This is a genomic window from Bacillus smithii (assembly GCF_001050115.1).
Classification (GTDB): domain Bacteria; phylum Bacillota; class Bacilli; order Bacillales; family DSM-4216; genus Bacillus_O; species Bacillus_O smithii.
The window spans coordinates 268187-383529 of sequence record NZ_CP012024.1 but is presented as its reverse complement, the minus strand read 5'-3'; the positions used below and the strand labels follow the sequence as shown (position 1 = coordinate 383529).

At 40.0% G+C, this 115343-nt stretch carries 94 protein-coding genes, 10 tRNA genes, 3 rRNA genes and 7 pseudogenes (1 of these 114 cut by a window edge); 37 read left to right on the top strand and 77 right to left on the bottom strand.

The features are described 5' to 3' along the window. Positions 1 to 137 precede the first annotated feature (137 nt). Complete coding sequence (locus BSM4216_RS01865) at positions 138 to 1505, bottom strand: ISLre2 family transposase (RefSeq protein ID WP_003355652.1); 1368 nt, start codon at positions 1503 to 1505, stop codon at positions 138 to 140. A gap of 698 nt (positions 1506 to 2203) precedes the next feature. Here BSM4216_RS01865 and BSM4216_RS17305 point away from each other — a divergent pair. From BSM4216_RS17305 to tnpC, 4 genes and pseudogenes are all read left to right on the top strand, one after another. Continuing rightward, a pseudogene (locus BSM4216_RS17305) lies at positions 2204 to 2278 on the top strand (hypothetical protein); the annotation flags it as partial. Between the two features lie 18 nt (positions 2279 to 2296). Next, positions 2297 to 2419 (top strand): hypothetical protein, encoded by a 123-nt coding sequence (locus tag BSM4216_RS17195; protein ID WP_255288022.1) that lies wholly within the window; start codon positions 2297 to 2299, stop codon positions 2417 to 2419. Further along, the gene (gene tnpB / locus BSM4216_RS01855; protein WP_048622526.1) at positions 2413 to 2769 is read left to right on the top strand and encodes an IS66 family insertion sequence element accessory protein TnpB; all 357 of its coding nucleotides are present in this window, start codon (positions 2413 to 2415) and stop codon (positions 2767 to 2769) included. Before BSM4216_RS17195 ends, tnpB begins: the two co-directional genes overlap by 7 nt. Before the next feature lie 64 nt (positions 2770 to 2833). Continuing rightward, positions 2834 to 4411: an IS66 family transposase gene (gene tnpC / locus BSM4216_RS01850; RefSeq protein ID WP_048622525.1), complete on the top strand. Its 1578-nt coding sequence runs from the start codon at positions 2834 to 2836 to the stop codon at positions 4409 to 4411. 252 nt (positions 4412 to 4663) lie between these two features. On the opposite strand, the gene araA is transcribed toward tnpC, so the two are convergent. Continuing rightward, the gene (gene araA / locus BSM4216_RS01845) at positions 4664 to 6088 is read right to left on the bottom strand and encodes an L-arabinose isomerase (RefSeq protein WP_048622524.1); all 1425 of its coding nucleotides are present in this window, start codon (positions 6086 to 6088) and stop codon (positions 4664 to 4666) included. A 26-nt stretch (positions 6089 to 6114) separates the two neighbouring features. Then, positions 6115 to 6813: an L-ribulose-5-phosphate 4-epimerase gene (locus BSM4216_RS01840; protein ID WP_048622523.1), complete on the bottom strand. Its 699-nt coding sequence runs from the start codon at positions 6811 to 6813 to the stop codon at positions 6115 to 6117. A gap of 549 nt (positions 6814 to 7362) precedes the next feature. Here BSM4216_RS01840 and BSM4216_RS01835 point away from each other — a divergent pair. The 5 genes and pseudogenes from BSM4216_RS01835 to BSM4216_RS16615 all read left to right on the top strand — a co-directional run bounded on the left by BSM4216_RS01835 (position 7363) and on the right by BSM4216_RS16615 (position 13617). Then, a complete protein-coding gene (locus tag BSM4216_RS01835; RefSeq protein WP_048622522.1) occupies positions 7363 to 8751 on the top strand; it encodes a sugar porter family MFS transporter in 1389 nt (462 codons plus the stop codon). A 30-nt stretch (positions 8752 to 8781) separates the two neighbouring features. After that, on the top strand, positions 8782 to 10380 hold the full coding sequence (locus BSM4216_RS01830) for a xylulokinase (protein ID WP_048622521.1): 1599 nt from the start codon (positions 8782 to 8784) through the stop codon (positions 10378 to 10380). A 236-nt stretch (positions 10381 to 10616) separates the two neighbouring features. Further along, entirely contained in the window at positions 10617 to 11696 is a 1080-nt protein-coding gene (locus BSM4216_RS01825) for a GntR family transcriptional regulator (protein WP_048622520.1), read from the top strand. A 134-nt stretch (positions 11697 to 11830) separates the two neighbouring features. Then, positions 11831 to 13020: pseudogene (locus BSM4216_RS01820) on the top strand (ISL3 family transposase). A gap of 435 nt (positions 13021 to 13455) precedes the next feature. Next, on the top strand, positions 13456 to 13617 hold the full coding sequence (locus tag BSM4216_RS16615; protein ID WP_155814572.1) for a hypothetical protein: 162 nt from the start codon (positions 13456 to 13458) through the stop codon (positions 13615 to 13617). 172 nt (positions 13618 to 13789) lie between these two features. Here the strand turns inward: BSM4216_RS16615 and BSM4216_RS01815 are convergent, their stop codons facing one another. Beyond that, positions 13790 to 14545 (bottom strand): sulfite exporter TauE/SafE family protein, encoded by a 756-nt coding sequence (locus BSM4216_RS01815; RefSeq protein WP_004439552.1) that lies wholly within the window; start codon positions 14543 to 14545, stop codon positions 13790 to 13792. A 285-nt stretch (positions 14546 to 14830) separates the two neighbouring features. On the opposite strand from BSM4216_RS01815, the gene BSM4216_RS01810 reads away from it, so the two are divergent. Next, entirely contained in the window at positions 14831 to 16126 is a 1296-nt protein-coding gene (locus BSM4216_RS01810) for a D-alanyl-D-alanine carboxypeptidase family protein (protein WP_156179195.1), read from the top strand. 833 nt (positions 16127 to 16959) lie between these two features. On the opposite strand, the gene BSM4216_RS01805 is transcribed toward BSM4216_RS01810, so the two are convergent. From BSM4216_RS01805 to BSM4216_RS01790, 4 genes are all read right to left on the bottom strand, one after another. Then, positions 16960 to 17047 (bottom strand) — tRNA-Ser (locus BSM4216_RS01805). Between the two features lie 225 nt (positions 17048 to 17272). Then, the gene (locus tag BSM4216_RS01800) at positions 17273 to 18946 is read right to left on the bottom strand and encodes a glycerol-3-phosphate dehydrogenase/oxidase (protein ID WP_048622518.1); all 1674 of its coding nucleotides are present in this window, start codon (positions 18944 to 18946) and stop codon (positions 17273 to 17275) included. A gap of 143 nt (positions 18947 to 19089) precedes the next feature. Next, a complete protein-coding gene (gene glpK / locus BSM4216_RS01795) occupies positions 19090 to 20583 on the bottom strand; it encodes a glycerol kinase GlpK (RefSeq protein WP_048622517.1) in 1494 nt (497 codons plus the stop codon). After that, positions 20583 to 21413 carry an MIP/aquaporin family protein gene (locus BSM4216_RS01790; RefSeq protein ID WP_048622516.1) on the bottom strand — a complete coding sequence of 277 codons (831 nt, stop codon included), beginning with the start codon at positions 21411 to 21413 and terminating at the stop codon, positions 20583 to 20585. The genes glpK and BSM4216_RS01790 overlap by 1 nt, the downstream gene beginning before the upstream one ends. A gap of 1266 nt (positions 21414 to 22679) precedes the next feature. Here BSM4216_RS01790 and adhP point away from each other — a divergent pair. Then, complete coding sequence (gene adhP, locus BSM4216_RS01785) at positions 22680 to 23696, top strand: alcohol dehydrogenase AdhP (RefSeq protein ID WP_048622515.1); 1017 nt, start codon at positions 22680 to 22682, stop codon at positions 23694 to 23696. Between the two features lie 103 nt (positions 23697 to 23799). On the opposite strand, the gene BSM4216_RS01780 is transcribed toward adhP, so the two are convergent. From BSM4216_RS01780 to BSM4216_RS17300, 8 genes and pseudogenes are all read right to left on the bottom strand, one after another. After that, positions 23800 to 24996 (bottom strand): trans-sulfuration enzyme family protein, encoded by a 1197-nt coding sequence (locus tag BSM4216_RS01780; RefSeq protein ID WP_048622514.1) that lies wholly within the window; start codon positions 24994 to 24996, stop codon positions 23800 to 23802. Positions 24997 to 25897: 901 nt separating this feature from the next. After that, on the bottom strand, positions 25898 to 26452 hold the full coding sequence (locus BSM4216_RS01770; protein ID WP_003353108.1) for a glycerol-3-phosphate responsive antiterminator: 555 nt from the start codon (positions 26450 to 26452) through the stop codon (positions 25898 to 25900). 139 nt (positions 26453 to 26591) lie between these two features. After that, on the bottom strand, positions 26592 to 27311 hold the full coding sequence (locus tag BSM4216_RS01765; protein WP_048622512.1) for an ABC transporter ATP-binding protein: 720 nt from the start codon (positions 27309 to 27311) through the stop codon (positions 26592 to 26594). Next, complete coding sequence (locus BSM4216_RS01760) at positions 27311 to 28123, bottom strand: ABC transporter permease (RefSeq protein ID WP_048622511.1); 813 nt, start codon at positions 28121 to 28123, stop codon at positions 27311 to 27313. Before BSM4216_RS01760 ends, BSM4216_RS01765 begins: the two co-directional genes overlap by 1 nt. Before the next feature lie 160 nt (positions 28124 to 28283). Beyond that, positions 28284 to 28733 carry a nitrous oxide reductase accessory protein NosL gene (locus BSM4216_RS01755; RefSeq protein WP_048622510.1) on the bottom strand — a complete coding sequence of 150 codons (450 nt, stop codon included), beginning with the start codon at positions 28731 to 28733 and terminating at the stop codon, positions 28284 to 28286. 261 nt (positions 28734 to 28994) lie between these two features. Next, positions 28995 to 30110 (bottom strand): IS4 family transposase, encoded by a 1116-nt coding sequence (locus tag BSM4216_RS01750; protein WP_048622499.1) that lies wholly within the window; start codon positions 30108 to 30110, stop codon positions 28995 to 28997. Positions 30111 to 30496: 386 nt separating this feature from the next. Then, positions 30497 to 31045, bottom strand: coding sequence for a hypothetical protein (locus BSM4216_RS01745; protein WP_244878030.1), 549 nt, complete (start codon positions 31043 to 31045; stop codon positions 30497 to 30499). A 1081-nt stretch (positions 31046 to 32126) separates the two neighbouring features. Then, a pseudogene (locus BSM4216_RS17300) lies at positions 32127 to 32554 on the bottom strand (phage terminase large subunit); the annotation flags it as partial. A gap of 63 nt (positions 32555 to 32617) precedes the next feature. Between BSM4216_RS17300 and BSM4216_RS16010 the strand changes: the two are divergent. Further along, positions 32618 to 32845, top strand: a pseudogene (locus BSM4216_RS16010) (tyrosine-type recombinase/integrase); the annotation flags it as partial. A 118-nt stretch (positions 32846 to 32963) separates the two neighbouring features. On the opposite strand, the gene BSM4216_RS01730 reads toward BSM4216_RS16010, so the two are convergent. Next, positions 32964 to 33036: transfer RNA gene (locus BSM4216_RS01730), tRNA-Thr, on the bottom strand. Positions 33037 to 33361: 325 nt separating this feature from the next. On the opposite strand from BSM4216_RS01730, the gene BSM4216_RS01725 reads away from it, so the two are divergent. Beyond that, positions 33362 to 33970, top strand: a complete 609-nt coding sequence (locus BSM4216_RS01725) for a transglutaminase domain-containing protein (RefSeq protein ID WP_048622508.1) — start codon at positions 33362 to 33364, stop codon at positions 33968 to 33970. Positions 33971 to 34091: 121 nt separating this feature from the next. Here the strand turns inward: BSM4216_RS01725 and BSM4216_RS01720 are convergent, their stop codons facing one another. Then, positions 34092 to 35081, bottom strand: coding sequence for an NADPH:quinone oxidoreductase family protein (locus BSM4216_RS01720; RefSeq protein ID WP_048622507.1), 990 nt, complete (start codon positions 35079 to 35081; stop codon positions 34092 to 34094). 402 nt (positions 35082 to 35483) lie between these two features. Here BSM4216_RS01720 and BSM4216_RS01715 point away from each other — a divergent pair, with 402 nt between their 5' ends. Then, positions 35484 to 36386 (top strand): aldo/keto reductase, encoded by a 903-nt coding sequence (locus tag BSM4216_RS01715; RefSeq protein WP_048622506.1) that lies wholly within the window; start codon positions 35484 to 35486, stop codon positions 36384 to 36386. 110 nt (positions 36387 to 36496) lie between these two features. On the opposite strand, the gene BSM4216_RS01710 is transcribed toward BSM4216_RS01715, so the two are convergent. From BSM4216_RS01710 to gnd, 4 genes are all read right to left on the bottom strand, one after another. Next, positions 36497 to 37645: a thiolase family protein gene (locus tag BSM4216_RS01710; RefSeq protein ID WP_048622505.1), complete on the bottom strand. Its 1149-nt coding sequence runs from the start codon at positions 37643 to 37645 to the stop codon at positions 36497 to 36499. Next, positions 37630 to 39096 (bottom strand): AMP-binding protein, encoded by a 1467-nt coding sequence (locus BSM4216_RS01705; RefSeq protein ID WP_169799177.1) that lies wholly within the window; start codon positions 39094 to 39096, stop codon positions 37630 to 37632. Before BSM4216_RS01705 ends, BSM4216_RS01710 begins: the two co-directional genes overlap by 16 nt. A 7-nt stretch (positions 39097 to 39103) precedes the next feature. Next, positions 39104 to 39658, bottom strand: a complete 555-nt coding sequence (locus BSM4216_RS01700; protein ID WP_048622503.1) for a biotin transporter BioY — start codon at positions 39656 to 39658, stop codon at positions 39104 to 39106. A gap of 344 nt (positions 39659 to 40002) precedes the next feature. Beyond that, positions 40003 to 40896, bottom strand: a complete 894-nt coding sequence (gene gnd, locus BSM4216_RS01695; protein ID WP_048622502.1) for a phosphogluconate dehydrogenase (NAD(+)-dependent, decarboxylating) — start codon at positions 40894 to 40896, stop codon at positions 40003 to 40005. Between the two features lie 430 nt (positions 40897 to 41326). Between gnd and BSM4216_RS01690 the strand changes: the two genes are divergently transcribed. Further along, positions 41327 to 42175, top strand: a complete 849-nt coding sequence (locus BSM4216_RS01690) for a MurR/RpiR family transcriptional regulator (protein ID WP_003353155.1) — start codon at positions 41327 to 41329, stop codon at positions 42173 to 42175. Positions 42176 to 42246: 71 nt separating this feature from the next. Here the strand turns inward: BSM4216_RS01690 and BSM4216_RS01685 are convergent, their stop codons facing one another. Further along, entirely contained in the window at positions 42247 to 42903 is a 657-nt protein-coding gene (locus BSM4216_RS01685; protein WP_048622501.1) for a DUF975 family protein, read from the bottom strand. Positions 42904 to 43272: 369 nt separating this feature from the next. On the opposite strand from BSM4216_RS01685, the gene BSM4216_RS01680 reads away from it, so the two are divergent. Further along, on the top strand, positions 43273 to 43809 hold the full coding sequence (locus BSM4216_RS01680) for a YceI family protein (RefSeq protein ID WP_048622500.1): 537 nt from the start codon (positions 43273 to 43275) through the stop codon (positions 43807 to 43809). A gap of 275 nt (positions 43810 to 44084) precedes the next feature. On the opposite strand, the gene BSM4216_RS01675 is transcribed toward BSM4216_RS01680, so the two are convergent. From BSM4216_RS01675 to BSM4216_RS01635, 8 genes are all read right to left on the bottom strand, one after another. Beyond that, positions 44085 to 45200, bottom strand: coding sequence for an IS4 family transposase (locus BSM4216_RS01675; RefSeq protein ID WP_048622499.1), 1116 nt, complete (start codon positions 45198 to 45200; stop codon positions 44085 to 44087). 250 nt (positions 45201 to 45450) lie between these two features. Then, positions 45451 to 46266, bottom strand: coding sequence for a lipid II flippase Amj family protein (locus tag BSM4216_RS01670; protein WP_082142221.1), 816 nt, complete (start codon positions 46264 to 46266; stop codon positions 45451 to 45453). A gap of 948 nt (positions 46267 to 47214) precedes the next feature. Continuing rightward, positions 47215 to 47922, bottom strand: coding sequence for an ABC transporter ATP-binding protein (locus BSM4216_RS01660; protein ID WP_003353163.1), 708 nt, complete (start codon positions 47920 to 47922; stop codon positions 47215 to 47217). Then, positions 47923 to 48702, bottom strand: coding sequence for an ABC transporter ATP-binding protein (locus BSM4216_RS01655; protein ID WP_048622497.1), 780 nt, complete (start codon positions 48700 to 48702; stop codon positions 47923 to 47925). Further along, complete coding sequence (locus BSM4216_RS01650; protein ID WP_048622496.1) at positions 48677 to 49648, bottom strand: branched-chain amino acid ABC transporter permease; 972 nt, start codon at positions 49646 to 49648, stop codon at positions 48677 to 48679. Before BSM4216_RS01650 ends, BSM4216_RS01655 begins: the two co-directional genes overlap by 26 nt. Positions 49649 to 49657: 9 nt before the next feature. Continuing rightward, on the bottom strand, positions 49658 to 50536 hold the full coding sequence (locus BSM4216_RS01645; protein WP_048622495.1) for a branched-chain amino acid ABC transporter permease: 879 nt from the start codon (positions 50534 to 50536) through the stop codon (positions 49658 to 49660). A gap of 80 nt (positions 50537 to 50616) precedes the next feature. After that, complete coding sequence (locus tag BSM4216_RS01640) at positions 50617 to 51792, bottom strand: ABC transporter substrate-binding protein (RefSeq protein ID WP_048622494.1); 1176 nt, start codon at positions 51790 to 51792, stop codon at positions 50617 to 50619. Between the two features lie 882 nt (positions 51793 to 52674). Beyond that, positions 52675 to 53469, bottom strand: a complete 795-nt coding sequence (locus BSM4216_RS01635; protein ID WP_048622493.1) for an HAD family hydrolase — start codon at positions 53467 to 53469, stop codon at positions 52675 to 52677. Positions 53470 to 53944: 475 nt separating this feature from the next. On the opposite strand from BSM4216_RS01635, the gene BSM4216_RS01630 reads away from it, so the two are divergent. Continuing rightward, positions 53945 to 54328, top strand: a complete 384-nt coding sequence (locus BSM4216_RS01630; protein ID WP_048622492.1) for a barstar family protein — start codon at positions 53945 to 53947, stop codon at positions 54326 to 54328. A 100-nt stretch (positions 54329 to 54428) separates the two neighbouring features. On the opposite strand, the gene rrf is transcribed toward BSM4216_RS01630, so the two are convergent. The 16 genes from rrf to glcD form a co-directional block, all read right to left on the bottom strand. Continuing rightward, positions 54429 to 54544, bottom strand: a 5S ribosomal RNA gene (gene rrf, locus BSM4216_RS01625). 76 nt (positions 54545 to 54620) lie between these two features. Continuing rightward, a 23S ribosomal RNA gene (locus BSM4216_RS01620) occupies positions 54621 to 57553 on the bottom strand. Between the two features lie 260 nt (positions 57554 to 57813). Next, positions 57814 to 59368: ribosomal RNA gene (locus tag BSM4216_RS01615) — 16S ribosomal RNA — on the bottom strand. Together the 16S, 23S and 5S rRNA genes with 8 tRNA genes alongside form the textbook arrangement of a ribosomal RNA operon. 293 nt (positions 59369 to 59661) lie before the next feature. Continuing rightward, positions 59662 to 59737 (bottom strand) — tRNA-Asp (locus BSM4216_RS01610). A gap of 91 nt (positions 59738 to 59828) precedes the next feature. After that, positions 59829 to 59905: transfer RNA gene (locus BSM4216_RS01605), tRNA-Arg, on the bottom strand. Positions 59906 to 59981: 76 nt separating this feature from the next. Continuing rightward, positions 59982 to 60053 (bottom strand) — tRNA-Gly (locus BSM4216_RS01600). Between the two features lie 68 nt (positions 60054 to 60121). Beyond that, positions 60122 to 60197: transfer RNA gene (locus BSM4216_RS01595), tRNA-Val, on the bottom strand. An 8-nt stretch (positions 60198 to 60205) separates the two neighbouring features. Then, positions 60206 to 60277: transfer RNA gene (locus BSM4216_RS01590), tRNA-Glu, on the bottom strand. An 11-nt stretch (positions 60278 to 60288) separates the two neighbouring features. Further along, a tRNA-Ser gene (locus BSM4216_RS01585) sits at positions 60289 to 60380 on the bottom strand. 88 nt (positions 60381 to 60468) lie between these two features. Next, positions 60469 to 60542, bottom strand: a tRNA-Ile gene (locus BSM4216_RS01580). A 7-nt stretch (positions 60543 to 60549) separates the two neighbouring features. Beyond that, positions 60550 to 60623: transfer RNA gene (locus BSM4216_RS01575), tRNA-Gly, on the bottom strand. A 380-nt stretch (positions 60624 to 61003) separates the two neighbouring features. After that, a complete protein-coding gene (locus BSM4216_RS01570) occupies positions 61004 to 61798 on the bottom strand; it encodes a DUF817 domain-containing protein (RefSeq protein WP_048622491.1) in 795 nt (264 codons plus the stop codon). A gap of 106 nt (positions 61799 to 61904) precedes the next feature. After that, complete coding sequence (locus tag BSM4216_RS01565; RefSeq protein ID WP_003354823.1) at positions 61905 to 62126, bottom strand: helix-turn-helix domain-containing protein; 222 nt, start codon at positions 62124 to 62126, stop codon at positions 61905 to 61907. A 10-nt stretch (positions 62127 to 62136) separates the two neighbouring features. Continuing rightward, entirely contained in the window at positions 62137 to 62619 is a 483-nt protein-coding gene (locus tag BSM4216_RS01560) for a DUF2975 domain-containing protein (RefSeq protein ID WP_048622490.1), read from the bottom strand. Between the two features lie 686 nt (positions 62620 to 63305). Next, complete coding sequence (locus BSM4216_RS01555) at positions 63306 to 64628, bottom strand: (Fe-S)-binding protein (protein ID WP_003354828.1); 1323 nt, start codon at positions 64626 to 64628, stop codon at positions 63306 to 63308. Further along, positions 64625 to 66037: a glycolate oxidase subunit GlcD gene (gene glcD / locus BSM4216_RS01550; protein WP_003354830.1), complete on the bottom strand. Its 1413-nt coding sequence runs from the start codon at positions 66035 to 66037 to the stop codon at positions 64625 to 64627. Before glcD ends, BSM4216_RS01555 begins: the two co-directional genes overlap by 4 nt. Before the next feature lie 139 nt (positions 66038 to 66176). Here glcD and BSM4216_RS01545 point away from each other — a divergent pair, with 139 nt between their 5' ends. After that, positions 66177 to 67331, top strand: a complete 1155-nt coding sequence (locus tag BSM4216_RS01545) for a CdaR family transcriptional regulator (protein ID WP_048622489.1) — start codon at positions 66177 to 66179, stop codon at positions 67329 to 67331. A gap of 116 nt (positions 67332 to 67447) precedes the next feature. Here BSM4216_RS01545 and BSM4216_RS01540 read toward each other — a convergent pair whose 3' ends face one another. The 3 genes from BSM4216_RS01540 to BSM4216_RS01530 all read right to left on the bottom strand — a co-directional run bounded on the left by BSM4216_RS01540 (position 67448) and on the right by BSM4216_RS01530 (position 69882). Next, positions 67448 to 68020, bottom strand: a complete 573-nt coding sequence (locus BSM4216_RS01540; protein ID WP_048622488.1) for a DJ-1/PfpI family protein — start codon at positions 68018 to 68020, stop codon at positions 67448 to 67450. Between the two features lie 83 nt (positions 68021 to 68103). Then, positions 68104 to 68796, bottom strand: a complete 693-nt coding sequence (locus BSM4216_RS01535; RefSeq protein ID WP_003354848.1) for an iron-sulfur cluster assembly protein — start codon at positions 68794 to 68796, stop codon at positions 68104 to 68106. Between the two features lie 36 nt (positions 68797 to 68832). Beyond that, the gene (locus tag BSM4216_RS01530; protein WP_003354847.1) at positions 68833 to 69882 is read right to left on the bottom strand and encodes an amidohydrolase family protein; all 1050 of its coding nucleotides are present in this window, start codon (positions 69880 to 69882) and stop codon (positions 68833 to 68835) included. Between the two features lie 507 nt (positions 69883 to 70389). Between BSM4216_RS01530 and BSM4216_RS01525 the strand changes: the two genes are divergently transcribed. Next, positions 70390 to 70902 carry a CBO0543 family protein gene (locus BSM4216_RS01525; RefSeq protein WP_048622487.1) on the top strand — a complete coding sequence of 171 codons (513 nt, stop codon included), beginning with the start codon at positions 70390 to 70392 and terminating at the stop codon, positions 70900 to 70902. Positions 70903 to 71230: 328 nt separating this feature from the next. On the opposite strand, the gene BSM4216_RS01520 is transcribed toward BSM4216_RS01525, so the two are convergent. Both BSM4216_RS01520 and BSM4216_RS01515 read right to left on the bottom strand, forming a co-directional pair. Beyond that, positions 71231 to 72592, bottom strand: a complete 1362-nt coding sequence (locus BSM4216_RS01520; RefSeq protein ID WP_048622486.1) for an aspartate kinase — start codon at positions 72590 to 72592, stop codon at positions 71231 to 71233. A gap of 271 nt (positions 72593 to 72863) precedes the next feature. Continuing rightward, positions 72864 to 74021: a cation:proton antiporter gene (locus BSM4216_RS01515; protein ID WP_048622485.1), complete on the bottom strand. Its 1158-nt coding sequence runs from the start codon at positions 74019 to 74021 to the stop codon at positions 72864 to 72866. A gap of 397 nt (positions 74022 to 74418) precedes the next feature. Between BSM4216_RS01515 and BSM4216_RS01510 the strand changes: the two genes are divergently transcribed. Both BSM4216_RS01510 and BSM4216_RS16840 read left to right on the top strand, forming a co-directional pair. Then, the gene (locus tag BSM4216_RS01510) at positions 74419 to 74880 is read left to right on the top strand and encodes a MarR family winged helix-turn-helix transcriptional regulator (RefSeq protein ID WP_003354843.1); all 462 of its coding nucleotides are present in this window, start codon (positions 74419 to 74421) and stop codon (positions 74878 to 74880) included. 87 nt (positions 74881 to 74967) lie between these two features. Further along, positions 74968 to 75129 (top strand): glycine zipper domain-containing protein, encoded by a 162-nt coding sequence (locus BSM4216_RS16840; protein WP_169799170.1) that lies wholly within the window; start codon positions 74968 to 74970, stop codon positions 75127 to 75129. Between the two features lie 102 nt (positions 75130 to 75231). Here the strand turns inward: BSM4216_RS16840 and BSM4216_RS01505 are convergent, their stop codons facing one another. After that, positions 75232 to 76353: an RNA-guided endonuclease TnpB family protein gene (locus BSM4216_RS01505; protein WP_048622484.1), complete on the bottom strand. Its 1122-nt coding sequence runs from the start codon at positions 76351 to 76353 to the stop codon at positions 75232 to 75234. 11 nt (positions 76354 to 76364) lie between these two features. After that, positions 76365 to 76554 (bottom strand): annotated as a pseudogene (gene tnpA / locus BSM4216_RS16610) (IS200/IS605 family transposase); the annotation flags it as partial. On the opposite strand from tnpA, the pseudogene BSM4216_RS16605 reads away from it, so the two are divergent. After that, a pseudogene (locus tag BSM4216_RS16605) lies at positions 76535 to 76764 on the top strand (transposase); the annotation flags it as partial. The pseudogenes tnpA and BSM4216_RS16605 sit on opposite strands and share 20 nt — an antisense overlap. 215 nt (positions 76765 to 76979) lie before the next feature. Here the strand turns inward: BSM4216_RS16605 and BSM4216_RS01500 are convergent. Then, positions 76980 to 78647 carry a S8 family peptidase gene (locus BSM4216_RS01500; protein ID WP_053083207.1) on the bottom strand — a complete coding sequence of 556 codons (1668 nt, stop codon included), beginning with the start codon at positions 78645 to 78647 and terminating at the stop codon, positions 76980 to 76982. Positions 78648 to 79211: 564 nt separating this feature from the next. Between BSM4216_RS01500 and BSM4216_RS01495 the strand changes: the two genes are divergently transcribed. Together BSM4216_RS01495 and BSM4216_RS01490 are read left to right on the top strand one after the other, a co-directional pair. After that, the gene (locus BSM4216_RS01495; RefSeq protein ID WP_048622483.1) at positions 79212 to 80297 is read left to right on the top strand and encodes an S-layer homology domain-containing protein; all 1086 of its coding nucleotides are present in this window, start codon (positions 79212 to 79214) and stop codon (positions 80295 to 80297) included. 851 nt (positions 80298 to 81148) lie between these two features. Beyond that, positions 81149 to 81538, top strand: coding sequence for a VOC family protein (locus BSM4216_RS01490; RefSeq protein WP_048624351.1), 390 nt, complete (start codon positions 81149 to 81151; stop codon positions 81536 to 81538). 73 nt (positions 81539 to 81611) lie between these two features. Here the strand turns inward: BSM4216_RS01490 and BSM4216_RS01485 are convergent, their stop codons facing one another. From BSM4216_RS01485 to BSM4216_RS01465, 5 genes and pseudogenes are all read right to left on the bottom strand, one after another. Next, positions 81612 to 82256, bottom strand: coding sequence for an SDR family oxidoreductase (locus BSM4216_RS01485; RefSeq protein WP_048622482.1), 645 nt, complete (start codon positions 82254 to 82256; stop codon positions 81612 to 81614). A gap of 364 nt (positions 82257 to 82620) precedes the next feature. Further along, positions 82621 to 83075 (bottom strand): annotated as a pseudogene (locus BSM4216_RS01480) (DUF421 domain-containing protein). Between the two features lie 151 nt (positions 83076 to 83226). Beyond that, positions 83227 to 83430 carry a hypothetical protein gene (locus tag BSM4216_RS01475; protein ID WP_048622480.1) on the bottom strand — a complete coding sequence of 68 codons (204 nt, stop codon included), beginning with the start codon at positions 83428 to 83430 and terminating at the stop codon, positions 83227 to 83229. Between the two features lie 6 nt (positions 83431 to 83436). Continuing rightward, positions 83437 to 83889, bottom strand: coding sequence for a MerR family transcriptional regulator (locus BSM4216_RS01470; protein WP_040341231.1), 453 nt, complete (start codon positions 83887 to 83889; stop codon positions 83437 to 83439). A 212-nt stretch (positions 83890 to 84101) separates the two neighbouring features. Then, positions 84102 to 84287: a hypothetical protein gene (locus tag BSM4216_RS01465; RefSeq protein WP_048622479.1), complete on the bottom strand. Its 186-nt coding sequence runs from the start codon at positions 84285 to 84287 to the stop codon at positions 84102 to 84104. 480 nt (positions 84288 to 84767) lie between these two features. On the opposite strand from BSM4216_RS01465, the gene BSM4216_RS16980 reads away from it, so the two are divergent. Together BSM4216_RS16980 and BSM4216_RS16975 are read left to right on the top strand one after the other, a co-directional pair. Further along, a complete protein-coding gene (locus tag BSM4216_RS16980) occupies positions 84768 to 86462 on the top strand; it encodes a M30 family metallopeptidase (RefSeq protein ID WP_053083206.1) in 1695 nt (564 codons plus the stop codon). Between the two features lie 170 nt (positions 86463 to 86632). Further along, positions 86633 to 87607, top strand: a complete 975-nt coding sequence (locus tag BSM4216_RS16975; RefSeq protein ID WP_053083205.1) for an Ig-like domain-containing protein — start codon at positions 86633 to 86635, stop codon at positions 87605 to 87607. Positions 87608 to 87944: 337 nt separating this feature from the next. Here BSM4216_RS16975 and BSM4216_RS01455 read toward each other — a convergent pair whose 3' ends face one another. Beyond that, positions 87945 to 88547 (bottom strand): lysophospholipid acyltransferase family protein, encoded by a 603-nt coding sequence (locus BSM4216_RS01455; protein WP_048622478.1) that lies wholly within the window; start codon positions 88545 to 88547, stop codon positions 87945 to 87947. Between the two features lie 439 nt (positions 88548 to 88986). Here BSM4216_RS01455 and BSM4216_RS01450 point away from each other — a divergent pair, with 439 nt between their 5' ends. Further along, positions 88987 to 89973: a DMT family transporter gene (locus tag BSM4216_RS01450; protein WP_048622477.1), complete on the top strand. Its 987-nt coding sequence runs from the start codon at positions 88987 to 88989 to the stop codon at positions 89971 to 89973. A gap of 69 nt (positions 89974 to 90042) precedes the next feature. Here the strand turns inward: BSM4216_RS01450 and BSM4216_RS01445 are convergent, their stop codons facing one another. From BSM4216_RS01445 to rhaB, 5 genes are all read right to left on the bottom strand, one after another. Continuing rightward, positions 90043 to 91374 (bottom strand): MFS transporter, encoded by a 1332-nt coding sequence (locus BSM4216_RS01445; protein ID WP_003353997.1) that lies wholly within the window; start codon positions 91372 to 91374, stop codon positions 90043 to 90045. A 197-nt stretch (positions 91375 to 91571) separates the two neighbouring features. Further along, entirely contained in the window at positions 91572 to 91886 is a 315-nt protein-coding gene (gene rhaM / locus BSM4216_RS01440) for an L-rhamnose mutarotase (protein WP_048622476.1), read from the bottom strand. Between the two features lie 19 nt (positions 91887 to 91905). Continuing rightward, positions 91906 to 92739 carry a rhamnulose-1-phosphate aldolase gene (gene rhaD, locus BSM4216_RS01435; protein ID WP_003353999.1) on the bottom strand — a complete coding sequence of 278 codons (834 nt, stop codon included), beginning with the start codon at positions 92737 to 92739 and terminating at the stop codon, positions 91906 to 91908. A 4-nt stretch (positions 92740 to 92743) separates the two neighbouring features. Beyond that, positions 92744 to 94027, bottom strand: coding sequence for an L-rhamnose isomerase (rhaA, locus tag BSM4216_RS01430; RefSeq protein ID WP_003354000.1), 1284 nt, complete (start codon positions 94025 to 94027; stop codon positions 92744 to 92746). Beyond that, positions 93996 to 95468: a rhamnulokinase gene (gene rhaB / locus BSM4216_RS01425; RefSeq protein WP_048622475.1), complete on the bottom strand. Its 1473-nt coding sequence runs from the start codon at positions 95466 to 95468 to the stop codon at positions 93996 to 93998. Before rhaB ends, rhaA begins: the two co-directional genes overlap by 32 nt. 365 nt (positions 95469 to 95833) lie before the next feature. On the opposite strand from rhaB, the gene BSM4216_RS01415 reads away from it, so the two are divergent. After that, positions 95834 to 96592, top strand: a complete 759-nt coding sequence (locus BSM4216_RS01415; RefSeq protein WP_003354003.1) for a DeoR/GlpR family DNA-binding transcription regulator — start codon at positions 95834 to 95836, stop codon at positions 96590 to 96592. A gap of 246 nt (positions 96593 to 96838) precedes the next feature. On the opposite strand, the gene BSM4216_RS01410 is transcribed toward BSM4216_RS01415, so the two are convergent. The 7 genes from BSM4216_RS01410 to BSM4216_RS01375 form a co-directional block, all read right to left on the bottom strand. Then, complete coding sequence (locus BSM4216_RS01410) at positions 96839 to 97891, bottom strand: galactitol-1-phosphate 5-dehydrogenase (protein ID WP_048622473.1); 1053 nt, start codon at positions 97889 to 97891, stop codon at positions 96839 to 96841. A gap of 288 nt (positions 97892 to 98179) precedes the next feature. Further along, positions 98180 to 99211 (bottom strand): zinc-binding dehydrogenase, encoded by a 1032-nt coding sequence (locus BSM4216_RS01400; protein WP_048622471.1) that lies wholly within the window; start codon positions 99209 to 99211, stop codon positions 98180 to 98182. Between the two features lie 36 nt (positions 99212 to 99247). Beyond that, positions 99248 to 100510, bottom strand: coding sequence for a PTS galactitol transporter subunit IIC (locus tag BSM4216_RS01395; RefSeq protein ID WP_048622470.1), 1263 nt, complete (start codon positions 100508 to 100510; stop codon positions 99248 to 99250). A 69-nt stretch (positions 100511 to 100579) separates the two neighbouring features. After that, entirely contained in the window at positions 100580 to 100867 is a 288-nt protein-coding gene (locus tag BSM4216_RS01390) for a PTS sugar transporter subunit IIB (RefSeq protein ID WP_003354007.1), read from the bottom strand. Positions 100868 to 100869: 2 nt separating this feature from the next. Then, a complete protein-coding gene (locus BSM4216_RS01385) occupies positions 100870 to 101349 on the bottom strand; it encodes a PTS sugar transporter subunit IIA (RefSeq protein WP_003354008.1) in 480 nt (159 codons plus the stop codon). A gap of 33 nt (positions 101350 to 101382) precedes the next feature. Further along, positions 101383 to 103437 (bottom strand): BglG family transcription antiterminator, encoded by a 2055-nt coding sequence (locus tag BSM4216_RS01380; protein ID WP_048622469.1) that lies wholly within the window; start codon positions 103435 to 103437, stop codon positions 101383 to 101385. A gap of 351 nt (positions 103438 to 103788) precedes the next feature. Next, positions 103789 to 104397, bottom strand: a complete 609-nt coding sequence (locus BSM4216_RS01375) for a TetR/AcrR family transcriptional regulator (RefSeq protein WP_048622468.1) — start codon at positions 104395 to 104397, stop codon at positions 103789 to 103791. A gap of 121 nt (positions 104398 to 104518) precedes the next feature. On the opposite strand from BSM4216_RS01375, the gene BSM4216_RS01370 reads away from it, so the two are divergent. Together BSM4216_RS01370 and BSM4216_RS01365 are read left to right on the top strand one after the other, a co-directional pair. Next, a complete protein-coding gene (locus tag BSM4216_RS01370) occupies positions 104519 to 105088 on the top strand; it encodes a cysteine hydrolase family protein (protein WP_048622467.1) in 570 nt (189 codons plus the stop codon). Between the two features lie 124 nt (positions 105089 to 105212). After that, positions 105213 to 106409: a multidrug efflux MFS transporter gene (locus BSM4216_RS01365; protein WP_048622466.1), complete on the top strand. Its 1197-nt coding sequence runs from the start codon at positions 105213 to 105215 to the stop codon at positions 106407 to 106409. Between the two features lie 237 nt (positions 106410 to 106646). Here BSM4216_RS01365 and BSM4216_RS01360 read toward each other — a convergent pair whose 3' ends face one another. Continuing rightward, a complete protein-coding gene (locus BSM4216_RS01360) occupies positions 106647 to 107012 on the bottom strand; it encodes a nucleotide pyrophosphohydrolase (protein ID WP_218016358.1) in 366 nt (121 codons plus the stop codon). 175 nt (positions 107013 to 107187) lie between these two features. On the opposite strand from BSM4216_RS01360, the gene BSM4216_RS01355 reads away from it, so the two are divergent. Next, positions 107188 to 107514, top strand: coding sequence for a thioredoxin family protein (locus BSM4216_RS01355; RefSeq protein ID WP_048624350.1), 327 nt, complete (start codon positions 107188 to 107190; stop codon positions 107512 to 107514). 477 nt (positions 107515 to 107991) lie between these two features. Here the strand turns inward: BSM4216_RS01355 and BSM4216_RS01345 are convergent, their stop codons facing one another. Both BSM4216_RS01345 and BSM4216_RS01340 read right to left on the bottom strand, forming a co-directional pair. Further along, on the bottom strand, positions 107992 to 108741 hold the full coding sequence (locus tag BSM4216_RS01345; protein WP_048622463.1) for an HIRAN domain-containing protein: 750 nt from the start codon (positions 108739 to 108741) through the stop codon (positions 107992 to 107994). After that, positions 108741 to 109583: a HipA domain-containing protein gene (locus BSM4216_RS01340; protein ID WP_048622462.1), complete on the bottom strand. Its 843-nt coding sequence runs from the start codon at positions 109581 to 109583 to the stop codon at positions 108741 to 108743. The genes BSM4216_RS01345 and BSM4216_RS01340 overlap by 1 nt, the downstream gene beginning before the upstream one ends. A 341-nt stretch (positions 109584 to 109924) precedes the next feature. Between BSM4216_RS01340 and BSM4216_RS01335 the strand changes: the two genes are divergently transcribed. From BSM4216_RS01335 to BSM4216_RS01320, 4 genes are read left to right on the top strand one after another with little or no spacing between them, the layout of a single operon-like run. Continuing rightward, positions 109925 to 110554 (top strand): YhbD family protein, encoded by a 630-nt coding sequence (locus tag BSM4216_RS01335; RefSeq protein ID WP_048622461.1) that lies wholly within the window; start codon positions 109925 to 109927, stop codon positions 110552 to 110554. Positions 110555 to 110557: 3 nt separating this feature from the next. Beyond that, positions 110558 to 111262 carry a polymer-forming cytoskeletal protein gene (locus BSM4216_RS01330; RefSeq protein WP_048622460.1) on the top strand — a complete coding sequence of 235 codons (705 nt, stop codon included), beginning with the start codon at positions 110558 to 110560 and terminating at the stop codon, positions 111260 to 111262. 16 nt (positions 111263 to 111278) lie between these two features. Beyond that, the gene (locus tag BSM4216_RS01325; protein ID WP_048622459.1) at positions 111279 to 112010 is read left to right on the top strand and encodes a polymer-forming cytoskeletal protein; all 732 of its coding nucleotides are present in this window, start codon (positions 111279 to 111281) and stop codon (positions 112008 to 112010) included. A gap of 36 nt (positions 112011 to 112046) precedes the next feature. After that, on the top strand, positions 112047 to 113579 hold the full coding sequence (locus BSM4216_RS01320; RefSeq protein ID WP_048622458.1) for an MDR family MFS transporter: 1533 nt from the start codon (positions 112047 to 112049) through the stop codon (positions 113577 to 113579). Positions 113580 to 113889: 310 nt separating this feature from the next. Here the strand turns inward: BSM4216_RS01320 and BSM4216_RS01315 are convergent, their stop codons facing one another. Next, positions 113890 to 114138, bottom strand: a complete 249-nt coding sequence (locus BSM4216_RS01315) for a hypothetical protein (protein WP_244878027.1) — start codon at positions 114136 to 114138, stop codon at positions 113890 to 113892. Between the two features lie 402 nt (positions 114139 to 114540). On the opposite strand from BSM4216_RS01315, the gene BSM4216_RS01310 reads away from it, so the two are divergent. Further along, complete coding sequence (locus tag BSM4216_RS01310) at positions 114541 to 115227, top strand: response regulator (RefSeq protein WP_048622457.1); 687 nt, start codon at positions 114541 to 114543, stop codon at positions 115225 to 115227. Beyond that, on the top strand, positions 115224 to 115343 hold the start of the coding sequence (locus BSM4216_RS01305) for a sensor histidine kinase (protein WP_048622456.1). 1236 nt of this gene lie beyond the right edge of the window; the window shows 120 of its 1356 coding nt (coding positions 1-120); the start codon lies at positions 115224 to 115226; its stop codon lies beyond the right edge, outside the window. The genes BSM4216_RS01310 and BSM4216_RS01305 overlap by 4 nt, the downstream gene beginning before the upstream one ends.

Genomic DNA, 115343 nt, shown 5'->3' with positions numbered 1-115343 from the left:
AGACTTTGTGGGAATTTTTTTGGTTCGCTGAAAATAGATGTAAGTCATAGGTTAGCGAACCATTTTTTTGAATTTCATCCGTAAGCGCTTTCGGACTCTCATCCCTTGCCATGACAGACGAATATGTATACCTTTTTTTACCATCCCTTGAATTCAGACAGGGCATGATAGATCGGAGTCCCGGACGATTGCTGTAAATATGGCACGTTATTCCGCGTTACCTCTGGAAGAAGACGGCGGATGCGTTGTTTCGCCTTGTTCACGATCGTCTGTTTGGTAGATGCCGTTTCCTCCGCCGGATGCGACGATTCTTCTCCTAAACGATGTCCGAAAAGACGAATCCCATCCATCCGGGCAATCATTGCCTTGAAAAACGCCCTGAGTCCCTTGTCTGTCCAACTGCGGCGGTATTTCACCCGATACGCCAGCTGGCTCATCACGCTTTCAGCCCTCCCCATCGGATACATGCCCGTTGTGTCCACTCCTTGCTCCTTCAGCCATTCCCGGTAATCACGGATGCATCCCGGCATCGATTCGATCCGGTGGATCAAGGCAGCCAGCTGTTGTTCTTTCGCTTCGTCCCCCAGCGTGCCGAGGGCGCTGTTCAGTTCCACAAGCAGCTTCTCTTCATCCTGCTTCGCCAGCTTTTGCCGAATCGCCTGCCACCGTGGATGGCCCGAGAGGCATTGGCGCAACTCACGCGCCACGTGGAATCGATCCAATTGGAAGCAGACCCGTCCTTTGAAATACTCCCGGCACGCGGTAATCCATGGAGCGCCGTCCCCGTTGATGACAAGAAGATCCCGACACGGATCATAGGCATATTCGTTCATCAAAAATTCCTCGAAGCCTTCCCACACCTCCCCCTTGCCTTCATGGACGTAATGGCGCTGATTCACGAATTCGATCCGTGAGCCGTTGCGCTTCCATCCTTCGTGAACGGTCAGGATTTTGTCTTCCTTGGCCCGTTTTCCCTTCCCTTGGAGAGAGACAAACAGTCCATCGGCCTCCACAAACAGCACCCGTCCATATCGCTGGTCAACCGGGCAGTGCAGCGGAACTTCAGCCTCGAGCACCAACTGGCGGATCGTCTCATGGCTCATCACCGGATACCCGACCATCTGGGCAAGCGTATGAGCCGCTTTGCGATAGGAAGAGCACTCCACAGCCAATCCCATCGCCGTTTCTTCTAGACAAGGGCTGATTGACTGCGATCCATCAAACGCTAAAAAGGAATCAAGCAAAAACGTGTAACGGTTTTGTTCTCGGTCTAAATAGTAGTTTCGCTCAAAGGTAACTTCGCCAAACAAGGTTTGAATCGTGGTGCGTCGTTTGTCTTTCAAGTGGTACCGGCGCTTGTCCCGGGTTTCCGCCAATTGTCGGTCGATGTCCTCCAACAGAGCCGTAAACAGCTCGGTGAAGGCGTTTTGCAAGGCTCGAAACAAATCAAGTTCGATCTCTTTCCATGTCAACGAATTTGTGGTAAGATGTTGTTGAATATTCATGGGACTCTCTCCTCCTGTTTGATGGTGTGAACAATGATCATCTTACCAGGGAGAGAGTCCTTTTTTCATGTTTCCTGCTTGGGATCCTACCGCACTTTGCTTGGTGGCCCCGATGAGGGGGATTGCGAACCTACGTTCCCAACCCCCTCATCGGGGAATTCTAAGAATTTCTCCCACAAACATTTTACTCACACATGGTGGATTTGTGGGGGAGATCGGTGTTCATATTACTTATGGGTATCTTTTTACCCAATTTCCCTTTAATTCTCCAAAAATGCTCGCAAATTCTAACTTATTGTATAAAGGACACTTTCTATAAAGTTAATGAACGCACACCTTTTGCAGAAGATAGGAGCGGAAACCTTACGAATGCAGTTTTTCTCGAATTTGATGAAAAAAACTGGTTTCATAGACTTGATGAACATACTTTTCTTTTGATTTGTCGGGAAAAATCGGTTATAGTTAGACCATGAACTCACTTTTTCCTCAAAACACACAAAAAAACGTAAGCGTCAAATAAAACCCACATTCCGATCATAGGTCATCCGTGTGATAATCTTCTTAGAATGATTCGGGAGGTTTTGCCATGACCCTAAAAGAAAAAAGAATAGAATGGAAAGCACGATATGATGCCTGGAAAGAGAGTGGACAGAGTATAGCGGAGTGGTTGCCGGGATCAAGGAATCAAAACTCACCAAATGTACTATTGGGTGAGGCAGTTCTCCCGCGGTGGCAGTTGCACTGAAACGCCTGTCCAGACGCAGTGGCTGGCTGTTCAGGTAGAAGAATCCTTGCCTTCTTCAGGTCAAGGTCCGATCTTTTTACACGTTGATGCGATCTCCGTTGAAGTACGGCCCGGTGCCAATCTGGATCTATTAACCGATGTGATTCGGGTGCTGCAACACCAATGTTGATGAATTCCCCGTTTGAACGTGTCTATCTGGCGCGTGGCAGTACGGATCTTCGCAAATCGATTGACGGACTGGCCGCTATTGTACAGGAATGCTTTGAACTCGATCCCTTCTCTCCGTGCTTATTCGTGTTTTGTAACCGGAAACGGGACAAGTTAAAGATTCTTCAATGGGAACATAACGGCTTCTGGCTTCATTATCGCCGTCTGGAAAAAGGGACGTTCCACTGGCCGTCGGAGAATGATACAGCGCCCATGTCTATCAGTTCACGCCAGCTGCGCTGGCTGCTGGACGGCTTGCCAATCGAACAAAAACAAGCGCATCAGGAAGTGAAGGCACGCATCCTTCTATAAAACAAATAAATAAAAAAAGAATTCGATACTAGGCAAGTTGGATTCTTTTCCGTATACTGGACATATGGAAAAATCAGCGCAGACTTCAAAAGGCACAATTGAATATTACAAAGCGCTCAACGAAAAGCTCCAAATGGAAAAGGAAGAGTTGGAAGCGAAATTAAAATGGTATGAGGAACAATTCCGCCTCAGCCAGCAACGCCGATTCGGAGCTTCCAGCGAGAAGACCCATCCGGACCAGCTCTCCCTTTTCAACGAAGCCGAGTCCACGGCTGATCCAGCTATGGAAGAGCCTACCGTTGAGACGATGACATATAGACGCAAGAAACAACACGGCCAACGCAAACGCATGCTTGAAAACCTGCCTACAGAGACGATCGAATACCGTTTGTCTGATGAGGAACAGGTCTGTTCGTGCTGTGGCGGTGCCATGCATGAAATGAGCACAGAAGTACGCAAGGAATTGAAAGTCATTCCTGCCCAAGTGAAAGTAGTCGAACATGTGCGTCATGTATATAGCTGCCGTCACTGTGAGCGTCATGAACTGAACACACCTATTGTGACAGCGAAGATGCCGGAACCTGTTTTCCCTGGAAGCCTAGCGTCTCCGTCGTCAATGGCTTATACCATGACACAAAAATACATAGAAGGTATGCCCCTGTATCGCCAGGAGAAACAACTGGAACGCTTTGGCGTGTCCATACCTCGGCAAACGCTGGCCAATTGGACAATTTATGGGGCTCAAACTTGGCTTAGTCTCATTTACGATGAGATGCATGAGCACCTCCTACAGAAGGATCGTCTGCATGCGGATGAGACAACCTTGCAGGTCCTGTCTGAACCGGACCGGCCAGCGACATCGACTTCCTACATATGGCTTTATCGTACCGGTCGCGGGGATACACCAATCGTCTTATACGATTACCAGCAAACCCGTGCAGGCAAGCACCCACGCCGTTTTTTGGACGGCTTCCGGGGATATTTGCATGTGGACGGGTATGCGGGTTATAACGTCCTCCCCGATGTGAAATTGGTCGGGTGCTGGGCCCATGCCCGCCGCAAATTCACAGAAGCCCTGCAGGCACTGCCTGAATCGGCGAGCACTTCCACCGTCAAAGCAAAGGAAGGTCTGGCCTATTGCAATAAACTTTTTGAAATTGAGCACAAGCTTAAAGATGCAAGTCCAGAGGAGCGCTATCAAGCACGGCTGGAGCACAGCAAACCCGTGCTTGAGGCTTTTTTGTCATGGCTTAAAGAGCAAATGCCGCGCGTACTGCCAAAAAGCGCACTTGGCAAAGCGATCAAGTATTGTCGTAACCAATGGGAGCGGTTGGAGGCATTTTTAGAGGACGGCCGTTTGGAGATCGATAATAATCGCGGGGAACGGTCAATTAAACCTTTTGTGATCGGTCGCAAAAACTGGCTCTTCAGTAATACATCAAAAGGAGCAAGGTCTAGTGCGATCATCTATAGTGTTGTGGAGACATCCAAGGAAAACGAGTTGGATCCATTCAACTACCTTAGCTATCTGTTTCAAGAGCTTCCCAATATAGATACGACAGATAAAACAAAATTAGCTGAATTCCTGCCATGGTCACCGACGCTTCCGCAGGAATGCCGTGTTCCTAAAAAATCTAAATAAAGCATACATGAAATCCCATCTGAATACAGGTGGGGATTACTTTACGCTTACTAAAAAAGAGCGAATTGAGAAACTCAAAGTTTCCCAGTTCGCTCTTTTGACATATGCATGTTACATTGTTATCACGCCAACTTCTTTCTTCAAATAAGGACAGTTTTTTATCCGTAAAAATAGCAAAAGGGCCAAACCGAAGGTCAAATTCAATTGACATTTCGGACAGCCCAACTTAATTTTAATAATCAATCAATTCTTTTATTTAATATTTACTAACTCAACTCCAACCATGTTAGCAAAATCCTCGATTTGTTCTGGTGTGACTTTAAGAGAGAAAACTGTGTGGTGACCTCCACCATATTCAATCCAGCGACGAACACCTTCATAAAAGCCAACTTTCGGTGTCCAAATTTGACGAGCTACTGGAAGATTTGGCGCTTCTTCAACCGGTGTCTTACCTTCGACTTCATACATGATCATTTTAAATTGATCACCAAAGTCAGATACCGTTACGTTAATGCCTTCACCTTCAGAACCATCAAATACAAGGCGTGCCGGTGCCTCTCGATCACCAATGCCCAAAGGATGAACTTCTACTTTAATCTTTGTGCTGGCTAATGTTGGATCGACTTCAAGCATATGTGCACCTAGAATTTCTTCATTTCCTTTCACTAAGTTGTACGTATAATCTTCCATAAATCCCGTTTTCTCATTATGAGCCATAATTTTTAATAAACGATCAAGAGCTGCTGTTTTCCAATCTCCTTCACCAGCGAAACCATACCCTTCCGCGTTTAATCTTTGTACGGCCATACCTGGTAGCTGTTTCATTCCCCATAAATCTTCAAAGTTCGTAGTAAAGGCTGTATATCCGCCTCTTTCAAGAAATTTCCGTAAAGCAATCTCGATACGGATTTGTTCTTTAACATGTTCTTCAAAATATTTAGGATCATTGTCTCCAATCACAAATTCATATTTTTCTTGGCATTCATCATAAATTTCATTAATCTCTTGTTCTGTCACATCTTTCATTTCAGCTACAAGATCGCCGATACCATAATAATCAACTGTCCACCCAAACTTAATCTGAGCTTCAATTTTATCACCTTCTGTAACGGCTACATTTCTCATGTTATCTCCGAATCTTGCAACTTTAATATTGAAACTCTCATTATACGCTACGGCAACATTCATCCAATCTGCAATTTGTTTTTGTACATTTTTATCTTTCCAATACCCTACGACAACCTTATTTCTTTTGTCTAATCTTGCATTAATATAGCCATATTCACGATCTCCATGGGCACTTTGATGTAGATTCATGTAGTCCATATCAATTGTTTTCCAAGGGATATGGTCAAGAAACTGTGTAGCTAAATGAAGCAATGGTTTTTGCAGTAGTTTTGTACCTCTAATCCAGTTTTTAGCAGGAGAAAAAGTATGCATCCACGTAATGACACCTGCTACATGGTCGTTATAGTTAACATCTTTCATGACTTGAGTAATACTATCAGCTGTTGTTGCAACTGTTTTAAAAACAACTTTATATGGTAGCTTACCACTTTTATTCAATTCATCAATAATCTTAATAGTGTTTTTTTCAACTTCTTCTAATGCCTCGGGTCCATACAAATGTTGACTCCCAACAACAAACCAAAATTCATAATTTCTTGTTTTTAACATACGCAAAACCTCCAATGGAAAATAATCTATTTTGTTTGACCGTAATAGGCGTTTTTCCCATGTTTTCTTAAAAAGTGTTTGTCTAAAAGGTATTGATCCATGTCAATACGGTGTGGATTTAGTTGTATCGTATGATATGTCATCTTTGCGACTTCTTCTAAAACGACTGCATGATGTACGGCATCAAGAGGCGATTTGCCCCATGTAAATGGACCGTGGTCATTAACTAATACTGCTGGAATTTGATCTGGATCTAGACTTCTTTCTGTAAAAGTTTCAACGATGACATCACCGGTTTGTTTTTCATAATCCGTGACAACTTCCTCTTCCTTCATCGCTCTTGTTACTGGAACAGGACCATAAAATGTATCAGCATGTGTTGTACCTGCTGCAGGAATTTCAAGTCCAGCTTGAGCAAACACTACAGCCCAAGGAGAATGTGTATGAACAATCCCGTTAATGTTAGAAAAATGTTTATATAGCACACAATGGGTTGCTGTATCACTTGATGGTTTTAAATCACCTTCTACGACGTTTCCATCTAAATCAACGACGACCATTTTTTCTGGTGACAACTCTTCATACTCGACACCACTTGGCTTAATCACAACTAGGTTTTTTTCACGATCTATCCCGCTTACATTCCCCCAAGTAAAGGTGATCAAATTATATTTAGGTAACAACATGTTTGCTTCATAGACTTCTTTTTTTAACTCTTCTAACATCATGAATCACCCCTTTTGAAATTTTATAATCTACTTGTCTACGTGAATTTAATTTTTCTAGTGTACTAAAGTAATATAAAAAAATTCATCTCCTTTCTATTAGAATGGACTTTAATTCTTGAAACCTAACTCGATGTTGCTTATAACGACAGACAAGTACATTCGTTTTATTCAAAAACTATTTTTAAAACGCTTACAATAAAATCGTATATTAATTATACGTATAAGTCAAGATTTGTAATTTTAATACGTACAAAATTAACAAAAAACAACCAAAAAAGTGAAATTTGTATACAAAAAATAGGCTGAATCACAAAAACCTCTCGACCCCACAAAACAAAAATAACAAAATAAATAAAGGATTATAGGTCCGGTTGAAAAATTTGTACTGATAATATTTTTATTTATTGATTTATACTGATGACTATGCTAGCATATGATTAAGAAATTGAAAGCGCTTTTCTAAAATCTATTGATGTCGACATCATAATCAAACAAACGAAAGTTCAATACACACATGATCAGAAAGACAATTAAGGAGGGATTTTAATGGTAAATGAAAAGAAAATATCTAGTAGATTTATATATTTCTTTGGGGCCTTTGGTGGTATTCTTTTTGGCTATGATATTGGCGTTATGACTGGTGCATTACCATTTCTAAAAGAAGATTGGAATCTTCAAGATGCTAGTACTATCGGTTGGATCACTTCCTCCGTTATGTTTGGTGCCATTTTTGGTGGTGCAATGGCCGGACAACTGTCAGACCGATTAGGTCGGCGGAAGATGATTTTAATTTCAGCTATCATTTTTGTCGTTGGATCTATTTTATCCGGTATTGTACCTTTTAATGGAAGCGTTTCCCTCATCCTAGCTAGAATTTTATTAGGATTTGCTGTTGGTGCAGCCTCTGCACTAGTTCCAGCTTACATGTCAGAAATGGCTCCAGCACATCTGCGTGGACGTTTATCAGGAATTAATCAAACGATGATTGTTTCTGGTATGCTGCTTTCATATGTAGTTGATTTTTTACTAAGTGGTTTACCAACAACATGGGCTTGGCGTTCCATGGTTACGATCGCAGCTCTACCAGCCGTCATTTTATTTATTGGTGTGTTGAAATTACCTGAATCACCTCGTTTCTTAGTGAAAAACAATAAATTAGATGAAGCACGTAAAGTCTTAAGCTATATTCGTCCTAAACATGAAATTGATGCGGAAATGAAACAAATACAAGATACGATAAGAGAAGAACAAAATAAAAAGGCATCATGGGGAACACTACTTAATAGTAAATACCGTTATTTAGTTATTGCAGGTGTTGGTGTAGCCGCTTTCCAACAATTCCAAGGCGCTAACGCCATATTTTATTACATTCCATTAATTGTAGAAACAGCAACAGGAAAAGCAGCAAGTTCAGCTCTTTTATGGCCGATTATTCAAGGGATTATTCTTGTTTTAGGATCATTAGTATTCTTAGTAGTAGCTGATAAATTCAATCGTCGTACTTTATTAACTTTAGGTGGAACGATTATGGGACTTTCCTTTATCTTCCCGGCAATATTAAATGTAATCATTCCAAACGCACATCCCATGATCATCGTCGTATTTTTAAGTATTTATGTCGCATTTTATTCCTTCACATGGGCACCTTTAACATGGGTGATTGTAGGAGAAATATTCCCATTAATGATTCGTGGTCGTGCATCAGGATTAGCTTCATCCCTTAACTGGATCGGCTCTTTCTTAGTTGGGCTCCTTTTCCCAATCATGACTGCTACTATGGCTCAAGAAGCTGTATTTGCCATTTTCGGTGCGATTTGTTTACTTGGAGTGTTATTTGTACGGACATGCGTCCCTGAAACTCGTGGACGTACATTGGAGGAAATCGAAAAAATCGGAGAGATGAAAAACGTAGAAAACCATACACTAAAAATATAAATATAATCGATAAGGTTAGGTGTGTAGAGTATGAATCTAGTAGAAACTTCTAAGGCAATCCAACAGGGAAATATCTTTCTAGGAATCGAATTAGGATCAACACGAATAAAGGCGGTTTTAATCACTGACGACTTTAAAACAATAGCTTCTGGTAGCTATGTTTGGGAGAATAAATTTGAAAACGGAATTTGGACCTATTCACTCGATGAAGTTTGGAAGGGCATACAACATTGTTATACTCAAATTGCCGCCGATGTAAAAGCGAAATTTCACTGTACGATTTCAAAAATTAGTTCGATCGGTGTAAGTGCGATGATGCACGGATATTTAGCTTTTTCAGAGAATGGAAGTTTACTAACGCCTTTCCGAACTTGGCGAAATAATATAACAGAACAAGCTGCAAATAAGTTAACAAAACTTTTTAATTTTAATATTCCTGAACGTTGGAGTATTGCCCACTTGTATCAGGCTATTTTAAATAATGAGCCACATGTAAACGATATCCGTTATATCACTACATTAGCGGGCTATGTTCATTGGAAGTTATCTGGAGAAAAGGTATTAGGAATCGGAGATGCTTCTGGTGTATTTCCAATTGATGAAACTACAGGTGATTATCGAAATGATTTTTTAGAAAAATTTGAAACTCTTGAAAATGTAACCCAATACCAATGGAAAATAAAAGATATTTTACCAAAAGTTTTAAAAGCAGGTGAACATGCAGGTACTTTGACAGAGGATGGAGCTAGATTACTAGATAAAAATGGGCATCTACAAAGTGGTAGTTTAATGGCTCCTCCTGAAGGCGATGCAGGCACTGGTATGGTTTGTACCAATAGCATTCGGGAACGAAAAGGGAATGTTTCGGTCGGTACATCTGCATTTTCAATGATCGTTCTTGATAAACCACTGAATAAAGTTTATCGTGACATCGATATCGTCACAACACCTACGGGGAGTCCGGTCGCAATGGTACACATCAACAATTGCTCATCTGATATTAATGCTTGGGCTCAAATTTTTAAAGAATTTGCTGAACGTATCGGTATTGATTTAAAAGCTGATCGCTTGTTTGAAACATTATTATTCGCTTCTACAAAAGCTGATCCTGATGCAGGAGGACTAGTTAATTATAGCTACTTATCAGGCGAAAATATTACCAAGATGCCTGCTGGTCGTCCACTTTTTGTTAGGGAGCCAAATAGCAGGTTTACATTAGCAAATTTTGTGCTAACCCAGTTATACGCTGCTTTTGCACCACTGAAAATCGGAATGGATATTTTAAAACATGAAGAAAAAATCAATATGGATGTCTTAATCGCACAAGGTGGATTATTTAAAACACCTGTTATCGGTCAACAAGTACTTGCTAATGCATTAAATATACCGATCACCGTCATGAGTACCGCAGGTGAAGGTGGAGCCTGGGGAATGGCTGTATTAGCGGTATATGCGAAATACGCCAAAAAATATCCATGTCTGGAAGACTTTTTGGATACAGAAGTATTCACTAATCTTGAAAGTATCACACTAAGTCCAGAACCTGAAGGTGTTGTTGGATACGAACAGTTTATAGAAAAGTATCAAGATGGTCTACCAATCGAAGAAACCGCTATTAAGTGCCTTTGATAAAAAATAAATCTGTTAAACATAATCATTGTTAAGAATCCGTTGCTGTCACTACACTCTTCTTATAGTGACAGCATTTTTTCCTTCTTCGTACCATTCCAAATAGATGTACTCTCTTATTTTTTTGTTTAATAGATTCCCGTATGATATAATCTATCCGTATAAATAGCACTTTTAATTGATCAAAATACAATACAAATATTTTTGCAAAAATTATAATACAGAAGGAATGAACTATGACAAAAAAATACGAACGAATAACACGCGATATTCGTGAAAAAATCTTATCAGAAGAGTATAAAATAAAAGAAAAATTACCGACAGAATCTGAACTGATGGAGATTTATCAAGTAAGTAGGTTCACCGTTAGACGAGCAATCGACGAACTTGAAAAAGATAATCTTGTTTACCGTATTCAAGGTGGGGGTATATTTGTAAATGACTGGAAAAGGCAACCAAAATCCTCTGACAAAAATAAAACAATTGGTCTAATTACAACTCATATATCTGATTACATTTTTCCTAATATTATCTCAGGTATTGATGAATATATATCAAAAAGTGGTCATTCTATACTTATCGCCAATACGAAAAACAACTCTGAAAAAGAACGGAAAAGCTTAACAAATCTATTATCTAACAACTTATCCGGTTTAATTATTGAGCCCACAAAAAGCGCATTGAACAATACAAACAAAAGTATATATGAGAATATTAAATCAATGGGCATACCCATGTTATTTATTAATGCAGTATACGATGACTTTGATACCCCTTATTTAATCATGGATGATGTCAAAGTTGGTGAGATGGTTACAAACTACTTATTCTCACAGGGGCATGAACATATTGTGGGAATATTTAAGGTCGATGATAAACAAGGTATTCAAAGGATGAATGGATTTATTAAGGCTTATCAAGAACACCCTAGTATTTCAAATATGGGTGATATTTTAATGTATCAAACAGAAGAAAATAAAACCGACCTGTTTAAAAAACTACAAACAATTCTTTCAAGAACGAAGTTAGCGCCAACAGCTATTGTTTGTTATAACGATCAATTAGCAATTCAGCTTATTAACTTTTTAAATGAGATTGGTTTAAAGGTTCCGGATGATATTTCGATTACCGGTGTTGATGATTATGCCTTTTCAAGATTTATCCAACCAAGTTTAACTACCGTTCGTCATCCCCAAGAGCAAATGGGGCTTGACGCCGGTAAAATGATTATTGATATGGTAAATAAGCAGAAGGTCCAATCAAAGATATATGAACCTGAATTCATTATTAGAAACTCCGTTAAGAAAATCAATTAATGTAAAAACCTTGGTTTACTATAACAAAAAAGGATTCATCACCACATTTTGTGATTTAACCCAAAAATAGGGAAAACACTCACGAATTCCTGGCAGTAATGTTAGCGTCACTTAACATAACAGGAGGTTCTAAAGTGTTTTCCGTATCACTAGATTTGCAATTTGAAGTTGTTAAACAAGTGTTTCTTGAAGATTGCAATTTGTTACATGTTGAGAAAATACTACAGAAGAACGCTGTTCTTACTGCGGTTTTTTTTCTAGTCATGTCCATGACTGGCGGACAAGAAAGGTTCGTGACTTGTCCGTATTAGGTAAGCCCCTTTTCTTATTTGTCAGAGTGTATAGATACCGTTGTCACAACTGTAATGAGGTATTTTCACAAACATTTGAATCTATCAGTCCTAATAAGCATCAGACCAATCGGTACAGAGAATATCTGTACGAAATGTGCATTGGCTCTACTATCCAAGAAGTGAGTCGAAAGGAAAAAATACCTTATACAACTGTTGAAAGAATATTTTATTCCGTTGCTAAAGAAAAAGAGAAGGAGCATGTAGAAACTCTTGAAAGTGTTTTAGAAAACAATGAATTAATCCTTAGCCTTGATGAGATCGCTGTCCGAAAGGGTCACCGATATGAAACAGTTCTTATGGATACCCAATCCGGGAGTGTGCTTGGTATGGAACATCAACGGAGTTATCGTTCAACTCAGATCTTACTTGCCAAGAAGATTCTGTCTGATAAATGCGTTCATACCGTTGTTATGGATATGTGGGATCCCTTCCATAAAGCTGTTAAATCTATATTCCCAGAGGCCTGTATCGTCATTGATAAATATCATGTGGTGCAAAAGGTGACACATGCACTTGACCAAGTTAGAAAGAAAACTCCTGGACTAAAAAAGGGACGGTTTAAACTCTTGAAAGGTTCTGAAAAGTTAACGGCTAATGAAAAACAACAATTAGATGAGATGCTCAAAGAGCATTCAGAATTGTCATATGCCTATTTTCTAAAAGAACTCTTTAGAGAAATATACCAAGTGAATGACTATGATACAGCTGATTCACTCTTAGAAGAATGGATTCAACTCGCATGGAGCAGCCCATTTCCTTCATTTCATCAAGTTGCCAAGACGATAGAAAATTGGAAGGCACAAATTTTACAATATTTTCTTACCCCTTTTACGAATGGCCGGATTGAAGGTACAAACCATAAGATTAAGAACATCAAAAGACGTGCTTTTGGCTTCAGAAACCTTGAAAGATTTCGACTACGTGTATTTTTGGAATGTACAGGTAAAACTTATAAAAATCAGGTTGCTTAACCATGCCCTTCATCAGCTTTCCGCATTGTAGTGGCTAGAATGGAAGCCGTCAAGGAAAGCGCTTGACCTCTTCCATTCTACCCACTTAGTGGTCTGCAAGCTGACGAAGGAGCTACTCTAGATTGAGTATCAATCTCGCTAACTTATTACCGGAATTGTGTGAACATCACAGAATATGGTGATGAGACTCATTTTTTATCAACATTATCCTGATTATACTCATTTTAAAAATTATCACACTTTTAAAAACATCCATACTTTTATTCCAACTATATTTATAGTATATTTAATTCGGAACAGTATTTAATAAAATGGCTTGTTTAAAGTTGCCGAAGGAAAATAAGGTCCTGGCTTCCTTCTTTCGGTTTTCAAACCGTTGGATGAAAATTTTTGAAGCACAGCGTTATTTAACGAGAATTCAAAGGAAAAGGGATGATGAATATGGCCAATTCAAAAGCAAAAAAATGGCTCTTATATGGTGCACTGATTGCTCCAATCGTGTATCCAAAGTTGAAAAATTTTTATGACACCAAAAAACTGAGAAGGCAGTTTCAAGAAGCACAATTTTTGCGGAAATTACAAACAAAAGAAAACTAATGAAAAAACGGACAGAACTTCTTTTGAAGGGAGTCCGTTTTTTCATACACTTTTTCTTCATTTTTCCTATAGAAGGGAACAACTAAGGTTATAGGCAGAATTCCGGTTCATCCAATAAAAACGCTCTCCGCTTCATGAACCCTTATAAATCCATTAAAAGCAATCTGTGAAACTATTGTATTAACAACAGCAACGCTGCTACGGCCGGCGTTAAAACCATGGCTACTTTTAAAACACTTTTCGGGGCTAAATTGGTAAATTTAGCTCCTACATAAGCCCCCGTCATGGTACCTACCAATACTTCCAACAGCAATATCCAGTCCAAGTATCCAGCCTGTCTATACCCCGTTCCGCCTCCAATCGCTATCGGCAAAATCACCAGCATAGTAGTCCCGACCGATTGGCGGATCGTCAAACCAAGCATCGTCAAGAGACCCAACTGAATAAATGGAGTGGCTCCGATTCCAAATGTTCCTGATAAAATTCCGGCCACTATTCCAAGTATTATCGCCTTTATCATTGTCAGCGGCTGATTCCACTTCACTTCTTTCGTTTTTGTCTCTTCGGCCTTTTTAGACAGAGATAAACGGACTAACAGTAAAATGGAGGATAAAAACAGCATTCCCGCTGTCAGCCAATGAAGATCACCGGCAGGGATAACAGTCGCAATTTTAGATCCGATGTAAGAACCTATCGCGCCAAAAATTCCGACAACCAGTCCGACACCGACAGCTGTATTGCCTTCTCTAAAATGGCTATAAGCTCCTGATAAACTGGTAAACGCCATTGCCGTAAGCGACGTTCCCAGCGCCGTATGTATTGGGATGTTAAATAGAACAGTCAATATAGCAATAATAAAGCCAGACCCCCCTGCTCCTATAAAACCGAGCAAGAGCCCCATGGCAAACATGGTCAAAACAATCGCCAACTTCTGTTTCCTCCTTCTTTCTCCACATTCCCAAAGATCATGTTTCTTATTATGGTATACTAGTTTCATTTTTTTCACAAACTTCCAAGAGCACTCTTCTCTATAAAATGGATTTTTTCTTTTGGCTGTTTTTCTTCCCGCAAACCTTCTCTTGCTATTCCTAAATAGCGGCGAATCCTTGTGACAATTGGAAAGCAAAGGGAGCAAGGAGAACAAGTACTTCTATTTTTTTATTCGGCTATACAGAAAACGAGATATAATAAGGGGGAAGGAGTGGGAAGTTTTATGATTCGATATGTACATATGTATTTGGTAGCGATCCTTCTTGTCGCCGGGATCAGTATGTCGTTTCCAAGCGGCCGCCATTCGAAAGCAGAAGCAGCCAGTGACATGAGCGTTCATGCCAAAGCGGCGATTTTAGTGGATGCAAAGTCCGGAAAAATTCTTTTTGGCCAAAATATGGATGAATCGCTGTCGGTCGCTAGCATGTCTAAATTGATGACGCAATATCTCATTTTAGAAAAAATCCAAAAAGGCGATCTCAAATGGGATGATGTCTACCATGCGGATGCCACCGACCAAGACTTGTCCACTAGGCCGGGGCTGGGAAATGTTCCTCTGTATCAAGGGCAATCGTACACCGTGCGTGATTTATATAATGCCATGACGCTGGTATCGGCCAACGCCGCCAGCCGTGCTCTTGGTCGAATGGCCGGCAAATCGGACAAGCACTTTGTCCAAATGATGAATAACAAAGCCAAACAGCTTGGCTTGAAACATTCGTCTTTTGTGAATACTTCCGGATTAAACAACCAGGATCTTGCTCCGTACCAAGTGAAAGGAACAGCTTCCGATGGCGAAAATAAGATGTCAGCCCGTGATCTCGCTTTATTGGCATACCATTTCATTCATTCTTTCCCAAATGAAATGGATATCGAAAAAAAAGAACTTGATCAGTTTCCTGTTACAGATTCGTACAGCATCCCTCTTCGCAATAAAAATCAATTGCTGCCAAATGGCAAATATCCTTATAAAGGCGCCATCGGTTTGAAAACGGGCATGAATGACGCAGCAGGCTACGGCATCGTAGCATTAGCTAAAAGAGGGCAACGCGAATTGATTGCCGTCATCATAGACGCCAAAAATAAAAAAGGAAAACGATCTTCAAAAGCCCGTTACATGCAGGCTCAAAAATTGCTGGACTACGGCTTTACCCATTGGGACTATGAAAAAATTTCACCGGAAAAATTCTTACCAACGAACCAGCAAAAGATCCCCGTAGAAAACGGGACGAAAGAAAAAGCAGCCATTACATCTAAAACAACCGTTACTGAATTGGTTCCTAAAAACGGCCATTCGATCAAAGCCAAGCTGACGCTTATGCCTAAATTTTTAACAGATCAAAAGAAACTTAAATCTCCTATTCAAAAAGGGACCGTTATTGGGAAAATTACGTTGCGGGATGGTTCTTACGGATATTTAACGACAAAATTAGAGAAAAAGGCTCAAGTAAAAGCAACGGTAAAAGAAGAAATTCAGAAGGAAAACTGGTTTGCCGCCCTCATGGACGGAATCTTTTAAAGTGATGAATTCCATCGAGTAGGAGGGAGCGATTAACTCCCGTCCTCTCACACCACCGTACGTACGGTTCCGTATACGGCGGTTCAATTAAGATAATTGACGCAAGTCTTTATAACTTCCGTGAATAGCTGTTCTCTTTATGCCAGTGGTCACTCCACCCTCCAAGAGGTCTCCCACGGGATTCACCGCTTCCTCCCTCAAGTGAGGTACTACGTTTTCTGTGTTCATCATGACTCACTGAATACCAAGGGCTATTCTCTCTTAATTGTTCGGTCCTTCTTAGTTGTTCTAGACCAACTAATACTATGACCTCTGCTGACTTCTGACGGTTCAGCTACTTATCACTAAGTAGGTTATGAAGAGTACTTCACATATCCGCCAGACCTCCCCGGGTAAGTACATGCACTTTCACACCATCTATCCGCCTCATTTACTCGATATGACCTTCGACAGAAAGAGCTTTGTTTTGTTATGCAAACTCACTCAATCATACCTAGCCTTATATGAGGTTCGTGTTCCTCGGACCGGTGTTTTGCCTCCAGCTTCCTTCAGATTCCGCGTCACCACGGACACCCTTGCTCTTGGCTAACCTCTACTTCTGTCTTCGGGGTTCGGGACTTACACCCTATAGTTCATGTACATGCCGGGCGCACATAAAGAAGTCCCTCCTTGACAATGCAGGAGGGACTTCTTTATATGATCTAGTATAAATCGGCACCACCGCATAGCAGGTGGTTTATTGTTTCGCACAATATCGCAAGCTCAACTGACTAATGTCATAAAATCAAAAAGGTTCCCGGGATCAACCCGAGAACCTCTTGTCAAATGGGTAACGGAGAAGGTGGGATTTGAACCCACGCGACGGTCACCCGTCCTAACGCATTTCGAGTGCGTCCCCTTCAGCCGCTTGGGTACTTCTCCATATGACCTCTTTCATTAGCGCAAAATATATTATATACGAAACAAAGCTATTTTGTACAGCCCTTCAATAAATGACGAAAAATTCTTATTAATCTGTCGAAAAGGCAAAAACTTGTCATTCCACGCAATTAAGGCAGCCCCGACTTATAAGAAGTTGTGTCGGGGCAGGATGAAGCAAATTTCCATTGCCCTTTCTAATCCAAAGATTTCGATTTCAAAATCGATTTAACTGTGTATGTCCGTTGCATCCACCGGTCTTTCGGCATCGGTGATTTCTTTTTCCAATTCTTCCATATAAGATTCTTTCGTTTCTTCATCCCAATGAAAAATTTCGGCCATCGTCGCTACAATTGGTTCTTTCCATTTTTTTGCCCATTTTATATCAAAGAAAACAGATCCAGTCCTTCGAATAAAAAAGTCGACAGGTTTTACAGCCATTTCATAACGGATGGCATACAGGAGCTGAGCGTATATAGCAGCCGGCAGCAGCTTTTCACCGGATGCTTTTTGATATTCACTGGCTATCTTATATAAAATTTCGACATTGGAACCGTACAGCTGTGCCAGTCTGCGGCCTTCCTCTTCTTTCAAGCCATACTGCGTCGCTTTTTTTGCCATTTGCGCCACGAAAATCGGCCAGTTGTCCGATCCGCCGACATCACCTCCGGAAATCGGCAAATAGCGGGTTTGGCAAGGCTTAAACGTTTTTCCTTCTTCTGACGCTAATTCTTTTGCCACAAGATCTACCACGGTTTCCGCCATTTTGCGGTATCCGGTCAATTTTCCACCGGCGATGGTAATCAGGCCGCTGTCTCCTTCCCATACTTCGTCTTTGCGGGAAATTTCCGAAGGGTCTTTCCCTTCCTCGTATATAAGCGGCCTTACTCCTGCCCAGCTGGATTCAATATCTTTTTCGTTTACTTGGACATCCGGAAACATAAAATGAATAGCGTTCAACAAATATTCCCAGTCTTTTTTAAGCGGTTTAGGATAGCGAGCATCGCCGTCATAAAACGTATCGGTTGTACCAACATACGTTTTCCCTGCTCGTGGAATAGCAAACACCATTCGACCATCAGGGGTGTCGAAGTATACCGCCTGCCTTAGCGGGAATACAGATTGATCGATGACAATATGAACTCCCTTTGTCAAACGCAAATGTTTACCATTCATCGAATGGTCTTTTTTTCGCACTTCATCCACCCACGGCCCGGCGGCATTGACCACTTTTTTGGCACGAATTTCAAAACTTTCTCCTGTAACACAATCTTTTACGCGGGCACCAATCATTTTTTTGCCGCTGTATAAAAACTGTTCCGCTTTGACATAATTCAGCAAGCAAGCGCCGTTCTCCACTGCTTTTTTCGCTACCTCAATGGTGAGCCGGGCGTCGTCCGTGCGATATTCAACATAATATCCACCGCCTTTTAAGCCTTCTTTCTTAATGAGAGGTTCCTTGCGCAAGGTTTCCTCAGCGGAAAGCATCGTCCTTCTTTCCGATTTTTTGACCCCTGCCAAGAAATCATAAACACGCAGCCCAATGCTTGTCGTAAACGCACCGAACGTCCCGCCTTTATGAAAAGGAAGAAGCATCCATTCCGGTGTCGTCACGTGCGGCCCGTTTTCGTAGACGATCGCCCGTTCTTTCCCGACCTCGGCCACCATTTTTACTTCCAATTGTTTTAAATACCGCAAACCGCCGTGCACGAGTTTGGTAGAACGGCTTGACGTTCCTGCTGCGAAATCCTGCATTTCGACCAATGCCGTTTTCATTCCCCTTGCGGCAGCATCCAAAGCAATCCCGCAGCCGGTAATTCCGCCGCCAATCACTAGCAAATCAAATGTATCTGTTTTCATCTTCTCTATCACTTCGTCACGATTTTCTGAGGAAAAAATCATGGACAGCTCCCTCCCCTTACCGAATGTACATAAGCCCATAAAAAAGGAGAGACCAAAAAAACATTACAGCAACCTATAATGCTTCTTGGTCTCTCCTAATCTCTAGACTTATTATTAACTTGTTTTCATTATAGCATACTTTGTTACCATTTAAAAGCCTGTGCCGCTTCAATCGCTTTTTTCCAACCGTTGTACAATGTTTCACGCGTCTCTTGAGCCATTGTCGGCGAGAATTGCCGATCCTGTTTCCATTGAGAAGATATTTCTTGGCGATCTTTCCAAAAGCCAACAGCAAGCCCAGCCAGATAAGCAGCTCCTAAGGCTGTTGTTTCATTAATAATCGGCCGTTCGACAGGTACATTAAGGATATCGCTTTGGAACTGCATCAAAAAGTTATTCATGACTGCTCCCCCGTCGACTCTGAGCGTTTTCAGGAAGATTCCCGAATCTGCTTCCATGGAAGTCAGTACATCTTTTGTTTGGTAAGCCAGCGATTCCAGCGTGGCCCGAATAAAATGCTCTTTGGACGTACCTCGTGTCAACCCGAAGACAGCCCCCCGGACATCGCTGTCCCAATAGGGCGTTCCGAGACCCACAAAAGCCGGTACGACATAAACTCCTTCCGTTGATTCCACACGAGTCGCATAACTTTCGCTTTCCGGAGCACTTTTTAACATTCTCAATCCATCCCGAAGCCATTGAATGGCCGAACCGGCTACAAAAATACTGCCTTCCAGCGCATATTCGACTTTATTGTCGATCCCCCAGGCAATGGTCGTCAACAAACCATGTTTCGATTCTACCGCTTTATCGCCTGTATTCATGAGCATAAAACAGCCGGTTCCATACGTGTTTTTCGCCATCCCTTCTTCAAAGCATGCCTGACCGAACAGCGCTGCCTGCTGGTCCCCGGCAGCCCCGGCAATCGGCACTTCCTCGCCAAAAAAATGATAAGAAACCGTTTTGGCATAAACTTCCGATGACGGTCGGACTTCCGGCAGCATTTCTTTCGGCACGTCCAGAATTTCCAACAGCTCTTCATCCCACTTCAGCTCATGGATGTTGTAAAGCAACGTGCGGGAAGCATTCGAATAGTCCGTCACATGGGCTTTTCCGCCGGATAGTTTCCAAATCAGCCAAGTGTCAATCGTTCCAAACAGCAACTCTCCCTTTTTCGCCCGTTCGCGCGCACCTTCCACATGATCTAATATCCATTTGATTTTTGTTCCGGAAAAATACGGATCAATCAATAATCCCGTTTTTTTATGAAACAGCTCATTATACCCTTTTTCCTTTAATTGTTCGCATATGTCAGCTGTTTGCCTTGACTGCCATACAATAGCATTGTAGATCGGTTTTCCGGTATCCTTCTCCCAAACGACCGTCGTTTCCCGTTGGTTGGTGATCCCAATCCCCGCTACTTGATTTGCCTCAATCCCTGCTTCGGAGAGTACGGCTGCGATGCAAGCAAGAATAGAACCCCATATTTCATTAGGATTATGCTCGACCCAGCCCGGCTGCGGAAACAGTTGATGGAACTCTCTCTGCGCCGTATGGACAATTTTCCCTTCTTTATCGAATAAAATCGCTCTGGAACTAGTCGTTCCTTGATCTAATGCTAAAATGTACTTTTCCATTAGATTCCCTCCCATTTTTCACTTTTTACTTGGATGCGGTGATTTCTTTTTTTCTCTGCTAAAAAAGAACTGAATAATAGAATCACAGATACAGCCAACATTCCCCATAAGGCCCCTGTTGCTTCTCCTAGAAAAACAGCTCGATAGAATAAAGCTCCGACAGAACCTCCTAATATAGGACCGACAATGGGAATCCAGGCATATCCCCAATTAGAAGAGCCTTTTCCTTGGATGGGCAGCAAAAAGTGAGCAAGCCTCGGTCCGAAATCGCGCGCCGGGTTGATCGCGTACCCAGTTGTTCCTCCGAGAGAAACCCCGACGGCTACAACTAAAAGCCCAACACACAACGGATTTAATCCATCAGTAAATTTATTAGCTCCGATTGTCAAAATTCCTAGCATCAATACAAAAGTTCCGATAAATTCACTCAATAAATTAGCAAAAATATTGGGAATCGCCGGCCCCGTTGCAAAAATTCCCAGCTTCGCGGCGGGATCTTCCGTCACCTTCCAGTGCGGCAGAAAATGAAGATACACTATACAGGCTCCAATAAAGGCTCCGATGACTTGAGCCAAAATATAGCCTGGCACCTTGGACCACGGAAAATCTCCATTGAAGGCCAAGGCGATGGTGACCGCCGGATTTAAATGGGCACCGCTGAATTTTCCAACCGCATAAACCCCCATTGTGACACCAAGCCCCCAACCAATAGTAATAACAAGCCAACCCGCATTGTGAGCAAATGTTTTCTTCAAATTCACATTGGCGCATACACCGGCTCCAAATATGATCAGGATGGCCGTACCTACTAGTTCGCCAATATATGACATCCCATCATCCCCTTTACATTTTCATTTTAAAAAAATAAAAACCCACGAAATCACCCATTCATATGAGGATTTTGTGAGTCTCTTCTTCTCCGTCACGATTTATTAACTTAACTCCATCATAACGACGGATGAAAGCGTTGTCAACGGTAATTTGAAATTTTCAATCTACTTTTTATAAAAAATGCGGAATGCCTTTCTTTTCCCGTCTAAGGCGTTCCCGGCATTTTTCAGCCGCCCTATATAAATTGTTTCCATAAATCCACATTGGAAATCGTAATCGCACAAGCCCCAACTGCTAAAGCCTGTTCCGCATCTTCCACGGATTCGATCAGCCTGCAAGCAAATATTGCCTTTTAATTTGTGAAATATTTCACAAGTTTGTCATACATTTTTGCAAAAAACTGATTTATATTAATCGAGTAGGAGGGAGCGATTAACTCCCGTCCTCTCACACCACCGTACGTACGGTTCCGTATACGGCGGTTCAATTAAGATAATTGACGCAAGTCTTTATAACTTCCGTGAATAGCTGTTCTCTTTATGCCAGTGGTCACTCCACCCTCCAAGAGGTCTCCCACGGGATTCACCGCTTCCTCCCTCAAGTGAGGTACTACGTTTTCTGTGTTCATCATGACTCACTGAATACCAAGGGCTATTCTCTCTTAATTGTTCGGTCCTTCTTAGTTGTTCTAGACCAACTAATACTATGACCTCTGCTGACTTCTGACGGTTCAGCTACTTATCACTAAGTAGGTTATGAAGAGTACTTCACATATCCGCCAGACCTCCCCGGGTAAGTACATGCACTTTCACACCATCTATCCGCCTCATTTACTCGATATGACCTTCGACAGAAAGAGCTTTGTTTTGTTATGCAAACTCACTCAATCATACCTAGCCTTATATGAGGTTCGTGTTCCTCGGACCGGTGTTTTGCCTCCAGCTTCCTTCAGATTCCGCGTCACCACGGACACCCTTGCTCTTGGCTAACCTCTACTTCTGTCTTCGGGGTTCGGGACTTACACCCTATAGTTCATGTACATGCCGGGCGCACATAATGTGAAAGCAAGAACCTAACATTCTTGCTTTCATTTACCCTTATATTTGTGAAATATTTCACATTATTTCAAAGTGTAGCCGGCATTATTTGAACTAAAAAAATGGAAACTGCTTAGCACTGCTTTTTAACAAAGGTAGAATTCTACTAATCACGGAAAACTCGAATGCAACGTCCATTTCGAAAGATTTTCTAAAAGGAGTGGGAGTATGAAAGCGGCAGTAGTAAAACAATTTAAGGAAAGGTTAGAAGTGCAAGACGTTCCTAAGCCAAAGCCAGGTTTCAATGAAATATTAGTCCATATCCAAGCATGCGGCGTATGCCATATAGATTTGCACGCCGCTCATGGAGATTGGCCGGTGAAACCAAAGCTGCCTCTCATTCCAGGGCATGAGGGTGTCGGAATAGTAGAAGAAGTAGGAGAAGGTGTTACTCACTTAAAAGTCGGTGACCGAGTGGGTATTCCTTGGCTTTATTCAGCGTGCGGGCATTGTGAATATTGTTTGTCAGGACGCGAAACTCTTTGCTTAAACCAAGAAAATGCAGGGTATTCAGTAGACGGCGGCTATGCAGAATATTGTGTCGCAGCTGCCGATTATGTAGTAAAGATTCCTGACAATTTAGGATTTGTAGAAGCCGCTCCTATATTTTGTGCAGGAGTGACTACCTATAAAGCATTGAAAGTATCCGATGTCAAACCAGGTGAATGGGTAGCCATCTTTGGCATCGGCGGATTAGGTCATCTTGCGGTCCAATATGCTAAAGCTATGGGAATGAATGTAGTGGCCATTGATATGCATGATGAAAAATTAGAACTTGCCTTAAAACTAGGTGCTGATAAAGTGGTCAATGCAGCAAAAGAGGATGCAGCAGCGTGGATCCATAAAGAAATTGGCGGTGTGCATGGTGTTGTTAGTACGGCTGTTGCGAAAAAAGCATTCGATCAAGCTTATCGTTCGATTCGACGCGGAGGCACTTGCGTCATGGTGGGACTGCCACCAGAATCAATAGATGTCCCCATTTTCGATACAGTCTTAAATGGAACCAAAGTTGTCGGTTCTATTGTTGGGACGCGTAAGGATTTGCAAGAAGCTCTGCAATTTGCCGCAGAAGGAAAAGTAAAAACGATCATTGAAACCCGTACGCTAGAGGAAATCAATGATATTTTTGATGACATGTTAAAGGGCAAAATTAATGGACGCATTGTGATTGATATGACAAAATAACACAAAGGAATTTCATATTTTATGAAAGGGAAAGGTCTCCTTAGTTGTCTAAGGGGATCTTTCCTATTCATTCTGCCTCTTTTTGCACCTCGTGAATCGACTTTTATATCGCCTGCAAAGCTTGCAAAATATCCGCTTTCAAGTCATCGATATGCTCAATGCCAACCGAAAAGCGTACGAAATTAGATGGGATCCCGGCAGTCCGCATTTGCTCCTCGTTCATCACGCCTTCCCACATCGCAGCTGTATGTACAACCAGTGAATCGACCCCACCGAGGCTGACTGCGTTAAGCGACAGTTTTAAAGCAGAAACGAAGCGCTGAGTTTCTTCATAACCGCCTTTGACTGCAAAAGCGATCATTCCGCCGAAACCGCGCATCTGGCGTTTCGCCAATTGATGCTGCGGATGGCTGGCAAGACCGGGATAATACACCCGTTCAATCTGCGGCTGCTTCTCCAGAAATTCGGCCAAGGCGAGGGCATTGGCGTTGATGCGTTCAACTCTCATCGGAAGTGTACGCAAACCGCGTAACAGCAGCCATGCGTCCATTGGCGAGAGCACCGAACCGATTGAGATATGCGTGTGCCAAATACGTTCAGCTAATTCTTCGCTTGTGCAAATGACGCCGGCGGTCAAATCATGGTGTCCGCCCAAATATTTTGTTGCGCTGTGGATAACCACGTCGACACCCAGATCATGGGGCCGCTGGTTAATCGGCGATGCAAATGTGTTATCAGCCACGACGATAATGCCCCGTGGACGGGCCAACTCTACTACTGCGGCAATATCGGTTAACACCAACGTCGGATTGGCCGGAGTTTCAATCATAATAAGCTTTGTATTAGGACGAATGGCTTTTTCAAAAGCTGCCACATCAGATTGCTCCACAACCGTCACTTCGACACCAAACCGCGGCAGCATCTCATCCATAATTTTGGCAGTGCTCATATAATGGCGTGTCTGTGCAACCACATGGTCGCCTGCACTGACAAGCGCTAGAAGCGTCGTAGCAATCGCTCCCATCCCAGAACCTGTTACAAGTGCGGTTTCTGTACCTTCGAGCTCAGCTATCACTTTCTTTACACGCTCATGCACTGGATTGCCGTAACGCGTGTAATATTGCGGATGGCGCGGCGTACCCGCCATATCAGCAAATTCGGAGGCATTATCTGCACGAAAAGTAGCAGAGTAATAAATAGCCGGAGCTACCGTCCGATCATTGGTCACCCAGTCGTCAGCATGTACGGCCAAAGTTTCATTTTGAAGTTCCTCGAGATTGTGATCTTTACGTTTATTCATACTCCCCCTCCTCTTTATTTTTCTTAATAACATTCCGAAAATTATCCTTAAATTAAGAATATAATAAATAATATAAAAATTATACTATTAATTACTCAACTTTCAAAGTTCGTGTATTCGCAACGGGTTGGAAATCGGGAATAAAAATGATTTTGTTCCTTGGCAAAGCGAAAGAAATAAAAAAAAGCCCGTTTTTTCGAAAAATGAAGCTCATATTCTTGAATAGAGGCTCATTCATGAAAATAACGGCTCATATTTCTGCACGAATGCTCATAACCTTCCTTTTTTCATGCTTTGGAGCGGAAAACCCTCATCCAAAACAAGAAACAGTTCCTTTTCCGTGATCATTGATCGATCACCAAATCGCTTCAACAGAATTAAGAGAGATGAACCATGAAGAAGCTAGTACGCAATGGAATCAATAGATAACGAGAGGCGATTCTCGATTTAACGTGTCCGTTTCTTGACATAATACCTATACGCTCTTTAAAGCATGGCATGGACAATGAACAGATAAAAACAAAATTCATTAAATGCTTTACTATTTCAATAGAAGAGTAGGAAATGGATTAAAAAGCAGCCTAAAACCTGAATTAAAGAAGGTCCAGACTGCTTTCTTTTTTTCGACCCTTAAATTTTTTAGGATATGCACTTGTTAAGTGCTTAAAAGAACGGACATCATTCAAGGTTGCTTGCTTATACGAAACTTTTTTACGTCATTTTCATAAATTTAATATTGCCTCTAGATAAGGCTAGATTGAGATGTCGGAAATAAATAGGAAAAATAAATCCGATACCGCTAATTGACTTCGTCTTCACCAGGAAACACTAATTCCAAAGGAATTTGTGTATGTCCTCCGGTAAGGCGTTCGGGCAATCCGATCGGCATTTTTCAGCCGCCCTAAATAAATTGTTTCCATAAATCCACATTGGAAGTCGTAATCGCACAAGCCCCTGCTGCTAAAGCCTGTTCCACCTCTTCCGCGGATTCGATCAGCCCACCGGCAAATATTGGCTTTTTTGTTTTTACATGCAGTTCCTTTATAATTTTCGGCACCACACCGGGAAGCACTTCTATGTAATCCGGATTGGTTTTTTCAACTAATTTAACGCTTCTCTCAAGAGCGCTGGAATCGATGATAAAAGCGCGTTGTGTCGCGAAAATCCCTTTTTGCTTTGCTTTCAAAATGACGCTGCCTTTTGTGGAGATGATCCCGTAAGGCTTGGCGTACTGGACGATAAATTCCGTCGCATTTTCATCGCTCGTTAAACCATGTATCAAATCAATATGTAAAAACATCTTTTTGTCGTATCGGCGTGCATACTCATACACGCTTTTTACCATTCCAAGATGAAGGTCAAGAAATACCCCATATTGATACGGCATCTCCAGCATTTTTTCAAAATCCTTCATGGAACGAATCGCCGGTAAAATTTTTTGCCCATGAAATCCCATGCTAAAGCCTCCTACATCCCCTAATTCCAAATTATTCTTTTCTGACTCATTTTAACATCACCATTTAGAATATAGAAGAGCTCAAAATCACAGGAAACGCATTTTTTCATAGATGGAAATTTGTTTTTCAAAAAATTTTTCAGCTAACCGTATTAGGGCCGCCTTTCATTTCACGATACATCGTAAGAAGTTTGAATGTAAATTCTTGAACATTATCATGATGATTTTCCAGTTCTTTTACTACCTTACCGCTTTCAAGAAAGATAATCCGATCTCCTAATTCAGCCGCCACATCCATCATATGCGTAGAAAAAATAATAATCGTTCCTTGTTCTTTCAGCTTTTTCATAATTTGAACAAATTGGTTAATCCAATATGGATCCAAACCGTTTGTTGGTTCATCCAACAAGATCACTTTCGCCTCGGGCAACAGCGCTTGGCCAAATAAAAGGCGTTGCCTCATCCCTTTTGATAATTGATTGACTTTAATATTCTTCTTTTCCAACAGCCCAACAATCGATAACACTTCATCTATTCTGTTTGCTGGAATCTTTCGGAGAGAACCATAAAATGAGAGAAATTCTTTCACTTTCAAGTGGCCTTGTGCAAAAAAATCATCCGGCATATAAGAGATTTGAGACAAATATTCCTTCCGGTTTTTTTCCAAAGATAATTCATTGAATGAAACGGTGCCGCTAGAAGGAATAGAGATTCCAGACAACATATCAATCAGTGTGCTTTTTCCCGCACCGTTGCCGCCACAAAGTACAACGCAATCTCCACTGTCGGCTTCAAAAGACATAGGAGCCAATGCGACATGATGTTTATATTTTTTCGATATGTTTTGGACAATAAACATTATTTTCTTCTCCTCATCGTTAGATTGGTATCAGAAACAACTATACTGATAAACAAAACCACTACAGTGTAATAGAAAAGCACCGCCCATGACAGCCAATGTTCGTAGAAGGACACAAGCGAGTCATATGCTTGGCCGAAAATAGAACCTCCATTTAGCTGAATCACAAAAATGAATCGAATGAGTTCAGCCGGATTCACAAAAAGAAGGCTTTTTAGAACGAGACCAATCATCTGATAAGGGATGTGGTTTAACACACTAATCAAAGCTGTAGGCCACAGCATGATAAGGAAAAACCAGACAAAAACCGAAATTGACAATGCCTGCCATCGCGTTGAAGTAAAAGAGCCTATGACGATCCCCATCAGGAGGAAAAAAAATATAAGACCCACGGCAAAAAAATAGAGCGCAAGCATCCATTTCATGGAAAAGGGTATTCCGCAAATCAATCCAATCATCAAACTTATCCCATAACTTAAGGTAAAAATCAGCAACTGCGAAGTAAATTGGCCCGCCACTTTTCCAATGACATAAGAAATACTGGAAAGCGGATAGGTGGATAATAAGCGAAATTGGCCATTTTCCATTTCGTTTGCGATCGAGAACGACCCGTTAATCAGCATAAACAACGGAATGATATAGAGAAGAAGGTTCATGATCGTTCCGGTTATATTGGTATATCCGCTAAAAGCAGGGGACGTCCCTTGAAGCAAAAATAAAAACCCGAGAATCACCACCCACAAAATCACAAAAGAATAATACGTTCGCTGTCTGAACGATAACATAAGTTCTGAGCGCCAAATGTTCCGCATGATTCTCACTCCCCTCAGGTGAACATAATCTTTCTTCTTACATACAAATAGTGTAAAAGACAACCTTTCGATTGTCTTTTACACTAAAGCCCGTTTTTATTAATGATGAAACCCGTTAAGAAGCCTTTGGCAGGCATGGCCATTTTCGTCATACGTATGATCACATATTGCCTTTCATCTTTTTCATCATATCTTTATTCTTTACCCATTTATGAGAATTCAGGTCATCATAGGATAAGACTGTTCCGTTATGTTTCTTTGCAAAGGATTGGGCATCGTTTTTATTTTTAAAAGCAACGACGTTGTAAGACATAGGAGATTTTAAAGATTTCCCATAAACATAGGTAGCTTTTTCAGCTTCAATCCATTTCTTCGTATTGTAATCGCGAACAAATTTCGCCTGAATCTTTTCATCTTTATTTTCGCTTATCCATTTATACATACAGCCAAGATCATCAAATTTCATCGTCTTATTATTGGCTAGCACAGCCTCTGTTGCATACTGGTTGTCCATAATACCCATATGACAATATTCGCAAGTATCCGTTTTTATCATAGGTAAATAAATTGATACAATAATGAAAAAACAGCAACTACTCCCTGGAAACATAGAGTGTCAGTTAACCTAATATCAAAACACGGAAAAATAGAGAAAGATGTGATCATGATCGCCAAAATAAAAAAGTTATTTGCATATATATTTTTATTGGCTGTAATTATTTCTACATTAGCATTGCATAAATATAGTTAGAATTTTCTGTTAATTATTTTTTGTGAATTTGTGCCAAAAAGACAAAACCTAAAGAAAGGTGGCACTGCCCATTTGGTAAATATATACAGTTAAACCAGAGCGACAACGACAAAAGGGAGATTATGGACTGGCTCGCCCATCAAATTTTCGCAACCAAACATAAGCTGGTTTCCACAGAGCTCTCTTTAACCAACGAGTAATTCGAAGTAGGGATTTCTTACTTTTCATCTCCAATTGAATGAGAACATGTAAGCAATACGTGATCAGGGCTAAGAAAATTTGATTTTGAATAGCTGTTTCACTCATTCCATAAAAGTGCTTAATTTCTACGTGTTGCTTGAGCCATTTGAAAAAGAGTTCAATAGCCCAGCGAGATCGGTAAATATCACTTATCTCTTCTGGTTTTAAATCAAATCGGTTGGTGATGAAACGAAGTAAGTTCCCTTTTGTGTCCATAACTTCTAGTAGACGAAAGACATTTTCAGTACGATTTTGTGTGGTACCAATGTAGACCATTTTATCGGATAGAACGTGACAATCATCAGGAAGTGAAAATGTATAGACTTCACGAATGACTGCGTTTTTCTTCAGTCTTGAAACGAAGAAATAGCCATCATCTGTCATCCGATCAAAACGTTCATAGTCCACATAACCGCGGTCAAACACATACATGGCTTCTTGATCATCCACTAGGACTTCGAGTTGATTTCGGTCATGTTCTTTTGCTGTCGTAATCACTGCTTTTTCAGGATAGACGGTGTCTTTATCCATGAAAACGAGCCGTAAGTGTAGCTTTACACCAGCTTTTGTTTTCCGGAATTTTGCCCATTTATAATGGGTCAAGTTCAACGGGAGTGTACTTGAATCAATGATTTTCAGTGGCATATTCTTTCCGTTTTTATAATGGTACCGTTGAATTTTCCAAACAAGATCCAAGAACAAATTTGCAAGAATTAGTGGGTGGATCTGATTGTTTTTTCGGGATAGCTGAGAGGCACTTATCGATTCAAATCCGAGTGCTTTTTGAAGATCTTCGTCTACAAGTGCATCACTCATTTCCTCTAAGCTCTTAAATTCGAGCAGCTGGGCTACCAATAAAAGTTTAATATAAGCTTCTGTTGTCAGCTTTTTTGTGTAATAGTCCTGTTTCAATTCTTTGACTTGTTCGCTAAGTTTTTGAATATTTATGGGTGAAACCCATTTACCAAATGATAAAATTAGTGTATTCTTGTCCATAATGGTTATCCTTTACGATTGGATTTGGGCAGGAACCACCTGTACTTCCATTGTAAAGGATTTTTTTGTTTCGAAATCAATAAAAAATTGAACATTCTTAGTATTTTGAATCATCAGATTTAATTACTGCAATGCTAGTGTTATTTCTATAATATATAATTTTTCTTTGTTGTATCTTTTAATAGTTTAGTATTACTTTCTATTTCCTTTTGTTTATGCATATTTTGGATATAAAAAATGGAACTACTAAAACTAATAGTAGTATATACTAATATGTACTTTTTTCCTTTAATCAGGATAATCACCTCTTTAATTTTAATGGAAAATCAAATAATATAAAAAATAATGGCTCAAAAATTAACTTGAGCCATCGGGAACCCTGAACCCTATACTAACCATAAAATGATTTCTGCTAAAGATTCAGCAGTTTTGCCAGGTACTCCGGCAGCTTGTAGAGCTTTAACTAAAGCACCTTTTGTAGCGCTGTTTAGTCTTTCTGTTGCATAAGCAATTTGTCTAGCATAGTGATCAACTAATCTTGCTTTTGATGGAGAAAGTGGTTTAATTGCATATTTTAAAGATTTGCCGCCTACTCTACAAATCCAACCAAATGCTTTAATAGCTTTCAAGGAAGCACCAACAACACCAGAAGCATGTACAGCATCTTCTTGATCTTTTCCAATATAGCTTTTAAATTCTTTTGTAGTAGAAGCATATTGTATAAAGTCTCTAGTATCTTCAACACTAGTTGGTTGCCCTTCAGCGTATATGTAGTCTAAAAGTGACTTCGGCGTTGTTGTATTTTGGTTGCTGTTCACAACAGGAGTATTATCATATTCTTCCGCGAATGTCGCTGTTACGGGTGCTAGACCTGTTATTAGAATTGATAAAGAGGTTGTTAAAACAATTCCTTTAAAAAAACGATTACTTTCCATATAATTCCCTTCCTTTCAAAAATATGGTATTATCGCATGTAAAATGTTACCATATAAAAAAGAAAGGAAAAGGAGAATTTTGAAAAAATGACAAAAAATAGCCGGGAACAATATACTGTATCGGATCATGTTTTTGCTATAACTACTGTAACCTTAATGTGCTTAGTAATTATCTCAATACCATTTCTATGTTTCTATTTTGTATTGTATTGTATCTCTTTAACCCCAGATGTAGATATAAATGCATCGGGTACTTTTTCTTCTTTGAAGATTATTTTTAAGTTTTTTGTTACTACAATTGTTATTACAGGTATTGTAGATGTTATTTTTTCTCAGCTAATTAAAACAAAAAGTGGAGTTATTAATACTCTGTCCGAAGTAGCCCTAATGTTTTTAGTTTTTTATTTATTTGTCATGATATATTGTCGTGTAAATGATGATATCATCATAAAACATAATGGTAACTTGTACGTTGCTTTATTCTTACTAGTTTTGTATTTAACGTTGCATTTAATTTACATAGCATCTAAAAAGCTGTATACAATTATGATTAATCGTATACAAAATAAACACAACAATAAAAATGTTTAATTAAAAATTCCTTTAGTCTAAAAGACAAATGTAATAATCGGGACAATATAATACCATTTTTATTATGTATTATAGAGAGGGCACTAACACTCTATTAAAGACAGTGTGTTAGTGCTTAACTGTCTTGCTCGCTTTTTCGCATTAATATTGTCTAATTTACGCTTCTTTCACATATACAACCCATCCGAATTCCTTTTTAATTTTGACTACCATCTGATCGGCATCTTCTTTTTCAGTAGGTTCCAGTCATCAATCGTAAACCATTTTTGTCGACCTCATAAACCGCAATTTTTTCTTTAGCTTTCAACTTTAATGCCGTATTGTGAAGATTAGTTTTATTTTTAAATGTACAAGTCATCAGACGGAATTTACCCAAAACTACACTTGGATTTGTGGTTAATTTACTGTTGCTTAGATTTGTCTTGGCCGGCTTTGTATTGCTTTGTAGTTTCGACAGCAATGTGATTGCTGACGTTTGGTAACCACTCTAAATAGCAATGTCAATCAACAACAGATCATCATCGCTCGGCATTTCATCAATCCAGTAGAAAAGATTCATATTGTAAACCATGTCGCCAAGCACGATGACCTCGCCTTTGTACATCCATCGCCAATAGTCGTAGTCGTTTTCTTTGTACTTCTCAATTTTTCGAATCCATAACATAGCCTTTAGCAATCTTCGCTGATTTAATTTTCATCGGGTCATCCACACAGTAGAAATAAAAAGCTGTGTTTGTTCTTTTGTGTCTAATGATTAGAGGAGATTTACCAAAATAGAATTCATTCTCCAATTTCACATGTAGATAGCCCATTTAATTTGCTCATAAACTGATGTTGAAAGGTATTTTCCAACTTTCCGCAAGACAACCACATTGCCAAATCAGTCAGCAATTTCAAAGAAATGACCGATGATTTCAAAATCCCTCCCCGGCTGGAGAAAAAGAAAAATTAGGCGATTTTTGGGAAGGCGGTGAATATGATTTTGTATTTTCCAAATTAAATGGACAACCTTACACTCCTATGGCTGCTACAAGATGGTGGAAAAGATTTATTAAAAGAACCGGGTTTCGATTTATTCGATTCCATGATTTACGCCACACATCCGCTACTTTATTAATTAATCGTGGTGTACATGCCAAAATAATTAGTAGTCGTTTAGGTCATGCTGATATTAGGACAACAATGCAGAAAAATTTGAAGCCATTTTAAGAGGAAAAAAAGAGTAAAAATATGATTTCGTCACCAATTGGTCACCAACTTTATTTTAGAAAAGAGAAACGCGGTCTCTCAGTTAATGAGAAACCGCGTTATATCAACATTTTTCTTATGCTGGTGACAGGACTCGAACCTGCGACCCCTTCATTACGAGTGAAGTGCACTACCAGCTGTGCTACACCAGCATGATATGGAATTTACCGCTTTTCGCAACGGCCAATATATAATTTACCTCTATTTGCTCCAAAATTCAAGTAGAAATTGCAGATTTCCATGATTTTTTTGTTTTGGCACGCATTCACTGCTGATAGGCTTTATCTCTTTTGTTATCGAAGCGGCGTTTTCTCCCTCTAATCCATGAAAAAGACCTCGTATATCCACCTGCGATTCCCGGACACGAAAAACTCAGCGTGGTGCTAGTTACCCTTCCTAAGTTAATTTCATCATTGTATTTTTAATAGAATATTCTTATAATTATGTAAAATTAAATTTGATAAGGGGGAACTAAAAATGGAGTTAATTCCCGAGTCAGCTAATTTAGTGGACTATCTAGTAGAATTAGATGTTGTCAATTTTTCTCACCCTCTCATTCAGAAAAAAAGGAACGAACTGTTTTATGAAGGGCAGTCAGAAATTGAAAAAACTAAAATAGCATTTGAATTTGTAAGAGATGAGATTTCGCACTCGTGGGATATACAAAGCACAAGAGTTACGTGTAAAGCGTCTGAGGTGCTTAGATATAAAGAAGGAATTTGTTACGCCAAAGCTAATTTATTAGCAGCTTTATTAAGATCGCAACGAATACCAACAGGTTTTTGTTATCAACGGCTTATGATATTTGATACTCCTGACAAGGGTTATTCCCTTCATGCATTGAATGGTGTTTTTCTTCGTTCATTCAATCGGTGGATTCGTCTAGATGCTCGTGGAAACAAACCAGGAGTGCAAGCAGAATTTTCTATCGATCAAGAAATCTTAGCATTTCCAATCCAAGAAAAGTATGACGAAAAAGATTTCCCCATCATCTATACGAAACCTATCCAAAAAACAATTGCCGTTTTAGAAAAACACACCAATGCGTTAAACATGTATCAACATTATTTGCCTGAAAACTTATAAAATCTCCAATGCTTATTCATTCATAAGAAAAAGGCAAGCAAACATATTATGCATGATAATATGTGCCTACCTTTTTTTGAAAGATTTTTAGATTTTAGGTCTTAAAAAATTTTTCCAACGATTATAACTTTACAATCGTTCTTCCGCGCATTTCGCCTCTTAAGATTTTAGCCAATACATCCGGCAATTCATCGAGCGTAACTTCATGGCTGATCGAATCCAGTAGATGATCCGGTTTCCACTCATCAGCCAACTTCTCCCAGAGATGCAATCTAGTCTCCATTGGGCAGAAGACCGAATCAATGCCAAGCAAGTTTACCCCACGCAAAATGAATGGAAATACGGTAGATTGAAAGTTGGTTCCACCCGTCATTCCGCTTAAAGCAACAGAACCTCCGTATCGAATCGACGCTAATATGTACGGCAAATATTGTCCTCCGACCGGATCGACAGCGGCAGCCCACTGTTGCTTCAACAAGGCGCGTTTTTCAGGCATGACAAATTCTTCTGGAGAAACAAAATCGCTTGCACCCAACTGCTTTAAGTAGTCATGCTCCGCTTTTTTGCGAGTACTTGCCGTTACTTCATAACCAAGTCGGCTCAGTATGGAAATGGCATGGCTTCCAACTCCTCCAGTCGCTCCAGCCACCAATACCCGTCCTTGGCTTGGAGAAAGATGATTTTCCTCTAGTCGATGGACGGAAAGAGCAGCCGTAAAACCAGCTGTGCCTATTGCCATCGCTTCCTTCATGGAAAGACCTTTCGGCAACGGAACAACCCAATCAGCGGGAACACGAGCCACTTCGCTGTATCCGCCAAAATGGGCCACACCTAAGTCATAACCCGTAATTAACACTTCGTCTCCTTCTTTGAAACGATCATTTTTGGATTCAATAACTTTCCCCGCCAGATCGATCCCCGGAACCATAGGATATTTTCTAACCACTGTGCTGTTGTTTATCGATGCCAACCCATCCTTATAGTTCACGCTGGAATAATAAACTTTTATCGTAACATCGCCTTCTGGAAGATCCTCTTTTGTCAGCTCTTTTATCTTTAGTGAAAAAGCCTCCTCCTGTTTGTCCGCCACTAAGGCACGAAATTTCTCCATGTCGAATCCCCCTTTATTCTAAATTTCCATATCAGAATATAATTCTCCTTTTGCGTTGCTAATTCCTTCTTTTTCGCGATATTTCATTTCGAAAAAGCAATGCTTTTGACGATGCCGTTCATGATCCATCCCTTCTATGTCCTAAGACAAGAAGATCATCTATTCATTTAAATACACAAATTCACCGCCAATGTTAAACTAACCACTCCATAATGAATGATAAAGCAAAAGAAAATCACGTGGTTTGTCATGATTTCAAAACTTAGCTATAGCTCAATTATGAATTCCCATTAGCAAAAAAGAAGCATAGTTCACGAATGGTTTGGTAATGACAGGAAATGTTGGAAAGGTTAAGATAAATCTGTATTATCGTTTATCTTATTCACAGAAGGAGAATGATGAATGGAAAGAGTAAAATTAGCCAGTGATTTATCATTTTCTCGAATCATCCACGGTTATTGGCGGTTGGCGGATTGGAAAAAATCAAAGGAAGAAACTCTTTCAATTATTGAATATTGTCTTGAATTAGGCATTACGACCTTTGACCACGCTGATATTTACGGTAGCTACACATGTGAAGCGCTATTCGGAGAAGCACTGGCCCTTAAACCAAGTTTGCGAGAAAAGATGGAAATTGTCGCAAAATGCGGCATTGTCCTTCCCTCGCCAAACCGGCCGGAACATTTATCACATCATTATAACACCAGTAAAGAACATATCATTCGTTCCGTCGATCAGTCATTAAAAAACTTTCAAACCGATTATATTGATGTATTGCTGATTCACCGTCCTGATCCGTTTATGGATCCCGAACAAACTGCCGAAGCCTTTGCCGAATTAAAAAAAGCCGGAAAAGTTCGCTATTTTGGAGTATCCAATTTCAAAGACCACCAATTTGAAATGCTTGAGTCTTATTTAGAAGAAAAATTGATTACCAATCAATTAGAGCTTTCCGCTTATCATTTAGAAAATTTTGAGGACGGCACTTTGAATTTTTGCTTAAAAAAACGGATACCACCTATGGCTTGGTCGCCTTTAGGCGGTGGCGCCATTTTCTCGTCCCAAGAAAAAAAGGCAGTGCGAATGAGAAAAACATTAGCGAAAATTGCCCGGGAAATTCAAGCGGAGAGCATAGACGAAGTTTTGTATGCCTGGCTTTTGAACCACCCGGCCAAGATTATGCCAATCGTGGGGTCCGGAAAAAAAGAACGCATCCAAAAAGCGGTCCGATCTTTAGAGCATACATTAACACACGACCAATGGTTCGAAATACTTCACAGCTCCATGGGACATGAGGTGCCTTAATCCCTTTCCGACCATATAACAACTTTCTAAAATCTTAAACCCAGCCTATGTCCGGCAAATCCCCTTTTCCCGCTCACGGATACAATGCGGGAGAAGGGGATGATCAATGGTCATGATCGGAAACGTTGAAACAAAGCCGAAAGCCCAATTCCACCGCCTATCCCTAAAGTGGCAAGGCCCGTTTCTCCAAAATCACGCTTTATTTCATGAAAAAGCCTTGTCACAATAATGGCCCCTGATGCCCCATAAGGATGTCCAATGGCTAAGGCGCCTCCGTGAATATTCACTTTTTCTTCCGGCAACCCCAATTCGCGAATGGAAGCAATCACTTGAGAAGCAAAAGCTTCATTAAATTCAACCAAGTCAATATCCTGTAGGCCGATTCCCGTTCTGTGCAGCAATCTCTTTACCGCTGGAACCGGCCCAATTCCAAGCAGATTCGGATCGACTCCTGCTACGGCGCTGTCGATAAACTCCATCACCGGCTCCAGATTCAGTTCGCGACATTTTTCCAAAGACATCACAAGGACAATGGCCGCTCCGTCATTGATCGGACACGCATTTCCCGCTGTCACCGTCCCATCTTCTTGAAAAACGGGCTTTAGTGCTCTCAATAAAGAAAGAGTAAGTCCGGAACGAGGACATTCATCTTGATTCTTGTTGTTTATCGGGACAATTTCTTCAGCGAATAATTGATTTTCTTGAGCCTTGACAGCTTTTTGATGACTTCGTAGTGCATACTCATCCTGTTCTTCTCGGCTCACATGATACACTCGTGCGACATTTTCCGCCGCGATCCCCATTTCCGGATCCCCGATCCAATCTGGAGAAAATCGTGCGCGTGTATAAATTCGCGGAGCAGCCGCCGAATATAAAGAAGTCGGTTTCTCTATTTTCCACGGCGCCAAACTGGTGCTTTCCACTCCACCTGCTAAATAAATATCCCCTGCACCAGCCTGCACAAAACGGCAAGCCGTAATGATGGCTTCCAACCCCGATCCGCACTGACGATCAATGGTCATTCCTGGTACTTCAACAGGCAAACCCGCCGTTAAAGCGGAAAGCCGCGCGATGTTACCCCCAGGTCCTACCACATTCCCTAAAATCACATCATCTATTTCTGCCGCAGGAACAGGGCATTCCTCCAGCACTGCTTGAATCACTTTCGCTGCCAACACTTCCGGCAGAACATTACGGAAAATTCCGCCAATTTTTCCAACAGCACTTCTTTTTGCTGCCACAATCACTGCTCTTGGCATGACAACACCTTCTCCAGCCACTGTTTTAATGTGAAGCGATCTACTTTTCCGCTTTTGGTCAAAGGCCAATGATCCATTTCAACCCATTGTTTTGGGCATTTGTAAGCAGCGAGATGCTGCCTGCAAAAACGCTTGATTTCTTCTTCCGATTCTTTTTTTCTCCACTGCACACACGCGACGCCTTTTTCGCCCCAATACTCGTCCTTTATTCCAATGACCACCGCTTCTTCTACCGAAGGATGCTTTTTAATGACATGCTCTACTTCCTCTGGGTAAACTTTCAGCCCTCCGCTTTTAAACATATTTTTGCGTCGCCCGACAATATGAAGGCGGCCTTGTGAATCCATTCTTCCCATATCGCCAGCAGTGGCCCCAAAATGGGTTAACACTTTTTTCGTTTCGTTCTCGTCTTTTACATAACCGGAAAATAATAATGGGCTGTCTATGTAGACTTGGCCGATTTCCCCCGGTTCGACATCCCGTCCTGCTTGATCACAAATGCGAATGTGAACACCCGGAAATGGCTTGCTTCCTTTTTCTTTAGCCGGATATTCTTGATAAGCGACAAAGCTTAGCTCCGAAGCTCCATAATATTCAAACAATCTTGCCTGCGGAAAAAGCTGCTTTGCCCGCTCCTTTGAATTTTCCTCCCAATAAGCACCGGAAGCCAAAATCCATTTGACACTTTGATGGATGATGGGTTTCCATCGGTATTGAGCCATTATTTTTTCCAGCATCGTCGGGACAACATGCAGCATATCCACACAGCCTTGCTTCAACAGACGACAGACTTTGTCCACATCAAACGACTCAAGCATATAAAAAGTGCTGCCGCCATGAACGGCATGAACAGCGGCAAACAACGACAAAGAGTGGCATAAAGGCCCCGGAGCCAAAACGCTATGGCCGCTATGAAAACCAAAGGCTGTCTCTCCGGCGGAAAAGCTTTTAAGCCATGAACCATGATTGCGAACATAGCCTTTCGGTTTTCCCGTCGTACCTGAAGTAAATCCCAAATAAAAAAGGTCGTCTTCTGTCGGAGGCTTTGGCAAATTCGAACTGCCGGCAGAATACTGATACAGCTGTTCGACCGGTATTACCAAAGTTTCTTGCCATCCCGGAGAAGAATCATTCTCTGCAATCACTGCATCAGGGCAGGCAATACTCATGGCATGACGCAATTCCACCGTCGTCCATTTTCTATCTAAAGGGACAGCGATCCAACCGAGACGAATAATCGCAAAAAAGGCTTCGAGGAATTCCGGCCTATTTCCTAGCCATAAAGCGACTTTTCGTCTTCTTCCCTCACCTAATATTTGAAGAAGCCTATCGGATATTCCTTTGATGTGATCCCGGAATTCCCTATAAGTAATCTGTGTGTGTTCAAAACAAACAGCCGGTGTATCTGGCTGCGTTTCTGCATAGTGCGATAATGATTCTCCTATATACATGACCGGCTCATCCTTCATCCGCAAACCTTTTGAAGGATAAACGCTTTCTCAATTCAATGGCTACTATGGCCGACACGATCGCTTTCGTCAAATCTCCCGGCAAGTAAATCAGAGCTGCTGTCATCGCCGCCAGCCATGGCGTACCGGTAACAACGGATAAATACGTTACTCCGCATAAGTAAACGAAAATCATCCCACCTAAAATATTAAAAAGAAGCAACTTCCACACATTTAGATTATTTCGATAGCGGTCCGCCAAATAACCGATCAAAAACGCCGCAATCGGATAAGACATAATATATCCTCCGCTCGGGCCAAGGAGTACGGACATACCTCCTCTTCCACCTGATAATACCGGAACGCCCATTGCTACTAACAGATCAAATAATAATAAACTCAAACCTCCCAATCTGGGACCAAGGACCGCCCCAGCCAGCATCACTCCAAATGTTTGAGCTGTGATCGGAACTGGCGAAAACGGACTTGGGATTGGCGGTATCAACCCTAGCGCCGCCACCACAGCTGTAAACATCGCCGCTAGCACCATATCTCTTGTTTTCATCTTCATCCTCCTCATGATGTATGATACTAGCATTATAGTAAACAATACTTTTTATGTAAACTGAAAAATAACAAAGTTTACATAAAACAAAACTTGCTCAGCCTGCTATACTTTGATAAAAGGCTAGCCATCAAAACCCTATGGAACGCTCCCCCGCCCTCTCCACCTCACGCCTTAGTTGCTTTTCTTTATTCCCTTTGTCAATATCGATTGACCCTTCGACTGTTAATCGGTGAAAAAACTAATCATCCATGAAAGAAAGGACCGCTAACTACATCCTTTCTCAACGAATCACTCATGATCCGCGCTTTTAGGTGTAGTTAACGGTCCTGAAAAAGAATAGTTTAAGATCTTTCTACTGCATGCCCGCCAAATTCATTTCGTAAAGCAGCAACTACTTTTCCAGTAAACGTGTCTTCTTCCAAAGACCGGTATCTCATTAATAAGGACAGGGCGATGACCGGTGTGGCCGTTTGTAAATCCAGAGCCGTTTCCACCGTCCATTTTCCTTCACCGGAAGAGTGCATCACGCCTTTGATGCCGTCTAATTTCGCATCTTTCGAGAAGGCGCGTTCGGTTAATTCCATCAGCCAGGAACGAATGACGGACCCATTGTTCCATACTCTCGCGACTTTTTCGTAGTCAAAATCAAAGTCGCTTTTCTCCAACACTTCAAATCCTTCTCCAATGGCGGCCATCATCCCGTATTCAATGCCGTTGTGGACCATTTTCAAGAAGTGGCCGCTACCCGGTTTACCGGCATATAAATAGCCGTTTTCCACAGCGGTATCCCGGAAAATCGGTTCCACGATCTTCCAAGCTTCGGGATCTCCCCCTACCATATAACAAGCCCCATGGCGAGCTCCTTCCATGCCTCCGGAAGTACCGGCATCCATGAAGCGGATGCCCGCTTCTTTGAACTCGTTGTAGCGACGAATCGATTCTTTATAGTGGGAATTCCCCGCTTCGATCACAATATCGTCTTTTTCCAAAAGCGGCTTCAGGTCGCTGAGGACGGAATCCACCACACCATGCGGCACCATGATCCAGACAATTCTTGGCTTTTCCAACGAGTCCACCAGTTCTTGTAAGCTGGAAGTTCCTTGAGCGCCATATTTTTGGATTTCTTCCACCGCCTTGGGATTGACGTCATACGCTACCACTTCGTGGCGATGGTCGATTAAGTTTTGGCCTAAATTCAGCCCCATTTTTCCTAAACCGATTAATCCAATTTTCATATTCATTCTCCTATCTTAATAGAAAAAAATTTTCTTTTTATCCTTATTTTATAATAAAAATTTTTTAATTCAAAGATGGCAATGAAAATATATTTTATTCACAGCTTTTTTCATGTACACTAAAATAAGAAACTTTCGTTCGACAACCCGATAACGTATCCGGGACGAAATAGGATCAAAGAGCAATCGTCAAAAATTTTTCCAACTATATAGGTTATTCACGTAAGGCAGGCAACGGAGCTTATCATCATATGGAGATAAGACCTTCGGGAAGTGCAAAACACAAGAAATCAAAACCGTTTAATGGAAGCGTTCACAAGATTATGGTTAACAAAGCCAAAGAACCTGCAGATTCAGCCGCTGCACTATGATCATCCCTGCTTTGGATTGCTTGTCTGTTTTAAAAACACGAAAAAGGAGAGAGTGACTTATGGCCACCCGATCTTGCTTGCAAACCATTCGATCTGCATATTCCAGCTTTAGTCCTAAGGAACAAACGATTGCCGATTACTTTTTGGAAAAACCGCAAGAAGTTATCCACAGCACCATCAACCAAGTAGCTGACGACCTTCAAGTGGCCGAAGCTACGATTTTCCGTTTTTGCAAACGTATAGGTTTTAAAGGGTTTCAAGCAATGAAAATCGCTTTGGCATCTGAAATTGTGACCCCCATTCAAGATATACATGAAAACATATTAGAAGATGATACAAGCGATCAAGTCGCTGAAAAAGTGTTCCAGTCCAATATCCGAACATTGCAAGATACTCTGAACATTTTAAACCTTCAACACTTTGGGGAAGCGGTTGAGTATCTCCTGCAGGCAAAAAAAATTTCATTTTACGGCACAGGCGGCTCAGCCATCGTGGCTTTGGATGCTCAGCACAAATTTATGAGAACAGGCATCCCTACAGAGGCATTTATGGATGCCCACTTTCAAATCATGTCCGCCTCCTTGCTGTCCAAACAAGATGTCGCGGTCTTTATCTCTCATTCCGGAATGAATAAAGATTTGCTTGAAATTGTGGATGTTGCTAAAAAAACCGGCTGTAAAACCATTGCCATTACCAGTTTTTCGAAATCGCCGCTCACTCAAAAGGCCGATCTATCCTTGCATACCGTTTCACAAGAAACCGAATATCGTTCAGAAGCTCTCGCTTCGCGCATTGCCCAATTGTCCATCATTGACGCCTTATTTGTCAACGTCATGAAGGAGAGAAAAGAAAAAGCCGCAGGCACGCTTCAAAAAATACGGGAAGCAATCGCTGTGAAAAAAGTGTGAACAACGCTTTTTCTTCCTCTTACGAAAAAAACCACCCATTTGTAAATGAGCGGCAGCATGTTATCCTTCGATTATGGTTGGGGAACTTCTTCCCTTTTTTGAGAGATTTCTTCATAAAAACGGGCTAATGAGCTGTAGACGTAAGGAACTAACCAAAGAAACCCGATACCTAAAGTAATCAAACTGAGGATGAACCAGCCAATAAAACTTAATTGCAGCAGAAAGTATCTCCATTTGTATCCGTTCATCATTTTTCTGCTCTCTGTAATGATTTGATTTAATGAATAGTCCGGATGATCTTTCAAAATAAAGTAAGCTTGAGAATAAGCGAAGCTCTTAATAATACCGGGAATGACTAATAATAAAGACCATAAAAACGTGTAAATGGTTATGAGAATGGTCAAGCCGAGCGATTTCCAGTACAACTTGCCGGAGAACAGCTCGAACGTGTTCTTTATTTGAACAGGTTCTTTTCTCACCAATCGTAAAAATACCCAACTGTATCCAACCGTAACCGGTGTTAACAACAATGTGAGGATTTGAGACACAATGGCAGGCCAGTTTTGCTCTTCAGTTGCCCATCGTGTAAAACCGCCGCTTAAAATGACTTCTACTAAATAAGGGACCACTGAATAAACCAAAAAGACGACGATGCTCAAAAGCACTGCAAATCCCCAATGGTTTTTTAGCGCCTGCCGCGCTTCTCTCTTGATGCTCCTTATTTTCATGCTTTTTCATCTCCTCTCCATACAACATATTCAAAAGACATCAAAAATTGTTTAAAAAAAGTTAATCTTAAAAAGTTAATGAATAAGTCTATTTTTTTTGTTTTCCCACTCCTCCTAAAGCCTAATTGCTTTAGAATTTAACTTATCTAAAACGTACTTTCATTCATCCAATGTGTTGATCTTTTTCCTAAACCCTTCTCCCGATACTGTTTCATTCTCCTTTAACATCTATCTTACGAGCGCTTGTATGAAAAAACTGTTTAAATTGACAATTGTTACTATCACTCTTATACTTTAATTATCGCATTATATTATTTATTAACACTAACTTACTTTTAGTAATAATATTGGTGAATTGGAGGAATCAAAATGATCATTTCCAGATGGATCGTGGACCCGGCCCATAGTAACATTGATTTTTCTGTCAGACATATGATGATATCGAGAGTAAGGGGCGCATTTAAAAACTTCAATGCTTCCATTGAAGCGGATCCAACCGATTTAACAACGGCAAAGATTCAAGTAGAAATCGATTTAGCCAGCATTGACACTCGCAACAGTGACCGTGATCAACATTTAAAGTCCGCTGATTTCTTTGACATCGAAAAATACCCAACATTGACATTTCGCACTACAAACATCCACAAAAAAGGCGATGGAGAATATGAAGTAACGGGAGATGTCAATTTTCATGGCGTCACTCGTCCAGAAACATTTACAGTAGTGTTTGAAGGCTTGGCGAAAGATCCTATGAGCGGTAAAGAAAAAGCAGGATTTTCCGCTAATGGCGTGATTAAACGCAGCGACTACAACCTGACTTGGAACGCTCCGCTCGAAACCGGCGGTGTTCTTGTCGGCGATGACGTTAAAGTAGCCATCTACATTGAAGCTGCAAAAGAAGATTAAAAGAAAAGCCCGAATGGGGGCCATACGCCTCCTTCGGGCTTTTACATCATCACGTTAGGTTCTTTTCTACTCCTATCTTAGACCTTTATCAGGCCAATAAATAAGGACATTAAGTTTTTTATCAAGAACCATTAGCATTGCATAAATATAGTTAGAATTTTCTGTTAATTATTTTTTGTGAATTTGTGCCAAAAAGACAAAACCTAAAGAAAGGTGGCACTGCCCATTTGGTAAATATATACAGTTAAACCAGAGCGACAACGACAAAAGGGAGATTATGGACTGGCTCGCCCATCAAATTTTCGCAACCAAACATAAGCTGGTTTCCACAGAGCTCTCTTTAACCAACGAGTAATTCGAAGTAGGGATTTCTTACTTTTCATCTCCAATTGAATGAGAACATGTAAGCAATACGTGATCAGGGCTAAGAAAATTTGATTTTGAATAGCTGTTTCACTCATTCCATAAAAGTGCTTAATTTCTACGTGTTGCTTGAGCCATTTGAAAAAGAGTTCAATAGCCCAGCGAGATCGGTAAATATCACTTATCTCTTCTGGTTTTAAATCAAATCGGTTGGTGATGAAACGAAGTAAGTTCCCTTTTGTGTCCATAACTTCTAGTAGACGAAAGACATTTTCAGTACGATTTTGTGTGGTACCAATGTAGACCATTTTATCGGATAGAACGTGACAATCATCAGGAAGTGAAAATGTATAGACTTCACGAATGACTGCGTTTTTCTTCAGTCTTGAAACGAAGAAATAGCCATCATCTGTCATCCGATCAAAACGTTCATAGTCCACATAACCGCGGTCAAACACATACATGGCTTCTTGATCATCCACTAGGACTTCGAGTTGATTTCGGTCATGTTCTTTTGCTGTCGTAATCACTGCTTTTTCAGGATAGACGGTGTCTTTATCCATGAAAACGAGCCGTAAGTGTAGCTTTACACCAGCTTTTGTTTTCCGGAATTTTGCCCATTTATAATGGGTCAAGTTCAACGGGAGTGTACTTGAATCAATGATTTTCAGTGGCATATTCTTTCCGTTTTTATAATGGTACCGTTGAATTTTCCAAACAAGATCCAAGAACAAATTTGCAAGAATTAGTGGGTGGATCTGATTGTTTTTTCGGGATAGCTGAGAGGCACTTATCGATTCAAATCCGAGTGCTTTTTGAAGATCTTCGTCTACAAGTGCATCACTCATTTCCTCTAAGCTCTTAAATTCGAGCAGCTGGGCTACCAATAAAAGTTTAATATAAGCTTCTGTTGTCAGCTTTTTTGTGTAATAGTCCTGTTTCAATTCTTTGACTTGTTCGCTAAGTTTTTGAATATTTATGGGTGAAACCCATTTACCAAATGATAAAATTAGTGTATTCTTGTCCATAATGGTTATCCTTTACGATTGGATTTGGGCAGGAACCACCTGTACTTCCATTGTAAAGGATTTTTTTGTTTCGAAATCAATAAAAAATTGAACATTCTTAGTATTTTGAATCATCAGATTTAATTACTGCAATGCTAGTGATCAAGAACAAATTTTAAAAAGATAAATAAAAGGACATTACATATTTTATATGGCTAAAATGTAATGGCCTTTTTTAAATGAACGCCCTCTTAGTGGAATAACGTCTTCATTAAATCCACTTGGCAAACCAAGCGACATAGTAGGCAGCGGGAATAAACAAAAATTGAGCCACGATTGTGCCTAAAAATTTTGAACTAACCATTGTCAAAGTGTAACTTTTTAAATAAATATAATCAATTTGATTTTTCATTACTCTATCTGCTAATACAGAAGCTTTTGGATCAATAAACAAAGTTAACAAAATGGTCGCTATTCCATTTATAATCCCAGATGACATTAATGCAGCCTGTGCATAATATTTCGGAACTAACAATGAAGCATATATGGAAGAGAGTACACCAGTTGTAAATATAGCAGAAATAATGATATTTATCACAAAAAGACGTTTAGGTATTGTTTTTAAGGTAATCCCTTTTAGGTAGGTAAATCTCGGCAATCTAAAACATTTCAAAACTTTTTTAAAACCTTCTATATTAAAGAACTTAAAAAATAAAGTGATCATCGAACCTCGTTCATTTGACAATTGAACGATGGCTCTTGAGAAGACGTTGATAAATGTCGGAAAAAGAAAAATTCCCAGTAAAACTCCAATTGAAGTTAATCCCATTAAAATTCTATACTGCTCCTCTATAAAATGTAATCTATTTATATCTGGAGCTTCTGCAATAAGTTTTGCTGTTAAAGGTTGTTGAATGGTTGTAGATAATCTTGAAACGACCACCAATGTACTAAACAAAGATATTGCAGTTGCGATTAACTTTACTCTTGCCCCTGAAATCCTCGTTGAATAGGCCAAAGTCTCAATCATTGTGATAACTAATAAAAATGAAGAGATGATCATTACTTTACTTGTAATTAGTTCCATAAAAATCCCCCTCATAAATAAAATTATTCTAACCGTAAACAATTTTTTTTCATCAACTTACCGACCATATCATTTTGAATTTCTTCATTAGATGAATCGTCTTGTCTGTTTTTTGCTTTAACAAGTTGCAGGGGATTGGCCCTTGCACTCTCATATGGATTCCTCAACCATGGGACAAACTCCATCAAGTCTTCTTAAACGAATCTCCCTGTAATCTGTCTTTTTCTCCCGTAAATACATAAAATATTGCTTTAAAGCATAACGGTGAGTTTTTACTGTATTACTGCGTTTCCCTGTTGTATTTAAATAGTTCAGATACTCCACGAGGAATCAAAGGAAATCCCACTTCACCACTAATACATTATCTCCTGCTGTTATTCTCTAAAAAAGCCTTACTTATTTACAATCGGTCGAAAGACTTCGCTACGCCTCCCGCTGTGAGCTATGCCCTTTCCTAAAAAACTAATTATTTTAAATTTTCATCCAACATCGATATATCTATTATGTATGAAAAAAGAGGATATATGTCCTTAAACTGAACATAATACCCTCTAGTCATCATAGTATATTTAAAATTTCCGAAGTTCTTTTCGTTTTACGTCCCATAAATCCCTCCATAGTCCGTTTTGCACTTCGACTTTTATTTTCGTTTCTTGTAAAAGAATGCTGATAAAAATATAGATATACCAAGAGCAATAAGTCCGCTTGAATCGAGAAAATTTATTAATGTAGACTTTTCTTTCATATCTTTTATGAATAATAAAAGGCCATACGAAGCAAAAAAAATTCCTGATACAATACTTATTTTTCCAATGAGAGACAAATCTTTCATGAAATACAACACTCCACATTCACCATTTTTTCTATAATATTAGCAGAAACCATTGAAATGATTAAAACACTTCCGCCTTGTTCAGACGGAAGTTTTTTAATCAGAACTTTTGTCCATTATTGCCCTCCTAAATAAGCATGTTTGATTTGATCGCTTTCGTTCAGTTCTTCCGGAGTTCCGGACAGGACGACTTTCCCTGTTTCAATCACGTAAGCTCGATCGGCTACTGACAGAGCCATATTGGCATTTTGCTCCACCAGCAAAATGGTTGTACCAGTTTCATTGATTTCCTGAATAATTCGGAAAATGGTTTTCACTAAAAGAGGCGCTAATCCCATGGAAGGTTCATCCAGCAGCAGCAGTTTTGGACGAGCCATCAATGCTCGGCCCATGGCTAGCATTTGCTGCTCTCCGCCCGATAAAGTTCCCGCCTGCTGCTTCCAACGTTCCTGCAGCCGCGGAAACAGCTGAAAAACTTTTTCGTAATCTTTGCGAATCTCATCTTTATCCTTCCTTAAAAAAGCTCCTAATTCCAAATTTTCTTGAACAGACATATTCGCAAAAATTCGACGTCCTTCCGGAACGTGAGAAATCCCCATCTTAACGATTGCTTGAGCCGGTTTTCCCATAATAGATTGATTCTCGTACTCTATTTTTCCTGATTTCGGCTTTAGCAATCCGGAAATCGTTTTTAACAGTGTACTCTTTCCAGCGCCATTCGCTCCTATCAGCGTCACAATTTCGCCTTGATGAATATCCAAAGACACACCCTTTAAAGCATGAATATTTCCATAATAAACATGAATATCTTCTATTTTCAGCATTTATGATACCTCCTCGCCCAGATAGGCTTCAATGACTTTCGGATTGTTTCGAATTTCCTCCGGTGTTCCCTGGGCAATCAGCTGTCCGTGGTCGAGGACGTAAATCCGTTCGCAAACACCCATGACTAAATTCATATCATGTTCAATCAACAAGATCGTCAATTCAAACTGATCGCGGATAAACGCAATCAAATTCATTAAATCATGAGTTTCCTGCGGATTCATTCCGGCTGCCGGCTCATCAAGCAATAAAAGCTTTGGATTCGCTGCGAGAGCTCTCGCAATTTCCAAACGCCGCTGCTGTCCGTATGGCAAGTTTTTTGCCTTTTCGTGTACATAACCTTCCAGTTTGAAAAGCTTTAGAATGTCCAGCGATTTTTCTTCTATTTCCTTTTCATTCTTAAAATGGGAAGGAAGGCGAAAAATGGAGCTGATAATAGAGTTTTTCGCTGAAGAGTGATAAGCCACTTTCACATTGTCAAGAACAGAAAGGTCCTGAAACAATCGAATGTTTTGGAAAGTGCGGCTGATGCCTTTTCGTGTAATTTTAAAAGGCGCCATTCCATTTAACCGTTCACCGTTAAACAAAAGATTTCCTTCCGTCGGTACATATACGCCGGTTAAAAGGTTAAAAAAAGTAGTTTTGCCGGCTCCGTTTGGTCCGATTAGCCCGACAAGCTCCCCTTTATAAATTTCCATATTGGCCTCGGCCACAGCTTTTAAGCCGCCAAATCGAATTCCGACATTCTCCACTTTAAGCAACGGTTTGTTTGTTGTCATGGTTCGTTCCCCCTTCAGCTGCACGTTCCTTGAAAAATGTCGCCAGTTCTTTTGTCCCCATCAGTCCTTGAGGGCGGAACAACATCATGAGAATCAAAACAAGACTATATATCACCATGCGGGTTTCCGGATAATCTTGAAGAAACGTGGAAATAATCGTCAGCAAGATCGCTGAAATAACCGCTCCAGACATGCTCCCTAATCCACCTAATACAACAAAAATCAAGATATCAAAAGACTTTAAAAATCCGAAGTTAGTCGGCTGAATGATGTAAAAATTGTGGGAATATAAACCTCCGGCCACCCCGGCAAAAAACGCCCCTATCACAAATGCCACCACTTTATAAAAAGTAGTATTAATCCCCATCGCATCAGCAGCGATTTCATTTTCACGGACGGAAATACATGCTCGTCCATGTCTGGAATTCGTAAAATTGGCTATCACTACAATAGCAATCAGCGTACAGGCAAATACCCATGGCCACGTGGTAAAATGAGAGACTTGCATCCCGCTTGCTCCCCCGACATAATCAATATTCAATAATGCAATCCGCAATATCTCTCCAAATCCCAGTGTGGCAATGGCCAAATAGTCTCCTTTTAAGCGAAGCGTCGGAATCCCGATGATCAATCCTGCCACAGCTGCTGCCACTCCGCCTATCAAAAGGGCTGCCGAAAAAGGCAATTGAAACTTCATCGTCATAATCGCCGATGCATATGCCCCCACCGCTAAAAATCCGGCATGGCCAATCGAAAATTGTCCTGTAATACCAATAATAAGGTGGAGACTGACCGCCAATATGATATTGATGCCAATTAAAAATAGTGTGTTTAAATAGAAGGAATTAAGAATTTGCCCGTTAATAAGTATTTGAACCACTGCAAATGCCGCGAGCGCCAATATGATGGAAAGCCAAAAGCCTTTTGTATGTCTGATCGTCATCATTTTTTCCTCCTACACTTTTTCTCTTACATTTTTTCCAAACAAGCCGGACGGTCGAAAAATTAACAGCAGAATCAAAACGATAAATGCCGCCCCATCGCGCCATAATGAAAAGCCCATTGCACTGACCAACGATTCAATGACACCGAGAAGCAAACCTCCCACCATTGCTCCCGGAATAATCCCTATACCCCCCAATACGGCTGCGACGAAAGCTTTCAGTCCTGGAATAATCCCCATGAGTGGATCAATTTTGGTATAGTAAATTCCAAAAATAACTCCGGCAGCGCCTGCCAAAGCAGAACCGATGGCAAAGGTGGCCGATATGGTGCGGTCTACGCTGATTCCCATTAATCGTGCAGCTTCCGCATCATAGGAAACGGCCCGCATGGCTTTTCCTACCTTTGTTCGATGTACGATAAACTGAAGAACGATCATTAATACAATGGAGGTGAAAAGGATCAGCAGTGATTGACTATTGATCGTAACCCCGAAAATGTTGATATTTTTTTCAGGAAGAACATTGCTTGGATATGCCTCCGGCTGTGCTCCGCGCAAATAGATCGTGCCGTATTCAATAAACAAAGAAACTCCAATCGCTGTGATCAGCGCGGCAATTCTCGTAGCATTTCTCAATGGCTTATAGGCAATGCGTTCAATGAGTACGCCAAACACTGCGCAAACCGCCATCGCCAACAGCAAAGCCGGGAAAAAACTGAAATGAAACACGGTGACAGAGTAAAATCCGATAAAGGCTCCTACCATAAAAACATCACCATGCGCAAAATTAATCAATTTCACGATTCCATAAACCATGGTATATCCGAGGGCAAGTAAAGCATAGATGCTGCCGAGCGATATTCCGTTTACTAATTGTTGAACGAATTCCATTATGCATGCTCCTCCCATCCTTGTGGCTTAATCCCTTTGAAAATTCAAAATAGGGGGAAAGATTCCCCCTTTCTTCAAGATTATGGATTCACTTTTGTTTTAAATACTTGCTTACCATCCTTATATTCTAAGATAGAGGCGGATTTAATCGGATTATGATCTTTGTCAAAAGTCAAGGTGCCTGACACCAGTTCAAGATTCTTTGTGTCTTCCAGTGCTTTTTTGATTTTCTCCGGATCTGTGCTTCCCGCCCTTTTTATTGCATCTGCCAACAGGTAAGCCGTATCATAGCCAAGCGCATTAAAGGCATCTGGAGAATCTCCATTATATTTTGCTTTAAATTTTTTCACAAATTTCTGAATTTTTTGATCCGGATCTCCGGAAGAATAGTGATTCGTAATATAAGTATTATTCAATGCCTTTGGCCCGGCAATTTTCACCAGTTTCGGTGAATCCCAACCGTCTCCGCCCATAATCGGAACGTTTAAACCAATTTCACGAGCCTGTTTTACAATCAGCCCTACTTCTTCATAGTAGCCCGGCAAGTAAATAAACTGTGGATTTTCGCCTTTGATTCTTGTTAATGTAGCATGAAAATCTGTATCTTTTGCTACATACGCTTCTTTTGAAACGATTTTCCCGCCCGTTTTCTTAAAGGATTTTTCAAAAGCACTTGCCAACCCTTTTGCATAATCACTCGAGCTGTCAATGAGAATCGCCGCTTTTTTCACTTTCAGTTGATCGGCTGCAAAATTCGCTGCGACCGTCCCTTGAAATGGGTCGATAAAACAAGTCCGAAACACATAGTCATTCAGCTTTCCACCCTTTACAGTCACTTCCGGATTCGTGGCTGTCGGCGTAATTAAAGGAATCTTGTTATCTTGCGCCACTTGTACTTGTGCAAGCGTATTGGTACTTGTTGCAGAACCTACAAGGACCGCTACTTTATCTTGGCTCACCAGCTTAATGGCGGTGTTCGTAGCTTCAGCCGCATCAGATTTATTATCCGCTTTGATTAATTCAATTTTCTTCCCATCAATTCCTTTTTTATTAATATCATCTAATGCGAGAGCAAATCCCTCAGCAATGGATTGCCCATACGATGCCACATTCCCCGACAGTTCGAGATCGGCGCCCACCTTGATCGTTTTGCCGTTCGATGCGCTTCCGCCGGTGGTGCTGCTGGCTCCGCACCCTGCCATGAGTACGGTTGAGAATAATAAAGTCAGCGTAATACTAGAAAATTTTTTCTTCATAAAAATTCCCCCATTTTTTTATTTCTTTCCTAACAAATGAATGAACGACGCAGACCTCCTTCTTATACTAATAAAATATTACAATTATTTGATATATATTAATATTCTGAAAATATTGTATATTATTCTTTCCTTTTAGTCCAGTCATTCTTTAATATTTTTATTCTTTTTGTATGAATAAAAATACTCATTTACCTACTCGAAATATATTGATTTCCAAGTGTTCATCTAGTTTTTCTTCTATTATTCGGGAAAATTGTCATCTCTTTTTACCTAGGTCCATCTTAATAAATCATCATGATCACTCGCACAAAAAACTTGCTCGTCATTCTGTACGAATGGTTATTAAAGAGCAATAATTTTCTTAAATATTTATGTCTGTATTTTACTAGTATAGGGTTAGCCTTGCTTATATATAGTAATAGACTATTAAGCAAAAACGTTTGTGAAATGGAAAACGGAAAAATCTAAGAGAAAGTAGTCCTAAAGGGTCATGCAGTAAATAATGAAACTAGGAGGCGTTGATTTATAAGATGTTCACTCAACGCTCGATTTGCACTCTATAAAAGCAATGGCTATTCAGTTCTCATATTTGAGAAAAACCACTGTCATTCTTTTCACACATAAGAACGATTTTGCCGTTTTTCACAAAATAGATCTACTTAATAAAAACCCTCTAAAGCAGATCTCAGTTAGCAACCACCCATAACAGGCAGGTCACTCTTGTTTTTGCGTCTACTGTTAGAGGGAATCTTGTTTTTATGAATAAAATCAGGTCAACATGTTCTGACGGAACAAAACGATGCTATTGTTGCTTTCCGACGAAAAAACATCGATCGATTAAGAATTGCACAAATATCAGCCATAGCAGATATCATGATCTTATCGCGGAAGAAGAACGGTCGTATCCAAAACGTCTTTCAATCGCTCTACACGATAGGTCGGTTTTGCTCCCTCCATTTTTTTGCCGTCTCCGTGATCAATCCAGATCGAATCGATTCCGGCGTTATTGGCCCCTAAAATATCAGTACTCACATTATCCCCCACCATAATGGCTTCTTTTGCTGAAATCTCCATTAAGCGGAGAGCATGTTGAAATAAACGAGGATCCGGTTTGCCAAAACCGAAGTTGCCGGAAATCACAATATGTTCAAAGTATGGAATCAAACGCTCCTCCATCGCCAGCTTTTCCAGCTGCAGGGAAGGCGAGCCGTTCGTCAACAGCAGCAACCGAAAACCTCTTGTTTTTAATTGCTCCAAAACTTCATAAGTATCGTCAAACACAAACGATGTAGAACGTCGAACTTCTTGAAACTTTTTTTTCGCTCCTTCCGCCTCCTCTTCCGGAACACCGGAAAGCTGAAGGCCCTCTTTCCACGCTTTCAATTGATAGTCTGAAATAAGCATTCCCATCTCCCGAAACTTCCAATGGTGGACATCCGTAAATCTCCCCCATAATCCTTCAAATGGGTTGATGCCAATTTTTTGGGTAAACTCGAAGAATGGATAAGTGGAATATAATTTTCTTGCACAATCACGGACATTCGCTTCCAGTTCGGCAGAATCCAATCCATATTTTTCTGCCAGTTCCCCACATGTCACATCAAACGCACGCTGTATGCTCTTACGATCGTTTAATAAAGTATCATCCAAATCAAAAAAAATAGCTTTTTTCATTCTTTCATAGCTCTCCTTGAACTTTTCTTTGTGCCAAAATCAATAAGTTTTTTCCACCATAACTTACCTCTCGCCAATTGAACCGATGAAAACATTGGTCATATATTTCTTTTTTTCGACAAAAACTGCTTTATTTCCTACTATATTTTCTGTTTTTTTAAAATTTATTTTATAAATAAAGACCTCTTGGTACCCGCTGTTTTATAATTAAGTTTGAAAAATGTTGAAGTAAAAAAGAATAGAACATTAAAGGTTTAATGGTCTACAAATCGAAAATATCTTGAAAACTGTATGGATTGATCAGATTCTTCGATGGTATGTTTCTTATCATTCATGGGAATTTGGTCAAATTGTAAAATGAAGAGAGGCGCAAACATGGAGTTATGGAAACAACTTCTTTTAAACGGCTGTGTAAAGCTATTTTGGAAAAACGAAATTCTATATCAGTTTATAGTAGATATCTCTCAAGAAGGATTTGAAATTTACATTTTTGATTGTTCAAAATGGAATTCTCAAAAACTACCATAAAGATTTGGCATCTGTCCTCCACTTTCCAAATGATTATGGTAAAAACTTAAATGCCTTTGACGATTGTTTATCAGATGTGGTTCCGGATGGAATAGGTTTAGGTTTAGTTTTAGTATTCAAAAACTATGATATATTCTCCAAAAGAGATCCAAAAGCGGCTTATGACATTTTGGATATCATTCAAAACAATTCTTGGAGATTTCTACTTGAATACATAAAACTTATTGCTTTCGTGCAATCAAATGATGCCAAAATAGACTTTCCAAATTTGGACGGGATGTCTGCTGAATGGAACAATAAAGAATGGCTGGATCAAAATAGAGGATTATAAGCTTTGTCAATCCATACAGTCTTATTCTGTAAGCTATCAACATAAAAATTTAACAAATGAAAAAGTCCGAGATCTAATTGGATCCCGGACTTTTTCATTCGCCTGGCAGCGTCCTACTCTCGCAAGGGGAATCCCCTCACTACCATCGGCGCTGAAGAGCTTAACTTCCGTGTTCGGGATGGGAACGGGTGTGACCTCTTCGCCATCGCCACCAGACGGTATGTAGTTGTCGGAACGATTGTTCCTTCAAAACTAGATAGAAGAAGCAGTTTCACCGATTTCGCGCTTTCTTTTGGTTAAGTCCTCGATCGATTAGTATCCGTCAGCTCCACGTGTCACCACGCTTCCACCTCGGACCTATCTACCTGATCATCTTTCAGGGATCTTACTTTCCGAAGAAATGGGAAATCTCATCTTGAGGGGGGCTTCATGCTTAGATGCTTTCAGCACTTATCCCTTCCGCACATAGCTACCCAGCGATGCCTCTGGCGAGACAACTGGTACACCAGCGGTGCGTCCATCCCGGTCCTCTCGTACTAAGGACAGCTCCTCTCAAATTTCCTGCGCCCGCGACGGATAGGGACCGAACTGTCTCACGACGTTCTGAACCCAGCTCGCGTACCGCTTTAATGGGCGAACAGCCCAACCCTTGGGACCGACTACAGCCCCAGGATGCGATGAGCCGACATCGAGGTGCCAAACCTCCCCGTCGATGTGGACTCTTGGGGGAGATAAGCCTGTTATCCCCGGGGTAGCTTTTATCCGTTGAGCGATGGCCCTTCCATACGGAACCACCGGATCACTAAGCCCGACTTTCGTCCCTGCTCGACTTGTAGGTCTCGCAGTCAAGCTCCCTTCTGCCTTTGCACTCTGCGAATGATTTCCAACCATTCTGAGGGAACCTTTGGGCGCCTCCGTTACCTTTTAGGAGGCGACCGCCCCAGTCAAACTGCCCACCTGACACTGTCTCCCACCCCGATCAGGGGTGCGGGTTAGAATTTCAGTACAGCCAGGGTAGTATCCCACCGGCGCCTCCACCGAAGCTGGCGCTCCGGTTTCCAAGGCTCCTACCTATCCTGTACAAGCTGTACCAAAATTCAATATCAGGCTGCAGTAAAGCTCCACGGGGTCTTTCCGTCCTGTCGCGGGTAACCTGCATCTTCACAGGTACTATAATTTCACCGAGTCTCTCGTTGAGACAGTGCCCAGATCGTTACGCCTTTCGTGCGGGTCAGAACTTACCTGACAAGGAATTTCGCTACCTTAGGACCGTTATAGTTACGGCCGCCGTTTACTGGGGCTTCGGTTCGCACCTTCAAGCAAAGCTTTAAGCGCTCCCCTTAACCTTCCAGCACCGGGCAGGCGTCAGCCCCTATACTTCGCCTTACGGCTTCGCAGAGACCTGTGTTTTTGCTAAACAGTCGCCTGGGCCTATTCACTGCGGCTTCTCGGGGCTATGCACCCCAAAAAGCACCCCTTCTCCCGAAGTTACGGGGTCATTTTGCCGAGTTCCTTAACGAGAGTTCTCTCGCACACCTTAGGATTCTCTCCTCGCCTACCTGTGTCGGTTTGCGGTACGGGCACCTTTTTCCTCGCTAGAGGCTTTTCTTGGCAGTGTGGAATCAGGAACTTCGGTACTATATTTCCCTCGCCGTCACAGCTTGAGGTTAGTGGCAACGGGATTTGCCTCGCTGCCCCTCTTACTGCTTGGACGCACATCCAGCAGTGCGCTTACCCTATCCTCCTGCGTCCCCCCATCGCTCAAACGGAAAAGAGGTGGTACAGGAATATCAACCTGTTGTCCATCGCCTACGCCTGTCGGCCTCGGCTTAGGTCCCGACTAACCCTGAGAGGACGAGCCTTCCTCAGGAAACCTTAGGCATTCGGTGGAAGGGATTCTCACCCTTCTTTCGCTACTCATACCGGCATTCTCACTTCTAAGCGCTCCACCAGTCCTTCCGGTCTGGCTTCTCTGCCCTTAGAACGCTCTCCTACCGCGGACACCCGAAGGTGTCCACCCGCAGCTTCGGTGATACGTTTAGCCCCGGTACATTTTCGGCGCAGAATCACTCGACCAGTGAGCTATTACGCACTCTTTAAATGGTGGCTGCTTCTAAGCCAACATCCTGGTTGTCTAAGCAATTCCACATCCTTTTCCACTTAACGTATACTTTGGGACCTTAGCTGGCGGTCTGGGCTGTTTCCCTTTTGACCACGGATCTTATCACTCGCAGTCTGACTCCCAAGGATAAGTCGCTGGCATTCGGAGTTTGTCTGAATTCGGTAACCCGATGAGGGCCCCTAGTCCAAACAGTGCTCTACCTCCAAGACTCTTTCCTTGAGGCTAGCCCTAAAGCTATTTCGGAGAGAACCAGCTATCTCCAAGTTCGATTGGAATTTCACCCCTACCCACACCTCATCCCCGCACTTTTCAACGTGCGTGGGTTCGGGCCTCCAGTAAGTGTTACCTCACCTTCACCCTGGACATGGGTAGATCACCTGGTTTCGGGTCTGCGACCCCATACTCATGCGCCCTGTTCAGACTCGCTTTCGCTGCGGCTCCGTCTTTCCGACTTAACCTCGCATGAGATCGCAACTCGCCGGTTCATTCTACAAAAGGCACGCCATCACCCGTAAACGGGCTCTGACTACTTGTAGGCACACGGTTTCAGGTTCTCTTTCACTCCCCTCCCGGGGTGCTTTTCACCTTTCCCTCACGGTACTGGTTCACTATCGGTCACTAGGGAGTATTTAGCCTTGGGAGATGGTCCTCCCAGCTTCCGACGGGATTCCTCGTGTCCCGCCGTACTCAGGATCCACCAGGGAGGGAACGAAGTTTCGACTACAGGGTTGTTACCTTCTCTGACGGGCCTTTCCAGACCTCTTCGTCTACCTCGTTCCTTTGTGACTCCACCATTGGTGTCCTACAACCCCAGAAGGCAAGCCTTCTGGTTTGGGCTGTTCCCGTTTCGCTCGCCGCTACTCAGGGAATCGCTGTTGCTTTCTCTTCCTCCGGGTACTTAGATGTTTCAGTTCCCCGGGTTGCCTTCCTTACCCTATGGATTCAGGCAAGGATGCTGCCCCATTACGGGCAGCGGGTTTCCCCATTCGGAAATCTCCGGATCAACGCTTACGTACAGCTCCCCGGAGCTTTTCGGAGTTAGTCCCGTCCTTCATCGGCTCCTAGTGCCAAGGCATCCACCGTGCGCCCTTTCTAACTTAACCATGTTGGTTTTATCCTAGATGGCGATACTCGGTTTATGCTGCTTCTTTTTTCTATCTAGTTTTCAAGGAACAACTTGGAAGGATGAAATCCTTCAAAACTGAACAAAACGAAAGCGTACAATTGATATCTGTCCAGCTCCGGCTCCTAGGTGCTCGAGGTCACAATCCATCTTGCTGCGGTGGTTTAAATACTACCTCCTCGCAAGCTGTCTTGTGCTTGTCGCACCTGAACAGTCGCCTCTGCTTTTCTTCTTCCTTAGAAAGGAGGTGATCCAGCCGCACCTTCCGATACGGCTACCTTGTTACGACTTCACCCCAATCATCTGCCCCACCTTCGGCGGCTGGCTCCCGTAAGGGTTACCTCACCGACTTCGGGTGTTGCAAACTCTCGTGGTGTGACGGGCGGTGTGTACAAGGCCCGGGAACGTATTCACCGCGGCATGCTGATCCGCGATTACTAGCGATTCCGGCTTCATGCAGGCGAGTTGCAGCCTGCAATCCGAACTGAGAATGGTTTTTTGGGATTAGCTCCACCTCGCGGTTTCGCGACCCTTTGTACCATCCATTGTAGCACGTGTGTAGCCCAGGTCATAAGGGGCATGATGATTTGACGTCATCCCCACCTTCCTCCGGTTTGTCACCGGCAGTCACCTTAGAGTGCCCAACTGAATGCTGGCAACTAAGGTCAAGGGTTGCGCTCGTTGCGGGACTTAACCCAACATCTCACGACACGAGCTGACGACAACCATGCACCACCTGTCACTCCGTCCCCCGAAGGGGAACCCTCTATCTCTAGAGGTAGCGAAGGATGTCAAGACCTGGTAAGGTTCTTCGCGTTGCTTCGAATTAAACCACATGCTCCACCGCTTGTGCGGGCCCCCGTCAATTCCTTTGAGTTTCAGCCTTGCGGCCGTACTCCCCAGGCGGAGTGCTTAATGCGTTAGCTGCAGCACTAAAGGGTGGAAGCCCTCTAACACTTAGCACTCATCGTTTACGGCGTGGACTACCAGGGTATCTAATCCTGTTCGCTCCCCACGCTTTCGCGCCTCAGCGTCAGTTACAGACCAGAGAGCCGCCTTCGCCACTGGTGTTCCTCCACATCTCTACGCATTTCACCGCTACACGTGGAATTCCGCTCTCCTCTTCTGCACTCAAGTCTCCCAGTTTCCAATGACCCTCCACGGTTGAGCCGTGGGCTTTCACATCAGACTTAAGAGACCGCCTGCGCGCGCTTTACGCCCAATAATTCCGGACAACGCTTGCCACCTACGTATTACCGCGGCTGCTGGCACGTAGTTAGCCGTGGCTTTCTGGTCAGGTACCGTCAAGGTACCGCCCTGTTCGAACGGTACTTGTTCTTCCCTGACAACAGAGCTTTACGATCCGAAGACCTTCTTCGCTCACGCGGCGTTGCTCCGTCAGACTTTCGTCCATTGCGGAAGATTCCCTACTGCTGCCTCCCGTAGGAGTCTGGGCCGTGTCTCAGTCCCAGTGTGGCCGATCACCCTCTCAGGTCGGCTACGCATCGTCGCCTTGGTGAGCCGTTACCTCACCAACTAGCTAATGCGCCGCGGGCCCATCTGCAAGCGGCAGCTTGCGCCGCCTTTCAACCTTCCTTCATGCGAAGGAAGATATTATCCGGTATTAGCCCCGGTTTCCCGGAGTTATCCCCGTCTTGCAGGCAGGTTGCCCACGTGTTACTCACCCGTCCGCCGCTAACTTTCAAAAAGCAAGCTTCTTGAAAGTCCGCTCGACTTGCATGTATTAGGCACGCCGCCAGCGTTCGTCCTGAGCCAGGATCAAACTCTCCAAAAAGAAATTTGACTTGGCTTGTTTCTATCGAAACATTGGTTTACGTTTCGTTTTGTTCAGTTTTCAAGGATCCAACTTTTGAATCTATCAAAATCGCATTATCAAAAGCGACGTTTTATATTATATTACCTTCTTGCATTTGTGTCAACAACTTTTTTATTAAAAGTTGTTTTGATCATCTCTTTTAAGTCAGCTATTTATTTATACACCCAACACAAAAGAAATGCAAGGGGAAAATTTTCTCTGAGAAAAAATGCTTTATCGGTTTTTTCCTTTACCGACCTCTTTTGATTTCATGGCGGTCCCGACGGGAATCGAACCCGCGATCTCCTGCGTGACAGGCAGGCGTGATAACCGCTACACTACGGGACCTTGAAAAAAGTTTTTAAAACCAAAAAGACTTAATATTAAATTTCTGCACATAACGGTTATAGAACGAGCTATTAAAACTGAAAATTTTTCATGGCGCGCCCAAGAGGAGTCGAACCCCTAACCTTCTGATCCGTAGTCAGACGCTCTATCCAATTGAGCTATGGGCGCAAGTATATCGAAAAAAGGCTCAAAGTATGATCATGATCAGTTTCAATTTTTCATTCCCTTACTGAAATAAAAAAAGAGCGGAAGACGGGACTCGAACCCGCGACCCCCACCTTGGCAAGGTGGTGTTCTACCACTGAACTACTTCCGCACGACCTTATAAAAGGCATGAAAACCAAATCCTGATGTCCACTACACTTCAAAAAAGTTACATGGTGATGGTGGAGGTTGACGGGATCGAACCGCCGACCCCTTGCTTGTAAGGCAAGTGCTCTCCCAGCTGAGCTAAACCTCCATTGAGGATGACCCGTACGGGATTCGAACCCGTGTTACCGCCGTGAAAGGGCGGTGTCTTAACCACTTGACCAACGGGCCAAAATATTTCATGGCGGAGAGCAAGGGATTCGAACCCTTGAGACGGCGTTGACCGTCTACACGATTTCCAATCGTGCTCCTTCGACCACTCGGACAGCTCTCCCCACTCTTCGCAGACCATTGCTTGTTTATGTCAACTGCCGATTGCGAATCCATTCATTTTACTACGCATCAGTATACAATATGAAGAATGGGCCTAAATGGACTTGAACCATCGACCTCACGCTTATCAGGCGTGCGCTCTAACCAGCTGAGCTATAGGCCCGAACTATTGGAGCGGGTGATGGGAATCGAACCCACGACAACAGCTTGGAAGGCTGTGGTTTTACCACTAAACTACACCCGCTTTATTAAAATGCTTATCAAAAAGACATGAATTATTATAGTATTGTATTTTATTTTTGTAAATAGTTTTTTTGAAATTCTTTTTCCATAGATATGGTGTAAGATTACAATAAAGTTATTTAATTTTATAACCTCAAACACACAAAACCCCATTCTGATTTAGGACGCTAAAGTTTCAAGTGAATATTTTCACAAAAACCCCTAATAAATGCATTCCGGCAGAATGATCAAGCTATTTTTAGAGAAAAAAGTAACAATTCAACGTTGCTTTTTCCAATTTATCTTATTCAGAATTTTGTACGCTAGGAGAACTTCAACCTAAAAAAGTCGAATTCCTTACCATGCTAAGGTTCCGACTTTTTAAAAAAGGGTTCTTAACAGTTATAAAAATTGACTATTACTAGTTTCTCCTAGTTGAATTTTTCCCTTAGCCTGCTTTAACGTCGCTACTATAAGAAAGCTAACAATCACTAATAAGAGCCATGAACTCACCTTTCCTAGATGAACGAGACTCCATGCATCGGTTTGGTTTGGATATTCCCAAGCTCCAAAGAACGTTGCGATATTTTCGGCTATCCATATAAAAAATCCGATAAGCACAAAAGAAAGTGTGAGTGGCATACGGTAACGAGTTCCATCAACCTCGTATGTGACCCATGATTGCCAAAAGACGATAATTACAAGTCCAGATAACCACCAACGAACGTCAATCCAATAATGGTGGGTGAAAAAATTCAAATAAATCGCAGCTGCAAGAGGTACAACTACCAAAAACGGTGGCCACTTAACCAGTTCAACCTTAAGCCTCCTCCACGCCTGGCAAAGATAACTCGCTACACTTGCGTACATAAATCCACTATATAAAGGCACTCCAAAAATTTTGAAATATCCTTCCTCTGGATAAGACCAGGAGCCCATATGTACCTTGAAAATTTCAAGAGCAAGTCCAATAAGGTGGAACAATGTGATAACCTTAAGTTCATCCCGTGTTTCAAGCCCAGAACGCACCATCCACCACTGCATCAGAAGACAGATGATGAGCAGCCAGTCATACCGTGGTAGGAAGGGAAGTGGCATGATTTTTGTAAAAGCCAAAGAGGCAAAAATAACGACAGGAAACAAACATGATAGGGCCTGCTCCCAACCAAAAAGAACGAGTTGTTTTAGTGCTCTCATGATTTGTTCCTCCAAAGGTTTTTTCTGAATATATGCAAGTCCTGCTTAGTATAGTAGCTAGCTCACCGCCGATAACTTTCTTTTCCTTTCAATGTTTCCTACTTTATTAATCTTGGATGTCTTCATCACTTCGGTATTCTAAGATATCTCCAGGCTGACATTCTAAAGCCTTACAAATCGCATCTAAAGTTGATAATCGAATCGCTTTTGCCTTTCCATTTTTCAATATAGAAAGATTAGCCATCGTGATTCCAACCCTCTCCGAAAGTTCTGTGACGCTCATTTTCCTTTTAGCCAGCATCACATCAATATTGATGATAATTGCCATATTATTCACCTCAGATCGTTAAATCATTTTCTGATTTTATATCGATGGCTTCTTGTAAAAGCCTTTGAAGAACAGCAGCAAAGACTGCAATAATCGTTGAAGCAAAAATAATGCCCAATCCGATTAGCATGATACCTGGGGCGTCTTCTAATTTCGCAACGATATAGAAGAAGGGCAAACCCGGCACATACGAGATACTGATTATGACCGCACAGTATTTTATATTCTTTAAAGCCTTTACGGATAATTCCGAGAAAGCTTTTTTCTTGTCAATATAACTTAAAAGTTTAAAAGCCTGATACAGAGCGAAGAAAAATGGTATCGCCGATACATACATAACGATTAAAAAGCCATATAGTACATAAGCGTACTCCGAATTATTTTCTGCTGCTTCTTTAGCTAACATAGGCAACCCAAATATACATAAAGCAAGAACTGGAGTTCCGATAATAAAAACAGCTATTTTTAAAAACAATGTTGATCTTTGTTTCATAAAAAGCACCTCACTTATTTATTTTTGAATAAATTTTAATACGTTATTTATCGTTTCGCAATAAAAATTTATTAAATATTGATAAAAATTTGTTGTTAAACTTGAACAAAAACTTGAAGTCGGGAAAACCTTACCATTGATTCTCATATAATTATAGAAGCATCTCTGATTTCACAGAGATGCTTCTTAAAATTAGAATATCAAACACAAAAAACATCAAAAGAAGTATATTGGGCTTATTGTGCAACATCCCGTTAATTATAAGTATTTTCCTTTAAAATAACTGGTACGCTATTCAACTAAACGACTTTTTTATTTTTTAAATGACATTTTTATAATTTAAACAACTTTTTTATTACTCAACAAATGGTCCTTTTCTTTTTCGAAGCGTTTCAGCCTAAAAAAGATTGTTTTGTCAGGAATCAACAGCAAAGATGGCTAGAAAAATATCTATTTTAAAAATCACCAGCCCTTTTCTCCGTGATTTAGAGTGGGACTGGCATTATTCATGAATCGGCTACTTATTTCATGATCATTGATCATTCAAATTTTAAGAATGGCATGAATGATTTGCAAAGAGGAATTGCTCATACCCAATCCTTTTACGATGAGAGCTTCCGACATCTCCTGATTTTTCTGTGACGGCTCCCGCTTTCTCAGGCATTCCATTTCCGCAGCTTGAAATATTAATATTTTGTCGCCTCTAATAATAAATCCACAATATGAACAGCTTTTACATCCTTTAACTTCTCTCTTTCTATTCCCAGCATCATTTGCATCAAACATCCTGGATTCGCTGTAACGATCGTTGTTGCTTTTGTTTTCTTGATTTTTACCATTTTTTGATCCAAAATTTCCATGGATGTCTTCGGTTCTACGATGTTGTAGATACCGGCAGATCCGCAGCAACTATCTGCGTTTTCCATTTCTTTGAACGTAATTCCTTTAATAGAACGAAGCAATTCTCTGGGAGCCTTGGAAGTTTTCATGACGTTTCTTAAGTGACAAGAATCTTGATAGGTTACTATTTGTTCCGGAAGAGAGAGGCTGTATTTCTTGTGAAAATCCAGTTCATATAAAATTTCCGTAATATCTTTTATCTTAGCCACGAATGCTTTGGCCCGCTCTGACCATTCCGGTTCATCTTTCAACAAATGGTCGTATTCAATCAAGAAAGCTCCGCACCCGCCTGCGTTTGTAATAATGTAATCGACGTCGTGTTTTTCAAATGCCTCAATATTTTGCTTCGCCAGTTCTTTTGCGATTTCTTTCTCTCCGCCATGACCGTGCAGAGCACCACAACATGATTGCGTTTTAGGAATCACAATTTCACATCCGGCTTTTTGCAATAATTGAATCGTAGCATGATTGGTTTCCATAAACATCGTATCCATTAAACATCCAGAAAAAAAAGCTACAGTCGCCTTTTTCGAACCTGCGGGCGCAAAATGTTCATCCCTATCGATCATTTCTTTTTTCTTAGGAATATCCGGCAGAATTTTTTCCATCTCTCTCAGGTTATCAGGAAATAATTTCATAAATCCTATTTTACGCGCCACTTTTTGAAGACCTGATCTTTGGTAATATCCAACCAAGCTAGTGACATTTATTAGATTACTTTTTTTGGGAAATAATTTTTCAAAGACTACTTTACGAACCGTTCGAACGGGTAAAGAATGTTTTTTATTTTGGTTTATGATGTCTCTGGCTTCTTCCAATAAATGGCCGTAATGAACATCTGACGGACAGACCGGCTCACACGCACGGCAGCCTAAACATAAGTTCAATGAGTTCACAAACTCATCATCTGGTTGTATCACTCCGTCATAAACTGCCTTCATTAAAGCGATTCTTCCGCGTGGTGATTGGCTTTCTTTGTAACCAGATACCAAGTATGTCGGACATGAAGGCAAGCAAAAACCGCATCTCATACAGTTTAATAACTCATCTTCATTCATACGTTCCTTGAAGGCTATTTGAATACTTTTCTTTTCGGATTCCGACATCATTTTGATATCACCACCCGTTTTCGTGTATCTTTTGCGAATAGTTTCCCTGGATTCATAATATTATGGGGATCTAATGCTTCTTTGATCGATTTCATCACTTGGATGCCTGATACTCCCAGTTTCCATTCTAAATAAGGCGCTTTCATAGCTCCCACTCCATGTTCCCCCGTAATGGTTCCGCCCAATTCAATCGCTTTTTCAAAGATTTCAGCAAAAGCTTTTTCCACTCTCTCCATCTCTTCTTTATTACGAATATCGGTTGTGCATGTAGGATGAAGATTCCCGTCTCCGGCATGGCCAAATGTACATATATTGACGTTATATTTATGCGCTATGTCATTGATGGCTTTCACCATTTTGGCTATTTCTGATCTGGGAACGGTGGCATCTTCTAAAATAGTTGTCGGCTGCAGTCGAGCTAAAGCTGACAAAGCCGTACGTCTGGCCGCACGCAGCGCCTCCGCTTCTTCTTCAGACTGTGCGATCTGTACAGAGACAGCATTTTCGCTTCTGCATATTTCTTCCATTATCTTCATATCTTTGTTTACATTTTCAGCGGTTCCATCTTGTTCGATTAGCAACACTGCTTGAACATCCGTCGGCAAACCGATTTGTGCATAGTCTTCCACCGCTTGTAATGTAGGTTGATCTAAAAACTCCAAAGTCGCTGGAATAACTTTATTCGCAATAATTTTGGAAACGGAACGAGCTGCAGCCTCTAAATCTTGATATAAAGCAAGCATTGTCTTTTTTGTTTCAGGAAGCGGAATCAGTTTTAACGTCGCCTCTGTAATCACACCCAGTGTGCCTTCTGAACCTACCAATAATCGAGTTAAATCATACCCCGCTACATCTTTTGCTAATTTTCCTCCTGTCCGGATGATATCTCCGTTAGGAAGAACTGCCTCCAATCCCAATACATAATCACGGGTTACTCCATATTTCAGTCCTCTTAATCCCCCGGAGTTTTCGTTTAAATTCCCACCGATCGTCGATATTTTTATAGAACTTGGATCAGGAGGATAAAATAAACCTTTTTGTTCAACCGCATTGATTAAATCAAGTGTTATAACTCCCGGTTGACAAGTCACGGTTAAATTTTCTTCATCGATTTCTAAAATTTTGTTCATATGTTTAAACAGAAGAACAACTCCTCCTTCAACAGGACAAGTGCCGGCACACAAGTTCGTTCCCGATCCTCTCGGAACAATCGGTATTTCCCATTCATTGCACAGTTTTAATATTTCGGATACTTCCTCCGTATTTCTGGGTGAAACCACCGCGTCAGGAATAGATTGAAAATTAGGGGTGGCATCGTATGAATAAACTAACCGCTCTACTTCTGAATCTTCGAAATTTTCCCTTCCTACGATATCCACAAAACGCTTCTTCACATGAGAAGGAATCATATTGAAAACCCTCGCTTTTCTAATTTTCGTTTTATTATAAAGAAAGTTGGGTATTTAATCTATGTATGATCATATGATTAAAATGTGAAATATACCGTTTTTATTGTTTTTTAATCCAAAAGAAGGCGGTCGATGCCCCATGCATTTATCAACCAATTTAGCTTCTAAAATTATTTCAGAAGTTCAGCAAGTAATGAAAGAAGATATTATATTAGTGGATACAAAAGGAATCATCATTTCTTCCACTGAAAAAAGCAGAATTGGCACCTTTCATGAAGGAGCGACCATTGTCATTAAAACAAAAAAAGTACTTTATATTGATCAGGACAAAGCAAAAATTCTAAAAGGAGTAAAAGCAGGCATCAACATGCCCATTATGTTTAATAAGCAAGTAATCGGCGTCATCGGAATAACAGGAGACCCTAAAAAAGTGGAACCGTTTGCGGAATTAATTAGAAGAATGACAGAACTCATTATACAAGAAGCTTATTATACCGAGAGAAACGAATGGGAAATACGCGGTATAGAATCTTATTTGTATGAATGGATCAACTCTACATCGGTTGATAAAGAATTTTTAGAGCGAGGTGTCATGCTGGGAATCCCCGTTTACGACACGCATATTTGCGCCCTCATACAATCCGAAATACAAACACTCGATCACTATGACATTCCCAGAATTCAAAAAGAAATCATGGAATTGTTCTATTCTGTATTCGGGAAAGAAAATCATTTCCTCATTCGCTGGGGGCAAGAACGTTTCTTGCTGTTAAAAAAGATTGGCTCTACTTTTAACAAGAATCATTTCCATAGCCAATTAAAAAACTTTAAAGAAAGATTCGAAAGGAAATATCACCACCATTTAGCAATTGGTGTAGGAAAGACAATGTGCAGACAGATTATCCATAGATCATTTAAAGAGGCAATGAAAGCATTAAAAGTGGCTCAAAAACATCTTGGGATTGTATTTTATGAAGATCTCATATTAGAAATTATCTTAGAAGACATTCCCATCGAAATACAAAAGGATTTTCAAAGAAGAACGATTGACGTTTTGAAAGAAGATCCAATACTCATCGATACTTTGCAGCACTATTTGCATAATAATCAATCGATCAAAAAAACTTCAGAAGAAATGAATATACATATTAATACTCTGCATTATCGTTTAAATAAAATCGAAGAGCTAACCGGAATCAATCCGAAAACCACGGAAGGAATTGTCATATTTTATATATCACTCATGTTATTGAATTCTCATTCCCATCATGAGATGGATAAAAGAAAACTGTAGCCAAACAAAGAATCTCTCTTAATGCATTAAACGATCGATTCTTTGATTGTTTTTACAAATAAAAAGAGAAAAAGGCTGAATCAAACGTTTTTGATTCAGCCCTTTTTAGCTATTCTTTAAACAGAAGCTTCTTTTTTTACATTTAATAATGCAAAGAATTCTTTCATAAATCCCGGCAAATCCGGCCAAGCATGCCCAGACACCAAATTTCCGTCCACGTGAAGCAATTTTTCCACGTAAATAGCTCCTGCCGCTTCCACTTCCGGCCGACAAGCGGAGAATGCCGTCATTTCCCTGCCATTGATATATTCTCTTACAGTCGTTAAAACTTGTTGTCCATGGCAGATGGCTCCAAGCGGTTTATTTTCTTTTAAAAAGTGAGCGACGATTTCTTGAACTTTTTTATTTAGACGTATATATTCAGGCGCGCGTCCTCCGGGAATAATCAGCCCATCAAAGTCAGCAGGATCAATTTCGTCTACGGATGCGTGAGATTCGATTTTATACCCCCACTTTTCTGTAACGGTCTCCATTTCAGGGAGGAAATCATGGACAACCGTTTGAAGCTTTTTCTTCACAGGAGACGCAATCGTGCATTGAATATTTTCTTCGATACAACGATAATACGGATAAAATACTTCTAAAGCTTCCACCGCATCACCCGTTACAATAAGAACTTTTTTACTCATTTTTTCATCACCGTTCCTTCTTTAAAAAATATTTTCGTTTTGGACACACTTCTTAACATCTCTTTTCATTACGTCATGCTCATCTAATCGTTAGAGGGCAAATGGTATCGTGTTTCTAACAAACCTCGACAATAATGGGCATTAAATTCCATGCTCATCCGCGTACGCTTGGCGCCTTGCAAGTAAAACGAAAATTCTTCTTCAGACAGCTGTTTATCTTCCGGAGTTGTGAAGGCCAATGTATTGGAGTGATTCAAGGCCCTTTTTTTCTCCAAATATTTGTCTCTCAGCAGATGACCTTCTTCCGATAAAGGCAATTCATTCAATTGTTGCAGAGACAAACCTATCATCTCTTTCTTTGTCATCCCATTTTTTAAGAGATATTTCATCAGTTTTTCTTGCCTTGCATAGTAAGCTTTTATCTCAAACGTTTTGCGCAATTCGTCAAGGTCTCCATCCGATAAGTCACGAAAGACTTCGTTAAACGACTTGCCTTTCGTTGCTCCGTGATTGATTTCATCGGAAGCACAATGATCCAATAAATGGACTTTCACTGAATGCACCCATTCCAGTTCAGATACATATTTCCGTATATCTTCGGCCATGATATAGGCAAAGTTCGGCGAGCACCAATAAGTCGGTAAACGAAAAACAACTTCCACATGATGGTCTTGAATGGCGATGTGATCAATAAACCCTAGCTCTGTTAAAGGTTGATCCAGTTCAGGATCATAAACTTTTTCAAGCATTCTATATACTTGATCTTCTTTTTCCATAATCTTTGATCCACTTCCTTTGTTCGTGAAGATCCTTTAGAAATTAGCTTTGATTTCATTAAGTTTCGCCTTTCGTTCATTTAATTCGCAATTTTTCAACTTTTCTTTTTGCGCTTCGATATCTATGTTGTATAATCTCGCTACATTCTCACCTAAAATTTTCTTCTTCACATTCAAATCCAACGTCACACCTGTTTCTTCTTGGATATCTTCCGGAAGTTCAAATTCAAGGAACTTTTCGATTATCCACTTTGGCTCCCAAATAGCATAATCGCTTCCAAAAATGATACGGTCTTCATCCAGCCAGTACAACAATTCACTTATGATTTCAGCAAAATAACGAGGACGAGTATGGATTAAAGAAATAGCTACCGCCAATCCTCCGTACACATTTTTTTCCTGTGTCGCAATCCAGCAAAAATCTTCTAATCTCGGCAGTCCTACATGTTCTACGATAAAGTTTAATTCCGGAAAACAGCTTGCTGCATCATCCACATCTGCTACGTCAAATGCATCCCGATTCAAAGGAGTGACCGTGGGTCCTTTATGAATGTGAATATTTTTAATCCCTAATTCTTGGCACTTTTCAAGATATCTTTTGGACCAGTCGTCTGAAAGTTTATATCCCTTTGAATTTCCATACCAATCCGCTGTATACAACTTAATCCCTTGCCAGTTGTACTTTTCTTTCATTTTTTCCAAATTTTCCAATCCTCGTTCGCCATGCCGCGGGTCCATTGTCCCGTTGCAAATAAAACGATTAGGGTACCGTTTGGAAAGGGCGTCATTTGCGTCAAAATCACCAAAACCATTTTTATAAAACTCTTTTAAATAGACAGGTTGAAAAATGGCCATATCTGCATATCCTTTAACCAATACGTCGTTAACCAGCGTTTCCGGATCATACTTCACAAACTTATCCCAGGGCCAATAATATTCTTTAGGGCTCAGATTTTTGTGATAATCATAAAAACAGCTGATAAATTGCTCTCCATGAATATTCAGTTGATTCTCCTTACTGCCATCCCACAAGGCTATATGAGCATCAATAACAAAAATCTCTTCTCCGTTAGCTGTCCGAATCATTTCCATCCCCCCTTAATTTGTTCATTTTCAGTGCCAGATAATGAAAGCGGTAACATTTCGATCCAAGTGATTATTTTTAGAAAATTCTGATTAAATTATACTGAGAGGCTCCATGAATGAAAATATACACTTAAACAAAAAAGAACGGATTCCGTTCTTGATTTTTTGGATGATATAACAAAACCTTAATTTCAACTATTCTCCAAAAAAAAAGAAAGACAGTCCGTTCTGATTCGCGTGTTTTCTCATTTAAATTGATGATTCCACAAAATTCTTGAATGAAATATTTTATTGCAACATTCATTTATTTTCCGTTCTATATCGTATCTTAGGTTATAGAGTGAAAGTCCCTGTTCAACTAGAATAGAAACTTTATTCATTTGGTGAATGAATGGCACCAGAATATCGATCTTTGTTCACTAGAAATATTTATTCTGCTTTCCCATGAATGCTCTATCCATACAAATGGGATAATATATATTACCACTATCAAAAGAGGTTTTCTTTATGTATTTGCTGCTTTTTACCGTAATTTATCTACTTATTGCCATCCCGATGACGGAATGGACAAAATGGAAAAAATATTATACAACGATCCAGTATTATGTGATTTGCGATTTGCTTTATAATTTTCTTTTTTACGACCATACGTTATGGGAATACCGTTCTGTAGAAACAGAATGGTTAAACCACACAATCATTGATCTAATCTTTACATTTTTGATCATACCGGTTGCCATTTATTTTTATTTATCTTTTTTGCCTGAAGGGAAAAAAATGTTTGTGTACATTACGGGATGGGTTATACTGTTTGAAATAATCGAATTCTTTTTCCACCAAAAAGGGCTGTTTTTATATCATAACGGATGGAATGCCATGTGGTCTTTTATTTTCAATATTATCTTATTTACCATGCTTCGCCTTCACCATCGAAGTAATGTCAAAGCTATCATACTAACGGTCCCCGTTATCGCCTTGTTGTTGTGGTTTTTCCACCCGAGCTTTGCGGATCTTAAATAATGAAAAGCGAGTTGAATTGATAGCGATTTCATACAAAACGAAAAAGAAAGATTTTATAATTGCATAAAGGGTTACACGCATTCTGATAAATGATATGACCAAGTGTGCTTTTCGGGGCTTTGATCAGATCTCATGTTCGTTCTCCTACGGAAAAACGAAGCGGCGCTTAAAAATTCCCAAGCAATCTCAAAAGTTGTTTTCCTCAAATGTGCCATCATTGTTTTCCGTCGGAAGAGAGACTCGTCCGCCTCACGGGTTTCAACAACGAGAAGGCGAACGATTGCAGCTTAGAATAGTAAGGGCTTTTCGTTGCTATTGCTCTTATGATTCAAACCGGGACGCTGACAAAAAATTCTTCATATAAAGCTTGGACCGCCCGTCTTTCCACTTCTTCCTTTACAGCAAACATCATACTGACTTCGGAAGATCCCTGGTTCACCATTTCAATATTCACTCCCGCTTTTGCTAACGCGCTCGCGGCTCGGGCCGTTGTTCCAATATTACGGCGCATTCCCTCGCCCACTAACATAATCAAAGCAAGACGATGTTGAATTTTCACTTCGTCAGCATCTAGTTTCTCTTTTATTTGGTGCAATATCGCTTGTTCTAGCTCCTGATTGAGTTGATTTTCCCGTAAAATAACCGTCACATCGTCAATACCGGAAGGAATATGTTCATAGGAAAGGCCGAAATCTTCTAAAATTTGCAGCAGTTTCCGACCGAATCCGATTTCCTTATTCATTAAATATTTTTGAATATAAATACTGCAAAATCCTTCGTCGCTCGCAATGCCCACGACCGGTCCGTTTTTCGTTTCCCGTTCATTGACAATTTTGGTCCCCGGCGCAGAAGGATTGTTCGTATTTTTGATGTTGACCGGTATTCCGGCGCGGAAAGCCGGAATCAAGGCTTCATCATGAAAAACAGAAAATCCGGCGTAGGACAACTCCCTCATTTCCCGATAAGTCAGTTCTTGAATTTCCGTCGGGTGAGAAACAAAATTCGGATTCACGGCATACACAGCATCGACATCCGTAAAATTTTCATAAAGCTCCGCCTTCACCCCATTGGCTAAAATAGAGCCTGTAATATCCGAACCGCCGCGGGAGAATGTCACCACATCCCCGTTTTTACTGAAGCCGAAAAATCCGGGAAAAATAATGATTCCGCTTTGCTCCCGCAACGAATACAATCGCTTGTAGGATTCCGGCAATACCCGTGCATTCCCCGGTTCGTCAGTGACGATTAATCCCGCTTCTTTCGGACTAACATATCTAGCCTCTATTCCTCTCTCTTGAAAATAAGCGGCAATCAGCTTCGCATTATTATCCTCCCCTGCCGCTTTCATATGATCTAAAAAGCGCTCCGGATCCCCTTTGTATCCTCGTAGCCGCTCCTCTAAATCAGCACGGATTTCCTTTACGATATCGTTTGACATCTCCAAATCCATTGCAATGCTTGCGAATCTTTCCACTACCGCTTCCAGCCAATCTGTCGCATCCTCGCCGCGTAATTTCTTGCGGGCGCACGCAATCAGCAAATCGGTTACTTTCGTGTCATCCGCAAACCGTTTTCCCGGTGCTGAAACCACCACAATCTTTCTTTTCGGATCAGAAATGACAATATTCAGTACTTTTTGAATTTGTTTTCCTGATGCAAGCGATGTTCCGCCAAATTTGACCACTTTCATAAAGACAACCCCTGCTCATTTTAGAATTTTCAGTTAAATGATTAATTTCCATTATGGACTCTTTCCATATAGGAATCAAGGATTTTCTATAATATAAAGACAAATGTTTTTTCAGAAAAGACAAATCCTACATACAACTTGACAGGGCGAATGGAAAATTTCGGTTGCTTAATCCATTTTATTTCCCATTCGCCCAATAATCATAGTCTTCTTACAAAAAGAACTGTGACCAAAATCCTAAAAACTTCAACACTCCTGTATTCCATCGATCTCATCCTGTATTTTTTAAAGTCTTTCCTTTCGATCCGACTGTGAAAAACCATTTCATCATCGGCGGCGTTGCAATCGTGGTGATCAGAACCACAACAACCAAAACGGTAAACAACTCCTGACTGACCAATTGATGTTCCAAACCAATATTGGCTAAAATTAAAGCCACTTCTCCGCGAGACACCATGGCGGCGCCAATTCCCAATGAACTACCCCAAGAAAATCCGGCCGCTTTTGCTCCCCATGATGCGCCGATTAATTTGGTGAAAACCGCTAAAATGCTCAAAATGACCAATAGCCAGAAACTTTCACCAATACCATGAAAATAAGCTGCCACTCCGACCAAAGTGAAAAATACAGGAACAAATAAGGAATAGCTAATGGTTTCTGTCTTTTCAAATATTTCATGTTTAAATTCTGTTACACTTATCGCGACTCCGGCCATGTATGCGCCGATAATAGCGGATACTCCCGACAAATCGGCTAAATAAGCATATAGAAAACAAATGATGAGAGCTGCAGAAAGGACAGATTGATCCACCTTTAAGAGCGCCAGTTTTTCTAAAATCCACGGAACAACTTTCCATGCAGCGAATATCGCTCCCGCAAAAAACAATCCCTTTGTTAAAAGCATGGTTCCAAAATGAACTTCTCCTCCTATCATACTCATAAAAAAGGCTAAAGCGATCATCACTAAAATGTCATCGAGCACTGCCGCCCCTAAAATTGCAGTACCTTCGGGTGATTTTAATCGGTCCATTTCTTTTAACGCTTGAACTGAAATGCTGACGCTGGTTGCTGAAAGCAATAATCCCATAAACCATGATTGTTCGGATGAAAAGCCCAATGCTTCTCCGAGAAAATATCCTCCTACAAGCGGAACCAAGATGCCGCCGACAGCCACCAACGTGGAAGATTTTCCGGAGCGCAGAAACTCTTTTAGATCAGTTTCCAACCCGGCTATAAACATGAGCAAAATAACACCGATCTCGCTCATCTCCTTTAAAATGTCCGTATCATGAATCACCCCCAGTACCGAAGGCCCAAGAATGATTCCAACCAACAGTTCACCTAAAACAGATGGCTGATCGAGCCTAACACTTATATTGCCTGCCAATTTGGAAGCTGCCAGAATCAACGCTAATTGCAAAACAAGCATCCCCTTACCACCTTTCCTTCTTTGTTTTCTCAAAAAATAAAAAAAGAGCCTGTAACCAAAGGACACAACGATCCCTTGGTGACAGACTCCTCCTCGTCAAATATTATTCTGTTTTATAATACATTATAACATATTTTCCTTTACTTGAAAGGACTCTCTTTCGATGCAAACGATCAGAAGCAACCATTTTTATCATACATCTCTCATTCAAAAAAGGAAAAACCCAGTGAAAAATGAATTCATATATGTTTTCTAATTCCACAAAAATAGTTCGTTATTATTTACTTTTTTCTCGTAAAATTATGTATAATATTATTAAATACTGTATTTATTTCGTTAAATAATAAATTTTTATTTACTAATAAGTAATATACTATTAAAATCAAGAAAGGGATGCATGGGATTGACTTCGAAAACAGACAAAATCGCGGAGAGCTTCATCCGACTTCTTCCGCTGATTTACAACAAGATGAACAAACCTGTCGCAAATCATAAGGCTGCACCCAAAACGTCTGATTTGACCCATTTGCAATTTCATATACTGGAGGAATTGTTTCATACTAAGGAGGGTATCTCCATGACCCAACTAGCGCAAAACATCAACATTTCAAAGCAGCAGTTGACCCCTCTGATCGCTAAGTTGGCGGAAAACAACTATGTGGAAAAAGCGAAGAACGATCGCGATCGGCGATTTGTCAAACTGATGTTAACCGAAAAAGGAAAAGAAACAGTAAAAAAGCGCTGGGAAGACTTCTATTATCTATTCTGCGAGAAAATAGGTCAACTTGACGAAGAGGATTTGATTGATTTTGACTATGCGATCCATAAAATCATTCGAATCTTAGAAAAGCTCGATTGAATGATCTGAAGTAAAATAAATTGCCATTTTTCATCCCTTCCGTTTAGTGATCGAAATATCCAATTGAAGATAAAAGGAGTATGAATTATGTCTAAGAAAAACGGTGAATGGAATATCCACTTAATATCCTTTGGTGCTATCATTGGCGCAGTCATTGGTGTTGTTCTCGGTCATATTGCCACTGCCATTGCGATTGGAGTGGCAATGGGGGCTGTTTTTCATGTGATCAATAGAAAGAAACAGAAGTGAACTACCCGCCACCTACGCTTCGCTTAGAGTTGGGGGCTTCTAAGGTAATCGCACCTAACGGTACGAAATTTACTTAGCTATCGAGCCTGTTCCATGCTCTATTTATGATGATGTTAATGCCAACAGTCGCAATCCTTCACGCTTGATATTGATAGAAGCATTCCAATCTCTATCTGCTACAAAACCACAATCACAATGGAATATGCGCTCAGAAAGAGATAGAGACTCCTTTACTTGACCGCAACATGAACAAGTTTTGGATGATGGAAACCACTTATCTATTTTGAGAAGCTTTTTCCCCTGCTCCTCTAACTTGTATTGGAGAAATTTCGTGAACATGCCCCATGCATGATCAGCAACGCTTTTGCCGAAATTTAGTGCTTGGGACATTCCCTTCATGTTGAGGTCTTCGATAACCACGCAATCATATAGTTTCGCTAATTTGTACGATTCCTTATGTAGAAAGTCTTTTCGTTGGTTCGCAATTCTTTCATGTAGCTTCGCCACTTTTAGTCGTTGCTTGTGCCAACGATTAGAACCTTTCTTTCTGCGTGATAGAACACGCTGTTCTTTCGCTAATTTTCCCAAGGCTTGGCGATAGAAACGAGGGTAATTGGCTGTCTTACCTTCTTCACTATCGACAAATAAACCGTTCATGGAAAAATCTAAGCCAACAACAGCTTGTACTTCTTTTTGTACAGGTTGATGTTCGTATTCAGTGAGAATAGAAACATAGTATTTTCCTGTTTTTGTTCGAGAAACCGTACAAGACTTGATGATATGATGTGACGGAATTTCTCGATGTTGTTTGATTTTTACAAGTTTCAGTTTCGGTAATTTGATATAACCATCCAAAAGCATAATGTTTCCGTTGACCACGTTGGTTGTGTAGGACTGTCTCGCCTTTCGGCTTTTGAACTTTGGAAATTCAGCACGACCAGAGAAGAAGTTTTGGTATGCCTTCTGCAAATTCAGTTGAGCGTTTGCCAACGCAAGGCTGTCTACTTCTTTGAGCCATGGAAATTCCTTTTTGTACTTTGCAGGAGTCGGGAATTTTTTTTGCTTTTTCAAGGCTTCTTTGTCGTCCTTGAATGGTTCATATGTTTCCATTCGTTCAGCCAACATTTTGTTGTAGACGAAACGAACGCAGCCGAAGGTTTTTGTAAGAAGTTGCTCTTGTTCTTGTGTTGGGTACAGACGAAATTTATATGCTTTGTTTGCCATATCAAATCACCTCACTTCCTCCCTTGATTTTCTATATACTGCTTTATCACTTCAATGGGCGCACCACCTGTTGTAAGTAAGCAAAAGCTTCTTGACCAAAAATACTCTTTCCAAAGTTTTCTTTTCACTTGTGGAAAATGCTTTTTGATAAGTCTTAGAACTTGCACTTTTATAGGCATTGATGAACTTTGATAGTTCACTCGTAAAATATCGCAGACAAGTGATTGATGATACCATATCTGACTATGCAAAAGATATGTTTATTCGACTTGGTGAAAATTACAATATTTCCTTGGTCGAATGGAATCACGATATTGACCATGTGCATATTTGTTCAAAGCACATCCGAATGCCTTCCATTTATATAACACTGATTATATCATAGCACAAAAAAGAGACAGCTTTAGGCTACGCCTAACCGAAATTCATCTCCCACTTTCACTGGTGCCTCCGCACTTTCACGTTTAGAAGTAGGAGACTTCTTTCGGAGGAAAGTTAAAAGACCCTCTCCAAGAGAGAACTTTCTCAATTGAACAGTTAGTTCAAATCAAATAAAGAGAATTTCCAACAAAAAAGAGGCTTGATCTCAAAAGTCATTTTGCTTTTGAGTCAGCCTCGTTTTTCTATTACCGAACCTGCATTGAATTGAGCCGTTTTTGAAGCCTTGTTTTTTCTGACCCCTTTGGAAGTTTGCTAATATAAGATTGCGCTACTGATTTGTAAGATTTTGTCTTATATTTTTGAGTTAAATTCACATATTTTTGAGCTTGCTGCAAGTTGATCAAGTATTGCACTTTATTGATTCTTGTTAGCAAATTGTTTTTTTCCGCGCCTGCCGGCAGGTTGGAGATCGCTTGGAGCGCTTTTTCGACATTGGCATGAGAACGATGGTGTTCGACATACGAAACTAGTTTTTGAGCCTGATCAGACAAGCTTTTTTTAACGGCATCAAGCCTTTTTTGCAGCTGCGTTTTGTCCGCCCCATTGTCCAAGCTGTTGATCGCTTGCTGCGCAGCATCCACATATTTCTTCGTACGGTATTTCTCCGCCGATGCTACTGCTTGCTGAGCGATCTTTAACTTAGCTTGCACGTTTTCACTCGCACTCTTGGAAGATACATTCAACGGGTGATAAAAGACCATTCCGTAGCCGTACCAGTCATCTTTTCCTTTTTTTCCAAGATCCATTGCTTCCTTCTCCGCCTCTGCCCGCAGCTGGCTATTCAATTCATTAGGATGCATTTGTTTTAATAGAGCCAACATGCCGGCCACATGAGGAGCCGCCATCGAGGTGCCGCTTCCGACTGCATACTCTCCATTCAAATAAGTGCTGACGATATTTTCACCCGGTGCAGATACTTCAATTTCCGGACCAGTTGCGGAAAAAACAGAACGATTTTTATTTGAATTTAATGAAGATACCGCCACAACACTGCTGTATTTGGCCGGATATTCCACCGTATCTCCTGTACCGGATGAATTCCCATTATTTCCTCCTGCTGCAACAAGCAAGATGCCGCTTTTATATGCCTTATCGACTAAATCATGAAGGATTTTGGAGTCGGTGCTTGTCCCAAAACTCATGTTAATAATGTCCATCTTATTTGCAATCGCCCAATCCAGAGCTTCTGCAATATCTTGCAAGTTTCCGTTTCCGTTCTTATCCAACGCTTTTACGGCATAAATCTGAGCATCCGGTGCGACACCGGCGATCCCTATGCCATTACGTTTAGCGCCAATGATTCCGGCTACATGAGTACCATGTCCATTATCATCTTTATAGGAAGAGGTGTAATCGACAGTGGACACTCCGCCTGGAATATTCAAATCCGAATGAGAGGCAATCCCCGTATCAATCACGGCGATTTTGACGCCTTTACCGGTCACCCCGTTTTCCCAAGCTTTGGATGCATTAATCGCCTGCATGTCCCAAGTTTTTTCATTGGAAGAAACGGCGCGGCTTGTACTTAACGTTTGAAAACTCGAATCAGCCAATTGAAACGGAACATTCTCTTCCACATAGGCAATATTTGGATTCGACTCTAATTGACGAACGTCTTGTTTGTCCGCCGTAACAGAAACGGCCGGAATGCTTTTAAATTGATGTTCTACATCATGGCTGTTTTCAATAGCGGCCTCTTTTCCTTTCATGTTTTTATAAACGACGACCACTTCTTTTTCACCTTTTTGAGAAGAGGGCTGGTCATTCGCCGAGGCAATCCCCGATTCCACATTCAACCCTAAAGCCAAAGAAACCGACAGCAATAAAGCATAAAATGCCGTTTTTTTCTTCATCTTCCATTCCCCCAGAGGCACACATTTTTATTCTATGTAAAAACAAAATTAGAAAGATATTACAATCTTTTATTTTCATTATATCACCTAACATCTGCTCTACAAAACAGTATAAATGGAAACTTTTGCATCATCGGCGGAGAAAGTGGCTGGCGATTCTCCATGTACAATCTATCTCTATTTATTTCTCGATCGCTTCCTTAAATTTTTCAGGTTACAGTAACATCTCCATAATTGGTGTTATTTTGATCATGATGTTCTCTTCACTACCTCCTCAAAGAGATTTCGGAAAACATTAATCGTTGTCAAAATATAAGTGGAGCAGAATCTCATGTTGAACGTGTTCATACTGCTGTTCAATTTCAAAAAACTATTCATTGGAAATCCAGCATAAATATTACATCTTTTTCGCCAGGAGTAAAATCCTTATAATATGTTAATTTTGACAAAATATCAGGTCTTTGGGCTGATTTAATCTTATTTTTCAAAATTAATAGTGACTATTTAGAGCTTTTTCTCTTAAAATGGAACAACAAGCACTTTTTACAAAAAAAGGGGGATTATATGAAAAAAGTTATTCCTATTCTAGCCTTGCTGTTGGTTCTTCTTGTGCCTTTCAAAATGGTGTCGGCCGCTGAAAAGACATCAGACATGTACTATCCTGAAGATGTGGACGATGATTATTGGGCACATGACGAGATACAGGACTTTTTATCTGCTGATATTATTGATGGAAAGATACAGTATGATGAAGATGGATTCCCTTCCGTCTATGTAAAGCCAAACGAAAATATTACGAGAGCCGAATTTACGAAAATGATTGTCAATGCAATGGGACTGGAGTTAAAAGGAAAAGCCAAGTCTTTTGCTGACGTAAAATCCGGCGCTTGGTATTATCCATATGTTCAAATTGCAAGCAGTAACGGCATTATTAGTGGACGAAACGATGGAACATTCCATCCGGGAGACAAAATTAAACGCAGTGAAATTGCTAAAATGGTGTACAATGCTTTCCAAAACACCATTCAGTTTAACCCCATTCGTAAAACTTTTAGCGATGTGCCAAAATCAAGCTTTGCTTATGAGGCCATTCATAAAAATGCGGCCAACGGAATCATCCAAGGCTATGGAACTACTTTTAAGCCGAATGATTTGGCAACTCGAGCACAAGCCATTGTTATGATTTATCGTGCTTTGCACCAAGAGACAACAGCACTTCCTGACAAACAGCAATTAATTGATTTTGTAAAGCAATTTGAATCAAATGAAAGCCAATATATAAAAGATCAGAATTTTGATGCTTTGACTCAATTGTATAAAGACAATACAATCGGCTATTACCGAGCATCAGGTTTAGAATCAATTGACTTTTATCAATCGTTGAAGAATGAAAATGCTCAAATCACGATTGAACCTATCGGTGATCCTACTTATAACGTAAAAACTTTAAATAATCGTTATGCAACAGTAGAATTAACCAATGCAAAAGTCAAAATCACATTAAAATCTCCAGACTTTAATTTTGATGTAACCGAAGATCTATCTGGTCTATTCTTTTTAAAGCTAGATTCAAAGAGTCAAAAATGGAAAATCTATGATTTCCAAGCATATAACACAGATCCGGACGAGCTTCCGCTTTTCGGACTCTGATATGATTTTTTCTGAAGGCTAAAACCTCCTGTTTTTTATGAACAGGGGGTTTTTAATAATCCTTGTCTACCAACGTTATTCTGTAACTCTGCTTGAGTTACTTCATCTCATCCATTTGGCAGAAGAAATATAAAAAAAGCCAAAAGTTTAAATCAGATAGGAAGTTGCTGTACTGAAACTATCGCTTCTGAATGGCAAAGGAGGATAAAATCGAGTAGGAGGGAGCGATTAACTCCCGTCCTCTCACACCACCGTACGTACGGTTCCGTATACGGCGGTTCAATTAAGATAATTGACGCAAGTCTTTATAACTTCCGTGAATAGCTGTTCTCTTTATGCCAGTGGTCACTCCACCCTCCAAGAGGTCTCCCACGGGATTCACCGCTTCCTCCCTCAAGTGAGGTACTACGTTTTCTGTGTTCATCATGACTCACTGAATACCAAGGGCTATTCTCTCTTAATTGTTCGGTCCTTCTTAGTTGTTCTAGACCAACTAATACTATGACCTCTGCTGACTTCTGACGGTTCAGCTACTTATCACTAAGTAGGTTATGAAGAGTACTTCACATATCCGCCAGACCTCCCCGGGTAAGTACATGCACTTTCACACCATCTATCCGCCTCATTTACTCGATATGACCTTCGACAGAAAGAGCTTTGTTTTGTTATGCAAACTCACTCAATCATACCTAGCCTTATATGAGGTTCGTGTTCCTCGGACCGGTGTTTTGCCTCCAGCTTCCTTCAGATTCCGCGTCACCACGGACACCCTTGCTCTTGGCTAACCTCTACTTCTGTCTTCGGGGTTCGGGACTTACACCCTATAGTTCATGTACATGCCGGGCGCACATATGAAAAGCGTCAATCCTTATATCATTGTGGAAAATTGTCAAGAGGCATTGAATTATTATCAAGAAGCATTGGGCGGAGAAATTAAAAATGTTCAATTAGCAGACGATGTTGAAATGTTTAAAGGGCATGAAGGCAAATGTTTGCATGCCGAGCTGCATCTTGGAAACAGCATCATCCATTTCTCCGATCCTTTCGGTCGTGTGGAAAAAGGGGATAATGTCAAAATCACGATCGAATTTGACAGTGAAGAAGAAATTCGTAAAGTATATCAATCATTGGTTGCCGACGGCCAAGCGATTTTGGAACTGCAAGATACGTTTTGGGGCGCTCTCCATGCCAATGTAATAGACAAGTACGGCATAGGCTGGATTTTGAATTATCAAAAATAATGGCAAAAAAAGAAGCCCTTGATCCGTATCAAAGAAATGCTGAAATACGGATGGAGGGCTTTTTTAAAAAAGACTATAGGTTTTTCAAAGCATCCGCAATCGGAATTTCACCGGAAATAAGATCAAAGGAGCGATAATACGTATTTTCCTCATCCAGAGAGGCTACAATTGTTTTCGCCACATCCTCCCGCGAAATCGTCCCTCTATTTAAATTTTCAGCCGCAAAAATCTTTCCTGTTCCCGGTTCGTTCAACAATCCTCCCGGCCGGATAATGGTATAGGCTAAACTGCTTTGTTCCAGCATAATATCCGCATAGTGTTTAGCCACATAGTACGGCTTGATGGCCTCGTTCCAGTTTTTTCGATTGTGGGCCTGAATGGCGCTCACCATAATAAACCGCTTGATCCACAATTTTTCGGCAGCGTCCATTGTTTTCACAGCTCCATCCAAATCCACCAACAGCGTTTTGTCTGCTCCTGTATGCCCACCGGAGCCGGCAGTAAAGACAATGGCTTCACAGCCTTCCGCCGCTTCAGCAATTTTGTCCACGCTGTCTTCCAAATCGGCAATCGCTGTTTCTACACCCAATTTTTCGAAAGATTGAGCCTGTTCTTCTTTTCTGACCATCGCTCGCACTGTATGTTCATTGCTTTCTTTTAATAACCGAACAACATGCTGCCCAACTTGGCCATTCGCTCCAACAACCAAAACTTTCAAGATTCCCAACTCCTCCCATTCTTATCCTTCTTAAACAAAACCTAATGTTTCATTGCTTTTTATCTCTTCTGGCCCGAGCTATGCAAACGAAACAAACCGATATATTCCATCCACTATCATGGGACATACTCCCCATTTACGTTTCAATTTATTATATCATGCATCGTTTGATCACTTGCAATGTCCATATCAGCTTAAACAAAAATTTTACAATAGGCGCCCTTTGCTGATTTCGAATCATTCTGTACAAAAGTTTAGATCATCGGCAAATGAATCACGCTTCCCACGTTCAACTTTTTATTACTAAAATGAATGGTAAGAAACAGCTTTTTCCCTCCGACGCCTAAATGTCTGAGCCGTTCTTTTATTTCAATGAATCAGGAGTAGACTTTTTCTCCGTAATTTCATCAAAAATATTTATTTGGGAGCTTTCTTTAGATTCTTCATTCTTTATATAGGCTTGCATCAACTTTTTAAACTCCCCCACGGTTAAAGGCTTGGCATCCTCTGTCAACTCATATCCTAATTGTCCGCTTGGTTCAATAGTAGCTGTTTTTATATCAGAAAAATTGGCAATGCCTTGCTGACGAAGACGCAATTCCAACTGATCCACTGTTAATCGAAGTTTACGCAGCGCATCTGTTTGAATTTGTCCATTTTGAATGACGACCATCGCTTTTCCAGATATAAATGTTTCCAATCGATTGTCGTTTCCGGCAACGTCATTTGTGAAATAGTTTTTCTTCCTGCAATCCGAAGGAGCAGTATGCCAGCAAAGATAAGAAATAAAGCTTTTCCAATAGTCCCAAGCAACACCATAACTCCCTTCTCGTCCCATTATTCAATAATATGTGTAGGCTGCGCTTAGAACATGCATGTATGAATACAGATGTTCAAAGTGTTATGTGTGTCTGCTTCCGATATGAACCAAGTTCTTCTTCCATTCCCTTTCTTGAAACCATTTAATTTCTCATCCTAAATAAAAAAGCACAGTTGACTCAGGTTTTCCACTGAATTCAACTATGCTTGAAAAAGATCTTGCATCAACGGTCAGAAATTCTCTACCCTTCGAGACACAAAGGTCAAACGAAATCCAGCGGCGGAAAAACTGCCCCAAACAGCTCGTTATCTCCAACCCAGCATTTGCGGGAATTGCCCCCTTGCCGATGGCCATCTTATCTTATTTCTCCTTTTCCAATCGTTCAATGGCCTTTTCCGCCCTGTTTTTTAAGTCCATTAATTCCGACTCCACTTTTAAAATCTTTTCCTTTTTCTGTTCAATGAGCAATAATTGCGCATCGACTGTATTTAAAAGATCGGTTAAGGCTTGAATTAAATCCTCCGCTTTGTCTTTTTGTTCGCTTGTTCCTTTTACCTGTCTGTATTTTACTCTCTGCTGTTCCAATGTATTGCTTAAAGAAATAAAATGTTGCAGCTCTTGAAGAGTAAATCCCAACACTTCTTTTGCGTTCGTAATTTTCTTTAAAAACTCAACATGCTGTTGTGAATAAAGTCTAATTCCCCCTTTGCTTCTCGGAGGAGAAGGCAGAAGCCCAATTTGTTCATAGTATCGAATCGTTCGTTTCGTTAAACCGCTTTGCTTGGCCACGTCATCTATTTTTAATTCATCCATGTTCCTCACCTAAATCTCCTTCTGACTGCATCTCCTCGATGAAGGGGATGAAATCCGTTCTTCTATTTATTATACATGAAAAACGGGAACCGATATGAGCGCTTTCCCCTGTCCAAAACCAAGTTCACAGAATTGTTCTATCTCTCTTTCATACGGAATGCTCATCTTTTCCAACGAAAAAGACAAAATAAAAAGCCCTTACTTCCAGGGCTTCATTCACTCCATGATGCAATCAACCAAGCAATAATCGAAACAACGGGAATAACAATGAAAGAAATTTTTAATGTCTTTTTTGGCCGCTTTATAAAATTGACAGCATAAATGGGAATGCCCAATGTGACTGTATCCAAAATGGCTAAAACGATGTTTTTTGAAAGAGATCGCTCTGCATCTTTCACTATTTCATCCCCTCTCTTTTATCGTTTCCAAGAATTTTTTCGCGCGGCATCCGGCACGATCCACTGAAACCCGCTCCGCAATAACACAAAAATCCTTTGGGAACTATCACTCTATATCGTGCTCAAATGGTTGAAGCCTTGATCCTTAGGGAAATTCCGACCCTTTGGATTTATATGATGCCTCGTTCATCGCACGCATCGTTGCGAATGTTAAAAATTTATGGATACTTGCCCAATTACTTTTCCCCGTTTTTCGTAGTACAAAAACGAAATCGGAAACAAAAAAATTTCAGACAAAACGATCGATTCATTTTGAGAATTTTTTGAAATGATTTTACATTTATTAGATTAGAAGTATACTATTTGTATGCAAAATACTTATTTTTAGCGCAAAAGAACTATTTTTTTATATTTCAATCTGTTAAAATACGGAAAAATGAATTAACATTTAAAAGATAGCATATCTAGAGAGGAATCGTCTTGCGGTCATTCAAAAAATTTGTCTACTTATTTCTTTCCATCCTACTTGTGTTTTCATTACCAATAGGAGTACATGCAAATGAAAAGGGTATCAATAAGCCTTCAAAAATCTTATATCCAGAAAAAATTTCCAATCAATTTACTAAGCCTTTGAAAGCTAAGCAAGAAACGGATCAAGATTATAGGAATCCTGATGATTACCCATTCGCTTCACCTGGACAACACCTTGGAGTTTTATCGGATAGCTACGGTCAATCTCATTACCTGACTTACAACAACACAGTTGATTATTCGAATTCGGATATGGAAGTCCTACTTGGGTATCAAAGTAATACAACAAATAAAGATGCCTATCTTAATATCGAATTTTATAAGAATGATAATGGTTCCATGTCGTATTTAGGAAGCTCAACTTTTAATGTGAAGTATCTGGTGGGCAGCTTTTCTTTAGAAACCATTATCGGTAAGTCGGTCTATGAAAATGATCCTTATATTTATATGAGAGTAGGAGTTATACCTAGCTTATATGCTTCATACTACTCTGATGTCACTTATTTTAAAGTGAATAATCCATTTTGTAAAGAATCAACGACCCCAGATTCTAATCATTATGTGTTGATTAGCAACGAATCCACTAATGGCGATCAAATCGAAAATTCCGGTTCATTTAAAATCAATAATGATCAATATTCGTTAAACAAAAACATCGCAAAAAGCGCCTATAAAATGGACTATGTGAAACCTTTTGACGCCAAAAAATATAAAAATAACTTCATAAAAAGAGAGGCCAAATCAATCCGCCCATTATATCAAGTAGGAGACAGCAAGAATTTTTGGGTTTCCAATCTTGTAACGAATCAAGATTATCAAATTAAGGCAACTTTGAGTTATAGTGGTTCACACTCAAACGTATGGGTAAATAATAATCAAATTACACAAGAAGAAGCAGAGCAACTCGGAAAAGAATTTGACGATAAAATTCACCCTTTAGATGTAGAAAATTTCGGGAATGAATCAGATGTAGACGGAAACGGAAAAGTGGATATTCTTGTGTATGATATACAAGATGGATTTAATCAAAGCGGAGGATATGTTGCAGGTTATTTTAATCCAGCGGATCTTTATGCTGTTCCTGATTCCAATCAATCTGAAATCTTTTATATCGATACATATCCAACGATGGGGACGAGCTCAAATAAAGATGTCTCTGCTGCTTACTCCACGCTTGTCCACGAATTTCAACATATGATTAATTTCAACGAGAAAGTATTGATTCAAAAAAAAGAGCCTATGGATACATGGATGGACGAAGGGCTTTCCATGGCCGCCGAACAAATTTACGAAAATCAAGCTCTGCAAGATCGAATTGATTACTATAATTATGATACGGATATTACAAATGGACATTCACTCCTATATTGGGATTATGATGGGGATACTTTAGCCAATTACTCTCTATCCTATTTGTTTATGCAATATTTCAAGATTCAATGCGGACAAGGGGATCGAATTTTTAAAGAGCTGATAGATGATCCACACAGCGATTACCAAGCCGTCCAAGATATGATCCAAAAATATATTGATCCAAATCTTACATTTGGAAAATTTATGACAGATTTTAGAGCGGCGCTTCTATTGAAACAAAAATCCGGATTATACGGATTTAAAGGGAATCCGGCTTTCGACTCACTGTAGGAAAAAATCTACAGCGGAAGTTCACTTTATTTGAATGGCGGGGGAGCAGTTGTTAAAAAGTTCGTTCGCCTGAAGACTATAGTATCCCTGCAGATAAAGGATCAGATGTTACTTATACGTTTTTAACAAAAGATCAAGGCACCACTGTACAACAACCTACGAAACCATCCGTGAATAAAGTCGGCGATCATGACACGTCTGTGACCGGAACCGCTGATCCAAATAATAAAATAACAGTAGAGGCAAGCGGTAATGTGATTGGTTCTGACGATGCAAATAAAAATGGCCGTTTTTCCGTCGCCATTCCTGTGCAAAAAGCGGGCACTGAATTACATGTATATGCGGAAGATTCGGTGGGAAACAAAAGTGAAGAAACCATTGTAACGGTGAGTGACAACACCGCGCCGACAAAACCGGCAGTCAACGTAGTAAGCGACCGTGATACAGTTGTCACAGGAACAACCGAAGCAAATGCCAAAGTAACCGTAAAAACAGGCAACACAATACTAGGAATTGGTACAGCAAATCAAAGCGGTCAATTTAAAGTAACGATTACGAAACAAAGAGCAGGCACGACCTTAACTGTATTCGCCGAAGACGCGTCCGGCAATAAAAGTGCTGCCGTTGCAGTGAATGTGCTGGATAAAACCCCGCCGGCAAGCCCAACAGTCAATATTTTTGGCGACAACCAATTAACCATAACCGGAAAAGCTGAACCCGGATCAACCGTCACAATCTATTCCGGCAATACCCTACTAGGAAAAGCCACTGCCAATAGTTTAGGAGCCTTTTCAGTTCTTATTAAATCTAAGCAAAAAGCAGGCACAACTTTAATAGCTTATGCCACGGACAAAGCCGGCAACAAAAGTGCAGGCAAGGCTTTTAAAGTAGCAGACAAAACGGCGCCAAGTATTCCAACGGCTAATAAAGTGACATCTAAGTCAACAGTGATTACAGGAAAAGCTGAACCCGGATCAACCGTTTACGTATACAACGGAAATAAATATATCGGCAAGGCCATTGCTGACTCTAAAGGAAATTACAAAATCAAAATATCCAAACAGAAAAAAGGCACGACTTTAAAAATTTATGCGAAAGATAAGGCCGGAAATCAAAGTGGAGTTCGATATGTGAAAGTACAGTAAGGGATTGATCTTAAAAAGAAATTCCACATGAGACTGTTTCAAAACGACGGAGAAAACCATCCAGCATCACTTGATTTAAGTGGTTCGGGATGGTTTTTTTAGTGTTAGATTTAATTGAGGTGCTCTAATGACGTCTTTTCAAGGATCGGACGCATACAACCATTGGAGCTTAAAAGCGTCCACACATTGTATATTCGCCTTCTATGCTTCATTCTTAGCCCAACAACTTTTTGGACGACACAAAATAGATTTCCTCTCTAATGAATCAACCTATAGTGCTCATTCACACTCATCAATCAATAAAAATACCCATCATTTCAACGATGGGCATCTTCTTTTATTCCTTTTCTAATTCATTTTCCAATTCTTTTATTTTGGTCTCTAATCGTTTTAAGGCATAGTCGATTAATTCATCTCGGTTCATTTCTTGTTTTTCTTTATCAAAGATAAGGGGTTCACCGAATAGAACGTGCGATTTTTCTCCCTTCCATAATCCGCTGAAATTGGTTGGACCTTTATAAGCAGCAGGCAATATAGGGGCATTCGATTTTAATGCGACAGTCACAGCCCCTTTTTTTAAAGGAACATCTTCACTTGTTCGCGTCCCGCTCGGAAATATGCCTACACATTGGTTCTTTTTCAAGATCTGCATAGGAATTTTTAAAGCACTCGGCCCCGGATTTTCCCTATTGACAGGAAATGCGTTAATAGAGCGGAAAAAACGATCTCTCCATTTTCCCTTAAAGAGCTCTTGCTTCGCCATATAATGGACAGGTATCGGATAAAGAGCAAGAGCCAACATAATGACATCGACCCATCCCCTATGAGAACACGTCACCACAAATCTTTCATCGGATGGAATATGCTCTTTCCCCTTCACCTTTAAAAGGCGAAACATTTTCACTAACAACAATAAGATCGTACTGATCAGTCGATACATGAATTTCCTCCAATCTTTCACAACATCATGATATGGAGAGGCAAAGAATAAGAGGCAGAAGATTCTCTTTTCTGCCTTCGCTTCATTTTAACATACTCTTAGGATGAAAAATTCCTAAGTTCTAAAATATTTATAAATTTTCATAAACCTTTTTTGACCTTCATTCCAAGTGTTATAAATACAGAAAAAATGCCAATATATGTTTTTAATGCCAAAACCATAAAAGTGCTCAAAAAACAGAGCATTCTTAAGATATCTTTTAAACAATCGTTTTCATTTTATTCAAAGCGGATATATTGTTCAGTAATTCACATAACTGCTCTTTTTCATTTGTGAAATACTGAACTATAATGATGTTTGTGTCAAAAGGAATGATGAATAGTTGTCTACATTTAATACTCAGATGACTGCACGATTCTAAAAAATCGAGGTAATCAAGATGAAAAAAGGTTTTCTATATATCATTCTATCGGCTGTTCTTTTTAGTACGATGGAGATTGTGATTAAAGTCATGTCTAGTGACTTTAACTTTCATCCTATTCAACTGAATCTTATACGTTTCTTTATTGGAGCGATGATTTTAGCTCCTCTTGCTATTCAACATATGAGAAAAAGTGGGTTTACTTTAAAAAAAGAACATCTATTCTTTTTCATCATCACAGGTTTTTTATGCGTTGTCGTTAGTATGACGTTTTATCAATTAGCGATTGTTTATACAAAGGCATCAACCGTAGCAATACTATTCAGCTGCAATCCACTTTTTGTCGTTCCGCTTGCCCATTTTCTATTAAAAGAGAAACTTACTAAGCGAACCATATGGGCATTAGTCATTAGCTTGATCGGCATTTTAAGCATTGTGAATCCATTCGAAATTTCTAATCCAGCAGGCATTGTTTATGCACTATTATCAGCCGTTTCATTTGCCCTCTACAGCGTTGTAGGCAAAAAAGGAATTCGACAATATAAATGTGACGGCGTTATCTTAACTTGTTTCAGTTTTGTAACAGGCAGTTTAGAGATTCTTGCTCTCATTCTTATTTCAAAAATAAATGCTGTGTCTAATTGGCTTACAAGCATCGGACTGGATGTGTTTGCGAATGTACCCGTCACCCAAGGAATTACATGGAGTACATTGCCTAGCTTAATTTATATTGGTATTTTTGTGACGGGACTTGGATTTGCTTTCTACTTTTTAGCAATGGACGTCACATCCGCTTCTACAGCCTCTACGGTGTTCTTTATCAAACCGGCATTAGCTCCGATCTTAGCCTTCTTTCTCTTGAATGAAGCTATTTCTGCCAATACAGCAGCCGGAATTGTTTTCATTATGATTGGTTCATGTCTGATTTTATTTGCAGACAAAAAACCAGCAAAACTCAGTGTCCATCGCCCAAAAATTCATTCACATATACGTTCCAACGGATGACAAAAAGAGCCCAATTTCTTTATCAAAATTGGGCTCTTTTCTTTCTCAAAATTGGGCTCTTTTTCATTTTTATACTTTGTTATTTACTTTATCCGTTTGGACTCCTACATTTTGTACAACATCATTATTATTCAATCCATAACGTTCTGCTTCAATTTCTTTTAAACTTTTACCTTGAGTGTTTGGAGCAAGAACGATACCAATCACACAATGAATGACTAAGAAGATAATCATCACAATGCCTGCAACTTGAAATCCTAGTTTATCCATTAAGGTCGGTAAAAGGAACGACCAAATCGCAATTCCAAAACGAACTAAGAAATAAATGAAACCTTGAGCACCTGCACGATATTTAGTTGGGAACAATTCACTGGCCCATAACCCGTAAAATGCCTGAGCACCAAACCCTGCTGCACTTCCCCAAAGAATAACAAACGCAAATAACGAGAACCAATTCATACCCGTATAGGTTAAAATTAGCCAAGCAACAATACCCATGACAGCCCCTAAACCAAATAAGAAACGTCGACTGTATTTATCACCTAGTTTCATAAATACGGTATACGTTGTTAGAACCGTCAATCCCCACAAAAAGGCTTGAAGCAAATTCGCTTGTTCTCCTGTAAGTCCTCCGACATTTTGATAAATATACGGCATAAAATACCCCATTGCTCCGGCAGTTAAATTCCAGAATAAATAAATCCCTACTAGTAAATAGAATGCTTCACGATTTACTTTTAGACTAAATAACTCTTTTAAACTACTTCTATATTTTTTCCCTATTATTAACTCTTTTTCCTTCCCTTCTTTCCAAATTGTGGATTCAGACAAACCTTGACGAATGTACCATGTAATAAACGCAATGACTAAGAGATGAAGAAAAATAATACGGCTACCTAATAAACCAAGTGGTGCGAGTAAGACAGCTAACAAGAATGTGATCATTGGACCTGTTGACCAAGCTAATTGAGCAGTTCCTACATGGGCTGCTCTTTGAGAATGTGGAGCTTCTTCGGCAATATACGTCCAAGATGCTGGCACCCCTGCTCCAACAGCAACTCCTGTAATAATGGTACCAATCAAAAGCATTGGAAAATTAACAGAAACAGCAATTAATAAAACACCTAACATATAAAAGAGCAAATCATATGCGTAAATAAATTTGCGGCCATACTTGTCACATAAATAACCACCAAATAGGGCTCCAATAGCGGCACCAAAAGCATTTGCACTTAAAGCGCTTAAAAGCCCCACCGATATGCTGTCTAAATGAAGATATGCTTGCCACATTGTTAAGCTGCTTGCAGCGGCTATAATAGATCCCGCCTCAATATAGTTAGCCATCGCAACGGATATAGTTGCTTGCCATCCCGTAGTCTTTTTTCTCCCAATGTTCCCCATATTTCTCCCTCCCACCTTATTAATTTTATTTTCATAGAAAACTCGCCAATATTGTTACCGCTTACATTTATAGGTATTTCGATATCCCTAAATTAACCGTAATGGGTTACATAAGCTGTTTCAGTTTTTTAAACATCTGACACCACATACATGAATGTGATACACTATTTATTGGTATGCGGTGCCTTACCCCTGTCTTAATCCAAATGGAAAACTTCTTGTAAATCAATGGAAACGGGACTGTTATCTTCGTCAGTTTCCATCAAAGGTTCCATATAAGCCCACCATTTTTTACAAATCTCAGTTTGTGCTATTTTCTCATATAATGCTTCATCTTCTACTTCCAGGTAAGCGAACAGTCTACCTGTTTTGCTATCTAAAAAAATTGAATAGTTCTTAACACCATGAGCCTTTAATTCTTTTTTCATCTCAGGCCAAACTTCAGTATGACGTCGTTTATATTCTTTATATTGATCTTTGTGTACAAACATGATGCTTGCTTTTCTAACCAACTTCGTTCACCTCTTTGATTCAAGATTCCAACTCCAACACACCTGGCCTTGGAACAACTCCGAATGCTTTTGCTAAATCATGTAATTGTTGATCAGTTATTGTTTGTTTAACTCCCCCTTGTGTACAAACAATTGTGTAAACTTGTGCGGCTTTTTCTGCAGTTTCAATTAATCCAAAGGTTTCATCCATGGTTGTACCTGCACCGAAAATACCATGATGCGGCCATAATACAAGACGGACATCTTTCATTTTTTCAGCTGTCGCACGTCCAATCGAATCCGTGCCCGGTACCATCCACGGAATGATTCCAACCCCTTCCGGAAAAACAACTATACATTCTGTACACATTTTCCACAAAGTTTTTGAAAATGCGATCTCATCTAAAGGATGAGTAAATGTCATCCCAATTAAATGCGTTGCATGGCAATGTATAATGACACGATGATTTGGATCGACTTTAAGACGTTGGATATGACCCATGAAGTGCGTAGGTAATTCACTTGTAGGAAAACCATTATCTTCAAGCCCCCATAAAATTTCAATAGTCTTTCCATCTTTTGTTACTCGAATGATTCCTAGATTTGACTCAGGATCATCCATCACATTTTTGAAATATTTTCCTGATCCTGTCACAATAAAATATTTTCCAGCAAGTTCAGAAGCATCAAACTTTATTGGAACCCTTCTAATCACATGATTCAAATTTAAATAGGGGCTGATTTCTTCTTCTTTTAGTAAATAAGTAATATTTCCCCCGTTACGCTCATCCCACCCTAAACGATAAAGATTTGCAGTTGTTTTCATCATTTCTTGTAAAAACTTTGCTGATAAAATATCTAATTGAACCACCATTTTTTCACCTTTTTTCGCTTAAAGATTTATTTCTATTTAACAATACTTCTTGTTCATAATTTCGTACTTCATTGAGCCATTCTTCGCGAATAGGCACTCCTTGAGATGCACAATAGTAATCCCAAACTGCACCAAACGGATATGTTTTAAACTCTTCTCGGAGAGCAAGACGCGCTGTAAAATCCCCTTTTAGTTCAAGCTCTTTCAATTGTTCAATAGGTTCTAAATAGGCTTTGAGGATTGCTTTAATCATATTACGCATTCCAATAACCCAAGCAGCAACTCTGTTGATACTACCGTCAAAGAAATCAAGACCAATATATGTTTTCTTAAACAAGTCATTTACTACTAGTTCTCTAGCAATTTCCTGCAATTCATCATCTAAAAGAATGACATGGTCACTATCCCAGCGAACAGGTCGACTAACGTGAAGAAGAATACCTTTGTTGAATAACGAAATAGCAGATAATTTATTTGAAACAACTTCCGTAGGATGGAAATGTCCTGTATCTAAACATAATAATTTATTGCGCGTGAGTGCATAACCCATATAGAATTCATGAGATCCCACCACATAACTTTCTGAACCTATCCCAAATAACTTGCTTTCAACTGCATCTAAATTGTATTGTGGATCGATTTCTTCACTAAATACTTCATCCAAAGCTTCCTCTAATCTTTTTCTAGGTGTTAGTCTGTCTACAGGCAAATCTTTGTAACCATCTGGAATCCAAATATCAGTCACGCATGTTTGCCCCAATTCTTTTCCAAAATACTCACCTACTTTACGAGCTCGTTTGCAATGTTCAATCCAAAAATCACGAATTTCTTTGTTCGGATGACTTAATGTAAAACCATCTTCTGATTTCGGATGAGAAAAACAAGTTGGATTAAAATCAAGACCAATTCCTTTTTTCTTTGCCCATTCGACCCATTTTTTGTAATGACGAGGTTCAATTTCATCTAAATCTACTTTTTCATCCGTATCTAAATAAATAGCATGTAGATTTAATTTGTGTTTACCCGGTATTAATGAATACGCTTTTTCTAAATCTTGTCGAAGTTCTTCAGGTGTTCGCGCCGCACCTGGATAATTACCAGTTACTGAAATGCCTCCTGTTAATTCTTGATCTTTATTCATAAATCCACGAACGTCATCACCTTGCCAACAATGCATAGAAATCTTAATTTCTTTTAATTTTTCTAATATTTCATCTACGTTAATTCCATGCTTTAGATAAACTTCTTTTGCATCATCATAAGCTCGTTGCACTTGAGGTGTAATCATCGTAGACTACCTCCTTGTATTGGTTAAGGATCGCTATGCGATCGACATGATTGGGGTGATAAGTTTGAATGCGAAAAGAATGACGAACTAGTTTGCGAGCGGTTTCTAAATCAGAAACCTCTCCTGTCGCAATCATCTGCATAATCAGATTGCCAATAGCCGTTGCTTCTGAAGGTCCGGCAAATACCGTTCTACCACTAAGATCTGCTGTTAGCTGATTAAGCCATTCATTATTAGACCCGCCACCAACAATATGCAATTGTTCTATCTTCTTTCCAGTAATCATTTCAAGTTCATCAATGGCAATCGCATAAATGATGGCCAAATTATTGTAGATACAATTTGCTAATTCTCCTGGAGTTAAAGGGACTTCTTGATTTGTTTCTCGACAGTAATTTTGGATTTCTTCGACCATATTGTCTGGATTTAGAAAACGCTCATGATTAAAATTAACGAACTGTTTAAACGCTTTTACTTTTTTAGCTTCTTCTACAAATTGTGGAAAAGTATAATTTTTAGGCAAGTTTCTTCTGACTTCTTGAATTAACCATAAACCCATAATATTTTTTAAAAAACGAATGGTTTTGAAAACTCCCCATTCATTCGTATAATTTTTATAAAATGCTTGATCATTTATAATCGGTACCTCATTCTCTATTCCAAGTAGAGACCAAGTACCACTGCTTAAATATGCCCAATTTTCTCCAAAACCTGGAGTCCCAACGATGGCCGATGCTGTATCATGAGAAGCCACGGTAATAACTTGGACATTTGGCAAATCGTATGATGGAAACCATTCTTTTTTTAGCTGTCCAAGGAGAGTACCAGGTTCTACCAATCTAGCGAACTGTTCTTTTTTTACAGAGATCATTTCTAAGAGCTCATCATCAAACTGATGATTGTGAATATTTAATAATTGAGTTGTGGAACCATTGGTTTCTTCGGTCACCGCTACACCTGTTAAACAATAGCCAAGATAATCAGGGATCATTAAAATTTGATTTGTTTTAGATAGCTCATTTTTACTGTCTTCAAACAATTGATAAATTGTATTAAATGGTTGAAATTGGATGCCTGTTTTTTGATAAATTTCTTTTTTGGATCGCAACTGTGCTACTTTTTCAATCGTGTTTTTGGTTCTGCCATCACGATATGAAATCGATTCCCGTAAGCGCTTACCTTTATCGTCTAACAAAACATAATCAACGGCCCATGTATCAATTCCTAGTGTACATTGGTCATAGCCCACTGATTTTACTTGTTCTAATCCTTGTAATATTTGGTCTAATAAATGATCCAGATCCCAATAACAGGTCCCTCCTACATTGGTAAATCCATTGGCGAATCGACTGATCTCTTTCATTTCTAATATTCCATTTTTAATTTCACCTAAAACCATTCGTCCGCTGGAAGCACCGATATCAACCGCAACATATTGCATCGGGTCCTCCCTCCTTTGGAACTTGATAATCATTTCTGTATTTTAAACATATATTAAACCAAAAACAAATAAAAATCAACACGAAACAAAACAAATACATGTCTTATTCATTTTGTTTCGTGTTGCTTATTGCATGTTTTGCACAAAATTTTTTTAAATACACTAGCTTTTATTTTGAATTCCGCATATAATGTTTTTCCTTTTTGTGGTTTTTTGTTTGTTTTATCTTCTTTTTTATCATTCAGATCTTTGGTAAACTCAAAAGTAGCAAAATGATAATCCCTTACAAAAGAAAACATTTAGGAACAAACACAAACTGGATACTTTTTAATTTATATACAAAAACAGGAGACGAGGTCATTACCATGTTACCATTTGAACGTCGTGAAAAAATCCTTAACACCTTATACAGAGAGAAGAAGGTTTATGTATCAAACCTAGCTAACGAATTTAATGTGACTGAAGAAACAATACGCCGAGACTTGGAGAAATTAGAAAAAGAGGGCATTGTCACGAGAACTTATGGGGGCGCAGTGTTGAATATACACACAAACGAAGATTTGCCTTATCATACTCGCAATACTACTAATATTGAAGAGAAACGTAAGATTGCTAGTAAAATCCACTCTCTGATCTCAGATGGAGACACTTTAATGGCTGATGCCAGTTCAACCGTTTTCGAAGCTCTAAAAGAATTAAATAACACAAAAGAAGGATTAACTGTACTGACGAATTCAGTGGAATCTTTACGTGAATTTACACAATCAAAATTAAATATCATCTCTACAGGAGGGCTTTTACGAAAACAATCTGGTTCACTGGTTGGCTCAATTGCTGAAAACACAGTACGAAACTACAATGTTGATGTTGTCCTTTTAAGTTGTAAAGGAATTTCATTAACTCATGGCATCACTGAATCAAATGAAAACGAGAGCGATTTAAAAAAACATATGATACGACAAGCAAATAAAGTTATTTTACTAGTAGACCATACAAAATTTGATAAAATAGCTTTTGTGAAATTCCTTGATATATCAGACATCGATTTTCTCATTACAGATACTAAACCACGTGAAGAATGGCTAACATTTTTGGAACAGAACCATATTGAAGTCATCTATTAACTTAAATTTGCTTTTAAACGGAATCAGAACATCAATCTCTCAGCCTTAAAAAATGGATGTAAACAATTGTTTAGTTTAAAAAGTATTGTTAAGATCTCTTCATTCGCATTCCATATACGAAGCTAATTACTATTGTCTTTATGGCTGGTCCCTTTATAGATTGGGGCATCTAAAATAACCTAAGCCCGTTATTTGGGCTTAGGTTATATAAATACTTATAGGCTTCTTAAAAGAGATAACCGTTATTCAGGTCATTTCCGGATAAAACAGAACCTTTCCGTAAAATTCATCTTTGTTCGTGATTTTTGCAAAAATTTCCGGGCCTTCTTTAAGCGAAAGTCGATGAGATATTAACGGTTTGACATTCATTTTTCCTTTTTTCATATAATCGATGGTCGTGCTCCACTCCTTGCCTGGAAATGGAGCAGAAATCGCATTCCATGAGCCTAATACGGTTAATTCATTTCTTACAATTTTTTCAAAGTAAAATCGCTCAATGTTGACATCGCCGTAAGGGATTCCCATAAAAACAACTTGGCCTCTTCGTTTGGCTAACGCAAAAACTTGTGCCGATGTAATAGGAGAACCAGCTGACTCAATCGCTATATCTACACCTTTTCCATCCGTCCATTCCATCAACTGATCATAAGCTGGTTTTTCAAGTGAGTTCATCACGACATCTGCTCCTACTTCTTTAGCGATGTTTAATTTTTTTTGATCAATATCGATTGCATAGACTTTGCTAGCGCCAAATATTTTTGCCCATTGAACAGCTAGCAACCCAATGTTTCCACATCCCACCACGGCGATCTCTGCTTCAGGTATCATTGTTGTGCGATAAAGACTGTGGACAACGACAGCTGAAGGTTCAATAAAGACAGCCGTATCAAAATCAATCGTATCCGGTAAAGGAAGAACATTTTCCTTAGGAAGTTTTACATATTCTGCAAATGCCCCAGGATATCTCGACCCGATCACGGTCAATTTTTCACACTGTGATAATATTCCTTTTTTACAGCTGTCACACTTTCCGCAATAAAATGTAGGACATCCTGCTACACGATCCCCTATTTGAACATGATGGACATCAGAACCGATTTCCACTACTTCTCCACAGAACTCATGCCCCCATATCATTCCTTCTACGTAAGGGCCTAGTTTGGCATATCTTGACACATCAGAGCCGCATATCCCCGCTGCTTTTACTTTTATAATCACCTCGTTGCTTTTTTCAATAACCGGCTTTTCTGCTTCTTCGAATCTTAAATCTTTTTTTCCATAAAGCTTTAGTGCTTTCATGAAAGTGTACTTCCTTTCCGATCAGTCTCCATAACCTCCTGTAGTTTCCGTCGAGTGCTCTTATTTTTTGGATAAAACCTATATACTAGTGCCAAACCCAACACGATAGAGTTGATCAACAGCTGATGTTGAAAATAAAAATCGCTCATTGATCTGCCGTACTGCCCGAGTACAAAATCAAGAAATTTCTCAACCATATACGTTTATGTCGCCCGCCTTCCGTTTCCCCCGAATATCTACCAAAATCATTTTCTATTCTCGTACAAGTTGTAATCGATTCTTTTTTCATTATTCTACCGGCTTCAATATTACTTTAATGGACTCACCGTTCTTAATGACCTTATATGCTTCGTCCCATTGTGTTATATCAAATTGATGAGTCACAAGCGCTTTGGTATTGACGAGTTTTTCATTCATTAAAGCTAATGACGGTTCCCAATCACTTGGCTTTTGGCTTCTCGATCCAATGAATGTGAGTTCTTTTTGAATAATTTTTTCAGAATCAATAGGGATTTCCGGGTTTTTAAAAATACCGACCTGGACAAATTGTCCCTTCTTTTTCAACAAGTCCAGTCCCATATTCACAGCCGGAACAGCACCGGTACATTCCAAAACAATATCAGCACCATATCCATCCGTTAAACTTTGTACAAGAGCGTTGATATCTTCTTCTTGAATATTGACAGCATAATCAATCCCTAGTTCTTTTGCTTTTTCCAATCGAATTTTATCGTTGGATAAACCCGTGATGACAACGGTTGTTCCATAAGTTTTCGCTATTTGAGCAGTAAGCAAGCCAATCGGTCCAGGTCCTAACACAACGACAACATCGCCTTTTTTTATCGCCGATTTCGAAACAGCATGATGAGCACATGCAAGAGGTTCCGTCATCGCTGCAGATAAATAATCTACATGTTCAGGCAGTCTATGAACGCTCTCTTTTCTAGCAATCACATACTTAGTGAAACTTCCATTTTGTTGCGTTCCCAATCCTTTTCGACTGCTGCATAAATTGTAATCTCCTGATTGGCAGTACTTACATTTGCCGCAAATATAAAACGTCGTTTCGGATGTCACTCGATCTCCAGGTTGAAACTCCGTGACATTTTTGCCAACCTCAACTACTTCACCCGAAAATTCATGTCCTAAAATAACCGGTGCACTCACTTTATAATGCCCTTGAAACGTATGAATATCGGTACCACATATACCAGAATATTTCACCAATATTTTGACTTGATCTTTTCCTACTTGTGGTTCTTCTACTTCTGCCACTTCTAAGTTTCCGGGACCAAGTTTTGTTTTTAACAGCGCTTTCATTAAAATTCCTCCTTGCTCACGATCAATAAAGACAGATTAATGGATCCAGAAGAATAGCTTATAAATCAAGTAGTTAATTAAGTTTCCACCTTGGTCAATGCTAGATATTTTACTCGCTCCATGAGGCATATGGAATTTGGCATCGATAGCCATTTGCGTATGAAGAGTCGCTAGATCTGTCGCCATGTAAAGAGATAAAGCAATCAGAATCGTTCCTACAATCACCGAATGAATAATGTTCCCTCGAGAAGCGCCAACGATAAATGCAACAATAAATGGAATAGTTGCTAAATCCCCAAATGGGAGTACGTTGTTGCCTGGCAAAATAACAGCTAATACAACCGTGATCGGTACGAGAATCAACGCAGTTGAAATGACGGAGGGGTGGCCAATGGCAACAGCTGAATCCAGGCCAATATAAATATTTTTCGCTCCGAACTTCTTTTGAAGTAATTCTCGTGCCGATTCTGAAATAGGCATAAGTCCTTCCATTAAAATTTTCACCATTCTAGGCATGAGAACCATCACGGCTGACATTGATATGCCGATTTGAATCGTTTTACCAATTGAGTAGTCAGCCAATAATCCCAACACGATTCCAAGAATAAGTCCCATAAAAATCGGTTCACCGAATATTCCGAATCTTTTTTGTATCGTTTCAGGATCGGCGTGTAGATTTTTAACTCCCGGAATCTTTTGAATCAATTTCACCAACGGAATCCCAAGCACAGCATAAGAGATGGTACTTCCTGTAGCGACCGATATGCCCGGTAATCCAAAATAATCTTCTAGCATAGGTGCAGTCCAATCGGCGACTTTTAAACAAACAATTTGGAATAAAATCGCTGCTATTAAGCCTTGAATCATACTGCCTGTTAGAGTATAAACAATCGCTCCCGTAAACGCGTAATGCCAAAAGTTCCAAATATCTACGTTCATGGTTTTAGTTGTTTTCGTCACAAGCATCAATATATTCACTAACAGCCCAAGCGGTATAACAAACGCCGCAATCTTAGAAGCCCATGAGATCGAAGCGGCCGCCGGCCACCCGACATCAATTACATTTAACTGAATTCCAAATCTTTTCACCATCCCATGAGCCGCTGGACCAAGATTGTTAACGAGTAAATCTACTACCATAAAAATTCCTACAAAAGCTACACCGATTGTAAGACCCGCACGAAAAGCTTTTCCCGGTTTTTGTCCGAACAATAGACCCAATAAGAAGATGACGATAGGCAATATAACGGTAGCACCCAGGTCCAAAAATGCTTGTATAGCATCAAAAAATCCCTTCATTTCATTGCCCTCCCGATGTCAACTGGTTAGATTTCATGGGTTCAACATGAAATTTATATCCTTCATACTCTATTTTTTTAATTCCTCTAAAATTTCTTTTTTCGCCTCGTCTAATCCAATTCCGGTTAAAAACGCTCTTGCATTGATGACCGGGAACGGATATTCCTGCTGCACGATCGTTGTACTAATTAATAAATCCGCCGAATCAACATACGATCCTACTTCGGTAATTTTGATTTGGATAATATCGCAATCAATATGATTTTCTTTACAAATTTCTTCAAGCGCCTTATTAACGATCGTAGATGTGGCAATTCCCGCACCGCATGCAACCAATACTTGCTTTTTCTTTTTCATGTTTATTCCTCTCCTTTTTGTACTCGTAAATCATGAATTAATCGATTTTTAATATTGGTTTTATTTTCTTCTGATAATAAATAATTCAGTTCTTCTTCGTTTTGAAATATTTCCATTAATTTTTGAAGAAAGGTTACATGTGACCTTTTCTTATCGATCGCAAGCATAAACACTAATTTAACAGGAGTTTCGGCATTCTTCTCTCCCATGATGCCAAAATGAACTTCCTTTTTTAATATCGCTAGACTAATAGCTTTTTTATTTACATGTTCAGGATCTGTATGAGGGATCGCTACAGATACACTTTTCGTCGGTAAACCAGTCGCATAGTTTTTTTCCCTTTCGATGATCGCTTTTATAAAACTTTCTTTTACTAATCCTTTTTCCATTAAATTAGTCCCCATCATTTTCAATAATTCTTCTTTATCCGTAACCTCCAGATCCGTTAAAATTAATGATTCATCCAAATAAATTCCACACACTCATTCTCTCCTCCAGACTTTCTGAAAAACTATTTATTCGTCTACTGCATATTTCTCCATAATCGCTTGTATCTCTTGAACGGACTTTGCATGGATGATTTGTTCACGATCGCGGTCATTCCTTACTAGTTTCATTAACTGCATTAATGCTCGAAGGTGTTGGTCTTTGTCTAACGCAGCAATAATGATGATTAACTGGATAGTATAATCAGTGGCGAATGATACTCCTTTTCTTAATCGAAGCATACTCATAGACAGTTCATTGACTCCTTCCTCTGGAGCTGCATGAGGAATCGCGGTATTGGGACCAATGACAATATAAGGATCAGAGTGACAGCGTTGAATCATGGATTCGACATATTGATGAGTAATATGTTTGCTTTTTAATAATGGCTGAGAGGCCAGCCTGATAGCTTCCTCCCAAGAATGAACAGAATGACGAAATGTAATCGTGGAAGGAGTGATTAATTCATATAAATTGGGGTTTCTGTTATTCCACCCATAATCAAAGTAAGAATGGTCTTGACGGATATACTCCATTAACTGCTTAGACAAATTTTTTTTATCTTTGATAACGCAATATTTTTGGATGATTTCCATCATATCTTCTATATTTAATTCATTTGGCACATATCCGTACAATTCATGCATGACTTGCTTCCGCAGTCTTTTTTTCTCGTCATGTCCAAGAAAAGAATTCACATAGAAAAATTTCTTTTTCGTTTCTACAAAAACTGGTGAAAATACAATGTCATAGTCCATCGGATATTGTTGAAATTCTCGAATGGATAATGAATCCAAAAATATAAATTCCGGAAACAAGTTTCTTAAAGTACTAAACATATATCTGGAAACCGAAACCCCTTTTGGACAGACGACAACAGCTTTCATTCTTTTTCCAATATTTTCTCCTTGCCGTATCATCCATCCCCCTATCAACATCGTGAAATAAATGATTTCGTTTTCCGGAATATCACATCCGATTAGGTGAACTAGCGGTTGGATAGATTTTTTCACAAGATGATGGAGTTCTTTAAAATCCTTGTTCACAACTTCATGCATATTATTCGCTTCAGTTAAGCGATATTTAATACGGTAGTAAGCAGGCTTCATATGAAGAAGCAGCTTCTGAATCAACTGTTCCCGGTCTTTTAAAAAAATACATGTATTCTTTTCAAACAATACAAGCATCTCATCTAATGCCTGAACTAGATCAGGTATGATTTCTTGTGTTAACCCTTCTGACCAATATACATTCGTTGTGAGTAAATATAGCGTGATAAAAAGACGTTCCTCTTCCGGCACATCTTTAAAATCATGAAGAATTTCCTCCGTCGCCAAATATTCCTTTGTATCCGAAATTTCTTCATAGTGGATATAAAAGGAATCGATTTGATTCCCTTGCTTAATTCTTTTTAATATAAGCAACAAAATATAGGGCATTAATATAACTTTTTCATCCGTAAATTTTAAATTTAACCGTTTTTCCACTCTTTCTATTTTCTTTTGGAATTCAGCTATTTCTTCATCCGTTATACAAGCCATTCTCTTTATTCTTTCTTTACCTTCATCCATTTTTATAACTTTATCAATCGTCGATACCAGCAATTTACGAATGTTGAGCTCTTTTCCTTCGATTAAATACCCAAATTTTCGTGAATAACGAAACTCAAGACCGTATTCAGAAACAATATTCTTAGCCCGTTTCAAGTCATCCAAGGCCGTATTCTTGCTTACCTTTAATTCACTCGTAAAATGAATTAATGATAACAATTCATCGCAACATAACAGCATTAATAAAATGATGTTCACACGTTCTATTTTTGATAACTCATTTACATTGCCACATTCCCATTCTTCATCTAGACGAAACTTAGATTTTAAGCCTTTATCTACAAGAAAATAGCCTTTATTTGTTCTATCAATTTCGGGAAGATTCCGACTTTTAAGCCAACCATTAATTTTTTCAATGCTATATCTAATCTGTCTTCGACTTAATTGATATTTTTTCTCTAATTCCTTGCTGCTAATATTCGGGTTTGTCATCACCTCTTTTAGGAGATATCTACTTCTCCCGTCAAGTTGCATTGTATACCTCCTTTCTTTTCACACACATTGTAGCACCAGCAAACATAAATATGGATGCGCTTTCATTCCTTTTTTTGAATATATGCAATACAAAATTGTGATTTACCTTTGGATTGAAGTTTTAGTCGTTTTTGTTTTTGCGAAAGAATCAATATGAATATGAGCTCACTTCAAATGCAAGCCACTTAATCAGCGTGAAACTTCCTCTCTAATGTAAGAAAGGCAGAGGCAGCGAAGTCTGATTTCGCTGCCATCTGCCCATGAAATTAAAAGGTGTGTTTAATACCTGAGAATATAACAGGATGTTGTAGTTCAACTATTACAAGTTGTGTAGCTTTTGGTCAAAAGCACTCATTGAGGCGGAATAAATATAGAACAGAGCTGTTCCAAAATCATCTCAGGCGTATAACCACGCACCTCTCTTTGAAACAAATAGGAATCGCTGCTTAAAGCCGCCAGCAACGTATCCGCTCTAAAAACATTATGAAGATGGGTCTGATCAGTTTCAGACATCTCGTCCAATAGTTCGACGATTAGTTGATGCAATTGGTCATATAGAGGACTTCGAGTTCGGTATCTAAGTCGATTGGTTGGTGCGGAGTCCTCGACTCCTTTAAGCAACTGTGCCTTTTTCTCACGAAAACGGATAAATAAGCTGAGGATCCCTTTCAATCGTTTACTTGGCGGCTCTGTCCGGTTCTGATTCAAGTACGCTTCCATATCTTCAAAAAGCAGGGAAATGTTGTCCTTGATTAAATCCAAACATAATTCACCTTTGTTTCTATAACGACGATAGAGCGTTCCCGAACCGACCTGTGCTTCTGTGGCAATTTGATTCATACTGACTTGTTCAACCCCATATTGCTCAAATAGCCTACGAGCCGCATTTAATATACGCTGACGATTCTCGGCAGCATCACGACGTTCAGAACGAGTGTGGTTTGCATCCGCATCATCCACTATACCATCACTCCCTAGAATATAATACTAATCGCTCTTGACAAGCGGAGAACTCTCCGATTAATATTAAGTGGAGAATTCTCCGTTTAATATTAACATAATGAATAGGAGTGTACAATATATGCAGAATCATCACAATAAAACTGCTCTGTTGGTCATGGATGTGCAAAACGGCATCGTATCGCATTTCGCCGAAAATGAGAAAGTGCTGCTCCCGTTCCAAAAAGCCGTGGAAGCTGCACGACAGCACAACATCCCAGTTATTTTTGTGCGAGTCGCATTTCGCGAAGGCTATCCCGAGATCAGCCCACGGAATAAGTCGTTCTCAGCCATTGCTGGACTTGGTGGCATGACCGTCTCAGACGCATCAACGCAAATTCATGAATCGGTGCAGCCCCGACCAGACGAGCCCGTTGTGACAAAGCTTCGCGTTAGCGCGTTTGCCGGCAGCGACCTTGAAGTCATACTACGATCCCGCCAAATCGACACGCTGATTCTCAGCGGTATTGCCACAAGTGGAGTCGTTCTATCGACATTGCGGGAAGCAGCGGATAAAGACTTTGCGCTTACGGTGCTTTCAGATGCATGTCTTGATCATGATCCTGAAGTTCACCGTGTTCTCATGGAGAAAGTGTTCCCTCGTCAGGCAGAGGTGCTGACTGTCGACGATTGGATTGGTACCTTGGATTAAAAATATAGCACCCGCGTCCGCGGGCCCTGACGAAAAAATACAAGCATGGTTCAATGATCATTATTCATGATTGATTCGCTAGCAATGAAAAAGAGCAAGTATAGCAAAAGGAAGGCTTATATTCATGCCGATTTGGAAAAGGAATTTAATCGTTTGTTGGTTTGGAATGTTTGTAACCAGTATAGGGATGAGTCAAATTGCCCCTGTTTTACCTCTCTACATAAAAAATCTCGGAGTTCATAATACAACTCTAATCGATCAATTTTCAGGGGTTGCTTTTGGTGTTACCTATATCATTTCATCTGTTTTCTCACCTATTTGGGGCCATGCTGCTGACAAATTCGGACGAAAACCCATGCTTTTGCGAGCAAGCCTTGGTATGGCGGTAGTTGTATTCTGCATGGGTTTTGCGCAGAATGTATATGAACTGATTGGATTAAGAGTGTTGCAGGGCATTATCACAGGTTATAGTACTGCCTGTACGACTTTGATCGCTACTCAAACAGATAAAGAGCACGCAGGATGGGCTTTGGGTACCCTTGCAACAGCAAGTATAGCAGGTTCTTTGCTTGGACCAACGATTGGTGGCTTTATTGAGGATCACTTCGGCATGCGAAATGTATTTTTTATAACAGGTGCACTGCTGTTGATTGCCTTTATGACATCTGCTTTATTTGTAAAGGAATCTTTTACTCGTGCAAATAAAAAGACGCTAAGTACAAAGGAAATATGGAATACTATTCCTAAAAAAAGCCTGACTATTATCATGCTTGTGACTTTTTTTGTCATATATCTAGCATTATATTCTGTTGAACCAATCATAACCGTGTATGTCACCCAGTTATCCCAAAATACCAGCCACGTTGCTCTGTTAGCCGGAATCACTTTCTCGGCTTCAGGTCTGGCAAATATCATTGCCGCTCCAAGACTAGGGAAAATTTCTGACCAAATAGGAGCTCAGAAAGTGATATTAGTTGCACTTGTAATGTCAGGACTGCTTTTTATACCACAAGACTTTGTCAAAAACCCTTGGCAGTTCATGGCGCTTCGCTTTTTATTAGGATTAGCAACGGCAGGGTTGGTTCCTTCTGTTAATGCCCTTGTTAAGAAAATAACACCAGATTCTCTTACAGGCAGAATTTTTGGTTTTAGCATGTCAGCAGGGTATTTAGGCGTATTTGGCGGTTCGATATTGGGCGGGCAAGTGGCAGCCTATTTGGGTATCAGATATGTCTTTCTTATTACAGGTGCATTGTTATTGGTCAACGCATTATGGGTTTATTTTAAAGTGTATAACAAGAAGCTTAGTTTAACAGAATAAGTTCACGATATGATAGATTATACGTTCATCGATCCACACTTTATACACGGCCTGAAACTCATTTTTGATTTTTAGGCAGATGGCGGCAAAATCGACCATTGCTGCCTCTGCTCCCTATAATTAGGGGGGCAGCTTTTAAATTTACCATAAAAGACCACCAGCTAAATGGGTGGTCCTCTGTTTCTCCTTATGGCTGATCTTTATTCCTAAAAGTGATTAAAAGGCAATCATTCTACACTACTTCAATTCAGTATATTTCTTTTTTGATCCAAAAGATTTTTCAATGGGATATTTTTGTTCGTTTTTCTTTATTTTTTCTTCAATGGCTTCCTCTAAATCAATTTCTAATTCATGCGAAAGCAACAGTGCATAAATGACTACATCGGCTATTTCGTCTTTGATGTTTTCAAAGTTCACTTCTACGGCTTCCTCGCTGCTTTTCCATTGAAAATTCTCCAGCAACTCCCCCGCTTCTAAACTCAATGAAATCGCTAAATCCTTTGGATTATGAAACTGACTCCAATTCCGAGCATCGCGAAATTCAATAATTTTTTGCTGTAAATGTTTCAATACCGTCACCTCTAAATAATGAAATGATTTCATTACGAATTGTATCAAAAGACTAGACAGCTCTGTTGCCTTACCAACTCCAACGTTTCATCGGTATCATCTTGACACACTTTGAGCACCAACGATCTGTTGATGTGATGTGCCGTGTTATAATCACTATACCTTATGGTTTTATCCCTTTACGGAAGGAGATCTACTTTTGAATATCATGAAAGAACTATTTTCTGTCAAAGAAGTCGATGATTTTGTTGACCGTCACGAGTTAGCGTTTTTATATATATCCAGAGATCATTGTAGTGTGTGCCATGATTTATTGCCAAAAATTCAAAATGTCATGGCTGATTTCCCCAATATTCAACTGGCTCTTGTCAATGCCGATCACGTTCCGGAAGTTGCAGGGCGTTTTACCATTTTCACCGCCCCCGTTTTGTTGTTATTTGTAGATGGGAAAGAAGTACTTCGGGAAGTGCGATTTGTTCATGTAGAGCCGTTTCGGGAAAAAGTGAACAAAATCTACAGTATAATACAAGAATAAGCAGCCATCTTGAAATGGCTGCCTTTTATTTAGTGAAAGCGCCAATTGCATACGCATCATTCCAAAAATGTATAACAGTTTTAAATAAGTTTGTATTTTGTCCTTCCGTTTCAGAGTATGGTCCGAAGGATACTGTCACAAATTGGAATGCGCCGGTTCACAACAGCTTTTTTTCTGATGCTCTTTTTTCTTTACCCTTTTCCAAAGATGAAATACTTTTTACACTCATAAAACATATTCATGATATCGTTCATAATCATCCTCAAACACTTCTATAGATAATTTTTCTTCTTCATTATCAAACGAATGTCATACGGCAGTCGAAATTTTAGAAATAAAGCTCTCTATTCATCCATCTAGTGACAGACAAAAAGGGGGCACTTCGATAAGTGTCCCCCAGCAATTGACATAGACCGAAATTTATTTTTTTCAAAAACAACTACCCCACGTAATAGGGACGGTTCACCATTTATTGCTTTATACCGTTTCCAACGGTATATCATGGACTATATCCAAATTTATATTTCTAAGAAAAGGGGGAAGAATTCCACAGACGCTTACATTCACTTTTAATTGCGGAAGTGCTTCTAACTGAATGGAGTGAATTTTTGCCTCAAAATCACCACGTTTCTTAATAAGTTGAAACATAAATTCACTATAAAAGGCTGGGATATAACCCAATTTCCGCCCTTCACTAGTTAATACAATTACTGCTTTTGAATCATGTACATTATCTGGCTCTAGTTGAAACTGTACCTTTTCTCCGATTTTCAGTTGTCCAACGATCTGTTCTCCTTCATAATATTTCCATCCAGCGATGTAAAAATTAAAGTCAAAGTAATTTCCGTATACATAAATAGGGGCAACAAACTCATATGAATCAGTTGCAAGCCTTCCGCCGGTAACTCTCAATAAATCCATTTCCGTATAATCGTTGGACAAACCGTGTGTTCGTAGAATTTCCTGGAAATCTGGTCGCCGATGATCCGGCAAACGACGTGCAAAAGGACCGAATAACTTATCAGAAATATATGTTTTATCAATATCTCGAAATGCCAGATGCGGTTGATATCCGTTCTCTATCGCTTCTAATAACCCTCTTCTTCGTCTAATCTTATTATAATAAAAAACATATTTATCTTCATTGTGTACTAAATTCCCGATATGATAACGTTGTCGAGTACATTCATTTTGCCAAATGAGCCAAAGCACAAAAGGACGAAACATTATTTCACCTCCGTATACCAATTCATTAGCCATTCTTTCCGGTATTTTAATAATTGTAATACCCATTCTTTATAAACTCTATTCATTACCTTGTCTGAAATCGAACTTAAAATATCAGATATTTCGTTTTTATTTATTTGACTCATTCGTTCAATCATTTCTTTCATTTCGCACGGGAATAATTCGTTAATAAAAGTTAACAATTCTCTATACTTCGGCTTCTTTTTGTGTGGTAATCCAATTAAAGAGTAACTTCGGTTTGTGAAAGCTTCAAACATTCTTTGATCTCGAAACATTTTCAAAATACGCTCTTCCCTTAATTGATCTCCTAATGATGCCCCATTATCGTATATAGGAGCAAGCTGATAATTTGATTGATCAACAATGAGTCCCCAATTATCGCAATGTCGATCTTGATTAGCAATGAACGCATCGAATACTGGAATTTGTATAAAATCTCTTTCGAGGCTAAATTCATATAATACTTTTATTATATTCGGAAAATCATAATATTTTAAACTATATCTATCAAAATCCTCCGCAATGGCAAAAAATAAATCACCGCCTTCATAAAACTCTTCCCCATCACGGATGAAGTTTTCCGATAAAACACCTAATACACCGTTATAAATCGCTAAATCAGCTTTCATTGTTTTTAAACCTATTTTTTGTCCAATTTTCGACGCAATTACCTCTACCCAAGCTTCTCCTGTACTCTCCTTAGGTATTTTAAACAAATAAGTACGTCTGTTCATCGGATTAATCAACCAAAACTTCTGCCTAGTTCCTGAAGCTTGTTTTTCATCATCCTTTTCCCACCGACTAACATCAATCAGACTCATGAGCGAAATCCTCTTTCTTTATTTTTAATCCAATACCTTAATTTGACTAAAATCAGAAGACAACGCACTATCAACCAATCCTATATTTGGTGGCTTAGTCACAAGTTTCTTAACCACTATCATTGAATTCCTAACATGATCAAATATATTTCCCGTTAAGTTTTTACAAACATTATAGCATGTCCAGACTCACTATAACTCATTGAGAAATACCCGATATTTTTCGGATGTACTTTGTATCAGATAGAGACTTCTTGGCTCATTTCGTAGCTCTTTGTATCTTTTATTTACAACGTAACATTGTTATGTTACACTTTTTCGTGTGAAGGAGGTGCCAAGCGGTGGAACAAGAACTGATTTCTAAAAAAGAGTTGCTCGAATTAACCGGAATTTCTTACGGACAGCTGTATCGTTGGAAACGAAAAAAGTTAATTCCTGAAGAATGGTTCATTCGAAAATCGACTTTTACCGGACAAGAAACGTTTTTTCCGAAAGAAAAAATATTAACAAGAATAGAAAACATTAAAAATATGAAAGACGATTTATCATTGGATGAATTGGCGAGTATGTTTTCTCCTAACCCCGCAGACATCACACTCAAAAAAGACGAACTTCTTAATCGAAACATTATTTCGTTAATGACATTGCGTTTTTATAAAGAACAAAAAGGAGAACATGAAACATTTTCATTTGTTCAACTGTTTCAACTCTATGCGCTGGAAAAGCTTCTCCAATCCGGAGATATCAGTTTGGAAGAGGGTAAAACCATCTTAAATGTATTAGATGCCTATTACCCAAAATTTCAAGGTCGTAGTTTTGAATTGATTTTGATACGCAAAATGGGAATATCCACCTGTATGTTAGTGGCGAGCGGAAACGACGTGTATTTTGAAGAGGATGTAAAAGTAGTGGCCCGTCTTCATTTATCAAGCTGCATGGAGGAATTAAAAATGAAAATATTGGAGGGATAACGGGTGGAAAGACAGGATTTAGTGATCGCAGGTTTCGGAAATGCTTCCGGCGGAAATTACAACCTAGTAAAAATTTCCGGAAATGGTGAATTGCAAGGCGATCTTGATTGTATCGAATTGAACATTCAAGGAAATGCCAAAATTTATGGCAATGTGAAATCAGAAACAACCTATGTTGCCGGGACAGCGAATATGCACGGAGCGCTGCACTCAGAGAAGATAAAAATCCAGGGCAAAGCTAGCATTGTCGGAGATGTGGAGTGCAAAGAAGTTCGTTTTAACGGAAGCGGAAAAGTGAAAGGAAACGTAACAGCGGAAGAGTTGCGTATTCACGGCGGAGCGACGATCTCAGGTGATTGTGCATCAGAAGTATTTGAAACAAACGGGAGTTTCCGTGTCGGTGGATTGTTAAATGCGGGAAAAATTCAAATTCAGTTGTTAGGACATTGTCAGGCAAAAGAAATTGGCGGCGAAAACATTGAAGTGAAAAAACAAAAAAGGATATTTTTTAAAAAGTGGTTTTTCAATGCTGTATTAAACGCTGAAAGCATTGAAGGAGACGAGATTTATTTGGAGAATACAAAAGCCAAAGTAGTGAGAGGAAACCGAGTGTTACTTGGCCCCGGATGCGACATAGAATTTGTGGAATATAAAAATCATTTTCAATGCGATAAAAGATCAAAAGTCAAAACCAGCAAAAAATTATAGAGGAGGGAGACCGACAGTGGAAAATGATACGCTGCGTCATTTAACGGTGACCGGTACTGGTATTACTTCTGGAGGAACTTTCAACAAAGTAAAAATTCGCGGAGAAGGCACCATTAATGGAGACTTGCATTGCGTTCAATGGAAAGTGTTTGGAACCGCCGATGCGAACGGGTTCGTCAAGGCAAAAACGATTGACATTTTCGGTCAGGCAAATATGAAGGGAAATGTAGAGGCAGAATCCATCAAGATTTTTGGAGAAGCCGATATAGAAGGTCATGTCACGTTGAAAGATTTAAACCTTCGTGGAGCCGTTCATATAAAAGAACGTTTAGTCGGAGGACATATTCATGGTTATGGCGAATTGAAGATTGAAAACGATTGTGAAGCGGATTCTATTTCCTTAAAAGGAGCCGTCGCCATTGGCAGAACGTTAAATGCAGAAAAAGTATCTCTCTATCTTCATTTTGAGGATAGCCGTATTGAAGAAATTGGCGGAGAAGTCATTCGCGTCACCAAAAGCAAAGCATTTAATGTCATCAATTTTCTAAAACGATTTAGACATGATTCCGCCAAGCTCGTTGCAGAAAGCATTGAAGGAGATGACATTTATTTAGAATACACGAAAGCAAAAGTTGTCAGAGGAAAAGAAGTAACGATTGGTCCAGGTTGTGAGATTGAACTGGTAGAATATCAAACCAGCTTTCAACAAGATGAAAAAGCGATTGTAATAGATAGTAAAAAAGTATAGAATCGAATCGTTCCATTTAAGGGGAGGTGGCTTTCGGTGAAAAAGAAAGAAACGAACATAGCGTGGGTTGTGGCAGGTTTATTATTAGGAATTTTCGTTGCGGCAATCGATAACACCATTGTGGCAACGGCTATGGCGACCATTGTAGCGGATCTTGGAGGACTGGACAAATTTGTTTGGGTAACATCCGCTTATATGGTGGCCGAGATGGCTGGGATGCCGATTTTTGGAAAACTTTCGGATATGTATGGCCGAAAACGGTTTTTCATTTTTGGGCTAATCGTGTTTTTAACCGGTTCGATGTTATGCGGCGTTGCCCAAAACATTGTTCAGCTCAGCCTTTTTCGAGCGATTCAAGGAATTGGCGGCGGTGCGTTAGTTCCTATTGCCTTTGCCATTATGTTTGATCTTTTTCCGCCTGAAAAACGCGGAAAAATGGGAGGTTTTTTTGGAGCGGTATTTGGTTTGTCGAGCATATTCGGACCATTGCTTGGCGCCTATATCACGGATTACTTCGATTGGCGCTGGGTATTTTATATTAACATCCCTATTGGTCTTCTATCGTTCTTTTTCGTTACCTTTTTTTATCGCGAATCGCCTGTTCATGCGAAGCAAAAAATTGATTGGTGGGGAGTCGTTACACTCGTTCCCGCGATCATTTGCCTAATGTTTGCTCTTGAACTGGGCGGAAACCAATTTGAATGGAGCTCCAAAGTCATCATCGGTTTATTTTCCGCTTTCGCTGTTTTATTTTTGCTGTTTCTTTATGTGGAGACAAAGGCAAAAGAACCCATTATTTCCTATCATATGTTTAGAAAACGTTTGTTTGCAGCAAGCAATCTTGTAGGGTTCTTTTCCGGGGCTACCTATATAGTTGCCACCGTGTACATTCCAATTTTTATCCAAGGAGTGATCGGCGGTTCAGCAACGAATTCAGGGCTGGTTTTACTGCCGATGATGTTGGCGACGACGGTATCCGCTCAATTAGGCGGTTTTTTAGCCAATAAAATGAGTTATCGAAACGTCATGATCATCTTTACATCGATTTTCATTATCGGCATGTTTCTATTAAGCACAATAACAGTCCATACTTCTCGCCTTATGATTACCTTGTATATGATTATAACCGGATTAGGAGTAGGCGCTTCTTTTTCCGTTTTAGGTATGGCGGCTATCCACCATTTTCAGCATAAAGATCGTGGGGCGGCCAGTTCAACCAATTCCTTTTTGCGTTCGCTTGGAATGACGATCGGGGTCACGGTGTTTGGAATCATTCAAAGAAATATTTTTAAACATAATTTAACGGACACATTCAGCGGAATGCCGCAAGCACCACAAAACTTGAATTTCAAAGATCCAAGAGCGATACTATCGCCGGACACGCGCTCCCACATTCCCGAACCAGTGCTTGATAAAATCACATCAGCGTTGTCATCTTCCATTGCCCATACCTTTGTGTGGAGTCTTATTCCAGCGCTGCTGACATTATTATTTGTAATGTTTATGACGAATGATCAACTATCCACCAATTTCAGAGCACAACCAGTTAAAATCAATGAAGGAAAATAAGGTTGTATTCTGGGGCAACAAAGCCGATATTCTCTTCATGAATGTTACAACAGATGTTTTAGATCTATCATTTTTCAACAAGACAATTGGCAACACTTTTCGTGTCCAGCATTATTAAGACACTTTGCCAGCAAAATAATAGAGTATAAACTTAAGAAAGAAAACATAGTATTCTATCCCCCTTCCGTCATCGTGATGGTTAGGGGGATAAATTTATACCAATACAAACCTTTTATTACCCCTTATAATCTATCTTGAAGGCATCGTCCATGTCGAATAGATCCTCGTTTGTGCCGTAGCAAGTGCTCATTTATTGAGTCTGTTTACGCAAAAACAGTATAAGAGCGGTTCCCGCACCAACAACTGGCAGCAGAAAAATAAGCGTGCCAAATGAAACCCCAAACATTTGGTAAACACTATCTGTAATGGCTACAGCAAACACCAATCCTACAAATAATCCTGCAAGTAAGACCACCGTCACTAAAATCGTTTTATTCATTCGAACCATCCTTTCTTCCATTTTGACGAAAAACGCAGCTCCAACACAAAATATTTTCATAATATCTCATCTTTTCACTACGCCTATAACAGACTGCAAGGACCTAAGCGATGGCGCTCCTCCATCCATAGGCCTTGGCTAACTGCTTGAAAGGGAATTTCATATCCATTCAAAAAGATTGCCTATTTGAATAATTTCTGGGTGTTCCCCAATATTCTCTCATTGGGAAATGACCATAATGCTGACGAAACTGATTTCTTTGCCATATTGACGAATCGGATTTTAGTGTTTTTTTCTATCCCCCTTCTTTCCCACCCATATTCTTTGGAGTGTTGACGTTCTTATCCTACCAAGACAATGTTGCAAACTTTTGAAGATCTATTACGGATTGGATGAATTTTTTAAAATTACCAAAACAAGAGGGTATAATGAGTAAGAAGATGATAAGAAAGGAAAAGATGTATGACACATACATTGCTGTTGGTCGATGATGAAGAAAAAGTGCTCGAATTTATGGAATCATTTTTGCGTCAGGAAGGGTTTCGAATCATCACCGCCAAAACCGGAAAAGAAGCATTAAAGAAAGCCGAGGAACATAGGCCATCTCTAGCCATACTGGACTGGATGCTTCCAGAAATGAGCGGCATAGAAGTATGTCGTAAACTTCGTCAAAAAAGTCGCATGGGCATTATTATGGTAACCGCTCGAACGGACGAAGCCGACAAAATCGTCGGATTGGAAGTCGGAGCCGATGACTATATGACAAAACCTTTTTCATTGAGAGAATTGGCTGCGCGGATTCGCTCTGTACTTCGACGAATTGAAGAGAAAGAATACGATGAGGAAATGATGCAACGCGGAGAATTAACCATTTCGGAAACGCAATGCCGCGTATGGAAACGAGGAAAAGAAATTTCGCTTACCCCAACGGAGTTTAAACTTCTTCTCACACTGGCCGCTAAGCCCAATATCGTTTACAGCCGACTGCAGCTATTACAAGCAGCATTGGAAGATGATATTTTGAATGACGAACGGACAGTAGACGCCCATATTAGCCGTCTCCGCAAAAAAATCGAAGACGATCCATCTCATCCTGTCTACATTCAAACCGTCTATGGTTTCGGCTACAGATTTGGTGATGGGACATGACTGTTGGCCGCAAACTATTTGTCGCGATGGCCTCCTTTATCATAGCGATGGGGTTGTTATTTTCCTTTGTAACTCAATTTGTTGTCAGAGGAATGCTTGAAAATATGTTGAATGTA

What these genes read in the sequence shown, in the direction of transcription:
- BSM4216_RS01840 (WP_048622523.1), bottom strand. Translation starts at nt 6,813, where the DNA reads ATGTTAGAAGAGTTAAAAAAAGAAGTCTATGAAGCAAACATGTTGTTA.
- BSM4216_RS01345 (WP_048622463.1), bottom strand. Translation starts at nt 108,741, where the DNA reads ATGTTTCGTCCTTTTGTGCTTTGGCTCATTTGGCAAAATGAATGTACT.
- gnd (WP_048622502.1), bottom strand. Translation starts at nt 40,896, where the DNA reads ATGAAAATTGGATTAATCGGTTTAGGAAAAATGGGGCTGAATTTAGGC.
- BSM4216_RS01500 (WP_053083207.1), bottom strand. Translation starts at nt 78,647, where the DNA reads ATGAAGAAAAAAACGGCATTTTATGCTTTATTGCTGTCGGTTTCTTTG.
- BSM4216_RS01790 (WP_048622516.1), bottom strand. Translation starts at nt 21,413, where the DNA reads ATGTCATATATTGGCGAACTAGTAGGTACGGCCATCCTGATCATATTT.
- glcD (WP_003354830.1), bottom strand. Translation starts at nt 66,037, where the DNA reads ATGATTCCTTCTCATGTGAAGAAGCGTTTTGTGGATATCGTAGGAAGG.
- BSM4216_RS01835 (WP_048622522.1), top strand. Translation starts at nt 7,363, where the DNA reads ATGGTAAATGAAAAGAAAATATCTAGTAGATTTATATATTTCTTTGGG.
- BSM4216_RS01865 (WP_003355652.1), bottom strand. Translation starts at nt 1,505, where the DNA reads ATGAATATTCAACAACATCTTACCACAAATTCGTTGACATGGAAAGAG.
- BSM4216_RS01415 (WP_003354003.1), top strand. Translation starts at nt 95,834, where the DNA reads ATGTTACCATTTGAACGTCGTGAAAAAATCCTTAACACCTTATACAGA.
- BSM4216_RS01675 (WP_048622499.1), bottom strand. Translation starts at nt 45,200, where the DNA reads ATGGACAAGAATACACTAATTTTATCATTTGGTAAATGGGTTTCACCC.
- BSM4216_RS01690 (WP_003353155.1), top strand. Translation starts at nt 41,327, where the DNA reads ATGGCCACCCGATCTTGCTTGCAAACCATTCGATCTGCATATTCCAGC.
- BSM4216_RS01455 (WP_048622478.1), bottom strand. Translation starts at nt 88,547, where the DNA reads ATGTATCGACTGATCAGTACGATCTTATTGTTGTTAGTGAAAATGTTT.
- BSM4216_RS01745 (WP_244878030.1), bottom strand. Translation starts at nt 31,045, where the DNA reads ATGGAAAGTAATCGTTTTTTTAAAGGAATTGTTTTAACAACCTCTTTA.
- BSM4216_RS01685 (WP_048622501.1), bottom strand. Translation starts at nt 42,903, where the DNA reads ATGAAAATAAGGAGCATCAAGAGAGAAGCGCGGCAGGCGCTAAAAAAC.
- tnpC (WP_048622525.1), top strand. Translation starts at nt 2,834, where the DNA reads ATGGAAAAATCAGCGCAGACTTCAAAAGGCACAATTGAATATTACAAA.
- BSM4216_RS01525 (WP_048622487.1), top strand. Translation starts at nt 70,390, where the DNA reads ATGTATTTGCTGCTTTTTACCGTAATTTATCTACTTATTGCCATCCCG.
- BSM4216_RS01645 (WP_048622495.1), bottom strand. Translation starts at nt 50,536, where the DNA reads ATGGAATTCGTTCAACAATTAGTAAACGGAATATCGCTCGGCAGCATC.
- BSM4216_RS01445 (WP_003353997.1), bottom strand. Translation starts at nt 91,374, where the DNA reads ATGGGGAACATTGGGAGAAAAAAGACTACGGGATGGCAAGCAACTATA.
- BSM4216_RS01400 (WP_048622471.1), bottom strand. Translation starts at nt 99,211, where the DNA reads ATGAAAGCGCTGTTAAAAACAAAACTTGGTCCCGGAAACTTAGAAGTG.
- BSM4216_RS01505 (WP_048622484.1), bottom strand. Translation starts at nt 76,353, where the DNA reads ATGGCAAACAAAGCATATAAATTTCGTCTGTACCCAACACAAGAACAA.
- BSM4216_RS01750 (WP_048622499.1), bottom strand. Translation starts at nt 30,110, where the DNA reads ATGGACAAGAATACACTAATTTTATCATTTGGTAAATGGGTTTCACCC.
- BSM4216_RS01310 (WP_048622457.1), top strand. Translation starts at nt 114,541, where the DNA reads ATGACACATACATTGCTGTTGGTCGATGATGAAGAAAAAGTGCTCGAA.
- adhP (WP_048622515.1), top strand. Translation starts at nt 22,680, where the DNA reads ATGAAAGCGGCAGTAGTAAAACAATTTAAGGAAAGGTTAGAAGTGCAA.
- BSM4216_RS01810 (WP_156179195.1), top strand. Translation starts at nt 14,831, where the DNA reads ATGATTCGATATGTACATATGTATTTGGTAGCGATCCTTCTTGTCGCC.
- BSM4216_RS01560 (WP_048622490.1), bottom strand. Translation starts at nt 62,619, where the DNA reads ATGAAACAAAGATCAACATTGTTTTTAAAAATAGCTGTTTTTATTATC.
- BSM4216_RS01800 (WP_048622518.1), bottom strand. Translation starts at nt 18,946, where the DNA reads ATGATTTTTTCCTCAGAAAATCGTGACGAAGTGATAGAGAAGATGAAA.
- BSM4216_RS01760 (WP_048622511.1), bottom strand. Translation starts at nt 28,123, where the DNA reads ATGCGGAACATTTGGCGCTCAGAACTTATGTTATCGTTCAGACAGCGA.
- BSM4216_RS01715 (WP_048622506.1), top strand. Translation starts at nt 35,484, where the DNA reads ATGGAAAGAGTAAAATTAGCCAGTGATTTATCATTTTCTCGAATCATC.
- rhaB (WP_048622475.1), bottom strand. Translation starts at nt 95,468, where the DNA reads ATGCAATATGTTGCGGTTGATATCGGTGCTTCCAGCGGACGAATGGTT.
- BSM4216_RS01725 (WP_048622508.1), top strand. Translation starts at nt 33,362, where the DNA reads ATGGAGTTAATTCCCGAGTCAGCTAATTTAGTGGACTATCTAGTAGAA.
- BSM4216_RS01765 (WP_048622512.1), bottom strand. Translation starts at nt 27,311, where the DNA reads ATGTTTATTGTCCAAAACATATCGAAAAAATATAAACATCATGTCGCA.
- BSM4216_RS01495 (WP_048622483.1), top strand. Translation starts at nt 79,212, where the DNA reads ATGAAAAAAGTTATTCCTATTCTAGCCTTGCTGTTGGTTCTTCTTGTG.
- BSM4216_RS01315 (WP_244878027.1), bottom strand. Translation starts at nt 114,138, where the DNA reads ATGAAAATATTTTGTGTTGGAGCTGCGTTTTTCGTCAAAATGGAAGAA.
- glpK (WP_048622517.1), bottom strand. Translation starts at nt 20,583, where the DNA reads ATGGAAAAGTACATTTTAGCATTAGATCAAGGAACGACTAGTTCCAGA.
- BSM4216_RS01490 (WP_048624351.1), top strand. Translation starts at nt 81,149, where the DNA reads ATGAAAAGCGTCAATCCTTATATCATTGTGGAAAATTGTCAAGAGGCA.
- BSM4216_RS01390 (WP_003354007.1), bottom strand. Translation starts at nt 100,867, where the DNA reads ATGAAAAAGAAAAAGCAAGTATTGGTTGCATGCGGTGCGGGAATTGCC.
- BSM4216_RS01340 (WP_048622462.1), bottom strand. Translation starts at nt 109,583, where the DNA reads ATGAGTCTGATTGATGTTAGTCGGTGGGAAAAGGATGATGAAAAACAA.
- BSM4216_RS01545 (WP_048622489.1), top strand. Translation starts at nt 66,177, where the DNA reads ATGCATTTATCAACCAATTTAGCTTCTAAAATTATTTCAGAAGTTCAG.
- BSM4216_RS01360 (WP_218016358.1), bottom strand. Translation starts at nt 107,012, where the DNA reads ATGAAATCATTTCATTATTTAGAGGTGACGGTATTGAAACATTTACAG.
- BSM4216_RS01370 (WP_048622467.1), top strand. Translation starts at nt 104,519, where the DNA reads ATGCAGAATCATCACAATAAAACTGCTCTGTTGGTCATGGATGTGCAA.
- BSM4216_RS01830 (WP_048622521.1), top strand. Translation starts at nt 8,782, where the DNA reads ATGAATCTAGTAGAAACTTCTAAGGCAATCCAACAGGGAAATATCTTT.
- BSM4216_RS01530 (WP_003354847.1), bottom strand. Translation starts at nt 69,882, where the DNA reads ATGATTCGGACAGCTAACGGAGAAGAGATTTTTGTTATTGATGCTCAT.
- rhaA (WP_003354000.1), bottom strand. Translation starts at nt 94,027, where the DNA reads ATGATTACACCTCAAGTGCAACGAGCTTATGATGATGCAAAAGAAGTT.
- rhaD (WP_003353999.1), bottom strand. Translation starts at nt 92,739, where the DNA reads ATGGTGGTTCAATTAGATATTTTATCAGCAAAGTTTTTACAAGAAATG.
- BSM4216_RS01755 (WP_048622510.1), bottom strand. Translation starts at nt 28,733, where the DNA reads ATGTTTCCAGGGAGTAGTTGCTGTTTTTTCATTATTGTATCAATTTAT.
- BSM4216_RS01570 (WP_048622491.1), bottom strand. Translation starts at nt 61,798, where the DNA reads ATGAGAGCACTAAAACAACTCGTTCTTTTTGGTTGGGAGCAGGCCCTA.
- BSM4216_RS01680 (WP_048622500.1), top strand. Translation starts at nt 43,273, where the DNA reads ATGATCATTTCCAGATGGATCGTGGACCCGGCCCATAGTAACATTGAT.
- BSM4216_RS01470 (WP_040341231.1), bottom strand. Translation starts at nt 83,889, where the DNA reads ATGGATGAATTAAAAATAGATGACGTGGCCAAGCAAAGCGGTTTAACG.
- BSM4216_RS01825 (WP_048622520.1), top strand. Translation starts at nt 10,617, where the DNA reads ATGACAAAAAAATACGAACGAATAACACGCGATATTCGTGAAAAAATC.
- BSM4216_RS01780 (WP_048622514.1), bottom strand. Translation starts at nt 24,996, where the DNA reads ATGAATAAACGTAAAGATCACAATCTCGAGGAACTTCAAAATGAAACT.
- BSM4216_RS01450 (WP_048622477.1), top strand. Translation starts at nt 88,987, where the DNA reads ATGAAAAAAGGTTTTCTATATATCATTCTATCGGCTGTTCTTTTTAGT.
- BSM4216_RS01565 (WP_003354823.1), bottom strand. Translation starts at nt 62,126, where the DNA reads ATGGCAATTATCATCAATATTGATGTGATGCTGGCTAAAAGGAAAATG.
- BSM4216_RS01720 (WP_048622507.1), bottom strand. Translation starts at nt 35,081, where the DNA reads ATGGAGAAATTTCGTGCCTTAGTGGCGGACAAACAGGAGGAGGCTTTT.
- BSM4216_RS01670 (WP_082142221.1), bottom strand. Translation starts at nt 46,266, where the DNA reads ATGGAACTAATTACAAGTAAAGTAATGATCATCTCTTCATTTTTATTA.
- BSM4216_RS01475 (WP_048622480.1), bottom strand. Translation starts at nt 83,430, where the DNA reads ATGGCCATCGGCAAGGGGGCAATTCCCGCAAATGCTGGGTTGGAGATA.
- tnpB (WP_048622526.1), top strand. Translation starts at nt 2,413, where the DNA reads ATGTTGATGAATTCCCCGTTTGAACGTGTCTATCTGGCGCGTGGCAGT.
- BSM4216_RS01410 (WP_048622473.1), bottom strand. Translation starts at nt 97,891, where the DNA reads ATGAAAGCACTAAAGCTTTATGGAAAAAAAGATTTAAGATTCGAAGAA.
- BSM4216_RS01395 (WP_048622470.1), bottom strand. Translation starts at nt 100,510, where the DNA reads ATGAAGGGATTTTTTGATGCTATACAAGCATTTTTGGACCTGGGTGCT.
- BSM4216_RS01535 (WP_003354848.1), bottom strand. Translation starts at nt 68,796, where the DNA reads ATGGAAAAAGAAGATCAAGTATATAGAATGCTTGAAAAAGTTTATGAT.
- BSM4216_RS01555 (WP_003354828.1), bottom strand. Translation starts at nt 64,628, where the DNA reads ATGATGTCGGAATCCGAAAAGAAAAGTATTCAAATAGCCTTCAAGGAA.
- BSM4216_RS01365 (WP_048622466.1), top strand. Translation starts at nt 105,213, where the DNA reads ATGCCGATTTGGAAAAGGAATTTAATCGTTTGTTGGTTTGGAATGTTT.
- BSM4216_RS01700 (WP_048622503.1), bottom strand. Translation starts at nt 39,658, where the DNA reads ATGAAAACAAGAGATATGGTGCTAGCGGCGATGTTTACAGCTGTGGTG.
- BSM4216_RS01540 (WP_048622488.1), bottom strand. Translation starts at nt 68,020, where the DNA reads ATGAGTAAAAAAGTTCTTATTGTAACGGGTGATGCGGTGGAAGCTTTA.
- BSM4216_RS01640 (WP_048622494.1), bottom strand. Translation starts at nt 51,792, where the DNA reads ATGAAGAAAAAATTTTCTAGTATTACGCTGACTTTATTATTCTCAACC.
- BSM4216_RS16615 (WP_155814572.1), top strand. Translation starts at nt 13,456, where the DNA reads ATGAATATGGCCAATTCAAAAGCAAAAAAATGGCTCTTATATGGTGCA.
- BSM4216_RS01515 (WP_048622485.1), bottom strand. Translation starts at nt 74,021, where the DNA reads ATGCTTGTTTTGCAATTAGCGTTGATTCTGGCAGCTTCCAAATTGGCA.
- BSM4216_RS01705 (WP_169799177.1), bottom strand. Translation starts at nt 39,096, where the DNA reads ATGTATATAGGAGAATCATTATCGCACTATGCAGAAACGCAGCCAGAT.
- BSM4216_RS16840 (WP_169799170.1), top strand. Translation starts at nt 74,968, where the DNA reads ATGTCTAAGAAAAACGGTGAATGGAATATCCACTTAATATCCTTTGGT.
- BSM4216_RS01770 (WP_003353108.1), bottom strand. Translation starts at nt 26,452, where the DNA reads ATGGGATTTCATGGGCAAAAAATTTTACCGGCGATTCGTTCCATGAAG.
- BSM4216_RS01650 (WP_048622496.1), bottom strand. Translation starts at nt 49,648, where the DNA reads ATGATGACGATCAGACATACAAAAGGCTTTTGGCTTTCCATCATATTG.
- BSM4216_RS01380 (WP_048622469.1), bottom strand. Translation starts at nt 103,437, where the DNA reads ATGCAACTTGACGGGAGAAGTAGATATCTCCTAAAAGAGGTGATGACA.
- araA (WP_048622524.1), bottom strand. Translation starts at nt 6,088, where the DNA reads ATGTTAAAAACAAGAAATTATGAATTTTGGTTTGTTGTTGGGAGTCAA.
- BSM4216_RS01660 (WP_003353163.1), bottom strand. Translation starts at nt 47,922, where the DNA reads ATGCTGAAAATAGAAGATATTCATGTTTATTATGGAAATATTCATGCT.
- BSM4216_RS01655 (WP_048622497.1), bottom strand. Translation starts at nt 48,702, where the DNA reads ATGACAACAAACAAACCGTTGCTTAAAGTGGAGAATGTCGGAATTCGA.
- BSM4216_RS01355 (WP_048624350.1), top strand. Translation starts at nt 107,188, where the DNA reads ATGAAAGAACTATTTTCTGTCAAAGAAGTCGATGATTTTGTTGACCGT.
- BSM4216_RS01635 (WP_048622493.1), bottom strand. Translation starts at nt 53,469, where the DNA reads ATGAAAAAAGCTATTTTTTTTGATTTGGATGATACTTTATTAAACGAT.
- BSM4216_RS01510 (WP_003354843.1), top strand. Translation starts at nt 74,419, where the DNA reads ATGGGATTGACTTCGAAAACAGACAAAATCGCGGAGAGCTTCATCCGA.
- BSM4216_RS01710 (WP_048622505.1), bottom strand. Translation starts at nt 37,645, where the DNA reads ATGCCAAGAGCAGTGATTGTGGCAGCAAAAAGAAGTGCTGTTGGAAAA.
- BSM4216_RS01520 (WP_048622486.1), bottom strand. Translation starts at nt 72,592, where the DNA reads ATGAAAGTGGTCAAATTTGGCGGAACATCGCTTGCATCAGGAAAACAA.